General features: G+C 69.1%; 87 protein-coding genes and 2 tRNA genes (1 of these 89 running past the window's edge). 35 read left to right on the forward strand and 54 right to left on the reverse strand.

Annotated elements, in window-relative coordinates:
• Window positions 1-424 precede the first annotated feature (424 nt).
• The 3 genes from DEU35_RS09545 to DEU35_RS16845 are packed head-to-tail and all read right to left on the reverse strand — an operon-like array spanning window position 425 to window position 3,734.
• Window positions 425-1,747 (reverse strand): glycosyltransferase family 2 protein, encoded by a 1,323-nt coding sequence (locus DEU35_RS09545; protein WP_258027923.1) that lies wholly within the window; start codon window positions 1,745-1,747, stop codon window positions 425-427.
• Window positions 1,744-2,745 (reverse strand): glycosyltransferase, encoded by a 1,002-nt coding sequence (locus DEU35_RS09550; RefSeq protein ID WP_103208515.1) that lies wholly within the window; start codon window positions 2,743-2,745, stop codon window positions 1,744-1,746. Before DEU35_RS09550 ends, DEU35_RS09545 begins: the two co-directional genes overlap by 4 nt.
• Window positions 2,742-3,734, reverse strand: a complete 993-nt coding sequence (locus tag DEU35_RS16845) for a WcbI family polysaccharide biosynthesis putative acetyltransferase (RefSeq protein ID WP_170210728.1) — start codon at window positions 3,732-3,734, stop codon at window positions 2,742-2,744. Before DEU35_RS16845 ends, DEU35_RS09550 begins: the two co-directional genes overlap by 4 nt.
• A gap of 6 nt (window positions 3,735-3,740) precedes the next feature.
• Here DEU35_RS16845 and DEU35_RS16850 point away from each other — a divergent pair, with 6 nt between their 5' ends.
• Genes DEU35_RS16850 through DEU35_RS09570 form a run of 4 tightly spaced genes read left to right on the forward strand, consistent with a single transcriptional unit; the run spans window position 3,741 to window position 7,823 of the window.
• Complete coding sequence (locus DEU35_RS16850) at window positions 3,741-4,880, forward strand: glycosyltransferase (RefSeq protein ID WP_170210727.1); 1,140 nt, start codon at window positions 3,741-3,743, stop codon at window positions 4,878-4,880.
• A complete protein-coding gene (locus tag DEU35_RS09560; RefSeq protein ID WP_218026375.1) occupies window positions 4,877-6,013 on the forward strand; it encodes a glycosyltransferase in 1,137 nt (378 codons plus the stop codon). Before DEU35_RS16850 ends, DEU35_RS09560 begins: the two co-directional genes overlap by 4 nt.
• Window positions 6,010-7,014 carry a hypothetical protein gene (locus tag DEU35_RS09565; RefSeq protein WP_174799718.1) on the forward strand — a complete coding sequence of 335 codons (1,005 nt, stop codon included), beginning with the start codon at window positions 6,010-6,012 and terminating at the stop codon, window positions 7,012-7,014. Before DEU35_RS09560 ends, DEU35_RS09565 begins: the two co-directional genes overlap by 4 nt.
• Window positions 7,011-7,823 carry a glycosyltransferase family 2 protein gene (locus tag DEU35_RS09570; protein ID WP_116239374.1) on the forward strand — a complete coding sequence of 271 codons (813 nt, stop codon included), beginning with the start codon at window positions 7,011-7,013 and terminating at the stop codon, window positions 7,821-7,823. Before DEU35_RS09565 ends, DEU35_RS09570 begins: the two co-directional genes overlap by 4 nt.
• Before the next feature lie 7 nt (window positions 7,824-7,830).
• Here the strand turns inward: DEU35_RS09570 and DEU35_RS09575 are convergent, their stop codons facing one another.
• Genes DEU35_RS09575 through DEU35_RS09595 form a run of 5 tightly spaced genes read right to left on the reverse strand, consistent with a single transcriptional unit; the run spans window position 7,831 to window position 13,118 of the window.
• Window positions 7,831-8,991 (reverse strand): serine hydrolase domain-containing protein, encoded by a 1,161-nt coding sequence (locus DEU35_RS09575; protein WP_246078338.1) that lies wholly within the window; start codon window positions 8,989-8,991, stop codon window positions 7,831-7,833.
• A complete protein-coding gene (locus DEU35_RS09580; protein ID WP_094736156.1) occupies window positions 8,988-9,944 on the reverse strand; it encodes a family 43 glycosylhydrolase in 957 nt (318 codons plus the stop codon). Before DEU35_RS09580 ends, DEU35_RS09575 begins: the two co-directional genes overlap by 4 nt.
• Window positions 9,945-9,973: 29 nt before the next feature.
• On the reverse strand, window positions 9,974-10,798 hold the full coding sequence (locus tag DEU35_RS09585) for a carbohydrate ABC transporter permease (protein ID WP_116239375.1): 825 nt from the start codon (window positions 10,796-10,798) through the stop codon (window positions 9,974-9,976).
• Complete coding sequence (locus DEU35_RS09590; RefSeq protein WP_371861629.1) at window positions 10,795-11,766, reverse strand: carbohydrate ABC transporter permease; 972 nt, start codon at window positions 11,764-11,766, stop codon at window positions 10,795-10,797. Before DEU35_RS09590 ends, DEU35_RS09585 begins: the two co-directional genes overlap by 4 nt.
• The gene (locus DEU35_RS09595; protein ID WP_103208507.1) at window positions 11,766-13,118 is read right to left on the reverse strand and encodes an ABC transporter substrate-binding protein; all 1,353 of its coding nucleotides are present in this window, start codon (window positions 13,116-13,118) and stop codon (window positions 11,766-11,768) included. The genes DEU35_RS09590 and DEU35_RS09595 overlap by 1 nt, the downstream gene beginning before the upstream one ends.
• Before the next feature lie 179 nt (window positions 13,119-13,297).
• Between DEU35_RS09595 and DEU35_RS09600 the strand changes: the two genes are divergently transcribed.
• Window positions 13,298-14,320, forward strand: a complete 1,023-nt coding sequence (locus DEU35_RS09600; RefSeq protein ID WP_103208505.1) for a LacI family DNA-binding transcriptional regulator — start codon at window positions 13,298-13,300, stop codon at window positions 14,318-14,320.
• 153 nt (window positions 14,321-14,473) lie between these two features.
• Here DEU35_RS09600 and DEU35_RS09605 read toward each other — a convergent pair whose 3' ends face one another.
• From DEU35_RS09605 to DEU35_RS09620, 4 genes are all read right to left on the reverse strand, one after another.
• Window positions 14,474-16,156: an alpha-amylase family glycosyl hydrolase gene (locus DEU35_RS09605; RefSeq protein WP_103208503.1), complete on the reverse strand. Its 1,683-nt coding sequence runs from the start codon at window positions 16,154-16,156 to the stop codon at window positions 14,474-14,476.
• Window positions 16,157-16,183: 27 nt separating this feature from the next.
• On the reverse strand, window positions 16,184-17,005 hold the full coding sequence (locus tag DEU35_RS09610; RefSeq protein ID WP_094736171.1) for a carbohydrate ABC transporter permease: 822 nt from the start codon (window positions 17,003-17,005) through the stop codon (window positions 16,184-16,186).
• A gap of 98 nt (window positions 17,006-17,103) precedes the next feature.
• Window positions 17,104-18,018 (reverse strand): carbohydrate ABC transporter permease, encoded by a 915-nt coding sequence (locus DEU35_RS09615; protein ID WP_094736161.1) that lies wholly within the window; start codon window positions 18,016-18,018, stop codon window positions 17,104-17,106.
• Window positions 18,015-19,328 carry an ABC transporter substrate-binding protein gene (locus DEU35_RS09620; protein ID WP_181904623.1) on the reverse strand — a complete coding sequence of 438 codons (1,314 nt, stop codon included), beginning with the start codon at window positions 19,326-19,328 and terminating at the stop codon, window positions 18,015-18,017. Before DEU35_RS09620 ends, DEU35_RS09615 begins: the two co-directional genes overlap by 4 nt.
• 143 nt (window positions 19,329-19,471) lie before the next feature.
• On the opposite strand from DEU35_RS09620, the gene DEU35_RS09625 reads away from it, so the two are divergent.
• Entirely contained in the window at window positions 19,472-20,698 is a 1,227-nt protein-coding gene (locus DEU35_RS09625) for an ROK family protein (protein WP_103208501.1), read from the forward strand.
• Between the two features lie 98 nt (window positions 20,699-20,796).
• On the forward strand, window positions 20,797-22,080 hold the full coding sequence (locus DEU35_RS09630; protein ID WP_116239376.1) for an alpha-amylase family glycosyl hydrolase: 1,284 nt from the start codon (window positions 20,797-20,799) through the stop codon (window positions 22,078-22,080).
• 193 nt (window positions 22,081-22,273) lie between these two features.
• On the opposite strand, the gene DEU35_RS09635 is transcribed toward DEU35_RS09630, so the two are convergent.
• Together DEU35_RS09635 and DEU35_RS09640 are read right to left on the reverse strand one after the other, a co-directional pair.
• The gene (locus DEU35_RS09635) at window positions 22,274-22,924 is read right to left on the reverse strand and encodes a response regulator (protein WP_103208498.1); all 651 of its coding nucleotides are present in this window, start codon (window positions 22,922-22,924) and stop codon (window positions 22,274-22,276) included.
• The gene (locus tag DEU35_RS09640; protein WP_181904624.1) at window positions 22,921-24,534 is read right to left on the reverse strand and encodes an ATP-binding protein; all 1,614 of its coding nucleotides are present in this window, start codon (window positions 24,532-24,534) and stop codon (window positions 22,921-22,923) included. Before DEU35_RS09640 ends, DEU35_RS09635 begins: the two co-directional genes overlap by 4 nt.
• A 165-nt stretch (window positions 24,535-24,699) precedes the next feature.
• Here DEU35_RS09640 and DEU35_RS09645 point away from each other — a divergent pair, with 165 nt between their 5' ends.
• Entirely contained in the window at window positions 24,700-26,226 is a 1,527-nt protein-coding gene (locus DEU35_RS09645) for a CitMHS family transporter (protein WP_116239377.1), read from the forward strand.
• A gap of 67 nt (window positions 26,227-26,293) precedes the next feature.
• Here the strand turns inward: DEU35_RS09645 and DEU35_RS09650 are convergent, their stop codons facing one another.
• From DEU35_RS09650 to DEU35_RS09715, 14 genes are all read right to left on the reverse strand, one after another.
• Window positions 26,294-28,360, reverse strand: coding sequence for a TIM-barrel domain-containing protein (locus DEU35_RS09650; protein ID WP_116239378.1), 2,067 nt, complete (start codon window positions 28,358-28,360; stop codon window positions 26,294-26,296).
• A complete protein-coding gene (locus tag DEU35_RS09655; RefSeq protein WP_116239379.1) occupies window positions 28,357-30,114 on the reverse strand; it encodes an amylo-alpha-1,6-glucosidase in 1,758 nt (585 codons plus the stop codon). The genes DEU35_RS09650 and DEU35_RS09655 overlap by 4 nt, the downstream gene beginning before the upstream one ends.
• A 17-nt stretch (window positions 30,115-30,131) precedes the next feature.
• Window positions 30,132-30,947: a carbohydrate ABC transporter permease gene (locus tag DEU35_RS09660; RefSeq protein ID WP_056224288.1), complete on the reverse strand. Its 816-nt coding sequence runs from the start codon at window positions 30,945-30,947 to the stop codon at window positions 30,132-30,134.
• Window positions 30,947-31,921, reverse strand: a complete 975-nt coding sequence (locus DEU35_RS09665) for a carbohydrate ABC transporter permease (RefSeq protein WP_116239380.1) — start codon at window positions 31,919-31,921, stop codon at window positions 30,947-30,949. Before DEU35_RS09665 ends, DEU35_RS09660 begins: the two co-directional genes overlap by 1 nt.
• Window positions 31,922-31,949: 28 nt before the next feature.
• On the reverse strand, window positions 31,950-33,200 hold the full coding sequence (locus DEU35_RS09670) for an extracellular solute-binding protein (RefSeq protein ID WP_116239381.1): 1,251 nt from the start codon (window positions 33,198-33,200) through the stop codon (window positions 31,950-31,952).
• A 101-nt stretch (window positions 33,201-33,301) separates the two neighbouring features.
• The gene (locus tag DEU35_RS09675; RefSeq protein WP_103208486.1) at window positions 33,302-34,303 is read right to left on the reverse strand and encodes a LacI family DNA-binding transcriptional regulator; all 1,002 of its coding nucleotides are present in this window, start codon (window positions 34,301-34,303) and stop codon (window positions 33,302-33,304) included.
• A gap of 172 nt (window positions 34,304-34,475) precedes the next feature.
• Complete coding sequence (locus DEU35_RS09680; protein WP_116239382.1) at window positions 34,476-38,627, reverse strand: LamG-like jellyroll fold domain-containing protein; 4,152 nt, start codon at window positions 38,625-38,627, stop codon at window positions 34,476-34,478.
• A gap of 227 nt (window positions 38,628-38,854) precedes the next feature.
• A complete protein-coding gene (locus DEU35_RS09685) occupies window positions 38,855-43,231 on the reverse strand; it encodes a family 43 glycosylhydrolase (protein ID WP_258873474.1) in 4,377 nt (1,458 codons plus the stop codon).
• A 177-nt stretch (window positions 43,232-43,408) separates the two neighbouring features.
• Window positions 43,409-44,446, reverse strand: a complete 1,038-nt coding sequence (locus tag DEU35_RS09690) for a LacI family DNA-binding transcriptional regulator (protein ID WP_103208482.1) — start codon at window positions 44,444-44,446, stop codon at window positions 43,409-43,411.
• A complete protein-coding gene (locus tag DEU35_RS09695; RefSeq protein WP_116239383.1) occupies window positions 44,439-45,983 on the reverse strand; it encodes a sugar ABC transporter ATP-binding protein in 1,545 nt (514 codons plus the stop codon). The genes DEU35_RS09690 and DEU35_RS09695 overlap by 8 nt, the downstream gene beginning before the upstream one ends.
• A gap of 70 nt (window positions 45,984-46,053) precedes the next feature.
• Entirely contained in the window at window positions 46,054-47,073 is a 1,020-nt protein-coding gene (locus tag DEU35_RS09700) for an ABC transporter permease subunit (RefSeq protein ID WP_103208481.1), read from the reverse strand.
• Window positions 47,073-48,116, reverse strand: a complete 1,044-nt coding sequence (locus tag DEU35_RS09705) for an ABC transporter permease (RefSeq protein ID WP_103208480.1) — start codon at window positions 48,114-48,116, stop codon at window positions 47,073-47,075. The genes DEU35_RS09700 and DEU35_RS09705 overlap by 1 nt, the downstream gene beginning before the upstream one ends.
• Window positions 48,113-49,723 (reverse strand): sugar ABC transporter ATP-binding protein, encoded by a 1,611-nt coding sequence (locus tag DEU35_RS09710; RefSeq protein WP_258873477.1) that lies wholly within the window; start codon window positions 49,721-49,723, stop codon window positions 48,113-48,115. Before DEU35_RS09710 ends, DEU35_RS09705 begins: the two co-directional genes overlap by 4 nt.
• Window positions 49,724-49,859: 136 nt before the next feature.
• Window positions 49,860-50,843: an ABC transporter substrate-binding protein gene (locus tag DEU35_RS09715; RefSeq protein WP_103208477.1), complete on the reverse strand. Its 984-nt coding sequence runs from the start codon at window positions 50,841-50,843 to the stop codon at window positions 49,860-49,862.
• Between the two features lie 247 nt (window positions 50,844-51,090).
• Between DEU35_RS09715 and DEU35_RS09720 the strand changes: the two genes are divergently transcribed.
• Window positions 51,091-51,654 (forward strand): flavin reductase family protein, encoded by a 564-nt coding sequence (locus DEU35_RS09720; protein WP_103208474.1) that lies wholly within the window; start codon window positions 51,091-51,093, stop codon window positions 51,652-51,654.
• Window positions 51,655-51,735: 81 nt separating this feature from the next.
• On the opposite strand, the gene DEU35_RS09725 is transcribed toward DEU35_RS09720, so the two are convergent.
• Entirely contained in the window at window positions 51,736-52,623 is an 888-nt protein-coding gene (locus DEU35_RS09725; RefSeq protein WP_103208471.1) for a DUF808 domain-containing protein, read from the reverse strand.
• Window positions 52,624-52,874: 251 nt separating this feature from the next.
• On the opposite strand from DEU35_RS09725, the gene DEU35_RS09730 reads away from it, so the two are divergent.
• Together DEU35_RS09730 and DEU35_RS09735 are read left to right on the forward strand one after the other, a co-directional pair.
• A complete protein-coding gene (locus DEU35_RS09730; RefSeq protein ID WP_116239384.1) occupies window positions 52,875-53,465 on the forward strand; it encodes a molybdopterin-dependent oxidoreductase in 591 nt (196 codons plus the stop codon).
• Window positions 53,462-54,193, forward strand: coding sequence for an FAD-binding oxidoreductase (locus tag DEU35_RS09735; protein ID WP_116239385.1), 732 nt, complete (start codon window positions 53,462-53,464; stop codon window positions 54,191-54,193). The genes DEU35_RS09730 and DEU35_RS09735 overlap by 4 nt, the downstream gene beginning before the upstream one ends.
• A gap of 197 nt (window positions 54,194-54,390) precedes the next feature.
• Here DEU35_RS09735 and DEU35_RS09740 read toward each other — a convergent pair.
• The 4 genes from DEU35_RS09740 to DEU35_RS16855 form a co-directional block, all read right to left on the reverse strand.
• Window positions 54,391-54,479 (reverse strand) — tRNA-Ser (locus DEU35_RS09740).
• A gap of 95 nt (window positions 54,480-54,574) precedes the next feature.
• Entirely contained in the window at window positions 54,575-55,864 is a 1,290-nt protein-coding gene (locus tag DEU35_RS09745) for an LCP family protein (RefSeq protein ID WP_103208463.1), read from the reverse strand.
• 187 nt (window positions 55,865-56,051) lie between these two features.
• Complete coding sequence (locus DEU35_RS09750) at window positions 56,052-56,366, reverse strand: hypothetical protein (protein WP_116239386.1); 315 nt, start codon at window positions 56,364-56,366, stop codon at window positions 56,052-56,054.
• Between the two features lie 414 nt (window positions 56,367-56,780).
• Complete coding sequence (locus DEU35_RS16855; RefSeq protein WP_147301855.1) at window positions 56,781-57,851, reverse strand: hypothetical protein; 1,071 nt, start codon at window positions 57,849-57,851, stop codon at window positions 56,781-56,783.
• A gap of 296 nt (window positions 57,852-58,147) precedes the next feature.
• Here DEU35_RS16855 and DEU35_RS09760 point away from each other — a divergent pair, with 296 nt between their 5' ends.
• Both DEU35_RS09760 and DEU35_RS09765 read left to right on the forward strand, forming a co-directional pair.
• Window positions 58,148-60,124, forward strand: coding sequence for a hypothetical protein (locus tag DEU35_RS09760; RefSeq protein ID WP_116239388.1), 1,977 nt, complete (start codon window positions 58,148-58,150; stop codon window positions 60,122-60,124).
• A 123-nt stretch (window positions 60,125-60,247) separates the two neighbouring features.
• Complete coding sequence (locus DEU35_RS09765; RefSeq protein ID WP_116239389.1) at window positions 60,248-61,894, forward strand: ATP-binding protein; 1,647 nt, start codon at window positions 60,248-60,250, stop codon at window positions 61,892-61,894.
• Window positions 61,895-61,931: 37 nt separating this feature from the next.
• Here DEU35_RS09765 and DEU35_RS09770 read toward each other — a convergent pair whose 3' ends face one another.
• Window positions 61,932-62,819 carry a hypothetical protein gene (locus DEU35_RS09770; RefSeq protein ID WP_258873480.1) on the reverse strand — a complete coding sequence of 296 codons (888 nt, stop codon included), beginning with the start codon at window positions 62,817-62,819 and terminating at the stop codon, window positions 61,932-61,934.
• A 419-nt stretch (window positions 62,820-63,238) separates the two neighbouring features.
• Between DEU35_RS09770 and DEU35_RS09775 the strand changes: the two genes are divergently transcribed.
• Window positions 63,239-63,910: a hypothetical protein gene (locus DEU35_RS09775; RefSeq protein ID WP_116239391.1), complete on the forward strand. Its 672-nt coding sequence runs from the start codon at window positions 63,239-63,241 to the stop codon at window positions 63,908-63,910.
• 827 nt (window positions 63,911-64,737) lie between these two features.
• On the opposite strand, the gene DEU35_RS09780 is transcribed toward DEU35_RS09775, so the two are convergent.
• The 3 genes from DEU35_RS09780 to DEU35_RS09790 all read right to left on the reverse strand — a co-directional run bounded on the left by DEU35_RS09780 (window position 64,738) and on the right by DEU35_RS09790 (window position 67,539).
• Window positions 64,738-64,825: transfer RNA gene (locus DEU35_RS09780), tRNA-Ser, on the reverse strand.
• Between the two features lie 102 nt (window positions 64,826-64,927).
• A complete protein-coding gene (locus tag DEU35_RS09785) occupies window positions 64,928-66,751 on the reverse strand; it encodes an amidase family protein (protein ID WP_116239392.1) in 1,824 nt (607 codons plus the stop codon).
• Between the two features lie 41 nt (window positions 66,752-66,792).
• Window positions 66,793-67,539, reverse strand: coding sequence for a cohesin domain-containing protein (locus DEU35_RS09790; RefSeq protein ID WP_181904625.1), 747 nt, complete (start codon window positions 67,537-67,539; stop codon window positions 66,793-66,795).
• 229 nt (window positions 67,540-67,768) lie between these two features.
• Between DEU35_RS09790 and DEU35_RS09795 the strand changes: the two genes are divergently transcribed.
• Together DEU35_RS09795 and DEU35_RS09800 are read left to right on the forward strand one after the other, a co-directional pair.
• A complete protein-coding gene (locus tag DEU35_RS09795; RefSeq protein ID WP_116239393.1) occupies window positions 67,769-69,028 on the forward strand; it encodes a DUF2254 domain-containing protein in 1,260 nt (419 codons plus the stop codon).
• Between the two features lie 129 nt (window positions 69,029-69,157).
• Window positions 69,158-69,448 carry a PLDc N-terminal domain-containing protein gene (locus tag DEU35_RS09800; protein WP_103208444.1) on the forward strand — a complete coding sequence of 97 codons (291 nt, stop codon included), beginning with the start codon at window positions 69,158-69,160 and terminating at the stop codon, window positions 69,446-69,448.
• A gap of 66 nt (window positions 69,449-69,514) precedes the next feature.
• Here the strand turns inward: DEU35_RS09800 and DEU35_RS09805 are convergent, their stop codons facing one another.
• Window positions 69,515-70,414: an HAD family hydrolase gene (locus DEU35_RS09805; RefSeq protein WP_174799702.1), complete on the reverse strand. Its 900-nt coding sequence runs from the start codon at window positions 70,412-70,414 to the stop codon at window positions 69,515-69,517.
• Window positions 70,411-71,676: a serine--tRNA ligase gene (gene serS, locus DEU35_RS09810; protein ID WP_103208442.1), complete on the reverse strand. Its 1,266-nt coding sequence runs from the start codon at window positions 71,674-71,676 to the stop codon at window positions 70,411-70,413. Before serS ends, DEU35_RS09805 begins: the two co-directional genes overlap by 4 nt.
• A 175-nt stretch (window positions 71,677-71,851) precedes the next feature.
• Here serS and DEU35_RS09815 point away from each other — a divergent pair, with 175 nt between their 5' ends.
• Both DEU35_RS09815 and DEU35_RS09820 read left to right on the forward strand, forming a co-directional pair.
• Window positions 71,852-73,141: a diacylglycerol kinase family protein gene (locus DEU35_RS09815; protein ID WP_181904626.1), complete on the forward strand. Its 1,290-nt coding sequence runs from the start codon at window positions 71,852-71,854 to the stop codon at window positions 73,139-73,141.
• Between the two features lie 170 nt (window positions 73,142-73,311).
• Window positions 73,312-74,682, forward strand: a complete 1,371-nt coding sequence (locus DEU35_RS09820; protein WP_116239394.1) for a deoxyribodipyrimidine photo-lyase — start codon at window positions 73,312-73,314, stop codon at window positions 74,680-74,682.
• 92 nt (window positions 74,683-74,774) lie between these two features.
• Here the strand turns inward: DEU35_RS09820 and DEU35_RS09825 are convergent, their stop codons facing one another.
• A complete protein-coding gene (locus tag DEU35_RS09825) occupies window positions 74,775-75,197 on the reverse strand; it encodes an Asp23/Gls24 family envelope stress response protein (RefSeq protein ID WP_103208438.1) in 423 nt (140 codons plus the stop codon).
• A gap of 169 nt (window positions 75,198-75,366) precedes the next feature.
• Here DEU35_RS09825 and DEU35_RS09830 point away from each other — a divergent pair, with 169 nt between their 5' ends.
• On the forward strand, window positions 75,367-76,404 hold the full coding sequence (locus tag DEU35_RS09830; protein WP_181904627.1) for an LLM class flavin-dependent oxidoreductase: 1,038 nt from the start codon (window positions 75,367-75,369) through the stop codon (window positions 76,402-76,404).
• Between the two features lie 195 nt (window positions 76,405-76,599).
• On the opposite strand, the gene pheA is transcribed toward DEU35_RS09830, so the two are convergent.
• Window positions 76,600-77,562 carry a prephenate dehydratase gene (gene pheA, locus DEU35_RS09835; protein WP_116239396.1) on the reverse strand — a complete coding sequence of 321 codons (963 nt, stop codon included), beginning with the start codon at window positions 77,560-77,562 and terminating at the stop codon, window positions 76,600-76,602.
• Window positions 77,563-77,663: 101 nt separating this feature from the next.
• Between pheA and pgm the strand changes: the two genes are divergently transcribed.
• Window positions 77,664-79,310: a phosphoglucomutase (alpha-D-glucose-1,6-bisphosphate-dependent) gene (gene pgm / locus DEU35_RS09840; RefSeq protein WP_116239397.1), complete on the forward strand. Its 1,647-nt coding sequence runs from the start codon at window positions 77,664-77,666 to the stop codon at window positions 79,308-79,310.
• A 402-nt stretch (window positions 79,311-79,712) separates the two neighbouring features.
• Here the strand turns inward: pgm and DEU35_RS09845 are convergent, their stop codons facing one another.
• The 3 genes from DEU35_RS09845 to DEU35_RS09855 form a co-directional block, all read right to left on the reverse strand.
• Entirely contained in the window at window positions 79,713-80,759 is a 1,047-nt protein-coding gene (locus tag DEU35_RS09845; protein ID WP_116239398.1) for an NAD(P)-dependent alcohol dehydrogenase, read from the reverse strand.
• Between the two features lie 180 nt (window positions 80,760-80,939).
• Window positions 80,940-84,800 carry a glycoside hydrolase gene (locus DEU35_RS09850; RefSeq protein WP_258873481.1) on the reverse strand — a complete coding sequence of 1,287 codons (3,861 nt, stop codon included), beginning with the start codon at window positions 84,798-84,800 and terminating at the stop codon, window positions 80,940-80,942.
• A 179-nt stretch (window positions 84,801-84,979) separates the two neighbouring features.
• Complete coding sequence (locus tag DEU35_RS09855) at window positions 84,980-86,026, reverse strand: LacI family DNA-binding transcriptional regulator (protein WP_170210711.1); 1,047 nt, start codon at window positions 86,024-86,026, stop codon at window positions 84,980-84,982.
• Between the two features lie 111 nt (window positions 86,027-86,137).
• Between DEU35_RS09855 and DEU35_RS09860 the strand changes: the two genes are divergently transcribed.
• From DEU35_RS09860 to DEU35_RS09890, 7 genes are all read left to right on the forward strand, one after another.
• Window positions 86,138-87,061: a carbohydrate ABC transporter permease gene (locus DEU35_RS09860; RefSeq protein ID WP_103208408.1), complete on the forward strand. Its 924-nt coding sequence runs from the start codon at window positions 86,138-86,140 to the stop codon at window positions 87,059-87,061.
• Window positions 87,062-87,183: 122 nt separating this feature from the next.
• Window positions 87,184-87,993 carry a carbohydrate ABC transporter permease gene (locus DEU35_RS09865; protein ID WP_103208622.1) on the forward strand — a complete coding sequence of 270 codons (810 nt, stop codon included), beginning with the start codon at window positions 87,184-87,186 and terminating at the stop codon, window positions 87,991-87,993.
• Between the two features lie 145 nt (window positions 87,994-88,138).
• Window positions 88,139-89,479, forward strand: a complete 1,341-nt coding sequence (locus DEU35_RS09870) for a sugar ABC transporter substrate-binding protein (protein ID WP_103208619.1) — start codon at window positions 88,139-88,141, stop codon at window positions 89,477-89,479.
• Window positions 89,480-89,553: 74 nt separating this feature from the next.
• Window positions 89,554-91,074 (forward strand): alpha-N-arabinofuranosidase, encoded by a 1,521-nt coding sequence (locus tag DEU35_RS09875; protein ID WP_116239399.1) that lies wholly within the window; start codon window positions 89,554-89,556, stop codon window positions 91,072-91,074.
• 13 nt (window positions 91,075-91,087) lie between these two features.
• Window positions 91,088-92,809 (forward strand): glycoside hydrolase family 35 protein, encoded by a 1,722-nt coding sequence (locus DEU35_RS09880; protein WP_116239400.1) that lies wholly within the window; start codon window positions 91,088-91,090, stop codon window positions 92,807-92,809.
• 193 nt (window positions 92,810-93,002) lie between these two features.
• Window positions 93,003-93,572, forward strand: coding sequence for a pyridoxamine 5'-phosphate oxidase family protein (locus tag DEU35_RS09885; RefSeq protein WP_116239401.1), 570 nt, complete (start codon window positions 93,003-93,005; stop codon window positions 93,570-93,572).
• Entirely contained in the window at window positions 93,569-94,009 is a 441-nt protein-coding gene (locus DEU35_RS09890; protein ID WP_116239402.1) for a cupin domain-containing protein, read from the forward strand. Before DEU35_RS09885 ends, DEU35_RS09890 begins: the two co-directional genes overlap by 4 nt.
• Window positions 94,010-94,022: 13 nt before the next feature.
• Here DEU35_RS09890 and DEU35_RS09895 read toward each other — a convergent pair whose 3' ends face one another.
• The gene (locus tag DEU35_RS09895; RefSeq protein ID WP_181904628.1) at window positions 94,023-94,595 is read right to left on the reverse strand and encodes a CGNR zinc finger domain-containing protein; all 573 of its coding nucleotides are present in this window, start codon (window positions 94,593-94,595) and stop codon (window positions 94,023-94,025) included.
• A 70-nt stretch (window positions 94,596-94,665) separates the two neighbouring features.
• Between DEU35_RS09895 and DEU35_RS09900 the strand changes: the two genes are divergently transcribed.
• Window positions 94,666-95,916 (forward strand): MFS transporter, encoded by a 1,251-nt coding sequence (locus tag DEU35_RS09900; protein ID WP_147301856.1) that lies wholly within the window; start codon window positions 94,666-94,668, stop codon window positions 95,914-95,916.
• A gap of 121 nt (window positions 95,917-96,037) precedes the next feature.
• Here DEU35_RS09900 and DEU35_RS17560 read toward each other — a convergent pair whose 3' ends face one another.
• Window positions 96,038-96,532 (reverse strand): PIN domain-containing protein, encoded by a 495-nt coding sequence (locus DEU35_RS17560; protein ID WP_396652087.1) that lies wholly within the window; start codon window positions 96,530-96,532, stop codon window positions 96,038-96,040.
• Window positions 96,533-96,724: 192 nt separating this feature from the next.
• On the reverse strand, window positions 96,725-97,690 hold the full coding sequence (locus tag DEU35_RS09910) for a LacI family DNA-binding transcriptional regulator (RefSeq protein WP_116239406.1): 966 nt from the start codon (window positions 97,688-97,690) through the stop codon (window positions 96,725-96,727).
• A gap of 134 nt (window positions 97,691-97,824) precedes the next feature.
• Here DEU35_RS09910 and galT point away from each other — a divergent pair, with 134 nt between their 5' ends.
• The 3 genes from galT to DEU35_RS09925 all read left to right on the forward strand — a co-directional run bounded on the left by galT (window position 97,825) and on the right by DEU35_RS09925 (window position 101,790).
• Window positions 97,825-98,916: a galactose-1-phosphate uridylyltransferase gene (gene galT / locus DEU35_RS09915; RefSeq protein ID WP_246078317.1), complete on the forward strand. Its 1,092-nt coding sequence runs from the start codon at window positions 97,825-97,827 to the stop codon at window positions 98,914-98,916.
• Window positions 98,913-100,076, forward strand: coding sequence for a galactokinase (gene galK, locus DEU35_RS09920; protein WP_116239407.1), 1,164 nt, complete (start codon window positions 98,913-98,915; stop codon window positions 100,074-100,076). The genes galT and galK overlap by 4 nt, the downstream gene beginning before the upstream one ends.
• A 253-nt stretch (window positions 100,077-100,329) precedes the next feature.
• Window positions 100,330-101,790 carry a carboxylesterase/lipase family protein gene (locus DEU35_RS09925; RefSeq protein ID WP_116239408.1) on the forward strand — a complete coding sequence of 487 codons (1,461 nt, stop codon included), beginning with the start codon at window positions 100,330-100,332 and terminating at the stop codon, window positions 101,788-101,790.
• A 252-nt stretch (window positions 101,791-102,042) separates the two neighbouring features.
• On the opposite strand, the gene DEU35_RS09930 is transcribed toward DEU35_RS09925, so the two are convergent.
• From DEU35_RS09930 to DEU35_RS09950, 5 genes are all read right to left on the reverse strand, one after another.
• Window positions 102,043-103,026, reverse strand: a complete 984-nt coding sequence (locus tag DEU35_RS09930) for an LLM class F420-dependent oxidoreductase (RefSeq protein WP_116239409.1) — start codon at window positions 103,024-103,026, stop codon at window positions 102,043-102,045.
• Window positions 103,027-103,250: 224 nt separating this feature from the next.
• The gene (locus DEU35_RS09935) at window positions 103,251-104,222 is read right to left on the reverse strand and encodes a site-specific DNA-methyltransferase (protein WP_258027919.1); all 972 of its coding nucleotides are present in this window, start codon (window positions 104,220-104,222) and stop codon (window positions 103,251-103,253) included.
• Window positions 104,201-105,250, reverse strand: coding sequence for a biotin/lipoate A/B protein ligase family protein (locus DEU35_RS09940; RefSeq protein WP_103208378.1), 1,050 nt, complete (start codon window positions 105,248-105,250; stop codon window positions 104,201-104,203). The genes DEU35_RS09935 and DEU35_RS09940 overlap by 22 nt, the downstream gene beginning before the upstream one ends.
• Window positions 105,251-105,335: 85 nt before the next feature.
• Window positions 105,336-107,489: an MMPL family transporter gene (locus DEU35_RS09945; protein WP_181904630.1), complete on the reverse strand. Its 2,154-nt coding sequence runs from the start codon at window positions 107,487-107,489 to the stop codon at window positions 105,336-105,338.
• Window positions 107,490-107,561: 72 nt separating this feature from the next.
• A complete protein-coding gene (locus DEU35_RS09950) occupies window positions 107,562-110,909 on the reverse strand; it encodes a family 16 glycoside hydrolase (protein ID WP_220340849.1) in 3,348 nt (1,115 codons plus the stop codon).
• Window positions 110,910-111,370: 461 nt separating this feature from the next.
• On the opposite strand from DEU35_RS09950, the gene DEU35_RS09955 reads away from it, so the two are divergent.
• Genes DEU35_RS09955 through DEU35_RS09965 form a run of 3 tightly spaced genes read left to right on the forward strand, consistent with a single transcriptional unit; the run spans window position 111,371 to window position 113,255 of the window.
• Window positions 111,371-111,979, forward strand: coding sequence for a hypothetical protein (locus tag DEU35_RS09955; protein WP_103208373.1), 609 nt, complete (start codon window positions 111,371-111,373; stop codon window positions 111,977-111,979).
• Window positions 111,976-112,998, forward strand: a complete 1,023-nt coding sequence (locus DEU35_RS09960; protein ID WP_116239412.1) for a WxL protein peptidoglycan domain-containing protein — start codon at window positions 111,976-111,978, stop codon at window positions 112,996-112,998. Before DEU35_RS09955 ends, DEU35_RS09960 begins: the two co-directional genes overlap by 4 nt.
• Window positions 112,995-113,255, forward strand: a complete 261-nt coding sequence (locus tag DEU35_RS09965; protein WP_103208369.1) for a hypothetical protein — start codon at window positions 112,995-112,997, stop codon at window positions 113,253-113,255. The genes DEU35_RS09960 and DEU35_RS09965 overlap by 4 nt, the downstream gene beginning before the upstream one ends.
• Here the strand turns inward: DEU35_RS09965 and DEU35_RS09970 are convergent.
• A complete protein-coding gene (locus DEU35_RS09970) occupies window positions 113,203-114,180 on the reverse strand; it encodes a DMT family transporter (RefSeq protein WP_116239413.1) in 978 nt (325 codons plus the stop codon). The two genes, DEU35_RS09965 and DEU35_RS09970, sit on opposite strands and share 53 nt — an antisense overlap.
• Before the next feature lie 71 nt (window positions 114,181-114,251).
• On the opposite strand from DEU35_RS09970, the gene DEU35_RS09975 reads away from it, so the two are divergent.
• Window positions 114,252-115,175 (forward strand): LysR family transcriptional regulator, encoded by a 924-nt coding sequence (locus DEU35_RS09975; RefSeq protein ID WP_116239414.1) that lies wholly within the window; start codon window positions 114,252-114,254, stop codon window positions 115,173-115,175.
• Window positions 115,176-115,248: 73 nt separating this feature from the next.
• Here DEU35_RS09975 and DEU35_RS09980 read toward each other — a convergent pair whose 3' ends face one another.
• Window positions 115,249-115,343 carry the 3' end of a Sec-independent protein translocase subunit TatA gene (locus tag DEU35_RS09980; RefSeq protein WP_103208363.1) on the reverse strand. Its footprint extends 145 nt past the window's final position, so the window shows 95 of its 240 coding nt (coding positions 146-240); its start codon lies off the right edge, out of view; the stop codon is at window positions 115,249-115,251.

Genomic DNA, 115,343 nt, shown 5'->3' on the forward strand with positions numbered 1-115,343 from the left:
CCAACAAAAGTCAGACCGACGAGGAATAAATTGGCATTTGACAAGTGCACGCTGTTGAGTTCTCAAGGAACGGACGCACCCACAGAAACGATCTCTCGACCTACCCGTGAGGCGGTTCACTTCATTTGACCTGCGGACTCGACAACCAAACCAGCGCAATTGAGCTTCGCTAAGAAGCAGTCAGACTGAGTTTGTGTGCCGAGTGGCAGGATCCCAACTGTAGACCAAAGAGTCGAAACTCTCAAGTGTTGGTGTTGGGGGTGGTTCGCCGCTTGAGAGGACGCGGGGCCTTTCGGCCGCTCCGCTCTCCCCTGTGGGGCGAACATGTAAGAGCTTACGTGCGACCCCGGGTTCGGTCGAACTCATGCGCTTCCCGGGCGTGTCGCGAAGCTGATTCCTCGGAATTCCGCGGAAGTCGGTGGACTCAGAGGAACCGAGGGGCTCCGCCCCACGCGCCCAGCCACGCTTCGACCGACGGTTCCGCCCGCAGGACGTGCATGCCCTCGATGACGCGAGTGGTCTCTGCGTGCCCCGACCTCGTGCTCCACCGTGTGCTCCTGGCGCGGGCCCGGCGGCTCGTCGCCGACCCGAGCGGCACCCCCTCCGCAGACCGCAGATGCACTCGTCCCACGTCACCTTCGCCGAGGACGGCGAGGGCATCGCTCAGCGCATCGGGACGCAACACGACCACCGGGTGCTCCAGCTCCACCCTCACGCGCGGGTCCTCGGTGACGGCAGAGCGAACGCGGGGGTCAGCGCGCAGCGCGGCCGCATCCGGGACCGGCGCCATCACGACAGCGGCTCTCGGCAGCGCCGCAAGGAGCGAGTCGGCGCACACGAACGCGGCCGCGGTCGTCGTCACCGGCACGCGTACCTCGATGTCGGGCATCGCGGGAAGGAGACCTCGTGCCGCTGACCCATCGACGGGGATCTTCGTCACCAGCTGAATCGACTGCCGATTGCCCTCGGCGTCACGCTCGGAGTCCCCCCGGCCCGCCCAGTCCGGGCCGTCGTGCCAGGCCACGGCATCCGGAACATGCGCGAGAACCGCGCCGGCTTGCCAGCACCGGTGCGCCCATTCCCAATCCTCTCCTCCGTACGACGAGAAGGTCTCGTCGAAACCGCCCACCTCGTCGAAGAATGATCGGGAGCAGGCGACGACGGCGCTGATGACATACCGATAGGACCGGTCGTCGGCGAGCAGGAGATTCTGGCTGCGCTGGTACGCGTCTCGGAGCCAGGCCGGTTCGGGGAGTTCCCGTGCGGGACCGCATTCCTCGACCGGGATCTGGGCCGGGACGCCCGCGAAGTCCGCGTGTCGACGGCGCCCCACCGTCACCGCCTCGGACAGGAGTGCGGGAAGACGCGAGATCCGTCGCACGTACTCGGGTTCCGGGCTGGTGTCGGCATCCAAGAAGCAGAGAACATCGCCCGACGCGGCCGCCGCTCCCAGGTTTCGAGCGGCAGCCGCGCGGAAACCGCGGTCCTCCTGACGAACCAGCAGGACGCCCTCTGGGACCGACGGCGCCTCGGGAGAGCCGTCGTCGGCGACGATGATCTCGAGACGGTTGCGCGGGTGATCCTGTCGGCGGAGAGCCTCGAGGGTGCGGGCGAGTTCCGCCGGCTGAGCGTAATGGGTGACGATGACGCTCACGCGCGGCGGTTGGGGCTCGAGGTGTGCGACCAGGTCCCAGCGGTTGCCCGGCACCCATGGCATCCGGTCGTTCCAGGGGGTGTCCCCCGTCATGACGTGACCTCGCTCCACCAGCGGAGGTACGCGCGGGCGGCGTCAGCGCGTCCGAAAGGCACAGGGTGCTGGCCGTGCCATGTGGAGGGTGCGTCGACACGGGCGGCGGAGATCGCCGCCGCGAGGGCGTCCGGCTCGACGAGGGTGACGGTGTCGGGCCTGAGCGCGGCCATCTCGTCGTTGTAGCGGTTGCGGACGGCGAGAGGACGGCGTCCCCAGCCGATCCACGAGGCCAGAGAGCCCGACGCCGAGACATGCCGGTGCGCGATCACCGGGACGGCGATGCGACGCACCCGGTCGGCCATCTCGGCGTCGTCGAGCCACCCGGTCACTTCCACCGACACCCCCCGCGCGCCGGCGAGTCGCGCGAAGGCGTCGAGGTCGCCCGCGTGGCCGTCGGAGGCGCGTCCGAGCACGGTCAGTCGCGTCAGCCCCGCGGTGGCAGCGGCTTCGAGCGCCTCGTCATGACCCTTGCCGGGGTAGAAGTATCCGAGGACGCCGACGGAGTCGTCGACCTCCGGCGTTGCGAGCGGCACGGCCACGGAATCGACCGGGAGAGGCACGACGGCGACCGGGCCGTCGAAGACGCCCTCTTCGCGCAGCAGTTCGCGCTCATGGGCGCTGTTGACGACGACCCCGCGCGACGCCTCGGTCACGGCGCGATAGAAGGCTCGGCGCCGCGGGCGGTTGCGTTCGCCGTCGGATTCCTGCGGCACGTCGTGCAGCGTCACGGTGAGCGGATGCCGGGCGGCGAGGCCCGTGAGCGCGTGCGTCGCCTCCTCGGGCGATGCTCCCCACAGGCGGTCGGTGACGTGAGCGTGCACCGGCGTCCCTTCGGGGAGGGCGGCGAGAGCATCGACGGTCGTGATCCGCGCGTGCGGCTCCGCCGCCACGACTTCGGCCGCGATCTGCCGGGCGTAGACCGCGACGCCGTGCGGGCCGGGATGGACGAGGAGCACCGGGAGGGTGGCATCCGGGATCGAGATCTTCGAACTCATGCGGCGGCGCTCCAGGTGCGCAGCAGCGGGGCCATACGGTCGACGACGGCGGCGAGGAGGGCGGGACGTTTCGCGTAATAGGCGAGGTGGGCGCGGCGCACGGCGTCGGCCGAGACGGTCTCGCCGGCCACGATCCATTCGGGGCGAGGTGCGGCGTCGAGGTTCCACGCGTCGACGACCCACGATTCGAGCGGCGCGCGCACCGAAGCGAGGATCGGCCGCCCCGGGTCGACGACGCGTCCGGGCGAGCCCAGTGCCTCGACGATGCGCTCCCCCAGGGGCAGGAAGAGGGCGTTGCCGGGGTGATTGACCGTGCGCGCGAGGTCTTCGACGACGGGAGAGAAGAGGTCGGATGCCGCGACGTCGAGGCCGAGGGCCTCGCGGCGACGCAGTTCCGCAACGGAGGCGTCGGCCAGAGCGCGAACCGCCGAGGCGGGAAGGTGCGCGGGCACGCTCAGCCCGGCCGCTTCGGCGACCGTGCGGACGTCGTGATAGGCCACCAGGGGCGGGTCCTCGGGGAACGCGGGGAGTCGGAGCACCGCCTGGAACGGGTGCAGACCCGCGAAGCGAACAGCGGGAACGAGCACCACGCGGGCGCCGGAAGGAAGCGAAGCCCGCAACTGCGCGGTGCCGAGCGGGAGGCCGCGGTAGTCGTCGCGGATGGGCTGCGACACGAGGAAGGACGCCCCCGCGAGCAGAGCGTGCAGACGGGACGCTTCGGCGGCGTCGAGCTCGTGCACGGCGGGGATCCGCACGGCCGGCAGCTGTTCGGAGGCGATGACGAGCCGCAGGGACTCGGCCTGGCAGTTGCCGACGACGACGCCGTAGCCGTCGGGGGCGGGTGCGTCGCCGAAGAACTCGGCGTAGTGGACACGACGCGCTATCACCGCGTCGCCGTGGTCCGCAAGGCTTGTCGCGCCTGCCCTCTCCGCACCCATGATGTGAACGTATCCGTCGGTGTCGTCGTCGTCCCAACCGCCCCGTTGCATTGCGATGTGCCTGGCGATGCGGTACGCGCACCGTCACGCACGCAATCACGAGGAGGAGAGAAGATCGTCGTCACCCCCATTCGAGTCGCCGCCGTTCCCTCGGCCCATCCCTACGTCGCCGCCATCGCGGATCCGCACCACGTTCGCGTGCTGGCCGACCCGCCGCCGCCGGGAGCTCCGGCCGGCCAGTGGTGGCCCCCGCAGGTCCTGCTGCCGGCGTGGCTCGAGGCGAACGTCGAAGATTTCGACCTGGTCCACGTGCATTTCGGGATCGAGTCGTACAGCCCCGCGGAACTCGAGGACACGGTCGCGACCCTGCGCCGCCTCGGTCGGCCATTGGTCTACACGGTGCACGATCTGGAGAACCCCCAGCTGAGCGCGCAGGACGAGCACCGCGCTTCGCTCGCCGTGCTCGCCGCCGCAGCGGACGAGCTCATCACCCTCACCGACACCGCCGGGGCCGAGGTGCACACGATCGCGCACCGCGCCACGACCGTGATCCCGCATCCGACCCTCCTCGGAGACGATCCGCGTCCGACCGGATCGGCCCACGACACCACCCGTGTGGGCGTTCACCTGCGCGACCTCCGCCCCAACATCGACGGCGTCGGAACCACCGCCACGCTCGTGCGGGCCATTTCCGACCTGCGCGCTCAGGGAGCGCGCGTCGAGGCCGTCGTGCGGGTGAACGAGCGGGTACGCGACGAGGAGGCCGCGGCATCCATCGATCTGCTGGTCGCGGGGACCGAGGGCGTCCGCGTCGAGCGCGGGCCCCGTCTCGACGACGACGCGCTCGCCCGCTGGCTCGCCGACCTCGACGCGTGCGTGCTGCCCTACCGACACGGCACGCAGTCGGGATGGGCCGAGCTCTGCTACGACCTGGCCGTCCCAGTGATCGGTACGCGCATCGGACACATCGCGGCTCAGCATCCGGACGATTTCCACACCTTCGACGTGGGTGAGCCCGTGTCCCTCGCGCGAGCGATCCTCGACGCCACGCACGAGGTGTGGTCCACGCCCGGTTCCGCTCGACGCGAGGGCGAAGTCCTGCGCCGACGCAGCGAGCGCTCCGCGGAGCTCGAGGACGTGCGATCAGCGCACCTCGCCGTCTATCGCCGCGTGCTCGCCGCCGAGGTGGCCGCGTGATCCGCGGGCAGCGGCCGCTGCGCGTGCTGGTCGTCGCGCCGTCGCGCTACCCGCTTCGACAACCACACGCGGGCGGCCTCGAGGCCACCGTCTGGGATCGGGTGCGCTGGCTCCGTTCCCGCGGACACCAGGTCACCCTGTGCGCGGCGGAGGGTTCCGACTTCCTCGACGACGTGCCCGAGTTCCGCCTTCCCGCGCCGGAGTGGACGCGGCCGGAGCACTCCTCCGACACCGAGTACCCGCGGGGATACGCCGAAGCCGTCGACGCGGCCTTCGACGCCGCCCGGGACCGGCTGATCGCCGACCGCCATCACTTCGACGTCGTCGACAACCACAGCCTGCACCCGGCTCCCATCCGCTGGAGCGTCGAGGCCGACATCCCCGTCGTCACGACCCTGCACACGCCTCCGCTGGAGGCCCTGCTCGAGGCGGCAGCCGAGGTGTCCGAGGCCTCCCATCGGTTCGTCGCCGTGAGCCAGGCCACCGCGCGCGCCTGGTCGGTCGAGGGCGTCGACGCATTCGTCTTCCCCAACGGTGTCGACACCGATCAGTGGATCCGCGGTGCGGGCGGACCCTCGTGGGTCTGGTCGGGGCGCGTCGTCCCCGAGAAGGCCCCCCACCTGGCGATCGAGGCGGCGCGCGAGGCCGATGCGCACATCGTGCTGGCCGGGCGGATCGGCGATGTGGACTATTTCGAGCAGGAGATCGTCCCCCGTCTCGGCGTGCACGCGCGATACGTCGGCCCGCTTCACCAGGCCGATCTCTGCCGCCTGGTCGGGTCTTCGGCGGTCGCTCTCGTGACGCCGATGTGGGAGGAGCCGTTCGGGCTCGTGATCGCCGAGGCCCTCGCGACCGGGACTCCCGTCGCGGCCTTCGACATCGGCGGCGTCTCCGAGGTGCTCGCGGGCATGCCGGGTTCGGCGACGGTCATGCCCGGCGACATCGTCGCCCTCGCGAAGGCCGCCGCCCACCTCGCCGCCGAGGGCGTTCGCGAGCCGCTCACGCGCGTGTGGACACGCCAAGCCGCGGTACGTCAGCATTCCCTCGCTCACCGGCACCGCGAGGTCGAGCGCGTGCTCACCCACGTCGCGCAGCCCGCCGCCGCGCGCAGGGTGCCGGCGGTGTCGTGGTGATCGGCTGGTACGTCCACCATCACGGCTACGGGCATGTCGCGCGGTTCCTCGCGGTGACCCCGCACCTGCGGACGCCCGTCGTCGCCTTCTCGTCGATGCCCCGCCCGGCGGGCCTTGCTGCGGGGGTGGACTGGATCGAACTGCCCCCGGATGCCGACCCCTTCCCCCGGGCCGATGGGTCGACGGCCGATCCGCGAGACGCCGACCCCACGGTGCGCGGTCATCTGCACTGGGCACCGCACGATCACCCGGGCCATCGCGACCGTCTGGCACTCATCGCTTCGACCGCCGCCGAACGGTCCGTGACGGCCCTGGTGGTGGACGTGAGCGTCGAGGTCGTGGCGCTCGCGCGCCTGCTCGGACTGCGCACCCTCGCCATGACGCAGCCCGGGACGCGCACGGACGCGCCGCACGCGCTCGCCTACGACCTCGCCGACGCCATCCTCGCGCCCTGGCCGCGCGGCGCCGTCTGCGCCGACGCACTGACGGCGCACGCCGATCGCGTGGTCTGGACGGGCGGGATCTCGCGCTTCGACGGACGCGAACGCGACGCACCGCGCGAGGAACGGTCGGTGCTGCTGCTGGGCCGGGTGGTCGACGAGCACGTCCGCGAGGATGCCGTCGCACGGCTTCGCGAGCGGGGATGGGACGTCACCTCGGCGGGACACGACCCCTCTTCCCGGGTCGACGATCCGTGGCCGCTGCTCGCACGCAGCACGGTCGTGGTGAGCGCCGCCGGGCAGAACAGCGTGGCGGATCTGGCTGCAGCGGGCGCGCGTGCAGTGGTCGTCGCGCAGGAGCGCCCGTTCGACGAGCAGCGGGACACGGCCGCAGCGCTCGAGCGGTGGGGGCTCGCCCGGCAGGGCGGCAGCGGCATCGACGCCGCGGGTCTCGTGGCGCTCGTCGAGCTCGCCGCCGGAGACGACCCCGACTGGTCGCGGTGGCAGGTCGACGGAGCGGCCGCGCGCATGGCCGCGGCGATCGAGGCGGCGCTGCCGTGAAGACCGCCGTCCTCACGGTCGCCTCGCGATCCCGGCGGGAGCACCTGGACCGCCAACGACGCGTGCTCGCCGAGGTCGCCGACGACATCGTGCGCGTCGAGGTCTGGCTCGATGAGACACCGCCGGCCGACGTCCCGGATGCCGGCACCCTCACGCTGCACGTTCCACCGGGGTCGACGGGGCTCCGCGTCGGCGAAGGTCGCAACCGTGCCGCCGCGGCGGCCATCGAGGCAGGGGCCGAGCTGCTCGTCTTCCTCGACGTGGACTGCCTGCCCGGCGCCGACCTGCTTTCCGCATACCGGACCGCGGCCTCGAGCAACCCCGACGCCGTCCTCTCGGGAGCGGTCACGTACCTGGTGAGCGTGCAGCGGCCGGAAACGGCATCCGATCTGCCCTTCCTCACCCGTCCCCACCGGGCCCGGCCCGCCCTGCCCGCCGGTGCGACCCGCCGAGCGACCCCGGAGGAGTACGACCTGTTCTGGTCGCTGTCCTTCGCCGTCACCCCCGCGACGTGGAAGCGCATCGGGGGGTTTCACCCGGGCTACGAGGGGTACGGCGCGGAAGACACCGACCTCGCCTGGACGGCGCGAGCGGCCGACATCGAGATGCTCTGGGTGGGCGGCGCGGACGCGTACCACCAGTGGCATCCGGTGTCTTCTCCCCCGTGGCAGCATCTCGACGACATCCTGCGCAACGGCGCCACCTTCCACGAACGGTGGGGCGTGTGGCCGATGGGCGGGTGGCTCGAGGCGTTCGCAGCGGCCGGGGCCATCGAGCGACGCGAGGACGGGTGGGCGCGGGTGCGCTGAATCCCGATCAGCGCACGACCTCGCGGAGCGCGTCGACGATGCGCGTCGCGCGGGGATCGTCGGCCTCCATCCAGTTGGTCACGAAGGCGAATCCGATCCGGGAGTCGAGGTCGGCGAACGCCACCTGACCACCGGCTCCATCGTGCCCGAAGCTCGTGGGGCCCAGGTAACGGCGGGCCTCGGAGTCGAGCTGGAAGCCGGCCGCCCACCGCGGCCACGGCGCAGGAGCGGCGAAGACCGGCGGACCGGCGGTCCGTTCCCGCGTCACCACCCGAAGGGTCTCGTCGTCCAGGAGGCGGACGCCCTCGGTGACGGCGACGGTGGCGGACCACATCGCCGCGACGGCACGAGCGGTGGCGATGGCGCCGGCGCCGGGGATGACCGCGGCGCGGACGTCGTCGGCATTGAAGCCGTCGTCATCGGTGACCAGCGTCTCGGGGAGCGCGCCGCCGAGGGTCATCGCCCGCTCGAGCCAGTCGGTGGTCGCGGGTTCCCGCCCCTCCCGCTGCCGGGCCACATGAGCGGCCAGCGTGGGCCCGACGCGCAGGTGCGCGACGGATGCCGCGACCTCGGGCGGCATCCCGAGCCATGCGCCCCCGCCCACGGCCGCCGCCATCTCGGCGAAGGCCGCTCCCGGTTCCGTCGCGCCGGCGCGACGAACGATCTCTCCGGAGATCCAGCCGTGGGTGAGCGCGTGATAGGCCCATCCCTCGCCCGGTTGCCACAAGGGTTGCTGTCGCGCGAGCAGAGCCGCCATCGCGTCGAAGTCGAGGAGCTGCGCGCGCGAGACGTCCTCTCTGGGAGCCGACACTCCGGCGCGGTGGGCGAGGGCGTCACCGACGCTCACCCGGTCCTTCCCGCGCGCACCGAACTCGGGCCAGAGCGCACTGAGAGGCTCATCGAGGTCGAGACGGCCCGACGCGACCAGCCGCGCCGCCAGGATCGCCATGAGGCCCTTGGTGCAGGAGAACACCACGGACGGCGTCTCGCGCTGCCATCGTCTACCGTCGCGACTGTCGGCCACGCCGCCCCACAGGTCGAGGACGCTGCGACCCTCCACGCGCACAGCGAGAGCGCCGCCCATCTCGGGCAGCCCCTCGAAGGCGGCGGCGAACGCGTCGGCGACGGCCTCGAACCCGGGGGCGACGGTGCCCTCCACAGCCGTCACCGGAGCGCTCCCTCGGTCTCGAGGCGGTCGTCGTTCCATCGCACCGCCACGGGATCGGAGAGCGTTCCGACGAAGACCCCGTCGGAGCTCGTGTTCTCAAAAGCAAGCATGACGGAGCGACCCTCGGCGTCCTGCGCGATGCGACCGCTGTACAGGCTCTCGTCGGTCACGAGGGTGGCGCGCTCCACCGGATACGGCCCCCGCGGATCGTCGAGGGCGACGGCCCAGATCCCGCCGACCTGCCCTTCTCTCGCTCCGGCGAGATGCGCGGAGTCGCACGAGAACAGCAGGACCCACCGTCCCTCGACGTGCACGACCTGCGGCACCTCGAGGTGGGCGAATCCCGCGCCCGGGGCACTGAGCGGAGGCCGCACCTCCCAACGGCGCAGATCGGCCGACCAGGCGTGACCGATCACCCCGCGGTCGCGCGAGACACCCTCCCGCGCACGAGCGGTGACGAGCATGTGCCAGCCGTCCCCGTCCGGGTCGGCGAACACCCACGGATCGCGCCAGGCTTCTTCGTGCCAGGTTCCGTGCGCGAGCGTCTCGTACCACCGGGGGTCGGCGGAGACGACCACAGCCGGGTCCTTCGTCCATGCGGCGAGGTCGTCCGAGGCGGCGGCCAGCACCGTCTCGACGTTCGTGATCTCGCCCTCGCGGAGAAACCGCGATCCGGTGTAGAACATGCGCCAGTCGGCATCCGTCCGCACGATGCTGCCCGTCCAGGTGGCCGTGGCGTCGGGGGCCTGACCGCCCGACGGCTCCAGTACCGTCCCGTGGACGGTCCACGAGCGCAGGTCGTCGGAGGTGGCGTAGCCGACACTGGCGTTGCGATGGCGCAGATCCGGGTCGCCGAGGCTCATGGGTGCCTGGAGGAACATCATGTGGTGGGTGTCGCCGTCGTGGGCGAGCCAGAAGTCCCAGACCCAGTGGTCGGGCAGCGTGAACGTCATGGGGATCCGTTTCGAGATGGTGGGAGCGCTCAGCCCTTGACCGCGCCCTGGACGAGGGCGCGGATGAACTGGCGCTGGAAGACGAGGAACAGCAGGACGGCGGGAGTGATGATGATCAGGGCCCCCGCATTCAGCAGCGGGATGCTCAGCGAGTACTGGCCCTGGAAGAAGGTCAGGGCGCCCGCAACCGTCCGCTGCAGTGGGTCGGCGATGAGGACGACGGGAAGCAGGAACTGGTTCCACGTCCAGATGAACAGCAGGATCGCCAGGGCCGACAGAGCGGGGGCCGCCAACGGCAGCTGGATGCTGCGGAACTCGCGCCAGATCGACGCGCCGTCCACCCGCGCCGCCTCGGAGAGCTCGCGCGGCACGTTGATGAAGTGGGCGCGCATCCAGAAGACGCCAAAGGGCATGTAGAGCCCGATCAGGGGGAAGATCACCGCCCACGGGGTGTTCACGGTGCCCAACGACTGCGCTTGGTAGTACAGCGGGATGATCAGGGCCTCGAATGGGATGGTGAGCCCGAGAACGAAGAACACCAGGATGCCGCGACCGAAGCGCACCTGAAGGGATCCCAGCGCGAATCCGGCGAGGGTCGCGGCCACCAGACTCACCGGCACGACTCCGAGGACGATCAGCAGGCTGGAACCCATGAGCTGCCAGACGTGACCCGTCTCGAAGGCCGTGGCGAAGTTCCCCCACTGCGGATCGGTCGGCCAGGTCAGCCCCGTCGGGTTGCGGTCGGCCGGCTGCAGGGCGGCCGACAGCATGCTGATCAGCGGCAGGAGCGTCACGATCGTGGCGACGCTGAGGAGGAGGATGCCGAGCAGGCGCTCGGTGCGGCTGGCGATCACGAGTCGCTCGCTCTCGAGAGGCGTTGGATGGGAAGGACCACGACGAGCACGAGCGCCATGAGCACGATGCCGAAGGCGGAGGCCAGGCCCACGTCACTCTGTGTGAAACCGATGCGGAAGATCGACAGGCCGGGAACGAGGGTCGCCCGTCCCGGACCGCCCTGGGTCGAGGTGTAGATGATGTCGAAGCTCGACAGCGCGGCGATGACGGTGACGGTGACGAGCACCGCGATCTCTTGACGCAACCCGGGCAGGGTGATGGTGAAGAACTCGCGCCACCATCCGGCGCCGTCGAGACGGATCGCCTCGTACAGCGACACGTCGATCTTGCCGAGGCCGGTCAGCAGGAGCACGGTGCACAGGCCCGTCAGCACCCACGAACCGATGAGTCCCACCGCGGGGAGGGCGGTGCCGTAGTCGGCGAGCCACGGCCGCGTGATCCAGCCGAGGCCGACCCCTCCGAGGATCTGGTTGATCGCACCGGTCTGGGCGTACATCCACGACCAGGCGATACCCGCCGCGGCCAGCGGGATGATCTGCGGGAGGAAGAGGACGGTCTGCGCGGCCGCCGCGAATCCCTTGTATCGGATGCCGCGGATGAGCGTGGCCAGGACGAGTCCCAGGCTCACGGGAATCACGGTGAAGAACGCGATCAGGATGAAGGCGTTGCGGATGGCGCCGAGGAGGTCGGGGTCGGTGAAGACGGTGAGGTAGTTGCCGAAGCCCACCCATCGGGCGACGCCGATACCGTTCCAGTCGTAGAACGAGTACTGCACGCCTTGGAGGAGCGGCCAGACCACGAACGCGACGTAGAACCCCAGCGCCGGCACGAGCAGCAGCCATCCGGTGCGGGCCGCCCGTCGGGCCACCGCGCGTGCGGCAGCCCGACGAGGAGGTGCGGTCGTTGTCGCCGGAGGGGCGCCGTCGGGTCGAGGGGCCGCCGCGACGGCGACCGCACGATCGGTCATTACTTGCCGACCTCGCTCTCGTAGAACTTCTGCACGCGGTCGACGAAGTCCTGACCGGTAATCTGACTGGTCACCAGCAGCTGCGACTCGGGGATGATCGAGCCGGCGTAGATTCCCGCGGTGGTGTTGGCCATGAAGTCGACCTGCCCGTTCTCGGCGCCGATCTGCGCGGACATCTTCAGGGCGTTCTCGATCAGCGAGCCGGACTCCACCGTGGGCAGGTCCTGCGCCGGGTCGCCACCGGGCGACGCCCCCGTGACATCGACGATGATCTGTCGGGCCGTGGGGTCGGTGTGCACCCAGTTGAGGAAATAGACGATCTCGTTGATGTGCGGCGACTTCGCCGCGACCGAGAACGAGTTCGCCGCTCCCATCGCGACGTGGTCGACTCCCGCCTCTGCGGGCGGCACCAAGAAGAACTCGACGTTCGAGCCGAGTGCCTTCTGATAGTTCGCGGCCTCCCAGTTGCCGTTGAAGGTGAAGAGGCCCTCTCCGCCGGAGAACCGGCTCGTGAAGGTGAAGTAGTCGATCGCGTTGATGTCGGAGGGGAAGTATCCGGCGTCCGCCCACTTGCGCACCAGCTCGGCACCCTCGACGTTTCCGGACTCGTCGTAGCGCGCTCCCGGTTCGTTGAACATCCACGACAGGAATTTGTCCTTGTCGACGTACTGGTTCATCGCGGCCTGCACGACGAAGTTGACGACGCCGTCCTTGTCGCCCGCCATGATCGGCAGGATGCCGGCGGCCTTCGCCTTCGCCATGTCGGCCTCGAGCTCGGCCAGTGTCTGCGGCGGAGAGTCGATGCCCACCTGCGCGGCCAAGGTGGTGTTCATGTAGATCCCGGTGATGCTGTAGCCGAGGCCGAGCTGGTACAGCGAGCCGGAACCGCGCACGCCGTCGTCGTTCATCCGGAGGGGAGCGAGCTGAGACGCGGGCCACGCGCTCCATCCGTACGCGTCGAAATAGGGGTCGAGGTTCGCGACCAGACCGTCGCGGACCGTGTCGCCGAGCGTGGGGAGGCGGATGAGGTCGGGCGGCGTCGCACTGGCGAGGAGCTTCGGGGCGTTCGCGGTGAGGTTCTGGAACGTGTCGCGGTTGATCGTGAAGGTCACGTTCGGGTGCTGCTTGGTGAACTCCTCGGTCAGCTTGTCGGTGACCGGAAAGCCCGTCTCATCGGCGATCGTGAGCTGGACGGGGTCGCTCGTCAGCTCGGTGCTCACCTGGACGTCGTTCTGCGCGGCGGGGGCGGCGCTTCCGGGAGCACAACCGGTGAGCGCGGCGCCGGTGAGGCCCGCGATGGTCAGCAGCGCCAGGGATACCCCTCGGCGACGGCGCGGGAAACGGGTGTTCATGTCGACTCCTTCGTCAATGCTGCGGTGCCGGCGCTCGGGCGGTTCCGGCGTCGGGACTTCTGGTGCGATACCCTTGCTGAAAGGATTTAGCAGGATTATTTATACAGACCTCCACGGCGCTGTCAAGATCGCTGCGAAGATCGTGACCGCGGCATCGAGGCCGCAGAACGGGGGCATCGATGGGCAAGAGGGTCACGCTGGCCGACGTCGCACGCCTGGCCGGTTTGTCCCCCGCGGCGGCGTCGATGATCCTGAACGGCCGACCCGACACCCGGTTGTCGCAGGACGCTCACGAACGCGTCCACGCCGCGGCGGCCGAGCTCGGCTACCGCCCGAACATGGCCGCTCGGGCACTGCGCACCGACACCTCGCACACGGTCGGATTCGTCTCCGACCTGGTCGCCACGACCCGATTCGCCAGTGGACTGATCAAGGGCGCCCTCGGTGCGGCCGAGGCAGCGGGGCAAGTGGTGCTCGTGGCCGAGACCGGTGGCGAGCCCGAGCGCGAGGCCGAGGCGGTGTCGGCACTGCTGGACCGCCAGGTCGACGGCATCATCTTCGCCTCGATGCGCGCACGCGAGACCTTCGTCCCGCCACTCCCCTCGAACCTGCGCGTCGTCATGCTGAACGCGACCAACGAGGTGCATCGCTGCAGCGTGCTCCCCGACGAGGAGACCGGCGGCCGGCGGGCGATCGAGCTTCTCGTCGACGCGGGGATCCGCGACGGCATCCTGCTGCTGGGATACGACGCCGAGGCCGAACGGGACCTCTTCCGCTCCGCCACCGTAGCCGCGCGCGTCCGCGGGATCTCGGCGGCGATGGCCGATGCCGGAGCGCGTTTCCTCCACGAGGAATCGATCTGGTTGTGGGAGCCCGCTCCCGGTTACGAGTTCACCGCGCGCCTGCTCGCGAGAGGCCTGCGGCCGCGCGCGATCGTCTGCCTCAACGACCGGCTCGCCTTCGGCGCCCTCCAGGCCCTCGGAGATGCCGGGCTCCGCGTCCCCGAGGACGTCTCGCTCGTCTCGTTCGACAACGACGAGCTCGCCGCCTACCTCCGCCCGGGGCTCACGACCATCGGCCTCCCGCACGAGGACATGGGGCGTCGCGCCGTCGAGCTGCTCCTGTCGCCCGGGGGCCCGCCCGCGGGGCACCACCTCGTCGACATGCCGGTCGTGGTCCGCGAGTCCATCCGGCGTTCCTGAGCGATCGGGCGATCCGCAAACGAGGTCGCGTGTCCGACACATCCGGATCGTCCGAGGGCTCGTCCCGGATGTGTCGGACGCTCGACATCATCGAGGCAGTGCGTGAGCGCACGCACGCCCCGGCACTCGCGGTACCGGGGCGTGCGTGAGGCGTCAGGCGCGGCGGAGCCAGACCGTCGTCTCACCGGGCAGGAGGTCGCCCTCGAGCGCCGTGCTCGACAGCAGCACGTCACCCGAGGGGAGGGCGGCCGGCTCGCTGCCGAAGTTGGTCACGACCGTCCAGCCGTTCGGGCGCTCGAAGGCCACGACCTCGCCGGGAGTGCCGTCGATCCACCGCAGCTGCTCGTCGGTCTGCAGCTCGTGCCGCAGGTCGAGAGCGCGCCGGTACAGCGTCAGCGTCGAGTCGGCATCGCCGTCCTGCGCGTCGACCGCGTAGGAGCCGAACCACTCCGGCTGCGGCAGGTGCGCGCCGCCCCCTCCGAAGCCGAACGCGGGGCCGATCGCGCTCCACGGCAGGGGCACGCGGCATCCGTCCCGACCCTGATCGATGCCGGGGCTGCGGAAGAACGTCGGATCCTGCCGCGCGGCGTCGGGGATCTCGGCCACCTCGTGCAGACCGAGCTCCTCACCCTGGTACAGGTACGCCGAACCGGGCAGGCCCAGGACGAACATCGCGGCGGCGCGGGCTCGGCGCTCTCCGCGCGCGGCATCGAGCGTCGGCGACTGTCCCCCGGACAGCAACCACTCGTTGCCGTGCTTGAGGGTCGGGCGTCCGTCGTCCCCGCGCTCGGCATCGGGCAGCCCGTAGCGCGTCGCGTGCCGGACGACGTCGTGGTTCGACAGCACCCACGTCGTCGACGATCCCGACTGCGCGGCGAGCGCGAGGTTGTCGGCGACGATGCGGCGGAACTGCGCGGGGTCGAAGTCGGCCTCGAGCAGGTCGAAGTTGAACGCCTGCCCGAGGCTGTCGGCACTCGCGTACAGCGGCACCCGCGAGGGGTGCACCCACGCCTCGGCGACCGCCGTCCGCGGCGGATCGTACGAGTTGAAGACCGCGCGCCACTCGGCGTAGACCTCGTGCACGTCGTCGCGATCGATCATCGGGTGGGAGCCGTCCTGCGGAAGCGCTTCGAGCTCGGCGCGGGAGGGCAGCGGCTCGCTGAGGTCTTTCGTGAGCATGTGCGCCACGTCGATGCGGAAGCCGTCGACTCCCCGGTCGCTCCAGAAACGCAGCGTCGTGACGAAGTCGGCGCGCACCGCGGGGTTCGACCAGTCGAGGTCGGGTTGCGACACGTCGAAGTTGTGCAGGTACCACTGCCCGTCCTCCACCCGCTCCCACGCCGAGCCGCCGAAGATCGACACCCAGTCGGTGGGCGGTTCCCCGCCGTCGGGCCCGGTGCCCTCACGGAAGATGTAACGCGCACGCGCCGCCGACCCGCGGCCCGCGGCCAGCGCCTCCTGGAACCAGGCGTGCCTGTCGGACGTGTGGTTGGGCACGATGTCGACGACGACCCGGATGCCATGGGCGTGCAGCTGCGCGATGAGCTCGTCCATGTCGGCCAGGGTCCCCAGCCGCGGGTCGACGTCGCGGTAGTCGGCGACGTCGTAGCCGCCGTCCGCGAGATCGGAGGGGTAGAAGGGGCTGAGCCAGACGGCATCCACCCCCAGCTCTGCCAGATACGGCACGCGCGAGGTGATTCCGCGGATGTCGCCCAGGCCGTCGCCGTCGGTGTCGGCGAAGCTGCGGGGATACACCTGGTACACCACGGCCTGGCGCCACCAGTCGGGGGCTGCGCTGAGTTCGCGGGTCTGCACGGAGGGTGCGGCGGTGGTCACGTTTTTCCTTTCGAGGGGGGTGGTCGGTCAGCCCTTGACGGCGCCCTGGGTCACGCCCGCCATCACCCAGCGCTGGGTGAAGAGGTAGGCGATGATGGCGGGGGCCATGGCCATGAGGTACGACGCGAAAGCGACGTTGTAGTTGTTGCTGAACTGCGTCTGGAAGAGGTTCTGCCGCACCGGCAGGGTCTGCAGCGCCGGGTCGCTGATGATGAGCGAGGGCATCATGAAGTCGTTCCACGCGTAGAGGAAGGCGAAGATGCCGACGGTGGCGCTCATAGGGGCCAGGAGCGGGAAGATGAGCCGCCAGAACGTCTGCCAGGTCGTCGCCCCGTCGATGCGTGCGCTCTCTTCGAGTTCGAGCGGGATCGACCGGAGGAAGGCCGTGAACAGCAGCACGCTGAAGCTCAGCTGGAACATCGTAGCGAGGATGATCACGCCGACGGGGTTGTCGAGCCCCACCCGACCGGTGAGCTGGATCTGCGGAAGCGCCACGACGGGGAACGGGATGAACATCGCCGCGAGCAGGTAGAAGAACGAGTACCGGAAGAGCTTCCGGTCCCAGTTGCGCGCGATCGCGTACGAGGCGAAGGCGGCGAGCACGATCGTCGCCACGACCGTGCCGGCGGTCACCAGCAGCGAGATCGCCAGACCCACGGGGAACTTCGTCAGCGTCCACGCCTGGACGAAGCCGTCGAAGCTGAGCGGCGAGGGGAACGAGAACGCGTTGCCGTCGACGACCTGCGTGCCGCTCTTCAGCGCCATCGAGACCGTGACGTACAACGGCAGCAGCACCGTAAGGGAACAGAGCACCAGGATCGTCGTCGTCGACCAGTTGATGCGCTCCATGCCGACGCGACGACGGCGGCGGGGAGCCTGGGGGCCCTGACGATCGGGGACGGCGAGCTCGGCCTGCTCGAAGGCGAGGGCCGGCTGGTTGAGAGCGGTCATGACAGGGTGTTCCTTCCCCGGGTCAGCGAGAGCTGCAGGAGCGAGATGACGATGGCCACGACGAAGAAGAGCGCTGCGTTCGCCATCTGATACGCGTAGTCGCCGCCGTTGAAGCCGAGGATGATCGACATCGCGACGCTGCGGGTCGCGGTACCGGGGCCTCCGCCGGTGAGCCCGACGATGATGTCGTAGGCGTTCAGGAAGCCCTTGAAGCCCAGGATGATGTTGATCACCACGTACCCCGCGACGAGCGGGAGCGTGATGCGCAGCAGTTGCTGGGTCTTGCTCGCCCCGTCGAGGCCCGCGGCCTCGTAGACGTCGCCGGGGACGGAGAGGAGCCCCGCGATGTAGATGAGCAGCGTGCCGGGCACGGCCTGCCAGGCGGTGACGATCACGATCGCCACCCACGCCAGGTCGGGGTTGGCGAGCAGGCTCGTCTCGAGCCACGGGATGCCGAGGGCAGCCCCGGCCTGGGGCACCGAGTTGCTGAAGAGGAAATTGAAGACGTAGGCGATGATGATGCCCGAGATCACCATCGGGATGACGAACACCGTCCGCAGGGCCTTCGTGAACCGGATCTGCGAGGTGAGCCCGACCGCGAGCAGGAACGCGGCCACGTTGACCACGATGACCGTGGCCACCGAGAAGCCGAAGGTGAACAGGTACGCCTGCAGGATCGCCGGGTCGCTGAAGATCGCGATGTAGTTGGTCAGGCCCGTGAAGCTCCACTCCCCCAGCCCGATGGAGTCCGTGAAGCTGAAGAAGATGCCGATGAGACCCGGAACCGTGATCGCGAGCGTGAACAGCACGAGGGTCGGCAGCAGGAACAGGTAGTAGATCGGCTCGATCCGGCGGGAGCTGCGACGCGCGGTCGCTTTGCCCCCGGTGACGATCGTGGTGGTGGTGGTCATCGCGCGGCCTCCTCGCCAGCGGCATCGTTCGTCGAGGCCGGGGGCTGGCGGAACGCGAGGCGCGACCAGTCCTCGTCCATGGTGCGCAGGGTGGTCTCGGGCGCTGCGCCGAAGATCATCGCCTGCGCGTAGTTGAAGGTGGGGATCGTCTTGGGCACGAGCACCGAGGCGCCCTGGTAGATGCGGCCTTCGTCGTAGTACGGCACCATGCCCGCCACGCGCGGGTCGCTCGGCGACGGGGCGTCCGCCGTGGGCGCGAAGCCGAGCTGCGACTCGTTGTAGGCCTCGATCACCTCGGGGCGGTAGAGGTACTCGAGGAAGTCGCGAGCGGCATCCTGGTGATGCGATGCCTCGGGGATGATGGCGGCGAGGTCCATGTTGACGCGCACCTTAAGGTCGTCGGGGTCGTCGGTCATCGGCAGGGGGAAGGTACCGACCGGCAGGTCCGGCGCGGTCTTGGCGATCTCGCCGAGCGCCCACGGCCCCTGCAGGTACATCGCCGCCTGCCCCTGTGCGAAGGCGAGGTTCCCATCGCCGTAGGCCCGGCTCTCGGCATCCGCATTCGTGTAGTTCGTCGCGAGCTCGAGCATGCGGTACATGGGCTGGGTGAAGTCCTTCGCGAACGACACCGACGAGTCGGGGCCGACCTGATCGCCCTCGGCGGCCAGGGAGTCGAAGAAGTCGAGCACGTCCAGCGAGCCCCCGACGGAGTAGTCGTACCAGCCCTGGGCGACGGTCCAGTCGTCTTTGAAGGTGCCGTAGAACGGGGTGATGCCGTTGGCCTTCAGGGTCTCGGACACCTCGAGGAGCTCGCCCCACGTGGTGGGGACCGACAGGCCGAGCTGGTCGAAGATCTGCGTGTTGTAGATGACGGATGCCGCCATCACCGAGTACGGCAGGGCGCTGGTGCGACCCGCGCACGAGCCGTACTGGTCCATGAGCGGCTGCAGGTCTTCGCGCACGCTCGCCGCCGCCGCGGTGCCGCTGAGGTCGGAGAGGGCGCAGCGCTGCACGAACCGGGCGACCTCGTAGTTGTAGTTCGCCAGCATGATGTCGGGCGGGTTGCCGCGGACGAAGCTGGCCGAGACGACGTCGACGCCGGAGCTGTCCATCTCGACGCGCACCCTGTCTTGAGAGGCGTTGTACTGCGCGACGACGTCGTTCATGAACGAGAGCGCCTCGCGTTTGCTGAAGGTGAAGCGGATGGTCTCGCGCCCATCGGCCGAGCAGCCCGCGAGCAGGCTCGCCCCGAGCACCCCCACCGCGGCCGCCGCGACCCACCGCCGGGTCGCCCTGGTCTTCGTCGACACCTGGTTCCTCCTCCGCCGCACTGCGAATATGTTGTGTTGATGACTAAATCTAGTCGCCAAATCAATGTCGTGCAGGCAGTATTGCAGGGGGAACACACGGCGGTCAAGAGCGACCGCCCGACGCGAAGAGAGGGCGGATGCCGATGGATGCCGTGACCGCGACGCCCTCGCTGCGACGTCACAGCCTCGACGCCGTGCTGCGCCACGCCTGGCAGGTCGACGCCTTCACCGCCAGCGACGTGATCGCCGCGATCGGGGTGACCCGCTCCACCGCCATCGACGTGCTCGACGAGCTGACCGCGCGGCGCCTGCTCGCGGAGATGCCCAACGCGCGCGCCGTCGGCGAGTACTCCAAGGGGCGCCCCGCGCGCCGTTTCGCCTTCCGGCCCGAGGCGGGCGTCGTGGTGGGGGTCGACGCGGGACGCGGGCATCTGACGGCCACGGTGGCCGACCTGCGCGGCGAGACGCTCGCGACCTCGCGCCTGACGGTCGACCCCGAGCGCGATTCGCCCGAACGGCGCCGGCGTGCGGCGGAGGCGACCGTGGAGGCGACCCTGAAACGCGCACGACGCGATCGCTCCGAGATCGTCGCGCTGTGCGCGGGGGTTCCCGCCCCGGTCGACCGCGAGGGCCGCTCCCCCGTGCACCACGACCGCTTCTGGGAACGGATGAACCCCGGCTTCATCGACACCTTCCAGAGCTGGTCGCCCGTGGTGCGGGTCGAGAACGACGCGACCCTGGCCGCGGTGGCCGAGCACGCGCGCGGGGCGGCCGCCGATTGCGACGACTTCGTCGCCCTCTTGGCCGGTGAACGCTTCGGCGCCGGGATCTGCCTCGACGGGCACCTCCTGCGCGGAAAGCACGGCGGCGCGGGAGAGACCGTGGCCTTCGACCGCGTCGAGGGCGTCGGCAGCGCCGAGGGGCTCGCGCCCCGCTGCGTCGAGGCGGCGCGGGCGGCACTGCGCTCCGGCTCGCTGCCCGCGCAGAGCGCCCTGCACGACATCGACCCCGCGGCGATCGACGCCAAGAGCGTGCTCGACCTCGCGGCATCCGGAGATCCAGGAGCCCTCGCCGTCGCTCGCGAGGTGGGGGGCGCCCTCGCCGGCGTCGTGGGCATCTTCGGGAGCCTGTTCGACGTGGATCGCGTGATCGTCTCCGGCGCCATCGCCGCGGGCGCGGCCCCCATCATCACGGCCGCCATCGACGCCCTCCCGCGCGCGCTCGACCTCCCCGCCCCCGCGATCGTCGCCTCGACCCTCGGCGCCGACATCGTCTCGATCGGCGCGGTCGCCGCCGCCGTCGACGCCGCACGCGATCACGCCCTCGACCTGCCGGTCTTCTCCCTCCCGGACGACCGCGCGCGAGCGTGACCCCCGGCATCCGCCCCCACAACCCCCCGCGTCGCCGCGGCGACGGAGGGATAGCGTCGAACTGCGCCGGCGCCGACCCGCCGGGCCGAGGAGAATCCATGCCCGCGTGGCCCGAACACGTCATCTGGTGGCACGTCTACCCGCTGGGATTCGTCGGTGCGCCGATCCGTGACGACGTGGATCCGGATGCCGACCCGGTGCACCGTCTCGACCGCCTCGACCCGTGGCTCGACCACGTCATCGAGCTGGGGCTCAACGGTCTGCTCCTGGGCCCGGTGTTCGCGTCGGAGACACACGGCTACGACACCGTCGACCACCTCCGCATCGACCCACGACTCGGCGACACCGCTGATCTCGACCGACTCGTCTCCGCGGCGCGTGGGCGTGGCATCCGGGTCCTTCTCGACGGCGTCTTCAACCACGTCGGGCGGGGGCACCCGGCGTTCCGCGACCTGCGGGAGGACGGGCCGAGCCTGTTCCGGGGGCGGTGGGTCGACGGGCGCTTCGAGCCCGAGGTCTTCGAGGGGCACGACGCCCTCGTCGCGCTGGATCACGCGTCTGCCGACGTCGTCGATCTCGTGGTGGAGGTCATGTGTCACTGGCTCGACCACGGGATCGACGGATGGAGACTGGATGCCGCGTACGCGGTGCCGTCGTCGTTCTGGGCCCAGGTGCTTCCGCGGGTGCGCGAGCGCTTCCCCGACGCATGGTTCCTGGGCGAGGTCATCCACGGCGACGGTCCGCAGATCGTGCGGGAATCGACTATCGACTCGCTGACGCAGTACGAGCTGTGGCAGGGGATCTGGCACGGCATGTCCGACGGCAACCTCTTCGAGCTCAGCCACGCCATCGAGCGGCATGACGAGTTGCTGTCGACCTACGCCCCGCAGACCTTCGTCGGCAACCACGATGTCAGCCGTATCTCCTCGGCGGTGGGCGCGGATCTCGTGCCGCACGCCCTCGCGGTGCTGTTCACCGTCGCGGGAACGCCCTCGGTGTACGCCGGCGACGAGTTCGGGTGGACCGGGGTGAAAGAGGAGCGGCTCGGCGGCGACGATGCGGTGCGCCCGGAGTTCCCCGCGCGCCCCGACGAGGTCGATCCCGACGAGGGCATCCTGCGGGTGCACCGGGAACTGATCGCGCTGCGGCGCCGCAAACCATGGCTCTGGCGCGCGCACACCGACGTGATCGAGGTGACAAACACGGCGATCGCTCTGCGCACGGCCGTGGGAGACGACGCCGTGGTGGTGGCGCTGAACATCGGCGACGAGCCCGTATCGCTGCCGGTCGCCGACGGACGGCAGCTGGTCACGGGCGAGGGCGCGCCGGCGGACGGCCGGATCGAGCTGGGCCCGCGAGGGTGGGCGGTACTGGAGGCCTGAGCGCGGCGCGCTGATCCTCGCGCCCTGGCCGCGGCGCGAGGTCCCTGGACCCGCGCACCGAGGCCCCTGAGCCCGCGCACCGAGGTCCCTGAGCCTGTCGAAGGGACCGGGCTCCGCAGCACGCCCGGTGACGTCGACACGCTCAGCCACCTCTACCCCGCGCTGTGTCGAAGAATCGTGCCGCCTGCGCGAGTCAGCCCCCGGCGCGGAAGCGGTGCTCGGGGCGACCGGTGGTGCCGTAGCGCAGACTCACCTGCACGAGGCCCCTCTCGGCGAGGGCGGTCAAGTGGCGTTGCGCCGTCGCGCGCGAGACGCCGATGCGCTCGGCCACCTCGGTCGCCGAGGCCTCGTCAGCGCCGAGGGCGGCGAGCACGGTCTGCTCGGTCGCGGATCGGGCGAGAGAGGCACCCTCGCGCTCCCCGCGCATGACCGAGGCTGCGCGGTCGATGTCGTCCTGCGACAGGGGCCGCGGGCTCGCGAGGAGGTTGCGGTACCGCGCGTACCGGTCGAGGCGTTCCGCCAGCACCCGCGTGTCGAAGGGCTTCACGAGGAAGGCGAGGGCCCCGGCGGTGAACGCCCGGCGCACGGTCGCGGCATCCGTCGCCGCCGACAGGACGAACGCGTCGACGCCGGCCGAGCGCACCAACTCGATGCCGTCGCCGTCGGGGAGGTAGACGTCGGCCAGCAGCAGGTCGGGAGCGTGCGCGGCGAGCGCGGCGCGGGCCTCGCCGACGGTGCGCGCGGGCTCGAGCGCGACGAACCCCGGGCGCGCGGTCACGGCGTCGCGGTGCAGTCCCGCGACCCGGAAGTCATCGTCGACGACGAGGACGCGGATGTCTGTCATTCGGTTTCTCCTCGGGTCACGCCGGGCAGTCTCGCGGCCACGACGGCGCCGTGACCGTCGCCTCCCGGGTCGACGACCCAGACGTCGCCGCCGCGCCGACGGGCGAACTCGCGCGACAGGGGGAGGCCGATGCCGAGTCCGTGCACCGCGGAAGGGTCGTCGCTCCGCTCTCGCGGGAGGAAGGCGGCCTCGGGGTCGGCGATACCCGCCCCCGTGTCGCCGACCGTGAGCACGACGGCATCCCCGTCGCCGAGCACCGCCACCTCGACCTCTCGGGGTGCCGGCGCCGCCGCTGCCGCCGTCACGGCGTTGTCGACGAGGTTGCCGAGGACGGCCACGACGTCCTCGACCTCGTCGATCGGAGTGCGCAGGAACGTCTCGTCGGCGACGCGCAGCACCACGCCGCGCTCGCGGGCCGAGAGGGCCTTCGCCCCCAGGAACGACTGCAGCATCGCATCGCCCACGAGGTCGATCCCGGGCACCGCCCAGTCGACCGAGCCCCGGTCGACGAGATCGGCGAGGAAGGAGCGCGCCTCGTGGGTGCGCCCCGCGTCGAGCAGGCCCACCGCCGCGTGCAGCCGGTTGGCGTTCTCGTGCCGCTGCACGCGCAGCGCGTCGCCCATCGCGCGGACGCTGTCGAGCCGCCCCGAGAGCGCCATGACGTCGGTGCGGTCGCGAAGGGTCGCCACGCGTCCGAAGGTGCGGGCCCCGCGTCGCACCGGGCGCACGTCGACGAACACCACGCGGTCGCCCAGCGGAAGCCCGCTGGAGGCACCGGTGCCCGACAGTGCGGCGGTGACGGCCGGGGGCAGCCCGAGCTCGCGCACCGACCGACCCACGGCATCCGTCACTCCGAGAAGCCGTTCGGCGGCAGCCGTGCACACACGTACGACGCCCGTGTCGTCGAGGGCGACCACCCCTTCATCGGCGCTCTCGAGCACGGCGGTCTGCGTCTGGACGAGCGAGACCAGCTCCTCGGGCTGCACGCCGAGAGTGAGCCGCTCGAGGCGGCGGCGCATGAGCAGCGCGACCACGGCGCCGATCGCGACGGCGAGCGCCACGGCCACGGCGATCCCGCCGATGAGGGCCGGGAGGTCGTCGAAGACGCTCGCTCGCTCGAACCCGACGCTGACCTCCCCCACCGGGGACCCCCCACCGGGCGGGTAGATCGGCACCTTCGCGCGGGCGGACTCGCCGAGCGTCCCCGTCTCCCACGTGACCACCTCTCGCCCCGCCAACGCGTCCGCGAAGCTCGTGCTCACGACCTCTCCGAGACGATCGGGATCGGGATGGGCCAGACGGATGCCGTGATCGTCGGTGATGACGACGAACAACCCCTCCGTGCGGTTGGTGACATCGACCGCGTAACGCTGCAGCACGCCGTTGCGCAGGCCCGCGGCATCCGGGGTGCCGGGATCGGCCGAGTACGTCTCGACGAGGTCGCGGACCTCGGGGGCCTCGGCGACGGAGCGGGCGATGTTCAGCGCCGAGGAATCGGCCTCGGCCTTGAGCTGCTGCACGCCGAGCCAGGCGAAGACGGCGGTGCACACCGCGACGACGGCGACCTGCGTGGCGACCTGTACGACCAGCATGCGCGTGGCGAACCGCATGTGCCCCTCCCGCCTCGACTCACGTCCTCGTGCGCGAAATGCGCAGAACACACGGTACGCGCATAACCGTCCGCAATGCGAGCAAGCGCGCGTCGGACGCCCCGGCATCCGTAGTGTCGCCGGATCGAGCGCGAGAGACGCGCCCGTCACGACGAAGGAGTCGCGATGACCCCCCTGATCCTTGCGGCCGACGCGGCCGAGTACCCGGTGGCCTACACGCCCGCCGACGGGGTGCTCGTGGCCCTCGGCTTCCTCATGGTCCTGTCGTTCATGGCCCTGATCATGACGCGGCGCCTGACCCCGATGGTCGCCCTGATCGTCGTTCCCACGGTCTTCGGCCTCATCGCCGGTGCGGGCCTGGGCCTCGGCGACATGGTGATCGACGCGATCAGCAAGATGGCTCCGACGGCCGCCCTGCTCATGTTCGCGATCATGTACTTCGGCATCATGATCGACGTCGGGCTCTTCGACCCGCTCATCCGCGTGATCACGCGCGTGCTGGGCGACGACCCGGCCAAGATCGTCCTCGGCACGGCCATCCTCGCCGGGGCCGTCTCTCTCGACGGCGATGGCTCGACGACCTTCATCATCACCACCTCGGCGATGCTGCCGCTGTACCTGCGCCTGGGCATGAGCCCCGTCGTGCTCACCTGCGTCGCGGGTCTCATGAACGGCACGATGAACATCGTTCCCTGGGGCGGACCGACGGTTCGCGCCGCGACCGCCCTCGGCCTCCAGCCCACCGACGTCTTCGTGCCGATGATCCCCTCGCTGCTTGCCGGCCTGGTCGTCTCTCTCGCCTTCGCCTGGTTCCTGGGCCTCGCCGAGCGCAAGCGTCTCGCCGGCGCGGTCGACACCTCGAAGCTCGACGCCACCGGCGGCTTCGGCCGCCTCGGCGCACCGAAGCTGTTCCGCGGCGCGGAGCCCAAGCCCGGCGCGGTCGCCTCGCTGCGCACCGGCAACATCGTCACCGTCCGCGGCGGCCGCGACGCCGTCGCCGCGACCCAGCTCGTCGACACCGCCGACACCGCGATGGCCGACACCATGCTCGACCCGAACCGCGCGACGCTGCGACCCAAGCTCCTCTGGTTCAACCTGGCGCTGACGGCGGCGGTCATGGTCCTGCTGGTGATGGACCTGTTCCCGCTGGCCTTCGTGTTCATGGTCGGCGCGGCGCTGGCGCTCATCGTGAACTTCCCCAAGCTCCGCTCGCAGGCCGACGAGATCGTCGCGCACGCGCCGAGCATCGTCGGCGTCGTGTCGATGGTGCTCGCCGCGGGCGTCCTGGTCGGCGTGCTCAACGGAACGGGCATGGTGACGGCGATGGCGTCGTGGATCACCGAGGTGATCCCCTCGTCGATGGGACCGTTCCTCGCGGTCATCACCGGCGTGCTGTCGATCCCGTTCACGTTCTTCATGTCGAACGACGCGTTCTACTTCGGCATCCTGCCGGTGCTCGCCGAGAGCGCCGCGAACTACGGCATCGCCCCGGTCGAGATGGCGCGCGCGTCGATCACCGGCCAGCCGGTGCACCTGCAGAGCCCGCTGGTCCCGGCGATCCTGCTGCTCGTCTCGCTCGCGGGCGTCAACCTCGGCGACCACCACAAGAAGGTGCTGTGGCGGGCGACGGTCGTCTCGCTCGTCATGCTCGCCGTCGGCGTGCTCGTGGGCGCGGTGCCCTTGCTGGGCTGACACCCGGAACACGACGAGACCCCGGATGCCATGGCATCCGGGGTCTTCTCGCTCTCACCCTCGCCCCTCACGTCGTCGCGGATCGGCCCTGGAGAGCGAAGCGGACCGCCGCGACCACCTCCGGCATCGCGCCGTCGCGGACGAACAGGGGGATGCGCTCGAGAGGGGCGTCCACCTCGATCTCTTCCCCGCCGCGGTGCACAGCTCCGGTCCACAGGTCGGTCCAGTCCGCGCCGGCCGGCAGCATCACGTTCCGGGCTCGGATGCCGGGCTCGACGACGGGAGCCACGAGCAGATCCGGGCCGAGCAGGTATTGGTCCTTCACGCTCCAGGACCGGGCGTCGGCCGGGAACTCGTGGAACAGCCCCCGCAGCACCGGCTGACCGTCGTCGTGCGCGTCACGCATGACCGTGCGCAGGTACGGGCGCAGTGCCTCGCGCGCGAAGAGGTAGCGCTCCAGGATCGGCGCGGCCTCGTCGCCGAAGCTCCACACCTCGTTGGGCCCGCCGGTTGGCGAGCGCCGTGACCCGTCGGCGGCGTACACCTCTCGCGTGGGCAGGCGATCGCCGTGCAGGCGCATCACGGGGCTGAACGCCCCGAACTGGAACCATCGCACGAGCAACTCGCGGAAACCCTCGTCGTCGGGGTCTCCGTGGTGGAAGCCGCCGATGTCGGTGGTGAACCACGGGATGCCCGCGACGCCCATGTGGATCCCGGCCGTGATTTGCGCGCGCAGCGCTGCGAAGGTCGAGGCGATGTCGCCCGACCACACCAGGGCTCCGTACCGCTGCGATCCGGCCCAGGCCGTGCGCAGCAGGTTCACGACCTCGGTCTCACCGTCGCCCCACTGCCCCTCGGCGAAGGCGCGTGCGTAGTGCTGCGGGTACAGGTTGCCCACCTGCGCGACCGGACCCGCGTGATACCGATAGTTGTCGTAGTCGTAGAGCCCGAACTCGGGTTCGGCCTCGTCGAGCCAGAAGGTGCGGATGCCGTGCCGCCCGTAGTTCTGACGGCATCGCTGCCACACGAAGTCGCGTGCACGCGGGTTCGTCGCGTCGAGGAAGGCGCTCGGACCCTCGAAGGACATGTGCACGTCGAGCCCGCGCTCGGCACGGACGAGGAGGTTCTCCTTCTTCATGCGCGCGTAGTTCTCGCTCTCGAGCGACACCTGCGGCCAGACCGACACCATCAGCTCGACGCCGAGGCTGTCGAGCTCGCGCACCATCGCCTCGGGGTCGGGCCAGAACTCGTCCTCGAAGCGGAAATCGCCCATCTTCGGCCAGTGGAAGAAGTCGGCGACGATCACGTCGAGCGGCAGTCCGCGGCGGGTGTGCTCCCGGGCGACGGCGAGCAGCTCGTCCTGCGAGGAGTACCGCAGCTTGCACTGCCAGAACCCCAGACCGCGCTCGGGCATCATCGGGGCGTGCCCCGTGGCATCCGCGTACGCCCGCGCGATCTCACGCGGCGTCTGTCCCGCGGTCACCCAGTAGTCGAGCTGCTCGGTCGACTCGGCCTCCCATCGGGTGCCGTTCGCGGCGAACGTCGCCCTCCCGATCGCCGGGTTGTGCCAGAGGAAGCCGTAACCGCGGCTCGACATCACGAACGGAACGCTCGACTGCGAGTTGCGATGCGCGAGCTCGAGGGAGCACCCCTTCAGGTCCAGAACGTCCTGCTGGTACTGCCCCATGCCGTACAGCCGCTCGTCGGCGGCGGTCTCGAACGACGCGGTCAGTCGCACGTCGCCGCCGAGGATCGGTCGGTGCTCTCGCGCCACGAGGGCCAGCGACCCGCCGGCATCCCTCTCCTGGAAGAGCAGACGGCCCGAGGCGTCGAAGAAGGCGAGATGGCAGAAGTTGCGGTCGTATCCGGTCTGCAGCTGGATGCCGGTGCTCGAGGTCGCCACCACCCGCAGGCGCCCGTTCGTCAGGGTCGCCCGCTCTGCGTCGACCTCGATCGTCGCGTCGACGGGATCGGCGGGAAGGAGCGCCCAGTCATGGTCGGCGACGTCGTGCATGAGGCGCGCACGCACGCGGACGCTGTCTCGGCCCCACGGCTCGATCAGCACGGTCTCGCCGTCCCCGCGCCAGAGGAGGCGTGTCCCGTCGACGCAGAAGTGCGCGGTGACGGCGGTCACACGCGCGCCTCGACGTCTGCAGCGCCCGTGGCGCGGGCCGCGCGACGGCGTTCGACGTGGTCGTGCGCGAAGACCAGGTACACGCTCGCGGTCCAGGTGTAGGCGCGGTCGCGGAGCCCCTCGCCAGTCAGGGCGTCGAAGTTCTCGGCGAAGCCGGAGCGCTCGCACAGGGCGCGGAACCGCTCGCTGATCGTGTCGGCGAGCGCGTCGCGACCGCCGCGGCGCAGCCCCTCCTCGATGAGCATCGTCGAGGGTGCCCAGATGGGTCCCCTCCAGTACCCGTCGCTCTCGTACTCCTCCGTGTCGATGCGCTGGGTCGCCGGTCCCCACTCGGTCAGGTGCGCCGCGATCCCGTCGGCGAGCGTGTCGACCACCTCGCCGGGCAGCCGCGGCGAGGCGAGCACGGGCAGCAGATTGAGCAGGCTCGTGCGCTTGCTGCGCGCACGGCTCAGAGCGCCCACGGCGAAGAAGCCGTCGGCGTCGCGCAGCTCGGTCAAGAGCGCCAGCTCCACTCGGTCGCGTTCGTCGCGCCAGTGGGCTGCGTCGTCGAGCCCGAGCTCGTCGGCGAGGTCGGCGACGACGTCGAGCTGCACGGCGAGGAAGGCCGCGAGGTCGGGCGCCTCGATGACGCGGTCGTGGTCGAAGGTCGTGGAGTTGTCCCAGCCACTGTCGTTGCCGTGCTGGTAGTAGGGCAGTGCACGACCCGCGACCGTGCGCGAATCGAGCCAGAACCGCGACCAGCGCGCGAGTCGCGCGTAGACCGTCTCGAGCTCGACCCGGCCAAGGGGGCGGCCCAGCCGTTCGCGCAGGCGGGTCAGCGCCCACCCGTGGATCGGCGGCTTGACGAAGTTGTAGAGCACCTCGGAGTGGGTGATCGAATCGGGCATCGCACCCGCGGCATCCTGATGGTCGAACGGCGCCAAGAACTGGTCGAGCGCCAGCTCGGGGGCCCCGGGCGCGAGGGCCAGGGCGTTGAAGGTGTGATCCCAGCTCCAGACCTTGTCCATCCAGTGCTTCGACATCAGCACCGACTCTCGAGTCACGAAGCCCGCGGGCGCCACCGTGGCCGACCACAGCACGTAGGCGGCGAGCGCCACGGCAGGGGTGTCATCGGTTCGCCACCCGCCGACCGCGGCCAGGTACTCCTCGAACTCCTCCGTCACGCGCTGCGCCACCTCGGCGAAGGTCTCGAACGAGGTGAATGCCGGCGCTGCGGTCTCGATCTGCTCGACCGCGATCTCCCACCCGTCAGCGCCGCTCACCGTCACCGCGCGCACGCTCTGGCCGAGGGCCTCCTCCCCCTCGGCGGAGGCCGAACCCGTCAGCACGCTGATGCGGTAGCGCCGGCCCGTCTCGTACGAGGTGAACACCCACGATCCGTCGCGGGGCTCGCGGAAGAAGTACGAGCCGGTGAACGGGGTGAGCTCCTCAGCGGCATCCGAGAGCACGAGATCGGCCCCGGCACCCTTCAGTCGCACCACGTCGACCGACTCGAACACCGCCGAGGCGACGGCCTCTCCCCCGACCAGCCACGACAGCGTCGAGGGGTCGGCCGAGGTCTCGGCATCCACCGACGAACCGTCCCGGCGCAGAGACAGACGCAGCACCGCGTGCATCCCGGTGAGGTGCGACACGAGGTGAACGTCATCGACGCGGCGGTGCAGCCCGATCACGGGCGACAGGTTCATCCACGATCCGCGACGGCTGAAGGGGATTTCGCGCACGTCGAACGACGGCAGGGAGGGAACGGACACGAAGAGCCTTTCGAGGGTCAGTCTTTGACAGCGCCGGCGGTGACACCGGCCGCCACGTAACGCTGAGCGAGGATGAGCAGGACGGCGGCGGGAATGGATGCCACGACGGCGGTCGCCATGATCGCGTTCCACTCCTGGTTGTTGTTGCCGATGTAGCGGTAGATGCCGATCGTGATGGGCTGCAGCTTGCCTCCGCTGTTCAGGGTCGAGGCGAAGATGAAGTCCGACCACGACCACAGGAACGCGAACAGCGACACCGTCACGATCGAGTTGCGGCTCACGGGCAGCACGATCGAGCGGAAGGTGCGCCACGTTCCGGCCCCGTCGATGCGGGCGGCGGCGAGCAGTTCGTCGGGTATGCCGCGCATGAACGCGGTGAAGATCAGCACGCCGAACGGCACCGCGAGCGTGGAGTCGGCGAGGATCAGCCCCGGCACGGTGTTGAGGATCCCGGCGTTGAGGTAGATCGCGTAGAACCCCATCGCCATGATGATCCCCGGGATCATCTGCGCGATGAGCAACGCGAAGCTCAACGCGTTGCCGCCGCGCGGGCGCAGTTTGGCGAGGGCGTAGGCCGCCGGAGCCGACAGCACGAGGGTCAGCACCACCGTGCCGACACCGATGACGAAGCTCGTGCCGAGGTAGGGCAGCTGGTCGGACACCACCTTCTCGTACCCCTCGAAGGTCGGGGTGAGCGGGAACAGGTCGGGCGGCGACTTGCGCATGTCGCTCTGCGGGGTGAGCGAGACATTGATCATCCAGTAGATCGGGAACAGCATGATCCCGGTCAGAACCACCCCCACGAGGGTGATCCACCACGGTCGACGTTTCATCAGACCTCCAGACGGCGCTGGGCGCGGATGTAGATCAGCCCGAACACGAGGGCGATCACGATGAGCAGGTTGCCGACCGCGGCTGCGGGACTGAGATCGGGCAGGGCCGAACCGAAGCCCAACCGGTAGGACCAGATCGCGAACGTGGTGGAGCTGGAGCCCGGACCGCCGCGCGTCATGATCCAGATGATGTCGAACACTTTCAGCGTGTAGACCAGCCCCAAGAGGATGGTGATCGCCGAGACCGGGCGCAGCAGCGGGAAGGTGATGCGCCAGAACTTCTGCCACGCGTTCGCCCCGTCGATGGATGCCGCCTCGTAGATGTCGGTCGAGATGTTCTGCAGGCCGCTGTAGAGGATGACGAGGTTGAACGGCACGCCGATCCAGATGTTCGCGATGAGGACCGACACCAGCGCCCACTGCGGGGACGTCAGCCAGTTCACCGGATCGATGCCCGCCGCGCTGAGAGCGGCGTTGACCACTCCCGAGTCGGAATTGAGCATCCACGACCACGCCGAGGCCGAGACCAGCAGCGGCAGCAGCCACGGCACGAGGAAGAGCGCGCGAAGCGTCGCCGAAAGCGGGAAGCGCTGGAAGAAGAACACCGCCAGCGCCATGCCGAGCGAGTACTGGAACGCGATCGAGACGAGGGTGAACGTAGCGGTGTTGGCGAGGGCCGGCCAGAAGGTGGGGTCCTGGAAGATCGCGACGTAGTTGGCGAACCAGACGAAGGGCGCGTTCCCGTCGATGAACGAGCGGACCGTGTAGTCGCGCAGGCTCAGGTCGAGGTTGCGGTAGAGCGGATAGGCGTAGAAGACGACCAGGTAGACGACGACGGGGGCGAGGAACGCCCACGCCGCCCACTGCCCCCGGCGCCGCGGACGGCGACCGGGGGTGGGGAGGGCAGCGGATCGCTCCGCCGCCCTCCCGGTGTCGCCGGTGCCCGTCGAAGCAGTGATCTGCGTCGCGGTCATGTCGGCGTACCCCTTTCGATGGATGGGATCACTTGGACGAGGCGGCCTGCTGAGCCGCCTTCAGGGCGTCCTGCGGCGACTGGGCGCCGGTGAGGGAGTTCTGCACCGCTGTCCACAACTGCTCGGAGATGACCGGGTACTTCACACCGAGGTTGTCTCCGGTACGCGCCTTGGCGGCACCGACGGCCTCGATCCAGGGCTCGAGCGTGGGATCCTTCGCGAGCTGCGCCTTCTGCGCCTCGGGAGTCGCGGCGATGTAGTTCAACGTGTTGTCGGTGTCGACCACGTTCGCGGTGCTGGTGAGGCACTCGACGATCTTCGACGAGGTGGCGTAGCGGGCGGAATCCTTCTGGACCGGCAGCGTCAGGAACTCGCCTCCGGTGGGAGCCGGTGCCGCGCCGCCCTTGGCCGCGGGGATGGGTATGACCTCGTAGCCCGCCTTGGCCGCGCCGGCCTTCTGCCAGGTGCCGTTCTCGGCGAAACCGAAGTCGCCGGTCTGGAACTCCTGCCAGCTGGTGGTCTGCGTGTTGTTGATGACCGAGTTCGGCGCCCAGCCCTTCTTCACCCAATCCGTCCAGAGTTGCACGGCCGAAGCGGCCTGCGAGGAGTCGAGCTGCGTGAGGTCTGCGCCCGCTCCCCAGAACCAGGGCAGGAACTGGAAGCTGCCCTCTTCGGTGCCGATCCCCGAGAAGGTGATGCCCTTCTTACCGGATGCCACGACCTTCTCGATCGCGCTGTTCAGGCTCGACCAGTCCTTGATGGAGGACGGGTCGACGCCCGCGGCGCTGAGAACGGTGGGGTTGTAGTACAGGGCGAGGGTGTTCGCCCCGATCGGGACGCCGTAGGTCTTCCCGTCGACGACCGAGGCGCCGAGGATGTTCTCGGCGACGTCGCCGACCTGCAGGCCGTTCTCGTCGGTCGAGGTGACGATGCCCGCCTCGACCAGCGTCGAGACCGCGGGGTTGTCGATCAGCAGGATGTCGGGCGAATCGCCCTGCTGTCCGGCGAGGAGGGCCTTGCTGGTCAAGTCGCTGGTGTCGAAACCGGTGCGTTCGACGGTGACGCCGGCGTCGGCCGCGCATTTGTCGATGACTTTGGCCCAGTCCGAGCTGGCGTCGTACTGCGGGTACGGGTCCCAGAAGGTGTAGGTGCCGCCGGCGGCGTCGGTGCTACCGGAACCTCCGGCGCCACCGCCGGAGCAACCGGCCAGGACACCGACGGCGACGGCGCCGATGGCGAGCGCTCCGAGAGCGCGGGTACGGGTGATTGACGTGCTCACTTGCGATTTCCTCTCTGAAATGTGACTGCGTTGTCGTGCGAGCGACGCGTTGAACCGGTTCGACGATGAGCCGACGAGAACGGGGCGCGTCTACCGCCCCGTCAGGCGGTGCTCCCCCGGTCGGTCAGTTCCGGCTCGATGAACCCGACCACGGGGGGTCCGTAGGCGGGTTCGGCGATACGCCGGACGAGGTGCTGGACCGCCTTGCGGCCCAGACCGTCGGGGGAGGTCTCCACTGCCGTGTACGGCAGAAGGAAGGTGCGTCCGAAGTCCCTCGAATAGAGGCTGACGACGGAGAGGTCTCGGGGGACCAGGGTGCCGCGCTCACGGAGCACGCCCGGGAGCGCCGCGATCGAGGCGTCGTTGTGCACGATGAGCGCCGTGGCGTCGGTGCGCGTGTCGAGGATCGCGTTGAGGCTGCGCTCGATCCCGGGCTGCTGCGATTCGCCGTAGTGAGCATGGATGCGGATGCCGTACCGTGCCGCGCGCTCGAGTGCGGCGTCACGGAAACGCCAGGCGTAGGCGCCGCCGCGCTCGAACACGTGCCGCGGGGGCGAGACGAGGACGATGTCGTGGTGACCGAGGCCGTAGAGGTGGTCGACGATGAGGCGCGCCGCTTCGCCGAAGTCGAGGTCGAAGACGTCGAGGCCCTCGGTGTCGCGGGGAAGACCCACGAGCGCGCCGGGCTGTCGAGCCTGACGGAGCGCCTCGAGACGGGGGTCGTCGTGAGTGACGTCGAGCAGGACGACCCCGTCGACCATGTTCGACGACGTGATGCGACGGATCGCTCCCGGGCCGTCGCCGTCGGTGACCATGAGGATGTCGTAGCCGAGCTCGCGGGCGGCGTCCGACACGGCGAGGATGTACTGCAGCATGGCCGGCGGGAACTCGTCTTCGTGGAACTGCAGCAGCAGCCCGAGGACCATGGTCTGCGAGGTGGCGAGGGCGCGAGCCCCCGCATTCACGGTGAATCCCAGCTCCGAGATCGCGGCGTCGATACGCTCGCGGGTCTCGCGAGAGATGGGGCGGTTACCGGACAGCGCGTACGAGACGGTGCTGCGCGAGACTCCCGCGGCCTTGGCCACGTCACCGATGGTGGTCATTCCCCCGCTCCCTTCATCGTCGAACCGGTTCGATCAGTGTAGCGCCACGAATCGCACTCAGCAACATTTTTGCAGTCGAACGAGCGTGTTTTTTCCCACCCGTCTCGGCACCCTCGACCGCGCGAAGACGCCCCGGGGGTTCGGGCCCCCGGGGCGTCTTCGCGATTCGCGGTCAGGAGCGCGCGCGCTCCCGTCGACGGGCGACCAGGGCCACGCCGGCCGCGAGGATGGCCGCTCCGGCGAGGAGTCCGCCGAAGCCCGCGAAGGTGGAGCCGGTCATCGCGAGGGAACCCGACGCAGACGCCGTCGTCGACGCGCGCGATCCACCGGCCGCCGCTCCCCCACCGCCAGCCGGCACCGCCCCGGCGCCGCCTCCGCCCGCTTCGCCGCCGGCGGCGGCGGTGATCGCGAGAGCCGTCGACGCCGAGCGCTGAGAGAGCGCCCCCGTGGCGATCAACTGGTGGTCTCCGACCGGTGCCGATACCGGCACCGCGAGGGTCGCCGACACCGCCCCCGCGGCATCCGCCGTCGCCTCGCCCAGCACGATCGGGTCGGAGTGCAGGACGAACCCGACTTTCTCGCCCGGCGCGTATCCGGCGCCCGAGACCTCGACCGATCCCCCCTGCGCCACCGAGGACGCGTGGGTCGAGACCGTTGCGGCGGCCGGGGTCGTGTCGGGCCGAAGGGCGGTGAAGGTCATCCGGTCGAGATTCGGCGCCCACTGCGAACGAAGTCCCAGGGTGGGGTACCGCTCGGAGATGTACGTGACCCCGTCGAAGTCGGGCTGCTCCTCCGACGCGAAGCGGATCGAGTTCTCCCCCGCCTGCAACTGCACCTCGACGGTGAGATCCCAGAACTGGTTGGCGTTGTAGCTCTGCGGGAACAGCACCTTCTGGATCGGGCCTCCGTTGACGGAGATGTCGGCTCGACGAGCCACCGGGTCGGGGTTGTAGTGGGACGACGGCGACTGCTCCTCGTTGGAGTAGCGCAGGGTCATCGCGTACGTCCCTGCCTGGGCAACGGTCACCTTCTGGGTGAGGGTGTTGCCGTTGCCGGGCGCTCCACCGATGCCGACGACCGCCTTGCCGCCGCTGGCGAGCGAGAGGTCCTGAGCCTTCGCCGAGCCCGCGAGAGTTCCGGCCTCCGCCTCGATGGTCTGCGAGGCCAGCTCGTTCTTCGAGGCCTGCACCGCCACGCGGTCCAGGGCGAGGGTCCCGGACGCCCCGACGACCTCCACCTTGTTGATACCGCCGACGAGGAAGGCCGGGATCACGGCGGTGTCGGCCACCGTGCCGAGATCCACACCGTTGACGCGCAGGGTCGCGGTGCCGCCTCCGAGGGTCTTCACCTCGAGGGACTTCTCGGAGTCGTCGGCGTTGTACACCCAGAAGGTGACCGACTCGCCGCTCGCGACGGGCACGTACCCCGATCCCGAGACGCCCGCCTTGTCGTACGCGGCCGCGGCGCCGTGCAGGACGGCGTTCTCGGCCTCGTAGATGGGCGTGTACCCGGGGTTGGGCTGGGTCAGGTCGATCTTGTCGATGATCGCCGTACCGACGGTCTGCTTGGTCCCGTCCAGACTCTTCGCCGCGATGGTGATGGTGTTCTTGCCCGCCTGCAGGTCGACCGTCGTGTCACTGTGATTCCAGACGACCCACTTGTATCCGAGCTCCGCGTAGATCTCCTGTTCGGCGCCGCCGTTCACGGTCACGAACATGTTCACCGGCCCCTGCGCGAGATTGAGCTGGTCCTTGTTGTACGCGCTGGCGAGGACGCTGAGATCGTAGGAGCCGGCGGCGGGCACGTCGACGTCGAAGGAGATCTGCAGGTTCGATCCACCGCGGATCCCACCGACGTCCTTCGTTCCCGAGGTGTAGAAGCCGCCCACGTTGCTCGGCGTGCCCTCGGGACCGTTGATCTCGGGGGCTGCTCCGCTGAAGCGGGCGTCCTCCGCCTCGTACACGCCGCGCCACGACACCGGGGACTGCGCCGGGCTCGAGGCGTTCTGCCCCGGAGTGACGATGATCTCGTAGGCCGAATCGGTACCGAGCGGCGGCAGGCCACCCTCGCCGAATCGGAGACCGAGCGACCCGTTCGTCACGGGAGCATCGAACTCTGCGACCGTCTGCGGCTCGCCGGAGTCGCCGATCTGACCTGTCCAGCGGATGTCTCGCACCTGGACGTGAGCCGTTTGCGACAGGTAGTCCGGCAAGCGGTCGAAGTACACGTTCTGGTTACCCGAGCTCCCACCCAGCAGAGCGTGGACCTTCTTGTCGGCGTCGTCCACGGTGGCGACGCCCTGCAGGGTGTAGCTCTGTCCGGGGCGCGGCGGATGCACCGCCACCGTGTCACCGGTCATGTTGCCGTAGGCGTTCAGCAGCCACCACTGGCCGTTCCCGCGGTTGGACTGGACGGCGGAGTCGCTCAGATTGCCGTCGATGTTCCAGTAGGCGATGTCGGCGTCGATCTTGCTGTCCTCGATCGCGGAGATCCACTGGATCATCTGCGCGGGAACCGAGGTGTGGTAGTTGAACGCGTACTCGTTGACGTTGATCGGCAGGTGCTGACCCGCCCACTTCGTACCCGCGAAGAGCTCGTCCTCCCACCCGCGGTACTTCGCGACGGAGTCGCGGATCGTGGCGGGATTGCTGAGCTCGTGCCAGGTGAAGGCCTGGGGCACGGTGTCGTTGGCGATCGCGTGCGCGAGGAACCCGTGGTCTTGGTCGAAGAGCACACTGGTGTTCGGGCCGCCGATTCGCGCATCGGGGATCTTCGAGGTGATCAGCCGATAGGCGCGATCCCACGCGCTGAAGAAGCGGTCGGGGTTGTCGAGCCAGCTCTGACCCCAGAACGACTGGTCGCCGTTGCCGTACATGTTGCCCTCGGGCTCGTTGAAGGGCACGAAGACGATGCGCTTGCGGTACTCCTCGGGCAGCTGAAGGACCTGGTCGACCTGTTTGCCGATCGAATCGAGGAACCACGCCTCCTTCTCCGCGCCGTTCGCCCCGGGCACCTCGTAGGGGAAGCCGCGGTTGATGTCGGTCATGTAGATGTACACGTCGCCGTTCGAGGAGTCGGCGAGCGGCTTGACCACCTCGAGGGCGTCGGCACCGGGGTGCTGCGGCCCGTCCTGAGCCTTGGTCGAGACGGTGCGCAGCTGGATACCGTCGATCAGATTGTTCGAGGGGAGGCCCGGACCGTAGAGCCCGTAGAGCGTTCCGGACGCGCCACCCATGAACGCCCCGGTGCGGTCGCCGACGTCGATCGAGAACTCGTCGGGCGTCGTGACGCGCACTGTCGCGGTGACCGCGGTGTCGGTGCCGTCCACCGTGCCGGTGACGGTGAAGACGCCGCGCTGGGCGTAGGCGGATGCCGGCACATCGGCCCAGGTGACGGGAGCGAGGCGTTGCTGCCCATCGTCGAACTCGGCTTTCACCCCGGGGAGGTTCGGAGCTGCGCCGACGTCGGTCTGCACATCGACGCTCTTCTGCAGGACGGTTGTGAGCTTCGGCGCAGCGTCGCCGGCGAGTGCTCGCACCTGTCCGAGGGTGAGGGCGGTGTCGTACACCTGGAAGTCGTCGATGGCACCGGCGAAGAAGGGGTGCACCCCGGTCCAGAAGGGCTGCCCGATGTAACCGGAGTTGGGTGACGAGGAGCCGAACAGGGCAGTGGAGACGTCGGCACCGACATTGGTGCGGCTCACCTCGAGGCCGTCCAGGTAGTAGACCAGCGCCCCGGAGTCGATGGTCGTGGTGACGAGGTGCCACTCACCGGTGGGCAGAGCCGTCGACCCCGATGCCCCGGCTTCACCCCGGGTGGTGGGCTTGACGTTGGAGCGGGCCTTGTCGTCGCCCTGGAACCGCGGGGTGTAGAAGGCCGCGCTGTCTTTGTCCTTGCCCAGGGTGTACAACCACTGGAAGGCGTCGCCCCCGTCCCATTTGACCCATGAGGAGATGGTCGTCGAGGTCAGCCCCTGGAAGAGTCCCGCGGGCACCGTGATGTAGGGCGAGGTGGTCGAACCGGCCGCGCCGCCCGAGAGGTGGAGGGCTTTTCCGCCCGACGGGCCGTCGACCAGTTGCGCCGACCCCGGGTTGGCCAGCAGACCATCGCGTCCCTTGCCCGACTCGTCCTTCACCGTCGCGGTGACGGATGCCGCGCCGTCGAAGTCGTAGTCGAGGATCAGGTGGCTGCCGGCGTCGGCGCCTGCTGCCGCCTCGGCCTGCGGGGGGTGTGCGGGGGAGCCGATGGCGAGGGCGGCGACGACCAGCCCTGCGGTGACGGTGGCGATGGGCGCGCGTGCGGCACGCCGTCGTGTCGACCTCATGGAACTCTTCTCTCATCGTCGAGGGGGAAGCCGGTTCGATCGTCGAACCGGTTCGACACACAATAGACGGGTGAACCGCGGAAGGTCAACGGGTGATTTCGGGGACGCAGGGTTGGGCGCAGGTCGTCCCGTCTCTCATCCGCGATGCACCCATCCCGCGTCCGTTCCACGGGAGAGGGGCCCGGATGCTATGGCATCCGGGCCCCTCTCTTTTCACCTTCTGCCGGCTACGACACCGCGCGACGCGGTCGACGCGTCACCCAGACCGCCGCTCCCGCGACCAACAGGAACGCCGCGAGCAGCGCTCCCCCGAGGGGACCCTGGGCGCCGGTCGCGGCGAGTTGCCCCTTCGGCACGACCGTGATCGGCACGCGCTGGACGATCGAGCCGTCCGCCGCGAAGACGACGATCGTGTGCGCGCCCGCTTCGAGGTCCGCCGGGATGCGGACGTCGAAGACGACCCGACCTGCCGCATCGGCGACGGGGATGCCGGCGATGCGGATCGGCGTGCTGCGCAGTTCGGCGGTGACCTGCTCACCGGCCTTCAGGCCGGTCACGGTCACCCGTACCGTGCCACCGCGCTCGACGGTCGTCGTCGACACCGAGGCCGAGGGGGCCACCGGAGACGCCGTCGGCTGCACCGTGGGCTGACCCGTCGGGGCGACGGTCGGCGTCGGGCTCGCGCTGGGCGAGTCGCTCGGCGAAGGCGACGGGCTCCCGGTCGGGGAACCGCTGGGTGACGGCGACGGGCTCGGCTCCGGGTTCGTCTCGGTGGGGACCTCGCGCGGGGCGACGCTGGTGAGCGTCGGAGTCACGGTTTGGAAGAGGCCGTCGGCCCCGATCCGGACCCGATCGATCGTCGTCTCCCGGTTGGTCCCGCCGCCGCCGGGGATGGCGAAGCGATGGTAGGCGATGTACCACTCGTCGGTTCCGGGCACGTTGACGATCGAGCTGTGCGCCGGTCCGAGGATGCCCTGCGAAGGATCCTTCTGCAGCAGGATGCCGCGGTAGGTCCACGGTCCGTCGATGCTCGTCGACGTGGCATAACCGACGCGGTAGTCGGGAGATCCGGTGTCGTCGATCGAATACGTCAGATGGTACGTCCCGTCTCGGAAGTTCATGAAGAGCCCCTCACGGAAGTCCGGCAGACCGGTGATCGGTTTGATCGTGCCCGCCGTGATGCTCTTCATGTCGTCGGACAGCTCGCCGTAGACCGGCTTGCCGTTCCCCCAGAACAGGTAGTACTTGCCGGTCTGGGGATCCCGGAACGCGGCCGGATCGATCGCCTGCCCGCTGTTGACGCTCTCACCGTTGGTGATCATCGGCTGCGCCTCGGCGGTGAACGGACCTTCGGGGCTGCTTGCGACGGCCACACCGATCATCTTGCGGTTGGCGTTCGGCTCGTGCCCGCTGAAGTAGAAGTAGTACTTCCCGCCCTTCTCGATGATCGTCGGAGCCCAGGCGTTGCCGGTGGCCCAGGGGACGTTGCCTTTCGCACCGTCGAGCGTGAGGAACGGCTTGTCCGACCGCGTCCAGTCCACGAGGTTCTTGGACTTCCAGACGTAGAAGGTGTTGCCGCCCCAGCCGGGGGTGCCGTCGGTGGTGGCGTAGATGTAGTACGTGTCGCCGAACACCGCGATGTTCGGGTCGGCATACAGCCCCGGCAGGACCGGACTCTTCATCTCCACGGCCCGGAGCGTCCACACCGTGTCATCCTGGCCCGGCGTCTTCAGCGTGACGGTCACCGGAGCGCCGAGGTCGCGCAGTGTGCCCGACGGCGGGGTGGCCGTCGTGCCCGTTGCGGTGGTGAAGGTCGGCCGCAGCTTCGTCAGGTCGGTGCCCGGCTTGACCGGGAGGGTCACCGTGCGAGAGGCGGCGTCGACCATGGGGGCGACTTTCAAAGCACTCGCATCCTGCAGGCTCACCGATCCGAGGATCGACCCGTTGCCCGATTGTGCGACGATCTCGGCGCCCGAGAGCGCGCGGTTGTAGAGGGCGAACTCGCGCACCTGGCCACGGAGCAGATTGTCGGCGTTGTAGACCGACTTGCCGATGTAATTCGCGAGCGTTCGCCCTCCGCCGATATCGCCCGGGCGCACCGTGACGTTCGTGTTCTCGGCGACCTGTTGGCCGTCGAGGTACAGCCGTGCCGTGGATCCGCTGAGGGTGTATGTGACGTTCACCCAGCGATCGCGCGGCAACGCCGACGCGGACTGCGCGTTCTGCTCCCCCGACCAGTTGCCCGTCGTGAGCGCTCCGCGCAGCTGATTGTTCCCCGTCGCGAAGAGGTAGCCGTTGCCGGTGCCGTCCTGCGCGGTGTTTCCGAACGCGTACAGGAAGTACGGGTTCTTCTGAGCCGCGTCGACGCGCATCTCGGCCTGGACCGTGATGTCGGTCGTCCCCGCCAGCACGTTGTCGGGCAGATCGACGTAGTCGTCGGTGCCATCGAAGGTCAGGGCGTCGTCACCCCAGGCGGCGTTTCCCTTGATCTGCGCGTCACGCCCCGCACCGGAGCGGTCGTGCAGGGTCGACCCGGACCCATCGGTGAAGTCGTACCGCAGGAGCTCGCCCTTCTCGTTCGCGGCGAGCGGCTGCGGGAGGTTCGCGCGCAGCGCCGTGAGCTCCGCCTGCGTGACGGGCATGACCGTTCCATGACGGGGGCTGCCGGGCAGACGGTACGAGGCCGGGACCTTCCAGTCCGGGTTGGCGATGTCGGTGGTCGCGAGCGGGATGTAGCCGCGTCCGCCGTACTCGTCGACGAACAGGTAGTACTTGTCGCCGTTGACGTCACCCGGGTTGGACTTGAAGATACTCGGCCCCTCGACCGCCTGCGTGCCGGCGTTCTTGCCGATGCACGAGGTGACGAGCTTCCACTGGTCGAGCGGGGCGGTCAGCACGGGCGAGCTCTCCTGGATGATGTCGCTGCACCCGGTGGTGCCGGCGCCCTCGTCCTTGGTGAAGCGCTGATAGACGCCGTTCGCCTTGATCACGGTGGAGTCGATGCGCGACATGCCGCCCTGCCAGACCTTGGTGTCGCTGAAGGTGACGAAGTCGCGCGTGGTGGCGTACAGCATGCTGTTGGCGACGTTCGAGGTGTGGTTCGGGTCGTTCTCGGGGTAGATCTTCGACGCCCAGAACACGACGTACTCGCCCAGCGACTCGTCCCAGTACGCCTCGGGCGCCCAGGTGTTGCCCGCCGTGTCGGGCGAGACCTTCACATGGCGCTGCGCGCTCCAGGTGACGAGGTCGTGCGACTCCCACACCTCGAGGTACTTCGAACCGGTGCGCTGCGAGCGGTCCCAGTTGCCGTCGCGTCCGATCGAGAGGTCGGTGGCGATCAGGTAGAACGTGTCACCCTCGGGGGAACGGATGAGGAAAGGGTCTCGCAGCCCCTTCTCGCCGAACGTCGAGGTGAGCGTGGGCTGTCCGTTGTTCAGCTCCGTCCACGACAGGGCGTTGTTGCCGTTGCTCGCGGCGAAGTAGATGTTCTCGCCCGCGACGGAGTTACCGGTGAAGTAGGCGAAGGTGTAGCCCTCGAAGGGGCCGATCTGCGCCGCCTTGCGGACCGTCGCGGAGAAGTCGCGCGTCTGTGTGACGGCGTTCTTGGTGACGGATGCCGTGAGGGTCACGGTCGCGTCGGCCGACGGCCGCGTGACGGCTCCGTCGGCGGTCACGATCTTCGCGTCCGAGGTCGTCCAGGTGACCGGGAGCCCCTGCGACGAACCGGGGAGGGTCAGGTTGCCGCGGACGTCGTCGACGTTCGTCACCGTCAACGCGCCGAGAGCCGACTGCACGGCGGCACCGTCTTCGGGCGTCTTCACGAGGGCTTTGACCTCGGTGGCCGAGAGGGCGCGGTCGTAGATGCGGAAGTCGCGCAGACTTCCGGCCAGGCGCTTGTCGGGGGTGTAGTTGGAGCGACCGAGGTAGTTCGCGGTCGTGGTCCCGCCGCCGATCATGCGGGGGAGCGTGGTGGTGTCTGTGTTCTCGGCGATCTGGACGCCGTCGATGTACATGCGCGACGTCTTCGACCCGGCGTCGAGCGTGTAGGTCAGCTTCTTCCACACCCCGCGCTCGAGGGCGGCAGTGCCCTCGGCCTTCTGCTCGGTGCTCCAGTTGCCGAGGGCGATGCCGGTGCGCGCCGGGTTGCCCGTCGCGAAGAGGTAGCCGTTGCCGTACCAATCCGTGGTGTTGCCCAGACCCCAGATGAAGTAGTTGCCGCTCTGCTCGGGGCGCACGATCACGTCGGTACTGACCGTGATGGAATCGAGCCCCTTCAAGATGTCGTTCGGTAGCTTGATGTCGTCGTCGACGCCGTCGAGACGGACGCCGTCCGCGCCCGCGAGCGTCGGCCCACCCTCGAGCGTCGCGTTACGACCGTTGCCGGAGGTGTCGCGTGCGACGGTTCCGGAGGTCTCGTCGAGCGGGTAGGCGGCGACGAGACCCGCGTCCGCGGCGACGGCGCCGGCGATCACGGGCGCGGTAAGGGGCGCCGCGACGAGGGCGGCGATGACAGGGACGGCGAGCGTCCAGCGGGAACGGCGGCGCGAGGGCGCCGATCGGTCGTCAGGGATCACGGGGGTGGGGTCCTCTCGTGGGTGCGTCATTGCAGGAACCGTCGTCATCGACGGCCACCTGCATGTTAGCGCTCACACACCACGATGACCAGGATGGTTACGTCAACAGCTGCTCCGCCGACCGTGGGAGCGGTGTCATCACATCGCGTTTCGCGGCCGGGCGCCGCCCCCGACCGACAGGAAGGCGAGACGACCGTACCGGTGGCCTCAGCGGGAGCGCCGCGAACCGGTGGGCCGCTCGGCGGGCGCCGAGTCACGAACGACGAGACGCGTCGGGAGAGGGGTGCTCTCGCTCACCGTGTCGGGCTCCTCGACCGCGAGCAGCACCTTCTGCATGAGGATCTCCCCGAGCGCCGCGAAGTCCTGACGGACGGTCGTCAGCGACGGGTAGAGGAAAGCCGCCTCCGGGACGTCGTCGATCCCGACGACCCCGACGTCTTCGGGGACCCGCAGTCCGCGCTCGCGCAGGGCCGAGAGCACACCGATCGCCATGTGATCGTTGGCGACGAAGATGCCCTCCCCCGGGGCGATGTCCGCCTCGCTCGCGATGCGGTACCCGCTTTCCGCCGACCAGTCCCCGTGCACGAGCGCGGTCGACTCGCTGCGCGAGGAAGCGAGCTCCTCGCGCCATCCGCGGATGCGCTCGACGGCGTCGGGATTGCGGGCGGGGCCGGCGATGTGACGGATCGGACCGTACCCGGCCTCGCGCAGGTGCCGCACGGCGCTGCGGGCCGCGCGGTACTGGTCGATCGCCACGAGCCGCGGGTGGGGACGGCTCGTCGTCGCCGACGCGACGATGGGGATGTCGAGATCGAGCGCCTGGACGGATGCCAGCACCTCGGTGTCGACGACGATGAGCACGATGGCATCCACTCGCTGCTTCAACAGCCCGTCGATGGCCGCGCGCACCGCCACGGCGTCGCCCTGCGGAGAGCTGATGGCGTCGACGTTGTACCGGGCCGCGCGGGCGGCGAAGTTGAAGTTCATCGCGATCGACGAGGGGCCGTAGTCGACGCTGCCCGGGGTGACGAGGCCGATGGTGCGGGTACGGCGCGTGACGAGGGCCCGGGCGGCCGGCGACGGGCTGTACCGCAGCTGTGCGATCGCCTGCTCCACCCGTGCGCGGGTGGCCGGGCGCACGTTGGGCATGTTGTTGAGCACGCGCGAGACCGTCTGATGCGAGACGCCCGCCAGGCGGGCCACATCGAAGATGTTCGCCGTACGCGCCGCTTTGTCGTCAGCCATGGGCCGCCTCACCGGGACTCTCGGGCTTGGCCACGAGAGCCAGGAGGGCGTCGGGGGTGAGGTCGACGGCGGGGACGATCTGTGCGAGGACTCCATCGCGCATCACCGCCACCAGGTGCGCCACGCGCAGTACTTCGTCGAGCTCGGCCGAGATGTAGATGATCGAGAGCCCGTTGTCGGACAGTTCGCCGACGAGGCGCTGGATCTCGGCCTTGGCACCGACGTCGATCCCCCGCGTCGGTTCGTCGAGGACGATCACACGGGGAGAGAGGGCGAGCAGGCGCGCGAGGAGCACCTTCTGCTGGTTGCCGCCCGACAGCGTCGAGACGGGGCGGTCGATGTCGGCGGGTCGGATGTGCAGAGCCTCCACCCAGCTGGTCGCGAGCTCGCGGCGCCGCGCCGTGCTCATACGACGCAGGACGCCGCGCTGGGCCTGCAGAGCGAGGCTGATGTTGTCGAGCACGCTGAGGTCGCCGATGACGCCCTCTGTCCGTCGGTTCTCGGACGAATAGGCGATACGGCGGCTCATGGCCTCGCGCGGCGAACCGAACCGCACGGGGTCACCGTCGACGAACACCTCCCCCGAGCCCGGCCGGTCCACGCCGGTCAAGGCCCGGGCGAGCTCGCTGCGTCCGGAGCCGAGGAGGCCGGCGACCCCGATCACCTCACCCTCGGCGAGGTCGAGATCGGCGTCGCGCAGACGCGGACCGGCGGTCAGGCCACGCGCGCTGACGACGGCGGGGCCCTCGCTCTCATCGACGGTCCGCTGGCCGAGAGGGGCGAGAACGCCCGCAGCAGCGCCGAGCATCTTCTCGACGAGATCGATGCGCAGCAGTTCCTGGGTCGCGTACTCGCCGACGAGGAAGCCACCGCGCAGGACCGTGACGCGATCGCAGATCTCGTAGACCTGGTCGAGGAAGTGCGACACGAACACCACCGCGATACCGGTCTCCTTCAGCTCGCGGATCACCCGGAAGAGTTCCGCGACCTCGTCGGCGTCGAGGCTCGAGGTCGGCTCGTCGAGGACGAGCACCTTGACGTCGACCGAGACCGCGCGAGCGATCGCGACGAGTTGCTGGATCGCCAGCGGATGCGACGACAGGATCGAGACCGGATCCACCTCGACACCCAGAGACGCCAGGGCGGAGGTGGCCCGACGACGCATCTCGGCGTGGTCGATCATGCCCCACTTGCGGGGCTCGCGGCCGAGGGAGATGTTCTCGGCCACCGTGAGGTTGGGGAGGAGATCGATCTCCTGGTACACCGTCGAGATGCCGGCCGCCTGCGCCTCGGCGGGGGACGACAGCCGGACGGGCGTGCCCTCGACGAGGATCTCGCCGCTGTCGAGACGGAGGGCTCCGGTGATCGCCTTGATCAGCGTGGACTTGCCGGCACCGTTCTCGCCCATGAGCGAGTGGACCTCGCCGGCCTGCAGCCGGAAGTCGACGCCCGAGAGCGCCGACTCGACGCCGAAACGCACCGACGCCCCGCGCACCTCGAGGAGGGGCGGGGCGACGGCGGCGGGCATGGGGTCCATCATGCCCGCGTCGGAGCGAGAGCGCTAACACCGCGCGGCAGTGTGTTTCCGCGCAGCCCGCGGCCGAATGTCAGCGACTGAGCGCGGAGCGCGACACGATGACCCGCTGCACGACCACGAACAGCAGCAGCAGGGCACCGACGGTGATGCGCGTCCAGGACTGCTCGGCTCCCGAGAAGGAGATGATCGTGCGGATGAGGCCGTAGACGAAGACGCCGATCATCGAGCCAATGACGAAGCCGCTGCCTCCGGTCAGGAGGGTGCCGCCGATGACGACCGCGGCGATGGTGTCGAGCTCGGTACCCACACCGTTCAGCGGGTAGCCGGCGCCGGAATACGCGGTCAGGACGATACCGGCGAGACCCGCGCACACTCCGCTGATGACGTAGACCGACAGCTTCGCGCGGACGACGGGCAGGCCCATCAGGCGAGCCGACTGCTCGTTGCCGCCGACCGCGTAGACCGTGCGGCCGAAGCGCGTGTAACGGAGGACGAAGGCGGCCAGCGCCACCGTCAGGAGCGCGATGATGCCCGTCGGGGTGATGTACCAGCCGGCGAACGAGAATCGCGTCGACTGCAGCCACAGCAACCCCTCGTTGTCGACCTTGATCGACTCGAGGCTGACGACGAAGGCCAGGCCGCGGGCGAGGAACATGCCGATGAGCGAGGCGATGAACGGCTGCACGTCGAAGAACTGCACCAGCACACCGATTAGCAGTCCGATCGCCGCACCGATGAGCACCATCGCGGGGATGGCCACGGCCACCGGGACCCCGTCGCCGAGCATCTTCGCGCACAGGATGCCGGTGAACGCCATCACGGCCCCAACCGAGAGGTCGATCCCCCCGGTGAGGATGACGAAGGTCATTCCCACCGCGAGCACGAGCAGGTACGCGTTGTCGAGCAGGATCGACGACATGATGCGGTTCAGCTGGAAGTTCGGGAAGTACCACATGGCCCCGGCGATCATCACGACCAGGATGATGACCGCGGCGAAGACGGGCACCCACGAGATGTGACGGCTGAGGAAACGGCGGTACGAGACCGCGGACGACGACGTCGAGCGTCGTTCTTCGGTGAGAGTGGCCATCAGGACAGCACCTTTGCGTCAGGACGTCGGGTGATCGGACGAAGCGCACTGCGCCCCGCCGTGTGGAAGTACGCGCGGAAGCGTCGCGACTGCAGGAGCACCACGATCAGCACGGCCGCGGCCATGAACACGGGGCTGACCGCGGGCGGAACACCCAGGAAGGTGATGGTGCTCTTCAGCGTCTGGATGGTGAAGACACCCACGACGGTTCCGGCGAGGCTGAACTTTCCCCCCGCGAGCGAGGTACCGCCCAGAACGACCGCGAGGATGGCATCCAGCTCGATGTAGAGACCGGCGGCGTTGGCGTCGGCGGCCATGATGTTCGAGCTGTAGAGGATGCCGGCGATACCCGCGAGGGCGCCGCTGGCGATGTAGGCGCCCCAGATGATGCCGCGCGAGCGGACACCCGCCAGGCGGCTGGCCTCGGGGTTGATACCCACGGCCTCGGTGAGCATGCCGAGGGCCGTTCGACGCTCGAGGATACCGACGACGATCACCGCGAAGATCGCGACGAAGAACGCGAAGGGGAGCCCCAGGACGTACCCGCCGGCGATGAACTTGTAGGGATCACTGTTGATCGTGGTGATGAAGCCGCCCGTGATCAGCAGCGCCACACCGCGGCCGGCGAGCATGAGCACCAGCGTGGCGATGATCGGTTGGATGCCGAGGACAGAGACGAGGAACCCGTTCCAGACCCCGAGGAGCAGGGCGACGCCGACGGCCGCGGCGATCGCGGTGAAGACCACCCCGAGGTTGCCGGGGTCGGGCGACGCCTCGATGACGGTGAGGGCGACAGCCCCCGAGACGGCCATGATCGCGCCGACCGAGAGGTCGATCCCTCGGGTGGCGATGACCAGGGTCATGCCGAGGGCGACGAGCATGAGCGGCGCGCTGTTGCGCAGGATGTCGATCAGCGACCCGTAGAACTGACCGTTCTGCATCGTGATGCTGAGGAAGGACGGTCGCGAGATCGTGTTGATGGCGATGAGCGCGAGCAGCGCCGCGATCGGCCACACGAGGCGGTGGGTGAGGAATTTCTTCATGCGATCTTCTCCCGATCGGACGACAGTGTCTCGGGTGCGGTGTGCGGCGGTGCGGCGGATGCCGACTCGGGTTGCCCCTCGGCGATGTAGGCCACGAGAGCGTCGAGGTCGACGTCGCGGGTGGCCAGTTCGCCGATCTTACGACGGTCGCGCAGGACCGCCACGCGCTGGGCGAGGCGCAGCACCTCTTCGAGTTCGGACGAGATGAAGATGACCGCGAGGCCCTTCTCGGCGAGCTCGGCGACCTTGCGCTGGATATCGGCCTTGGCACCGACGTCGATGCCACGGGTGGGCTCGTCGAGGATGAGCAGCTCGGGCGCGGTGGCCAGCCACCGTGCCAGCAGGACCTTCTGCTGGTTCCCGCCCGACAGGTTGCGGATCAGGGCGTTCGGATCGGCGGGGCGCACGCCGAGCGCCGTGATGTACTCCTCGACGACGGCCTGCTTCTCTGCGGCGCTGATCTTGCGCAGGGCGCCGCGGCGGGCCTGGATGCCGAGCACGATGTTCTCGGCGACGGTCAGGTCGCCGACGATGCCCTCGGCGCGGCGGTCCTCCGACGAGAACGCGATGCCGCGGTCGAGAGCGTGGCGGGGCGACCCGGTGCGAGCGCCCGAGCCGGACACGTGCACGGTGCCGTCGTCGGGCCGATCGGCGCCGGCGATCAGGCGAGCGAGTTCGGTGCGGCCGGAACCGAGGAGTCCGGCCAGTCCCACGACCTCGCCCGGGTAGACGTCGAGGTCGACCGGCTCGAGGGCGTTCTTGCGCCCCAGCGAGAGCGCGCGCAGCACCGGGGTGCCGCTGCGGTCGATCGGGCGCTCGGCGCTGGCGGAGATGGCATCCAGCTCGCCCAGCTCGCGTCCGATCATCTTCGCCACCAGCTGCTCACGGCCGAGCTCGGTGACGGGGTACTCCCCCACGAGGGTGCCGTTGCGAAGCACCGTGAGTCGGTCGGAGATCTCGTAGATCTGGTCGAGGAAGTGCGAGACGAAGAGGATCGCCACGCCGCGGTCGCGGAGATCGCGGACGACGCCGAAGAGCTGCTCGACCTCGCCGCGGTCGAGGCTCGAGGTGGGCTCGTCGAGCACGAGCACCTTGGTGTCGACGACCATCGCGCGGCTGATGGCGACAAGCTGCTGAAGGGCGATCGAGTGGCTGGCGAGGATCGATCGCGTGTCGATGTGCACGCCCAGCTCTGCGAGGTAGGTGGCGGCCGCGGCGTGCGTGGCCTTCCAATCGACCATGCCGGCTCGACGGATCTCGTTGCCGAGCATGACGTTCTCACCGACGGTGAGGTTCTGGCAGAGGTTGACCTCTTGATAGACGGTGGCGATGCCCGCGGCCTGGGCGTCGGCGGTGGCACGGAACTGACGCTCGGCCCCCTCGACGCGGATGACGCCTTCGTCGATGCCGTAGACGCCGGTCAGGGCCTTGATCAGGGTGGACTTGCCGGCGCCGTTCTCTCCCATGAGGGAGTGCACCTCACCGGCGTAGAGGGTGAAGTCCACGCCGTCGAGCGCCTTCACCCCGGGGAACTGGATGCTGATGCCGCGCATCTCCACCACGGCTGACCGTTCGGATGGCTTCACGGCGACCCGTTCAGATGTCATTGTCGATCGCTTTCTCGGATCGGGAGCGTGCGGGGCCGGTGGGTACCGACCCCGCACGCCGGGGAGGATGGTCCGTCGATGCCGGGGCGATCGGACGGGGTGCCGTCGAGGGGAGTCGACGACGGATCCGTGCGGATCAGTAGGGACGGCTGTCCAGGACCTTCTTGGCCTGCTCCTGGTCGAACGCCTGGTCCTCGACGATGTAGCTCTTGTCGACGGACTCGCCGGCCACGACCTTCTTGACGACCTCGGCGGTCTTCTCACCGAGGAGCGGGTTGCACTCGACGATGTAGTTGAACTCGCCGTTCGAGAGGGCGGTCATGCCGTCCTTCACCGCGTCGATCGTGACGATCTTGATGTCGGTGCCGGGCTTGAGGCCCGCCGCCTTGATCGCCTCGAGAGCGCCGAGGCCCATGTCGTCGTTGTGGGCGAAGAGCAGGTTGATCTGCGAGCCGTACTTCTGCAGGAAGCCCTCCATGACGGTCTTGCCGTCGGCGCGGGTGAAGTTACCGGTCTGCGAGTCGAGGACCTTGATGTCGGTGCCCTTGATCGCGTCGTTGAAGCCGGTGGCGCGGTCGGTCGCGGCGGACGAACCCGTGGTGCCCTCGAGAACGACGAGGTTGGTGGGCGTCTTGCCGAAGTTGTCGGCGACCCACGTGCCCGCGGTCTCGCCCTCCTTCTTGAAGTCGAGGCCGATCCAGCTGGCGTAGAGGTCCTTGGATGCCGAGACCGTGCGGTCTTCGAGGATGACGGGGATGTTGGCGTCCTTGGCTTCCTTGAGGACGTCGTCCCAGCCGTCGCTCACGATGGGGGCGAGCACGATGGCGTCGACACCCTGGTTGATGAAGCTGCGGACCGCGGCGATCTGCGCCTCGGGCTTGTTGTCGGCCGCGTTGAAGACGAGGTTGAAGCCGTTGGCCTCGCTGAACGCCTCTTTCATCGACTCGGTGTTGGCGCTGCGCCATCCGCTCTCGGAGCCGGTCTGGGCGAAGCCGACCGTGATCTTGTCGCCGCTGCCGCCACCGGCGTTTCCGCCGCCGCCCGCACCGGCGCAGCCGGTGGCCGTGAACGCGATCGCTCCGACGAGCGCGATGCCCGCGATGATCTTGTTCGCCTTCATGATGAAACCTCCTCGTTTCGCCGGCTCCGATGCCGGTCATGTGATGCAGCCCCTCGGGTGAGCCGTGTGTGAATGTTAGCGCTCACAGAACGTCTTGTGTCAAGGAATTCGGCGTTACGGATGATCACGGATTGATAAATGTGAAGCCTCACACGGCAGCCGGGGTCGATCGCGTGATCGCCGGGAGCGTTTCGCCGTATTGCGTCCGGAGGGCCTATCCCCCGCGGGAGCGCCTACGGTCGTAGTCATGACTTCGCTTCCGCACAGCGCCCCCGAGGGCACTCCCGCCATCGGCACCTCGGTCTCGGCGGACGACTTCAAGAGAGCCTTCCGCGGCCACCCCGGCGGCATCGCCGTCATCACCGCGTACGGAGAGAACGGCCCCGTCGCGCTCACCGCCTCGTCGGTGTCGTCGGTGAGCGCCGACCCGCCTCTGCTGATCTTCTCGGTGTCGGCCCTGTCGTCGGCGACGCCGACGATCATCGCCGCCGATACGATCGTGGTGCACCTGCTCGACGCCGAGGACATCTCGCTCGCCCGCGCCGGAGCCACCAGCGGACTCGACCGCTTCGCCGACACCACCACCTGGTCGCGCCTGTCCACCGGGGAGCCCGTCTACCACGGCGTGCGCGCGTGGCTGCGGTGCAAGGTCGTCAGCCGCATGGATGCCGGTGGCTCCACCGTCATCGCCGCTCAGGCCCTGCAGGTCGACGTCGAGCGCGACCTCGAACCCGGGGAATCCGGCGCCGCGCTGGTGTACCACAACCGTGCGTGGCACCGCCTCGGCGAGCACTCGCGCCTCGACGACTGACGCCCGCCGGCGCGTACGGCGCAGGGAAGGGAACTCAAGGCCGAACCGGGCGAGAGCTTCTCGACCGCCCGTGGGTGAACGTCAGTGCGCGGCTGCGCCGCGTCGCGTCAGTCGCGAGATACCGGTCACGACGCCCACGATGAGGAGCCCCAGGATCAGCCCGAAGACGGCCGACATCGCGGTCTCGACGGTCCAGACCACCACCGGGCCTGCGGCCTCGATCGCGTGCGTGACGAGATGGACCACGTCGTAGGGCCCCGACCACAGCGTCTCGGCGAGGTTCTGCAGCACGAGGTGCCCACCGACCCACAGCATCGCGACGGTGCCGATCACGCTGATCACGCGGAAGACCGCGGGCATGGATGCCACGACCCGGGCGCCGAAGCGGCGGACGCCTCGCGACTCGCTCTTCATGAACCGCAGGCCGATGTCGTCGATCTTCACCAGCAGCGCGACCGCACCGTAGACGACCACCGTCATGGCCAGGCCGATGACGAGCAGGGCCCCCAGCGTCATCCAGATGCCGAAGTCGGGGTCGAGGCTCGACAGGGCGATGAGCATGATCTCGGTGCTGAGGATGAGGTCGGTGCGGACGGCCCCGAGGACGAGCTTCTTTTCGTCGCGCGGCTCGTCGGCGTCGTGCTCGCCGTGGCTCACGCCGAACCACTCGAGCACCTTCTCGGCGCCCTCGAAGCAGAGGAACCCACCGCCGATGATGAGCAGGTACGGCAGCACCCACGGCGCGAACGCGGTGAGCAGCAGCGCGATCGGGATGATGATCACGTACTTGTTGATGATGCTGCCGAGCGCGATCTTCCAGACCACGGGCAGCTCTCGCGCGGGGGTGAGCCCCTGCACGTACTGCGGAGTCACGGCGGCGTCGTCGATCACGACGCCGGCCGTCTTCGCGCTCGCGCGCATGGCGGCGCTGAGGATGTCATCGACGACGGCGAGCAGACCGACCGACATGCGCTTCTCCCTGGGGTGCGAGGGGCACGGCGCATGCGCACCGCAGGCACGACCCTATCGGGCCGGGGCGCCGCCTCGACGGGGGTGGCATGGCGGCACGCACGGTCACTTCGCGCGCGGAGGAGAACGTACGCGCGGAGGACATTCCACGGCGCCAGGTCCTCCCCTCGCCGATTCTCCTCCCGTCCAGGCGCTGTGTTCCGCGCACGCCCGAAGTTAGGGTGAGGCCAACACGAGCAGCAGGGGGTCGTATGTCGTTCATCACGCGAGGGTTCTCGGGCCGGCGACGGGAGCGCGATCCGCGGCTCCCGCCCGGGCAGACGCTCGTCGGTGACTGGCCTGTGCTCTCGGCCGGCCCGACCCCCGTCGTCGCCGACGAGACGTGGGAGTTCGCAATCGGCACCGAGAACGGCGTGCATCGCTGGACACGAGCCGAACTCGAGGCGCTCGGGGTAGAGGACGTCACCGTCGACATCCACTGCGTCACGCACTGGACCAAGCTCGACATGCCGTGGCGTGGGGTCTCGCTCGACCGTCTCTTCGCCGAGGTCGAGACCTCGCACCGCTACGCGATGGTGCATTCCTTCGGCGGCTACACGACGAACATCGCGCTCGACGACCTGCGCGGCGGCAAGAGCTGGATCGCCTTCGAAGCCGACGGGGCACCCCTCACCCCCGAGCACGGGGGACCCGCGCGGTTGCTCGTGCCCCACCTGTATTTCTGGAAGAGCGCGAAGTGGGTGCAGGGGCTCGTCACCATGCCGAGCGACAAACCCGGATTCTGGGAGCAGAACGGGTATCACCCGCACGGCGACCCGTGGCGGGAAGAGCGCTACGGGTGACCCGCCGCTCCCCCGCCTGGCACGTCGCAACCGTCGTCGAGTCGCGCCCCGAGACCACGACGGCGCGCCGCATCGAGCTCGAGGTGCCCACCTGGCCCGGCAATGACGCGGGCGCTCACGTCGACGTCCGCCTGACGGCTCCCGACGGCTACCAGGCATCTCGTTCGTACTCCCTGGCCTCGTCGGGCGCGGGCACGCGGCTCGTGCTGGCCGTCGACGAGGTGCCCGAGGGAGAGGTGTCGCCCTTCCTCGTGCACGACCTCCGCGCGGGAGACCAGATCGAGGTTCACGGACCCCTCGGCGCGTTCTTCATCTGGCATCCCTCCGACGATCCCTCGCCCGTGCAACTGATCGCCGGCGGCTCGGGCGTCGTGCCCCTCTTCGCCATGGCGTCGGCGCACGCCGCGAGCGATGACCCCGCGCCGTTCCGCCTGCTGTACTCGGTTCGCTCTCCGCAGGATGTCTTCTTCGCCGACGAGGTGTCCGCCCTCGCCGACGATCGCTTCCGTCTCGACACCGTCTACACACGCCGCATCCCGCCCGCGTGGCCAGAGCCGCCCGGTCGGTTGACCCCTGAACGCCTGCGGCACGCCGTGTTCTCGCCGCTCGAGCGCCCGCGCATCTACGTGTGCGGCCCCACCCCCTTCGTCGAGGCCGTTGCGGGATGGCTCGTCGACGCCGGGCACGACCCCGTCCGTGTGAGGACGGAGCGGTTCGGCGGCGCTTGACGACTCCGCGCGACGGCGATGCCCCGAGCGGTCCGTTCGTCGAGCTTTCTTGGGGTGGGATGCCAAGGCATCCCACGTCTCATGCTCCTGACGCGGGCCCGCGGAAGGCGTGGCCGCGGTCGTCGTGTTCGCGAGCCCGAGGAGACCGGCAGCGGCCCGGGCATCAGAAAAGCCCCGGCGAACCGGGGCTTTTTCTGCGGAGACGGAGGGATTTGAACCCTCGGTCCCCTTACGGGGACTCCACCTTAGCAGGGTGGTGCACTAGGCCTGACTATGCGACGTCTCCAGGTGATCGACGCCCTGCGGCGCGAACACACCGGTCCATACTAACCGGATGCCGCCCGGCATTCGAACCACGTTCGGCATGCCGGGCGGCGAGGCTCAGCCGCGGACGTTTCCATTCGAGCAGGTCGCTTGCGCGGCGGTCTGCCCGGCGATGCCGCTCGGCAGCTGGATCGCGTCCGACGTGGGCGCGGGCGAGGCCTGAGCGGTCTCGGTCGGCGCCGGGCTGGCGGTGTTGACCGGGGCGGGCGTCTGGGTGGGAGCGGGCGTCGCGTTCGCATCGACGACCACACCGTTCCCGTCGCTGAGGTTGCCCGACAGCTCGAGGGGCTGGTTCGCCGCGAGGGCGGCCCACAGCGTGTCGGCGTCAGTGCGGTCGGGCACGACGCGGTTGGGGTTGGAGGGGTCGGTGTAGGTCGGGTACTGGATGAAGACGATCTCGTTGAACGGCACGTCCTTGACCGCGGACGCGATCTGCACGAGCGTCAGCGGGTTCGTCAGCGACGTCGAGGGGTCGACGTTGCGCAGCGCCGTCGAGGCGAGCTTGTAGAGCGTCGCCGGGTTCGACAGCACGTCCTGGCTCTTCAGCTTGTTCGCCAGTCGCGACATGTACTGCTGCTGGTTGGAGATGCGGCCCAGGTCGCCGCCGTCGCCGACACCGTGACGGGTGCGGAGGAACTGCAGGGCGTCCAGACCCTGTACCGTGCGCATGCCGGCGGGCCAGTCGATTCCGGTGTAGCGATCCTTGATTCCGTTGGCGATGCAGACGTCGACGCCGCCGATCGCGTCGGTGATGTTGATGACGCCGCCGAAGCTGACCTTCGCGGCGAAGGGGATCTCAAGGCCGCTCAGCTCCGAGATGGTCTGCACGACGCACGAGAGGCCGCCGTACGAGAACGACGAGTTGATCTGCTGCTTGCTCATCGCGGAGGTCTCGTTGCCGTCCTTGTCGGTGCACGACGGGATCGGCACCATGAGGTCGCGCGGGAACGAGATGACGGTGACCCGGCGAGGAGCGTCGGAGATGTGCACCAACATGTTGACGTCGTTGAGGCTGCCCTCGGAGTCGGCGCCCGTGCAGCGATCGCCGAAGAGCTGGGCGAAGCTCGGCTCGCACTCGTCGGTACCGACGAGGAGCATGTTCACGCCGCCCTTGAGCTCACCGAGGTCGGGCGGGACGGCCGGCTGACCCTTCAGCTCGACGGCGTCGGCGGTGAAGCTCTGGGTGAGATCGACCGCCGCGTAGGCCAGGACAGCACCGCCCGAGACCAAGAGGACGGCGAGAGCGATCGCAACGCCGCGGAACAACTGCGCGAGGGGGCCCGGCGAGGTGAGTCGCCCGTGGCGCGCGACGGTTCGCTGACCGCGCGGGGTGGAGGTCTTGCTCACTCGTGTCCTTTCGAGACGGATGCCACCGGCCCGGCAGCACGTCGACCTCGACGAATCGGCGAGAGGTCGGGGTAATACTAGGGACCGCGATCTGTGAATGCCGTGAGGATCGGGCGTTTCGCCGTGGGTTTGCGCGGAGCGGCTCAGGGCCCGAGACGGGGAAGCCCACCCAGGTAGGCGCAGGGAGTCAGGCCTGAAGCGTCAGCAATCGATCCACGAGATGTTGCAGTGATGGCTCGCCCGCAACGCCCCACTCGGGGCGAGTGCGACTCAGTCGCTCGAAGAAGGAGATGAGCCGCCGCCGAAGTTCGCCCTCATCAGGCTCTGCATCGATGGCCGGCACTATACGCACGACCTCCCCGTCGACATAGACGCGTAGGCGGCGACCGGTGGCGTCGAAGGCCTCATACACGCCATCTTCGACGTCGATTGCCTCGACGTACTGGCGTGCGCCGGAGATCGACAGATGAGCGGTGAGGTCTCCCGCATCATCCAGAACCACCGGAAGATGGATTTCGGGGGAGAGTGCGCTGCTCGCCAACGGCTTCTCGGATTCTTCTGGCGGGGCCTGAGAGGGTGGCAGTGCTCACCGTCATCGGCATCTCGACGAGTCGGTAATGATAACGGGGATGAACGTCCGCGAGGTCACGCTTGTGCCGGCGACCGCGACGTCAAGCCGAAACCCCGCCCAAACTCTCGCTTGGACGGGGTTTGAACACGGCACGTGTGGCGGAACCTGCGCGATGGCTTTCGAACCCCTCGTGGGAGACGAAGCGACTTCTCGACTGGATTGCATCGCGTGGGTAGGTACGCGCTCTATCGCAGTAGCAGAGCAGATCCTTGATTGATACTCGCTTCGCCTCCGGGAAGTGGACGAGATATCCGCTGTATCAGAGTACCGGCGGCACTTGAGGTGTCAGGCCTTCTCATCAGGCACCAAAAGCGCTGATGTCCCGTCCTCAAGTCGAAGCAAATCGGCAGCAAGCATGTATGTCCAAACAACACACATCTCGGCCTCAGCCGTCGTTACGGTGTCATGCACTCCCTTGCTCGCTAGAGCATCGAGAGACTTCAGCCTCCCGCCCAGCGAGTCCAAGGTCTTTTGCATCGCGTCACTCTGGCCATGCTTGCCGAGCGTATCGCGAACGTACTGCAATAGTCGGTTTTTGTAGTGGTCATCCGACATCTTTCGATCGACCCCATCTACACCCGTGATGATCGCATCTGTGGCTGGGTATAGATGGTCGGCGAGTTCCTTGATCATTCGACGGCAAGAGGTCAATGATTGAGATAGTTCTTGAGGAGAACCATCGTGGAGGCGATCCTGTGCCGCCACAAACTCAGCAAGAGCGGAAGGCGCGTATTTAGACAACGAAGAGTCAACGTATTCCTGAGCTCGAACAAAGACACCGGCGCGAGTCTCGCCGTTATCCAAGTCCATCTCAGTCGTGACGAGAAATTCATGGAGGGCCGTCCTGACGCGCCCAAGAATTGATTGAAGATGGTCGATAAGCGGTAGCATTTTAGCCTGACCACTGTCCGCATTACGCTGCGCGATCTGTAATTCATACCCGGACAACCCCACAGGGACAGCGAAACTTTCATATGCTGCCTTCACCGTCACCAGGCGGTCTTCTAGCTTGTTGATGGGCGTCGTATCTACACCATCGTTACCGTTGATGTCAGTCGACCGGTTTCTTTCGTAAATCTCATAGGCCCGCAGAGACTCCTGAGCACCCGCCTCGGCCCCAAGGAGCGAATCGATCTCCGACCGGATGCGGACGATCGTCGCATTAGCTCGATCTAGACGAGCCTCCGCCCTTATGTCAGTAACCTCAAACTGCATCCACAGTTGGTGCCCGTAGTCCTTGCGCAGAGCCGCAATCCGGCTCGCCCTACGTAAATGCACCGAGAGGTTCATACCCGGCGAATCGAACTCATCAAACGCCTGGGAGAGAAGGTGACGTATCCGCGTCGAGTCTGGCACATGCTCACACTAAGACCACACGGAGCGCTCAGCGAGGATTGAAAGACCGCGCGGCTCTGGCCCCATATTGGGACGAGACCGTCCGAACAGTGTGCGTAGCCCCCCATCGGAGAGGCCTAAGTCGTTGTCCGCTACGCTCCCCGCCCACGAAGGGCCAAAAGCTCTACGCCTGCTTGACACAGTCGTGACAACGTCTCATAGTCAGCCCACAGATTGCGGCAAGCCGACCACCGACGTCGGAGGCCGCCACCAGACTGTCAAAGAAGCGGCCTGCGGCCAGATGGGGGACGATATTGATGGATGACGACGAGGACTCGCTACGCCGGGTCAGATTCTATGGAGTACACGACCTGTCTACGGGGTGGCAGTTGCCTCGCGTGGTCGAAGTTGTCGAGCATTTCGATCCCGAGAACCCTCCTGCAGACACCGTCGACGTTCTCGAACTGTTCAACGTGGAGCAGTACCTAACGGAGAACATCCTCCCCTCCGACTACAGCGCGGCGCAGAGGTCCGACGCGATGGCAAAACTGCCGCAGATTCGCGGCGTCATCGCACGACACTTCTCGGCGATCAACGAAGGCAACTTCGCTGAGCAGATCGCCGGGGTTGACTGGCAGTTTCGCGACGACTTGCTTGAGCTGCTCGGACGCCACGGAGCGTTCAAGCGGTGTGACGGCCAAACAGTCCTGAACGAACTTCAGAAGATTCGGATGCATGTAGGCCAGATGCTTGCGCATCAGGCTCTCGTTAAGGCGTACGACGCAGACCTAACGACCCTACTGTTGAGCACCCCCGCAAATGCAGAAATTCTCATACGGAAACACATTGAGGGATCGTCGAGGAGTCCGATCTTCACCCCATCCAGTCTCTCCACAGCACAATCCCGGGGACTAATAGCAAGCTACCTCGATAGCGAGGAAGCAAATCTAAACTTTGTCAGACTAGTCCGTGATGCCCGAACCATCGCCGCCATAGGACTCGATGCAAAGCTGAAGCTACAAGCGAAGCGTCGACACGAAGAGATGACGAAGAAGTTCTTCGAGGAAAACAATGCAATAAAGACAGGTTACGGAGTCGGCCTCTCGGATGATCAAGATGAGCCTGTTCGCGCCGAGATGAACGACGACGATGGCTGGTCTGTCCAGTACACATATAGCGTCGCCTGGCTTGAGGACACGCTCGACGAGCCGAGCATACTCAACAACTTCATGCATGTGTTCGAGTTTGTCGACGATCAAGCGCTCCTCACGATGCCCTCATACGCGAACCAAATTGGAGCAATCGAGGGACTGTTCGGCTCGAAGGGCAAAGATGACTATGCCACTGGCAGCGCGTTCGGAATGGTTGATAGTCTCACGTTTCTTCGGCTGCACATCTACGTGCGGTTCCTTGAGTCGAAGAACATCGAAATTGAGAAAGTCATTCAGTGGTTCTTCGAATCCTACATTCTCGAAGAGTTTGGTGCAGCGAACTTCTCGTTCACACCCTCAGCCCAAAGTACGTCTTATTTGACGAGAGCGCGGCAGCTTTTCGCCGAGATGGAAAGCATCGCAAGCCAGTTTGATCTATACGCACAGGAGGGGCATCTAGACCGAGACCTTCTCGCTATCGGAGCCGATCAGGTGCGGTACAAGTCCATCGCTAGCCTCGTAGCCGACAAGTATGCATATCCAGTCGACGGCAGCACAGTATCAATCGTCATCTTCCAACTCTTCTCAGACCAGTCCCCGATCCACTACATCAGCGAGGACCTGAACGCGGACAGCGCAGAAGAACTCCTTACAACTGAGAACGTCTCTTACGATGACTTTCGGCCGGACCAGCGGCATGTCGTTGACTTCCTTATCGAGAACGGGGCGATAGAGAAAGTAGGTTCGCGCATACTGATCACCAATCGTGCGCGACTAAGGATTCTGCGCTCGTTCTACGATAGGGAAGCTGTGAATATCTCTCATCTGTCCACAGCCGGGAAGGAGGAGATCAAGAGTATGGCGGAAATGGGTTGGGTAACAGTAGAGTCAACCCTTCTTACAGCACCAGAGGGGACGTATTTCAATTACATGCTCAACACCCTGGAACATGGAAACGGCCCTAAGCTTCGAAACAAGTATCTGCACGGCACTCAAGCAAACGGTGCAACAGAGAACGAGCACGCGATCGCATACACCCGTGCACTTCGCCTCCTCATCGCAATAGTTATAAAAATCAACGATGACTTCTGTTCCCAGGCCGAGGTTGCCCGCATGGAAGGGGAACCGTCGGAGACACTCTGACAGATAACCAGTCGACAGCGTGAATTCGTAAAGAAGATACATAGAGATGGCCCCCTGTCAGGGCGTCCAGAAGAAATTTGGATCCATGAAGATTTCCATTGAAACCCGAAGGATAATTCTCAAATGAGCATCCGTATGCTGAAATTTCGAAACTATCGGTCGTTCACAGACGGAACCGTGGAGTTACCCGTAGATCAGCAGTTTCTGGCCCTAGTGGGGGTTAATAATTCGGGCAAGTCCTCGCTTCTGAGGACTCTCTACGAGTTGCGAGCGCCTTTGTCGGCACTTACAGGCATGTTTACCGGCTCGAGCGAGTTGAATAAGCTATTACGCGGCTACCCTCTAGAGCACGCTCGGGTGCGCCTGGAACCCGGCGAACATTTAACGCCGGATGGACTTGGGGACGCGGTAAATCCCGAAGTAACCATAGTCTTCGATCGAGAAAGATCGGCCAGTTCGGAGCTTATCCGCGAGCTTACTTTTGAAATTCAAGGCACCCAAGTCGCATTGGCGCGAATTGCCATTGGGCACGGTCGCGAAGTGACCTGCAGGCCAGGCCTCAATGTGCAATCTTATAGCGGAGGCATGACCGGAAACCTGATCCACATAGACGATCAATCCAGCTCAATCGAGGTTGACTGGAATGAAATACACAACGACATTCGATGGCTTGTCGGCAATTTCTATGTTGGGCCCTTCCGCAATGCAATCAACACGGCAGGGAACTCATACTACGATCTTCAGATCGGCAAAGACTTCATCGCCACCTTCAACCAGTATCTGAATGGCGACGACTATCGGCAGAACAAAGCGATGCGAAAGTTGATTGCAGAACTCGCCGACATATTTGGATACGAGCGCTTGGAGGTGTCACCGTCACCAGACGGCACTCATCTGGTATTTACTACGGACGGGAGTAGCTTCCGCGCAAGCGAGTCAGGGGCAGGAATCTCACAGTTCGTAATTGTTGCCGCGAGCGTCCTGATGAATCGTCCAAACATACTACTGATCGATGAACCGGAACTGAATCTACACGCCAGTCTTCAACTCCGGTTTCTGACGCTTCTTGCGCGGTACGTAAGTGGCCCCGTCCTGTTCGCCACCCATTCGCTGGGTCTCGCGCGCTCCGCTGCTGATCAAATACTTGTCGCTACCCGAAATCCCAGGGGCAGCTCAATCCTCAAAGATTATCAAGCTTCGCGAGACCTGGTGCAAACTTTGGGCGAACTGGGCTATGGCGAGTACCGAGACGAAGCATACAAGGCTGTCCTCTTGGTAGAAGGCGTGACGGACGTGCGAGCCGCGATGGAGCTGCTGTCCAAGTATGGAGTTCGCAATGAAGTAGCGATTGTGGCGCTGGGAGGGGATGACATGGCGATCGGGGGGCGAGACGTCGAACTTAGCCAGCTCGCGAAGCTTTCACCTTTCGTCTTCGCCGTCGTCGACAGCGAGGCGAAAACCTCGGACGCTGGTCCTTCTTCGCGACGATCAAACTTTGCGACCAGCTGTAGCGCTGCGGGAATCGAATGCCTGGTACTGGGGCGCAGGTCCATCGAGAACTATCTAAACCACGAAGCGACGAACGCAGTAATGAAGATATCTGGCGCGGAAAGTCTATCCGCGTTTGCGGCTCCGCCAGCAGGTTGGTCAAAATCGTCGAATTGGCGCGCCGCACGCGCGATACCGAAGGATCATTTCGACGGCACCGACATTGGCGCATTCCTCACGAAGATAGCTGCCGTCGTAACGAGCACCGAAAATTCCAGATAGCTTCGCGACCAATGACGGCACGAGTACGGCTAACCGATCAGTAGTCGTATGCCTGCATGAGGTCGCTCACGCGGCACCAATGGTCGCTGACACCTCGAAGGCTGGGCGCTATCGCCGCCTCAAGGTCGGGTGACAGCTGTCCGAAGACCTCGCCCATGGCATCTACCGTGTCGACGAGTTCGACCATCCCATAGTATTGCTGCTCCTCACGGTCCCAGATGAAGCCGCCATCCTCGGGGCGCACGAAGGCCTCACCGAAGGTTTGAAGCATCTTGTTGATCGTTTTGTCCCACGCAGGCCCAAAACCTCCGGACCATCGCAGTGTCGAATCGCCAGACGATACGTACAACACCTCGCCCAGAGACACATCGTCAAGGAACGCCGGCCGGCCACCCTCGTCTGTCACGAGCATAGATACGTCAGCAATAGAGAATTCCAAATTCCCTTGCACCCGCCATTCGCGTTCCCACCGCCAGTCGTTTGGCGCACTACCGTGTCGGTCGCGCACATCCTCAATGAAGGGCGTGAGCCGCCAGATAGGGGCAGACGGATCGGACATGGCGGCACGCATAGCGACGCGAAGCGCGTCCCTCTGGGGGGATGGATTGTTCACATACCAGACAGGCTGAGCACCATAGTCCCGCCTCAGGCGCTCCTTATCGAAAACGATGCCCCATGGGCGCCGACGGGTCATGCGACGGAGTTCATGAAGTGGGACCTCCGTAAGACAGACGGAGCGGTGGATGGGTTGCGTCTCGTAGAGCGAACTGCCGATGCCGTACGCCTGACGTGCCTCGATCACTCCCATGCTCAAGATAGATATGAGGTCAGCTTCGGAGCGCGTGAGGTGCACGAGCCACCGTGAAAGGTCCGAAGCATCACTATGTTGCGGCGTGCCCTGCCACTCGGGTTTGAAATTGTTCACGTACGCCCCCATATGCTCAACGACGACGATACCGCCGCAAGTAGCTGTGTCGCTCGGCGAGAGGACCTTGGGCCGTTGACGCCCCAGCGGTCATCTAGGGACGGGCATCGGATACCGCGCGCTCACCGGTTTGAGCTTCTCGCCGGAAACACCCGGGGCGGAGGATCGTGCACACAACCCCGACTCGCGTCGGTGACGCGGAGAAGCCTGGAGAGTCCAATTTCTGCCTGTGGACTATGTGCGCATCCGCACGGAGTCCGAAAATGAACGCGGAATTCATTGGACTGATCAATTTTCGGAGGTTGTGCGCCGCAAGATGGCGGCGCTGCATGAGGATCTCATAGAGGAAGCTCACAACGGATACCTCGTTGCGGAGCTCGACGAGAAGGTTCTCGCCCTACTGATGCGCCACTCACGCCTTGAACCGCGAGCTGACACGCTCGCGGAGGCGCTTACAGACCCTTTCGTGGCTGACGCAGATTGCGGATTGGCTAGCAGCGATCCCGCTGGCGCTAGCGGCCATCAACGGTCAGTGGTTGGAGTCGGGCATGGTCAATTCGGCAGGCGAGCTGCTCTCAGACATGGAGCCGTTCTTCGAGGGAGCGAACGATGTGCTTCTCGAGGAGCGCGTGGGCTGGCTGTACCTACACCAACGGTTTCGTCGACGCGAGAGCCAGCCCCTCCACGTTGACGTCATTCAGCCGATGGAGGCCCTGCTGAGCGCCGACCCGCGGTTCGAAGCCGCTGAGCGTGCATACGGCGAGGCCACCAACAACTTGGCTCAGGGAAACTACGGCTCCGCTGTCTCATTGACGTACTCTGCGGTGCAGGAAACTCTGCAAGCGCTCGGCGCAACCGGCAACGATCTAGGCGCGCTTTTCGCCTCGGCGAAGGACAAAGGTTTTTTGAACGCTGCGGACTCGCAGTTGATTCAGGCCATCAAGAACTTGCTGAGCTGGCTCACCGCCAATCGGTCCGCGCGCGGGAACGCCCATGGGGCTTCTTCAGCGACGCGGCATGACGCCCAATTCGCCGTCAACACCGCGGCGTCGCTCATGCTTCGTTTGATGCAGTTCCCGCCGTCCGAATAAGAAGGGCACTGCACCGCATCCTTCGGATCGCGTTCCCGTTGCTGTCCTGGATCGTTCGCCGTGGCAGCAAACACGAAGAAGAGCCGCACCTCCCGACGGTGGGAGACAGCTCTTCCTCGACGAGTGCAGCCGGAACGGCTCCGAATTCGCCGGCGCGCCGCGATAGTGCAGTTAGGCCCGGCTGGTCCCCCGCCGAACCACAGCAAGCCGACGCCCGCTTTACGCTCGGTGAAGCGAGACGACGTCACACAGTCCTCAAAAATGAACAGGCCGCGCTCATGAAGGCGCACTACGCGGGCGCTGTGCCCCTCGACATCTTGAAGAGCGAGATGGATCGGATCACCCTCGAGGTGGACGCAGCGGAACACCAATCGCCGTTTCGGAGCAAGCCCTCGACCAGCTCCACGAACAGCTAGAGCGGGCTCTCGAAGTGGCCCGACTCTGTCACGAGCAGTACGCGGCCGCCGTTCCCGCCGAGCGACGACTCCTCAACCAGGGGCTATTCGAGAAGCTGTTCATCGGCCCGGACGGTTTGGTCGAAGACGCCGAAGTACAGACCCTCTTCGCCGGCCTCCTGGCAAACGACTCGGCGCTCCGCACGGAAACGAGAGAAGTGGCGGTTCTTCCCGTACCCACCCAGGAGCAAGACGCGCTCGCAGCAACGGGCACGGACGGCGTGCTCGTGCCCGTCCGAGAGTGGGGGAACCGCCCAGAACGCCGCTGGAACCCTTCAGCGGTACTGCTTCGCATGCAGGAGGATGACCTAGCCCGCCACGCCGAAACCCCGCCCAAACTCTCGCTTGGACGGGGTTCGAACACGGCACGTGTGGCGGAGGGTGTGGGATTCGAACCCACGGGACATTGCTGCCCACTGGTTTTCAAGACCAGGTCCATCGGCCGCTCGGACAACCCTCCTGAACGCACCGAGTCTACCGAGCCGCGAACGCGGCGCCGCACGGTGAGGAGAGGCCGCAGCGACGACCCCGGGCGAATCGCACCCGGGGCCGCCGTGCGAGCTCACCCCAGCGCGCCGTACAGGGCGGGCGTCGTGCGGGCGTGGGTCGCCTGCTCGAAGCCGTAGGCAAGGCCCAGGAGCGGGCCCTCCGCGAAGTCGCGGCCGAGGAACTCGAGGTTCACTCCCCCGGTCGAAGCCTCGGTCGGCAGCCCCTGGCCCATGGGCACCGTGACGGCCGGCAGACCCGTGTTGGGGCTCAGGCGCATGTTGGTCCCGATGGTGCCGTAGGGGTTGCCGGTCGGGTAGACCACGGCATCCAGCTTCTGGTCGTCCATGAAGGCCGTCATGATCTGCTTGCCCTTGGCGAGCTGCAGGGTGTGCGATCCCTGCGGACCGGCCCAGGCCTGGTAAGCCGACTCGGTGATGGCGGCGCGCTGGCCGTAGGGGCTGTTCGCGCGGCCGGGGACGATGTTCGGCGACTGCGAGATCGCGAGCAGGCTCCGTGCGCTCACCGACGGGTTCAGGTAGGCGTTGATGTAGTTCTGCAGGTCGTGGTTGAACTCCGGCCCGCTGCCGCTGCCCTCGCCCACGATGGCCGAGAAGCCGTCGGGCGGCGTGAGCGCGACGACCGTCGCGCCCTGCGCCTCCATGGCGGCCTTCGCGTCGGCGAAGAGACGCTGCGTGATCGGGTTCGAGCCGAGCATCGTCGTCAGATAGCCGATCCTCTTGCCCTTCAGCGACCCGCTGTCGAGGTACGACGTGTACGTCTCCGGCACCTTGCCGGCCTGACGCGCGGTGACGGGGTCACCCGCGTCTTCGCCGACGACGGCGTCGAGGGCGATCGCGGCATCCTGAACAGAACGGGCGATCGGACCACCGGTGTCCTGCGAGAGCGCGAGCGGCACGATGCCGTCGCGGCTGGCGAGGCCGACCGTCGGACGCACACCCACGAGCTGGTTGTACGTCGAGGGGATGCGGATCGACCCACCGGTGTCGGTGCCGAATCCGATGCCGGCGAGGTTGGCAGCGATCGCGGCTCCCGTTCCCCCGCTCGAGCCGCCGGAGGTCTGGGCGGTGTCGTAGGGGCTCGACACGGTCAGCGCCGTTCCGTTGGGCTGGAAGGCCGACCACTGCGACGACAGGTTGATGGCGAACTCGTCCATCGACGCCTTGGCGACGATGACCGCTCCGTCGGCGCGCAGACCCTTGACCATCGTGGCGTCGGTCGAGGTCTGGTTGCCGGCCCAGCAGCCGCAGCCGGCGGTGGTGGGCATGTCGGCGGTGTTGTAGTTGTCTTTCAGCGCCACCGGGATGCCGAGCAGCATCCCCGTCATGCCCTTCTCAGCGCGGATCGCGTCGGCGGCCGCGGCGGCCTTCAGCGCGACCTCGCTCGTCGAGATGATCGAGTTGAGCGGGCGCACACCCGCGGGACGCACGACCTTGTCGTAGGCCGCGATGCGGTCGAGGTACTGCTGCGTCAGCGACACCGAGGTGATGACCCCGGCGTTCATCGCCGCCTGCATCGCCACCGCGTCGGCCTCGACGATCTGGAAGGGGCCGTCGTCGTAGATGATGCGCTCCGACAGCAGGGCCAGATCGGATGCCGTCACGGCACCGTCGTCGTCGAGGTCGAACCGCGCGGCATCCGCCCATCCGGCATCGCTCGCGGTCGTTCCCAGGTACGGGGCCAGGGCCTCGAGGTCGGCCGTGGTCACCTGCGCATCGCCCGTGACGTCGAGCTCGGTGTAGTACGGCGCGAGGAAGGGAGCTGCCGCAGGAGACGGCGCGGGGGCGGCGAGGGCGGCGGCCGGGGCGACGACGGCCCCGGCGACGACGACACCGAGCGAAGCGGACACGGCCAGAACACGGCGGGCCAGGGGGGTCATGACGGATCCTTCGCGAAACGGGACGGACGAGCGGGACGCGGTCATTCGCGCACCGCCTGACGACGGCGGAGCACGAGCAACGTGCCTCCGGCGAGGAGGGCGACACCGAGTGCGCCGGAGACGAACCACGGGGTTGCGTCGACGCCCGTCGTCGCGAGGTCGTTCGGGCCCTGGGCTGCGGGCGCCGGGGCGGCCGTGGCCGACGCGGACACCGAGGGCGACGGCGACGACGGGTCGGACGGCTGCGGCTCGGGAACGGGGACGGCCGCGATGACGACGGTTCCGGATGCCACATCGTTCGCCGTCACGACCTCTCCGGTCGACGACACCAGACGCACTGACGACAGCTGGACGAGGGCCGACCCTGCCGCGAGCGAACGGAGGGGGATGGATGCCAGGACGACATCGCTCGTGCCCGACAGCCCGGGCGAGGTGCCGAGGCGCGTGTGCGAGACGGTCAGCGTGCCGGGCCCCGTGACGGTCGAGGTGAAGCCGCCCGCGGGACCGGTGGGCGCGTCGGTGGCGGGCTCGACGAGAGCGGGGTCGTAGCTGAGCTCCAGGTCGTAGGAGTAGAGGTCGCTCACCGCCGCACCCGTGACGGTCACGACGAACGGGTCACCCGCGGTGACCTCGGCCGGGTCGATCTCGAGCGAGAGGGTCGCGGTGGGAGGGGCGGCATGCGCCGCGGACGCGGCGGCCAGCGGCCCGAAAAGGGCGAGGGCCGCCACGAGGGCGGCGCCGAGACGGCGTGCCGATCTCGGGCGTGAGGCGGGGCTGTGGGCAGTCATGCGTGGGTCAAGCTCCTCGGGTGATGGAACGAGCACGACCGGGATCCGCGTGGGCCTCTCGGCGTCCGTCGGTCGTGGGGGGCGACCCGACCCTGCCAGAGCGGCATGTCGGACAAGTTGCGGCACATTTCCATCGCATATCCATAAGCGAATGAGAGGCCGTTTTCAGCCGCCCGAGGTCGTCGTCCAGCCCCGGGCTCCGGCACAGTACGCCGGATAGCGTCGGAGCATGGCCTTGACGACCCGCAGCCCCCTGGCATCCTTCTTCCTCCGACTCGGCAGGCAGGTATGGGTGCGCGCGGCGCTGTTCACCGTCATCGGGGTGATCGTCGCCCTCGCAGCGGGTCTGCTCGGGCCACTGCTGCCGTTCGAGTTCGGTCTGGAGCTGGGCCAGGATGCCGTGGGCTCGCTGCTGCAGATCATCGCGACCGCGATGCTCACCGTGAGCACCTTCTCGGTGACGGCGATGGTCACGGCGTTCTCGTCGGCGACGACCACCGCGACGCCCCGGTCGACGCCCCTGCTGATCGCGGACACGACCTCGCAGAACGCCGTGTCGACCTTCGTCGGCGCCTTCACCTTCTCGCTCGTCGGGATCGTCGCCCTGTCGACGGGTTACTACCACCCGCAAGGGCGGGCGATCCTCTTCGTCAGCACACTGGTCATCATCGGAATCGTCGTGTTCACCCTGCTGCGATGGATCTCGCACCTCTCGACCTTCGGCCGGATGGCCGACGTCATCGATCGTGTGGAGAAAGCGGCCACGGCCTCTCTGGAATGGCATGCTGAGCGGCCGACGTTGGGGGCTCGCGCCTCGACCGCGCCGCCCTCGGGGGCCGTCGGAGTGCACGCCGACGAGGTGGGCTACGTCACTCATGTCGACGTCGCGGGACTCGACCGCATCGCCCGCCAGCACGACCTCGAGGTGCACGTGCACGCCACGCCGGGACGCATCGCCGATGCGCGCGTGCCCGTCGCCTTCGTCGTCGGCCGAGTCGACGACGCCGTAGAGACGGCGGTGCGCCGGGCGTTCCGCATCGAACACCACCGGACGTTCGAGCAGGATCCGCGATTCGGCGTCATCGCCCTCACCGAGATCGGCAGCCGCGCGCTATCGGCCGCCACGAACGATCCGGGGACGGCGATCGAGGTGATCGCAGCGCTGCAACGGGTGTTCTCCCGAGCATTCGCCGTCGACACCGATCCGTCCGTGGACTTCGAGCGGGTGTTCCTCCCCGCACCGCGCCTCGCCGACCTGGTCGACGACGCCTTCCGGCCGTTGGCGCGTGACGGTGCGGCCGACGTCGAGGTGCAGGTGCGACTGCAGAAGTGCCTCGCCTCGCTCGCGGCATCCGCTCCCGACCGGGCGGAGGTCTTCCGGGATGCCGCCCGCGCGGCCCTCGAGCGCAGTCGGCGCGCCTTGGACCGCACCGACGCGCGCACCCTGCGTGCCGCCACCCGAGGGGCGTGGAGTCCCCGCGGTCTCTGAGTGCGGGATACGCCGCGGCTATGGAGTTGCTGCGTTCGCGGGCGAAAACGTTGAACCGCTCCGGTGACCGGCGTAGACCGAGAACATCACCCCACGACCCGCCGGGCCGTTCGAGTTGAGGAGGTCATCATGCTCGTCACCACGCTGTCAGCGCAGGTCGTTCTCGCCGTCTTCGCGCTCGTCTACGCGGCATCCGTCTTCGCCGCCATCGTCGCCCTGCGCGACCCGCAGGCGTCTGCCGGACTCAAGGCCGCCTGGGCGACCGCCCTGCTGCTGCTGCCGCCGGTCGGTCTCGTCGCGTGGGAGGCGGCGCGCGTCGTCGACCACCGGGCGGCGCACCGACCCGTGACCGTCGTCGACCGCACCGCCTATCTCGCCGACCGCGCCGCACACGTCGCCAGCGGCTCCGCGCGAGTCTGACCCCCACGCCGGGCGTGAGCCCGCGCGGGTCCGGTCGCGCCGGGCCCGCGGGCCGCCCGCATGGCGTCAGAGCGCGCGAAGAATCGCGGCGACACCGCCCTCGGTGACCGAGAGGCCGACCTCGCCCGCCGCGGCGTGCACCTCGGGCGGACCCTGGTGCATCGCGACCGCGCGGCCGCCGTTGCGGACCGCCCACTGCATCATCTCGATATCGTTGCGGCCGTCGCCCATCACCAGTACGTTCTCGGGCGCGATGTCGAGCCAGCCGCGCACGAGCTCGAGGGCGGTCGACTTGTCCACCCCCTGCGGGGCGATGTCGAGCCACGCGGTCCATCCGATCGCGTACGACACCTGGTTGAGGCCGATGCGCTCGACCAGCTCGAGGAAGTCCTGGTCGGTCTGCTCGGGCGCCACCACGACCACCCGGCAGACCGGCTGCAGCGAGAGCTCGGCGAACGACACCTTGTTCGCTCCCTGGAGATTCCAGTCGTCGAGGTAATCGGTGAACAGTCGCGAGCCGTCGGGCAGTTCGACGAGGAAGTGCGCATCGGGCAGGTGCTCGCCGAGCAGCGTCAGCACCTCTGTGGGGTCGAACGTCTCGACGTGAGCACGCTCGTACACGGCGGCGTCGGCGTCTCCGACCCGGCGCATGACGATCGCCCCGTTCGAGCAGACCGCGTACTCGGGACGGATGCCGAGGCGATCCATGATCGGGTGGGTGCTGGCCCAGCTGCGACCGGTGGCGAGCATCACCTCGTGACCGGCGTGCTGCGCGCGCACCGCCGCCTCGGCGACGCCCGGGCTGAGCGAGTCGTCCTCGAGCAGAACCGTACCGTCGATGTCGAGCGCGATGAGCATGCGCTCCGCGGGTTTCTCGTCGGCGAGGTCGGCGACCAGATCGGCCGCCTCCTGCTTCGGCGCGCTCTCGACGGCACCGGTCTGGGGAAAGGCGGCCTCGTCGGTCACGCGATCGGCTCCATGACCTCGAGCCCGCCGAGGTACGGACGCAGAACCTCGGGCACCGTCACCGACCCGTCGGCGCGCTGATGCGTCTCGAGCAGGGCCACGATCCACCGGGTCGTGGCGAGAGTGCCGTTGAGGGTGGCGACCGGCTGGGTCTTGCCGCCGTCCGGACGGAAACGGGTATCGAGGCGACGAGCCTGGTACGTGGTGCAGTTCGAGGTGCTGGTGAGCTCGCGGTAGGCGCCCTGCGTGGGCACCCACGCCTCGATGTCGAACTTGCGCGCGGCACTCGAGCCGAGGTCGCCGGCGGCGACGTCGATCAGGCGGTAGGCGAGACCGAGGTCCTGCAGCATGCTCTCCTGCATCGCGACGAGGCGCTCGTGCTCGGCCTCGGCGTCGGCGGGATCGGTGTAGACGAACATCTCCAGCTTGTTGAACTGGTGCACCCGGATGATGCCGCGGGTGTCCTTGCCATACGAGCCCGCCTCGCTGCGGTAACAGGTGGACCACCCGGCGTAGCGCTTCGCACCGCGTTCCAGATCGAGGATCTCGTCCATGTGGTACCCGGCGAGGGGGACCTCGCTCGTTCCCACGAGGTAGAGGTCCTCTTTGTCGAGGTGGTACACCTCGTCGGCGTGCTGGCCGAGGAACCCGGTGCCGCGCATGACCTCGGGACGCACGAGCGTCGGGGGGATCATCGGGGTGAAGCCCGCCTGCAGCGCCCGGTCGAGGGCGAGGGTCATGAGCGCGAGCTCGAGTCGCGCACCGATGCCGGTGAGGAAGTAGAAGCGACTGCCCGAGACCTTCGTGCCGCGCTCCATGTCGATCGCGCCGAGCTTCTCGCCGAGGGCGAGGTGGTCGAGCGGCTCGAAGTCGTAGGACGGGATCTCGCCGTGCGTGCGGAGTGTGACGAAGTTCTCTTCGCCACCCGAGGGCACTCCCTCGAGGACGATGTTCTCGATCTTGCCGAGGGCGGCGTCGGCGGCGGCCTCGGCCTCGGCGACGGCGTGTTGAGCGGTCTTGACGCGCTCGCTGAGCTCTTTCGCCTCGGCCACGAGCGCGGCCTTCTCGTCTTTGGGCGCCTGGGCGACGCGCTTGCCGTGCGCGTTCTGCGCGGCACGCAACTCCTCGAAGGCGGTGATGGCGGCGCGGCGGTCGCGGTCGGCGGCGAGGGCCTCGTCCACCGAATCCGGCGACTCCCCGCGGGCGATCTGGGAGCGCTTCACGAGCTCGGGATCTTCACGCAGCAGAGTCAGGTCGATCACGCGTCCATCCTATGGTCGCCGCCGGGGCCGATCCTGCGCCGCCACGACCCCGCGTGGTGAGCACCGGACCGCGGAACGACGGGCTCATTCTCGGGGCGCATGGGTCTTCGGCATCCCCCGTCAAGCCCGCCTCTGCCGCGCGTATCGGGATCCACCGCGGTCCTATGGTGGAGCCATGGCCGCCCCTGACGAGCCGCGTGACGACGCGGACGCTCCCGAAACAGTCTCCGCCGATGCCCCCGCCGAGGTGAAGGCGGATGCCGCCGCAGCCGAGGGCTCCGACGACCACTTCCACGCCGCACGCCTGGGCGACGACGTCGGCGACCGCCCGCGCAAGGACGTGCCCGACCCGAAAGACGCGGCCGAGCCCGACGACGTCATCCACCAGCCCGAGGACGTCGCCCCCGACACCTCGGAAAAGTCGCCGGGCAAGACCCAGCGCGTCGACGCCGACGGCGACGAGGCACCCATGGATGCCGAGCCGACCCAGAACAAGCGCGCCGCCCTCGTCTACAACCCCACCAAGGTCGAGCCCGAGACGCTGCGCGCCCGCGTGGCCGAGCTCGCGGCCGCCGCCGAGTGGGCCGAGCCCCTGTTCTACGAGACGACGGTCGACGACCTCGGCGACGACGCGACCCGCGCTGCTCTCGACGAGAAGGTGGACGCCGTGCTCGTGGCCGGCGGCGACGGCACGGTGCGCGCGGTGGCCGAGGCTCTGACCTCGACGGGCGTCCCGCTGACGATCATCCCGAGCGGCACAGGGAACCTGCTCGCCCGCAATCTCAACCTTCCGCTCACCGACACCGACGCGATGATCCGCGCGACGTTCGAGGGCGACATCCTCTCCATCGACACCGGCATCGCCCGCATCCGACGCGTCGACGGCGAGGTCGAAGAGCACGGGTTCTCGGTCATGGCCGGCATCGGCCTGGACGCCGCGATGATCCAGAACACGCGTGACGATCTGAAGAAGCAGGTCGGCTGGGTCGCCTACGTCGACGGAGCGGCACGCTCGCTCGTCTCGGCGAAGCCGTTCCGCGTCATGTACCAGCTGGACGGACACCGCCTGCACTCGGCGAAGGTGCAGAGCGTGCTCTTCGCGAACTGCGGGGCCCTGCAGGGCGGCGTGGCGCTGATCCCCGATGCGTCCGTCGCAGACGGTCGACTCGACGTGGCCGTCCTGCAGCCCAGCGGTGTGCTGGGGTGGCTGGGCGTGTGGCGCAGCATCGTGTGGGACAACTCGGTGCTGCGCAAGTTCCGCGCCGGACGCCGCGTGCTCGAGCGCCGCAAGGACACCTCGGTGCGCTACCTCCGCGGCACCGGCATCGAACTGGCCACGGCCCCCGCGCAGCCGATCGAGCTGGACGGCGACGAGTTCGGTGAGGCGACGCGCATCTACACCCGCATCATCGCCGGCGGGCTCGTGGTCGCGCTGCCGAAGGGCCACGACACCTCGACGCTCTGACCGGGCGGGGTTCGCGCCAGATCACGTGATCTGGCCGAACGCACGCGCCACGGCGCGTGGCATCGGCGAGGTCACGTGATCTCGTTGGTCCAGCCGAGCGGCGGGCGGCGCGACGGCACAGCGGGTGTCAAGCCCGAAGAGCCGGATGCCGCGATCGATAGCGTCGGGGAATGGCTTCGCCCTCGATCGTATGGTTCCGTGACGACCTGCGCCTGACCGACAACCCGGCACTACGAGCCGCCCTCGACCGCGACGAACCGATCATCGCGCTCTACGTGCTGGACGAGGAGTCCGATGGCGTTCGCGCGATCGGCGGGGCGGCGCGGTGGTGGTTGCACGGGTCGCTGACGTCGCTCGGCGAGCGCCTCGCGGAACGCGGGAGCACCCTCGTGCTTCGCCGGGGCGCGGCATCCGAGGTCCTCCCGGCCGTGGTCGAAGAGGTGGGAGCCGGCGCGGTGTTCTGGAACCGGCGCTACGGCGGGGCCGAGCGCGAGATCGACGCGGGCCTCAAAGAGAAGTTGCGCGACGAGGGGGTCGATGTCGCCTCGTTCGCCGCCAACCTGCTGTACGAACCGTGGACGGTGCGTACGCAGTCCGACAAGCCCTATGGCGTCTACAGCCCGTTCGCCCGGGCGGTGCAGAAGCTTGCGGCCCCGCGTCCACCGATGCCCGAGGCACGCAAGGTGCCCGGGGTGTCGGCATCCGTCGACTCCGACGACCTGTCGTCCTGGGGCCTGCTGCCGTCGGAGCCCGACTGGGCCGGAGGTCTGCGCGAGACCTGGGAGCCGGGGGAACCGGCGGCGAAGGCGCGTCTCAAGGAGTTCCTCGACGACGACCTCGGCGACTACTCGACGTATCGCGACGAGTTCGCCGGCGGTGCCACCTCGAACCTGTCCCCGCGCCTGCGCTGGGGCGAGCTCAGCCCGTACCAGGTGTGGCACGAGACCCTCGAACACAAGGGATCGGGTGAGCATGCGAAGAGCGCGGGCGGCTTCCTGTCCGAGCTGGTGTGGCGGGAGTTCGCCTGGCACGTCACGTTCCACTCGCCCGACATCGCGACGGTGAACTGGCGCCGAAACTTCGACGACTTCCCCTGGCCGAAGCTGAACCGCTCCCACCTCGAGACCTGGCAGCAGGGCAAGACGGGGGTGGCCGTGGTCGATGCCGGGATGCGCCAGCTCTGGCACACCGGCGTCATGCACAACCGCGTGCGCATGGTCACGGCATCCTTCCTCATCAAGAACCTGCTGATCGACTGGCGACACGGTGAGCAGTGGTTCTGGGATTGCCTGGTCGATGCGGATGCCGCGAGCAACCCCTTCAACTGGCAGTGGGTCGCGGGAAGCGGCGCGGATGCCGCTCCCTACTTCCGCGTGTTCAATCCCGAGACGCAACGCAAGAAGTTCGACTCCCACGACCAGTACGTGCGCGAGTGGGCGCCCGAGTACCTCGGCGACAATCCGCCGGAGCCCATGGTCGACCTCGGCGAGACCCGCAAGCGCGCGCTCGACGCGTACGCGCAGGTGCGGCACGGGGGCTGAGGTTCCGGCCGCCCCACGGGTGATCGGGTCCCGGCATCCGGGCACACGAAAGGGGCGCCACCTCATGGTGACGCCCCTTCACGAGACGGGTGTCAGTTGACGCGCTGCTCGTCGGCGTCGTCCTCGTCGTCACCCGGGATGAAGACGTCGACCACGGTCACGTTGATCTCGGCGACCTTCATGCCCACGAGCTCGGTGATGGCCTGGTGCACGGCCGAACGGACGTCCGAGGCCACGCGCTGCAGCTGCTCGGGGTAGTCGACCTGGATCGCGATGTCGGCGGCGACCTCGGTCTCGCCGACCTCGACGCTCACGCCCTGCGCGTGGTCCTTGGCGCCGACCGCCTGGCGAATGTTGCCGATGACGCGAGCGGCACCGCCGCCGAGGGCGTGGACGCCGGGAACCTCGGCCGCGGCGATGCCGGCGACCTTGGCGACGACGGCGTCGACGATGACAGTCGAGCCGCCGTCCTTCGTGGCGGGGGTGGTCGTGGCGGTGGTGGTGTTCTCGGCCATGTTCGCTTCCTTCCGTCGTTCCGGGACCGTGTGTCCCGCGATGTCATAAGTGAGACGCGACGGGCGGCGCCTTCGTCACGCCCTCTTGCTGAGAGAAGCCTGAGGATGGCGGCGCGAAAGACGGAATAGCGGATGCCGCCACGGCGTTCCAGCCGAGGTGAACGACGCTATGCCCTCCCTCTCCGTTCTCGACCTCGTCCCCGTTCGCGGGGGACAGACCAGCGCGCAGGCGGTGAGTTCGGCCCTCGATCTCGTCGAGCGCGCCGACCGCCTCGGATATCGCCGCTACTGGTTCGCCGAGCACCACAACATGCCCTCCGTGGCATCCACCACTCCCCCGGTGCTGATCGCCGCGGCGGCCGCGCGCACCTCGCGCATCCGCGTCGGCTCGGGTGGCGTCATGCTGCCCAACCACTCGCCGCTCATCGTCGCGGAGCAGTTCGCCGCTCTCGAGGCCCTGGCCCCGGGCCGCATCGATCTCGGCATCGGGCGCGCCCCCGGCAGCGACCCCGTCATCACCCAGCTGCTGAACCGTTCGGGCACCACGAGCGACGTCTCGCGCTTTCCCGACCACGTCACCGACATCATGGCGCTCACTTCTCCCGAGGGCGCCACCGTCCGTTTCACCTCGGGCACCGAGTACCAGGTGAAGGCCACGCCCGCGGCATCCGGAATGCCCCAGGTCTGGCTCCTCGGATCGAGCGACTACTCCGCGCAGCTCGCGGCGAGCTTCGGCCTGCCCTACGTGTTCGCCAACCACTTCGCCGGCGAGGGCCTCGAGCACGCCCTGCGTCTCTACCGCGACCAGTTCGTGCCGAACGAGTCGGGTGAGGGTCCCCGCACCTTCGTCACCGCGAACGTCGTCGCCGCCCCCACCTCCGAAGAGGCCGAGGAGCGCGCGATCCCGCAGCTGCGCATGATGGCGCGACTGCGCACCAACCGCCCCCTCACGCCGCTTGAGACGATCGAGGCCGCCCAGGCCGATCCGTTCGACGCGATGACCGAGTCGATCATGGCCTCGACCCGCCAGAAGTGGTTCGTCGGCACGGGCGACGACGTGCGCGCGCAGCTCAGCGCCTTCGCCGCGCAGCACGGCGTCGACGAGATCATGGTGTCGCCCGTGGCGGGCGCGTACGAGGGCGAGACGTCGGAGGGGCGCGCGCAGACGCTCGAGCTGCTCGCGGCTCCGGCGGCCGTCGCGGCCTGACACGCCCTGACCGTCACGGCCTGACGTGTCCGTTACCGCGTCCCGGGCGCGGGGGCGGGGGCACGACACCGCCTCGCAAGACGGCATCTCGCTGACAAAGAGGCGTCATCTCGCTACCGAATCGTCAGCGAGATGCGGTTTCGCGACGAAGGGGCCCACGCCGCGCCCATCACGGGCGATTCCAGAGGCTCTGGGTCAGGCCTCGGGCTCGCCGCTGAGCAGGCCGCGCAGCCAGTCGCGCGCTTCGACGAACACATCGTCGCTGTAGCGCTGCGGGTACCGGACGATCGCACGGTCGGCGCGGGCGTACGAGCCGAGGAAGATCACCTTGGGGCTGAAGCGGCGGAGGCCGAGCAGGGCGTCGGCCATGCGCTCGTCGAGGACGTGCCCGTCGGCATCGATGACGAAGCGGTAGCGGCCGAGAGCGTCGCCGATGGGGCGGGATGCCAACAGGCTCAGGTTGATCCCGCGCGTGGCGAACTGCTCGAGCAGTTCCAGAAGCGCGCCCGGGTGGTCCTCGGGCAGCTCGACGATGAGCGACGTCTTGTCGGCGCCGGTGGGGGGCGCGGGAGCGACGGTGCGGCTCACGAGCACGAAGCGCGTCACGGCGTTGGGGTTGTCGCCGATGCTCTCGGCGAGCACCGTCAGGTCGTGGTGGGCGACGATTCCGGGCGCGGCGATCGCGGCATCCGCGGCGCTCGTCCCGTCGAGGACGCCGAGGGCACTCGCGACGTTGCTCTCGGCAGGAAGGTGGGCGTGGGCGGGGACGTTCTCGCTCAGCCACTTCAAGCACTGGGCGTAGGCCACGGGGTGCGCGGCGATCAGCGACACGTCGGCGAGGGTCGCACCGGGGCGTGCGACGAGCACGAAGTTCACCGGCACGAGGTACTCGCCCACGATGCGCAGCCCGGGCACGGTGGCCAGGGCGTCTTGCGCGGTGGAGACGCCGCCGTCGACCGAGTTCTCGATCGCGATCATCGCGGCATCCGAACGGCCCTCGACCACGTCGGCGAGTGCTTCGCCGACGTTGCGGACGGGCCGCCAGATCTGGTCACGCGCCTCCGGCACCTGAGCGAGGGCGGCCTCGGTGAAGGTTCCGGCCGGCCCTAGGTAGCTGTAGGTACGGCGGGCGGGCGCGGAATCTGTGTCGGGCAGCACCGGCTCAGCCTAGCCGCGTCGCCGAGGCCGCCTGTCGACGGATTCGCTCTGAATGCGTCACGGCGTGTGCGCATGTCGGAGGGAGCGGGCAGACTGGGCGCATGAGCAGTCGCGCAGGGCAGCCCGCAGAGGCATCCGATCTCATCGACGTCGACGAACTGATCGCCGCGTATTACGACCGCAAACCGGATGCCACGGTGCCCGAGCAGCGTGTCGCGTTCGGCACCAGCGGTCACCGCGGATCGTCGCTGAGCACCAGCTTCAACGAGGACCACATCCTCGCCACGACCCAGGCGATCGTCGACTATCGCACCGCTCAGGGGATCACCGGCCCGCTCTTCCTCGGTCGCGACACCCACGGGCTGTCGCTTCCCGCCGAGCGCAGCGCCGTCGAGGTGCTGGTCGCCAACGGCGTCGACGTGCGCGTCGACGCGCGCGACGCCTGGGTGCCGACGCCGGCTCTCAGCCACGCGATCCTCACGTACAACCGCGGCCGCGCCGCCGACGACCCGGGCCGTTCCGACGGCATCGTCGTCACCCCCTCGCACAACCCGCCCCGCGACGGCGGCTTCAAGTACAACCCGCCGCACGGCGGCCCCGCCGACACCGACGCCACCGGCTGGATCGCGGACCGCGCCAATGAGCTCATCGCGGCGGGGCTCGAGGGCGTGAAGCGCACGCGTCACGCCGACATCGACCTCGACGGCCTGGGCCAGTACGACTTCCGCGACGCGTATGTGCGAGATCTGGCATCCATCATCGACATCGAGGCCATCAAGAACGCGGGCGTGCGCATCGGCGCCGACCCGCTGGGCGGCGCATCGGTGGAGTATTGGGCGCTCATCGCCGAGATCTACGGACTCGACCTGACCGTGGTCAACCCCGAGGTCGACCCGACCTGGAAGTTCATGACCCTCGACTGGGACGAGAAGATCCGCATGGATCCCTCCTCCCCCTCGGCCATGGCGTCGCTGGTCGCCGCGCGCGACGAGTACGACATCCTCACGGGCAACGATGCCGATGCCGACCGCCACGGCATCGTCACCCCCGACGCGGGGCTCATGAACCCCAACCACTACCTCGCCGTCGCGATCGACTACCTGTTCTCGCACCGCCCGCACTGGCCGGCCGACGCCGCCGTGGGCAAGACGCTCGTGTCGTCGATGATCATCGACCGCGTCGCCGCCTCACTCGGCAAGACGCTGCTCGAGGTCCCCGTGGGCTTCAAGTGGTTCGTGCCCGGTCTGCTCGACGGCTCCGTCGCGTTCGGCGGCGAGGAGTCGGCCGGCGCGTCGTTCCTGCGCAAGGACGGAACCGTCTGGACCACCGACAAGGACGGCATCCTGCTCTGCCTGCTGGCCGCCGAGATCCTCGCCGTCACCGGCAAGACTCCCTCGCAGCGCTACGCGGAGCTCGAGAGCGAGTTCGGCGCCTCGGCGTACCAGCGCGTCGATGCCCCGGCTTCGCCCGCGCAGAAGTCGGCTCTGTCGAAGCTGTCTCCGGATGCCGTGACCGCCACCGAGCTCGCGGGTGAGCCGATCACCGCGAAGCTCTCGCACGCGCCCGGCAACGGCGCGGCGATCGGCGGGCTGAAAGTGCAGACCGAGTCGGCGTGGTTCGCCGCGCGCCCCTCGGGCACCGAAGACGTCTACAAGCTGTACGCCGAGTCTCTTCGCGGCGAGGAGCACCTGCGCGCGGTGCAGGAAGAAGCACGGGCGGTCGTCTCAGCCGCGCTCGGCCAGGCCTGAGTCTCCGCAGCCCAAAGCGGCGTCACCCCGAGGGGTGGCGCCGCTTTCGCGTGGGCGGGCGGCGGGCGACCGGTGCGCGACCCGGTGGTGTCGCGGGGCCGAGGGGCGGGGTCCCGCGGTTTCGGGGCGTGCTGGGGTGGCCGGTGCACGCATAAACGGCATCCGCGCGCATAAACACGAGGAACACGCGTTTATGCGCGCGGATCGCGTTTATGCGTCGGTGGCGCCCGACCACAGGATCACGGCAACACCACGGCGGTCGCGGGAACCGCCCCGGCGGGCGCGGGAACACCACGGCGGGCGCGGGAACACCACGGCGGGCACGGGAACACCACGGCCCCGGCGTTCGGGGAACGTCGGGGCCGTGGCATCCGGGATCGTCCGGACCTCAGCGGGCGAGGATCAGGCGGGGGCGAAGGTCTTCGCGTCGATCACGAAGCGGTAGCGCACGTCGCTCTTCAGCACGCGCTCGTAGGCCTCGTTGATCTGGTCGGCCGAGATGAGCTCGGTCTCGGGCGCGATGCCGTTCTCGGCGCAGAAGTCGAGCATCTCCTGGGTCTCGCGGATGCCGCCGATCGACGAACCCGCGAAGGAACGACGGTTGGTGAACAGCGTGAAGACCTGGATGGGCAGCGGCTCCGGCGGGGCGCCGACGTTGACCATCGTGCCGTTGAGGGCGAGCAGGCCCAGGTACTGCTTGAGGTCGAGCGGGGCGCTGACGGTGTTGATGATGAGGTCGAAGTTCTTCTTGAGCGTCTCGAAGGTCTCTTCGTCCTTCGTCGCGTAGTAGTGGTCGGCGCCCATCTTCAGGCCGTCGTCCTTCTTGCTCAGCGTCTGCGAGAGCACGGTGACCTCGGCGCCCATGGCGTGGGCGATCTTGACGGCCATGTGGCCGAGACCGCCGAGGCCGACGACGGCGACCTTCTTGCCGGGGCCGGCGTTCCAGTGGTTCAGGGGCGAGTAGGTCGTGATGCCGGCGCACAGCAGCGGCGCGGCCTTCTCGTAGGGGATCGACTCGGGAACGCGCAGCACGAAGTGCTCGTCGACGACGATCTTCTCGCTGTAGCCGCCCTGGGTGATCGTTCCGTCGACGTCCTTGGCGCCGTAGGTGCCGATGTTGCCCTTCTCGCAGTACTGCTCCTCCCCGGCGAGGCAGTTCTCGCACTCGCGGCAGGAGTTGACCATGCAGCCCACGCCGACGCGGTCGCCGACCTTGTGGCTGGTGACGTCTGCGCCGACCTCGGCGACCGTGCCGACGATCTCGTGGCCGACGGTCAGGGGGTAGGGCACGTCACCCCATTCGCCGCGGATGGTGTGGATGTCGGAGTGGCAGATGCCGGCGTAGGCGATGTCGATGAGGACGTCCTTCGGGCCGACGTCACGACGCTCGATGGTCGTGGGCTCGAGGGGCGAGGTCGCGGACGACGCCGCGTAGGCGTTGACGTGCATGGTTCTCCTCAGAGGGGTCGATGCGGATGGATCCATCCTCCCCCGGGTCGGGGCCGCAGGGCTCGGGGTTGCACGGATGTGCGCGAGGGGGAAGGGATGCCGGCACCCCGGCCCCTCGGCAACGCCGAAGGCCGTGGCGGTCGCGGGGAGGCGACCGACACGGCCTTCGGTTTCAGAGAGTCACACGCGAGAGCGGCGACGTCGCAGCACGACCGCGCCGGCTCCGAGCAGGAGCAGGACGAGCCCGCCGATGCTCAGGACGAGCACGCCTTCGGTGTTCTGACCGGTAGTGGCCAGGTCACGGCCGTTCGCCGCAGAGCCCGCACCGGTGTTCGCGGAGCCCGCCGGCGAGCCGTTGCCTGCCCCGGCACCGGGTCCGGTGGAGCCGGAACCCGCGCCCGGGGTTCCCGATCCGCCGTCCGTTCCGCCGCCCGTCCCCGGGTCGGACACCGCTGCCGTGGGGACGACTGCCGCCGATCGGGCGGTGCCCGTCGCGAAGCCGGCGGCGCTCGCGGTCGCCTCGACCGTGATCTGTCGACCCTCGTCGGCCGCGGTCAGCCCGTAGGTGTCGGCGGTGGCGCCGTCGATGGCGACCCCGTCGCGCATCCACACGTAGGCCGCGGTCGCGTCGGCCGGGTCGGTCACGACCGCTGCCCTCACGGTGGACCCCACGCGAGGCTCGCCCGTCACCGTGACGCTCGTGACGCCGACAGCCCGGTTCACGGTCACCGAGTAGGTGCGCGACGTTCCGTCGGGAGCGGTGACCTGCACGGTTCCGACGTTGCCCGCCGTCGCGAGGGCTGTCGCGCGCGCGGTGTCGTTCGCCGCGGACGCACCGGGCTGGGTGATGACGACGCTCGCGTCCTCATCGACGGCCAGGGCGTGCAGGGTCGGCCAAGCCGCCCCCGTGGACGAGGCGGTGTACTCGAGCACGTCGGGCGCGAAGCCCTCGACCGACCGGTCGCCCACGGTGAGACGGGCGAGATCGGCGATCCCCGCGGGAGCCGGAGCCGCCGCGAAGATCTCGACCTCGGACACGATCATGTGCGTCTGCGAACGGGCGTTCATGACCACGCGGACCTCGTCGGCAGCGCCGGTGACCGGCACATCGACCTTCGGCGCACCGCTCGAGGGGGTGGGCACGGTCACCAGATCGCCCTGGATCCACTCCCCGCCGCTCACGCGACGGTCCACACGCATCGTCGCGGGCCAGCTCATCGTGTTGCCGTCGCGGTAGAACTGCACGGCGACGTGCGTGAGGGTCTCGCGCTGCTTCAGCGCGTAGCTCAGCGTGTCCTGCTCGTTCTTCGTGCCCGAGCGCCAGTTCGACCAGCCCTTGTCGGTCGAACTGCCGTTGATGGTGTTCGCGACGCCGTACTGCGAGCTCTCGGTGAAGGTCGCCGACGGCTGGCTCTGCGGGGCGACGTTGCGCTCCGACGCCGCGGTGACGATGACCGTCAGGCGCGCGTCGAGCTTCTCGCCGCTGGGCCCGGTTGCGATGCCCGTCACCTCGACGGTCCCCGTCTGAGCGAAGGATGCGTCGGTGAGCCCGTCCCAGCTCCACTGGACCGGAACCCAGAAGCCGGAGCCCGAGGGGCTGAGCTCGGCCTGCACGCTGCCGTCGGCCTGGCTCCGCACCACGTCGAGCGCACTGCCGGCGGGAACGGTGACGGATGCCGGCCGGGTCGCGGTGTACGGGCCCACCTCGACCGTGGCCGTGGCCTCGAAGGCGTTACCGAACAGGTCGGTGCCGGTCCCGCGCACCTGGACGGTGCCCAGGCGCGAGAAGTCCACGCCGTCGGTCTGCCAGCTCACCGCGGCACTGCGCAGGGTACGTCCGGCGTAGCGCAGGGTGACGGTACCGGGCAGGGTGGGGCTCACGCCCACGCCCGTCGAAACCGACACCGGCTCGGCCCCGATGATCGAGGTCCCGGCGATGCGCCACTGCTGGTTTCCGCCGCCGTTGGAGGTCCACAGTCCCACGGAGGCACCGGGGGCGGTGCTCGCCCCGTTGACGTCGAGCACGCGTTCGCTCGCAACGTTCAGCAGGGAGGAGTACGTCCCGTCAGTCGTCGACGCCATCCACTGCAATGCCGGATCGGTCGCGGCCGCAGCCGGGTCGGCATCCACGAGAGCCGTGCCGGTGCCGCTCGAGGCGAGGAACTTCCCCGTCCCGTTCTGCAGCGTGAACCGGTGACGGTTCGTGCCCTCACCATCGATCGTGCGAACCGTCCACGACTGGGCGCGGGCAGCGTCGGGGGTGGTGGCGAGGGTGCGCACGGCGAGCGTCGAAGCGCCGTCGAGGGCGAGGCCGCTCTGCAGACCCGTCAGCTGCACCGTCTGACCGTTGCGGAACGCGGCGGCGTCGGCAGAGACCCCCGAGACGCCGTCGATCTCGAACGTCACGACCGACTTGGCGGGGATGGTGAGCGTGGCGGTCTTGGATGCCGCGTCGACGGCGACCGGCTGACCCTTCTTCAGCGCGTTGACCGACGGCGCATCCGCCGTCGACTGCGTCGTGACGATCGGGGTCACGGTCGCACCGGGGGCGACGGTGCCGAAGTCGCGCAGGTCGATCTGCACGGCGCGCTCGGTCGCCTCGGCGTTGACGTGGACGATCGTCGCACCCTGGCCGTCGGCGTCGATCGCGGCGGTCGACTGCGCGTTGTCGGTCGCCATGAGGTGGTCACCGGGGGCGATGTAGTGCGTGAAGTTGCGCACGGTGTTGAACTTCTCGTTCGTCAGCACCTGGCACGAGGGGTCGGCGTCGCCGTCCTTCAGACGACGCTCGGATTGCCCCTGCGCGTTGCAGTCGAAGTCGATGAAGACGCTGCCCCAGTTGAGCTTCTCGACCTTCTGCATGTTGTAGAGGTCTTCCACGGGCTGCCAGAACACCCAGGCGTCGGGCTCGAGCTCGCGCAGGTCGCCCACGATGTGCTGGGCCATGCCGAGACCGTTGTCGATGTCGTCGGTGACGAAGCCCTTGTTCTGGGCGGTCCAGTTGCCCTCGACTTCGCTCATCCACAGCGGCTTGTCCGCCGCCTTGGCGATGTCGCGCACGACCTGACGGCCGTCGGTGCCGTAGGTGTGCACGTTCAGCTGATCGACAAGGCTCTTGGACTGCGCCGACCACGCGTTCCAGTTGGTCGCGAAGATGCCGGGGTTGGTCTCGTCCATCGCCGAGATGACGGCGTCGGTCGTCGTGCTCGGCTGCGCGAGCCGGGCAGCGAGCGCCTTGACCATGGCATCCTGCGCCTGGGGTCCGATGTGGGCGCCCTCCTGGCGCCCGCCGGTCGGCCAGGTGGCGCCGTTCGGGATCTGCGTCTGCCAGTAGTTGGTGTTCGGCTCGTTGAACGGATCGATCGTGTCGAACCGGATGCCGTGCTCCTTCTCGAGCTCGTCGACGACGGTCGTGAGATACCCGGCGAATTTGTCCATGTCTTCGGTCGCGAGCTGCTCGCTCGTGGCGTTGTTGATGCCGCCCGAGGCGTAGCCGCTCTGCGTGAGGAAATAGGGCGGGGAGTTGCTGAAGGCCTCCCAGTGGGTGACCTTGTCTTTGAGGGCGTCGAGCCACCAGCGCTGGGCGGAATCCTTCGTGAAGTCGTAGGCGCCGGGGTCGTCGGGGTTCCAGGCCGCCTTGTAGCGCGCGCGATCGGCGTAGTTCGAGGTGATCGCCCCGTCCGCGTCGGTCGCGTTCAGCTCCGGATTCCAGAAGCCGGGTACCGCGCCACCGGGGCGGAGGTACGACGGGACGTCCGAGGCGTTGCCGCCGCCGATGTTGTAGCGCGCGATGTTGAGATTGAGCCCGTCGTCGCCGAAGACGGCGTCGAACAGCTTCTGGCGCACGTCGGCGGGGTAGTTGCCGGTCGCGTTGGCGAACCACACCAGGCTCGTGCCCCAGCCCTCGAACGGCTTCTCGGAGGCGGTGGCGGGGTTGGGGGTGATGCGCACGGGAGCGGCGGCGGCCGCCTCGGCGGACGGGGGTGCCACGGCGGCCGTGGCGGTGATCGCGCCGGCGGCCAGCGCCACGGCACAGGTCATCGACAACAGTCGAGCTGACTTCATCGTCATTCCGATCCGGCCGCAACGGTGCGACCTCAGGTGGGGGGTGTTGACGTCAACATGTTGACGTCAACACCGAGCCTAAGGGAACGCTATGGATCACCGCAACGGTTGCCCCGAACGGGATGCGCGGCTCGCCGGGAACGGCGCTCCGCCGGTCAGGAACGCCGACCCGAGCTGGCGCGCACCACCAACGAGGTGGGGACGAGGGTGCGGGCGTGCTCGCCGCCGTCGCCCTCGATGTCGGCGATCAGAGCGCTCATCGCCTCTTCGCCGACGCGCTCGAATCGCTGCCGCACCGTCGTCAGCGGCGGCCAGAAGTTCGCCGCCTCGGGCATGTCGTCGAAGCCGACCACGCTGACATCTCGCGGCACGACCCGTCCCGCCTCGTGCAGGGCGCGGATCACGCCGAGCGCCATCTGGTCGTTGGCGGCGAAGACGGCAGTGACGGCGGGGTCCTTCGCGAGCGCCTGTCCGATCCGATGCCCCGAGTCGGCCGTCCAGTCACCGATCTGCACCTCGGGCACACGGCATCCGCGATCCTCGAGGGCCGAACGCCATGCGTCGCGGCGACGTTCCGCGGCGAACGACTCGGGCGGACCCGAGACGTGCCACACGGTCTCGTGGCCGAGGTCGAGCAGGTGCTCGGTCGCCAGGCGGGCGCCCTGAGCCTGGTCGTTGTCGACGACCGCGTAGGGGTAGTCGGCACTCGAATCGACGACCACGACCGGCAGCCCGGTGGGCAGCGAGAGCTCGTTCTCACCGAGACGGTGGGTCTCGATCAGGATCACGATGCCGTCGACCGCGTGCTCGTGCAGGCGGAGGAAGGCACCCGACACGTCGGACTGCGAGGCGGATTGGACCGTGATGAGGGTGATGGAGTACCCGGATGCCGCGGCCATCGACGCCAACGCGTCGAGCGTGCGCGTGTTGCCGTACGAGCTCAGCGAGAACATGATGACGCCGATGCTGCGGAAACGTCCCGACCGCAGCGCCCGAGCGGCACTGTTCGGGCGGTACCCCAGCGTGGACATCGCGTCGAGCACTCGCTGTCGAGTGTCGGGGTCGACGTTCGCGCGGCCGTTGGCGACGCGGGAGACGGTCTGTCCCGACACCCCCGCGGCCGCGGCCACGTCGGCCATCGACACCTCGCGTCGACGCTCGCGCGTCGGAATCGCGGTCGACGTCGTCGTCGTCTCGCTCATGCGTGCCCCCTCGGGATGTTGACGTTGACACACTAGCGGGGCCGAGTTATGTTTACGTCAACATCTCGGCCAACCCGACCGAGATGCGCACCAATGAAGAGGCACCGGACGATGACGACCACTGCGGCACCCCCGCCCGCCCTGCGCACCCCCCAGCGCAAGCGGCGTTCCCGAATCGAAGACCGCGGCTGGCTGTTCGTCGCCCCGTTCGCCCTCGTCTTCGCCCTCGTGTTCCTGGCGCCGCTGGCGTACTCGGTCTACCTGAGCCTGTTCCGCGACCAGCTCATCGGCGGCAACGCCTTCGTCGGTCTCGACAACTACATCGCGGCCTTCGGCGACTCGAAGTTCTGGGACGGCTTCGGGCGCGTCCTGCTCTTCCTCGTGGTGCAGGTGCCGATCATGCTGCTGCTCGCCCTCGGCGCCGCCCTCGCGATCGACAGCGCACGGCTTCACGCGGCAGGTTTCTACCGCATGGTGATCTTCTTGCCGTACGCGGTGCCCGCCGTCGTGGCCGTGCTCATGTGGGGCTACATCTACGGCGACCAGTTCGGCCTGACCCGCAACCTCAACGACCTGCTGGGCGGTCAGTTCGTGCAGCCCTTCCTGCCCGAATGGATGCTGCTGTCGATCGGCAACATCGTCACGTGGCAGTTCGTCGGCTACAACATGCTGATCTTCTACTCCTCGCTGAAGACCATCCCGAACGAGCTGTACGAAGCGGCATCCATCGACGGAGCGGGCGCGTGGCGCACGATCTTCTCGATCAAGATCCCGGCCGTCCGCGGCGCGGTCGTCATCGCGACCATCTTCTCGATCATCGGCAGCTTCCAGCTCTTCAACGAGCCGAACATCCTCAAGCCGCTCGCGCCCAACGTGATCTCGACGTTCTTCACGCCGAACATGTACGCGTACAACCTCTCGTTCGCCGGCCAGCAGTACAACTACGCCGCCACGATCGCCATCATCATGGGCGTCATCACCGCCGTCATCGCTTACGTCGTGCAGCTGCGCGGCTCCCGTCAGGAGGCGCGATGACCACCGCGACCGCACCCCGTACCGACACCGTCGCCGTGACCACTCCCCGTCAGGGCACGCGCCGCCGCTTCGCACGCAGCTCCCCCACGCACAGCAAGAAGTCCGTGGTGCTGAGCATCGTCATGGCGCTGTACCTGCTGTACACGCTCGTTCCCCTGGCGTGGCTGCTCATCAACTCCACCAAGACCCAGCCCGAGCTCTTCTCGACGTTCGGCCTGTGGTTCGGCAGCGACTTCGCGCTCGGCGACAACATCGTGCAGACCCTGACCTACCGCGACGGGATCTTCCTGCGCTGGCTCGGCAACACGCTGCTCTACGTCGTCGTCGGCGCAGGTGGCGCGACCCTGCTCGCCACCCTCGCGGGCTACGGCCTGGCGAAGTACAACTTCCGCGGCCGCAAGGCGGTCTTCGCCGTCGTCCTGGGCGCGATCGCCGTTCCGGGTACCGCTCTGGCGGTGCCGACGTTCCTGCTGTTCAGCCAGCTGGGCATCACGAACACCCCGTGGGCCATCATCATCCCCTCCCTCATCAGCCCGTTCGGCCTCTACCTGATCTGGGTCTACGCGACGGACGCCATCCCCACCGAGCTGCTCGAAGCCGCCCGGATGGACGGGGCGGGGGAGTTCCGCACCTTCTTCACCATCTCGATCCGCCTGCTCACCCCGGGCATCGTCACCGTGCTGCTGTTCGCGGTGGTGGCGACCTGGAACAACTACTTCCTCCCGCTGATCATGCTGAGCGACCCCGCCTGGTACCCGCTCACGGTCGGCCTCAACCAGTGGAACGCGCAGGCGACCGGCGTCGCCGCGCAGCCCATCTACAACCTCGTGATCACCGGATCGCTGCTCTCGATCATCCCGATCGTCGCGGCTTTCCTCCTGCTGCAGCGCTTCTGGCAGTCGGGCCTGACCGCCGGCAGCGTCAAGGAATGATCCGCCCCAGCTCCCCCTGACCGGGGTATCCCCCCGGATGACCCGCAACACCACACCACCGGAGCGTCCTGCCCCGGAACACACAACACCCCCGGGGCCTCGGCCCCGACTCCACAACAACGAAGTGAAGGAACCGATGACATTCATGCGCAAGAGCACCGCCGCTCGGCGGGCCGTCTTCGCCGTCGCCGCCACCGCCCTGACGGTCGGCGCGCTGACCGCGTGCTCGGGCGGTAACGCCGGCGGTGCTGCCGGCGGATCGGCCGACGACATCGAGAAGGCCCTCGAGGCCGGCGGCGAGATCACGTACTGGTCCTGGACCCCCTCGGCCGAGGCGCAGGTCAAGGCCTTCGAGGCGAAGTACCCCAAGGTCAAGGTCAACTACGTCAACGCGGGCACCAACACCGAGGAGTACACCAAGCTCCAGAACGCCATCAAGGCGGGCTCCGGCGCTCCCGACGTCGTGCAGATCGAGTACTACGCCTTCCCGCAGTTCGCGCTCTCGGACTCGCTGGTCGACCTGTCGTCGTACGGCTTCGCCGACCTCAAGGACGACTACGCGACCGGCCCGTGGGGCTCGGTCAACTTCGACGGCAAGCTGTACGGCCTGCCGCAGGACTCGGGCCCCATGGCCCTCTTCTACAACAAGTCGGTCTTCGACCAGTACGGCATCGCCGTCCCCACCACGTGGGACGAGTACGTCGCGGCGGCCGAGAAGCTGCACGCCGCCGACCCGACGAAGTACATCACCGCCGACAACGGCGACTCGGGCTTCACGACCAGCATGATCTGGCAGGCCGGCGGCACGCCCTTCAAGACCTCGGGCACCGACGTCACCATCGACCTGCAGGACGAGGGCTCGAAGAAGTTCGCCGACAACTGGAACCGTCTCATCGAAGGCGGCCTGATCTCCAACACCCCCAGCTGGAGCGACGAGTGGTTCAAGGGCCTCGGTGACGGTTCGATCGCCTCTCTCGTCATCGGCGCCTGGATGCCCGGCGTCCTGGAGTCCTCGGTGAAGGACGGCTCGGGCAAGTGGGCCGTGGCCCCCATCCCGACCTACGACGGCAAGGCCGTGACGGCGGAGAACGGCGGCGGCGGCCAGGCCGTGACCAAGCAGAGCAAGAACCCCGCGCTCGCGGCCGGTTTCCTCAAGTGGCTCAACAACGACGACGAGAGCCTGAAGATCTTCGCCGAGTCGGGTGGCTTCCCCTCGACCACCGCGCAGCTGAGCGACCCCGCCTTCGTCGACAAGAAGTCGGACTACTTCGGCGGCCAGCAGATCAACCAGGTGCTCACGCAGGCCTCGAGCGAGGTGCGCGAGGGGTGGAGCTACCTGCCCTTCCAGGTGTACGCCAACAGCATCTACGGCGACACCGTGGGCCAGGCCTACTCGAAGAAGAGCGACCTGAACGCGGGCCTCACCGCGTGGCAGGACCAGCTCGTCCAGTACGGCAACGACCAGGGCTTCTCGGTCAACAAGTAAGCAGTTCCCCGGGGGCGGGTCCGCGTGCACGCATGCGGCCCGCCCCTTCCCTTCCCTCGCCAGGAGAGACCCGAATGACCTCCCCCACCCGCATCGTCGTGGACCGCACCGCCGTCGGAGCCGACGTCCCCCGCCGCCTGTTCGGCTCGTTCGTCGAGCACATGGGCCGTTGCGTCTACGACGGCATCCACTCCCCCGGGCACGACACCGCCGACGGCCAGGGCTTCCGCGCCGACGTGCTCGAGCTCGTGCGCGAGCTGGGCGCCACCGTCGTGCGCTACCCCGGCGGCAACTTCGTGTCGGGCTACCGCTGGGAGGACGGCGTGGGCCCGCGCGAGGAGCGTCCGGTTCGGCTGGATGCCGCGTGGCACAGCACCGAGACCAATCAGGTGGGCCTGCACGAGTTCGCCGAGTGGGCGGATGCCGCGGGCCTCGAGGTCATGGAGGCGGTGAACCTGGGTACGCGCGGCGTGGCCGAGGCCGCCGACCTGCTCGAGTACGCCAACCACCCCTCGGGCACCGCCCTGAGCGACCGCCGCCGCGACAACGGCCGCGAAGACCCTTTCGGCATCCGCCTGTGGTGCCTGGGCAACGAGATGGACGGCCCCTGGCAGATCGGCCACAAGACCGCTGACGAGTACGGCCGTCTGTCCGCCGAGACCGCGCGCATGATGCGCTTCATCGACCCGACGGTCGAGCTCGTGGCCGCGGGAAGCTCGAACCACGAGATGCCGACCTTCGGCGAGTGGGAGCGCACCGTGCTGCGTCACACCGCGGGACTGATCGACCACATCTCGGTCCACGCGTACTACGAAGAAGACCCCGCCGACCCCGCCAGCTTCCTCGCCAGCGGCGTCGCCCTCGACCGCTACATCGGCGAAGTCGCGGACATCATCGACGAGGTCGGGGCGACGACTCCCGACGGCCGCCCGATCGGCATCAGCGTCGACGAGTGGAACGTCTGGAACCAGACCCGCTGGAACGAGGTCGACAAGCCGCGCGTGTTCACGGGCGACTGGCCGATCGCGCCGCGCCTCATCGAAGACGACTACACCGTCACCGATGCCGTCGTCGTCGGCTCGCTCCTGATCACGCTGCTCCGCCGCTCCGACCGCGTGTCGATGGCGAACCTCGCACAGCTCGTGAACGTCATCGCCCCCATTCGCACCGAGCCCGACGGCGGCACGGCCTGGAGACAGACGATCTTCCACCCCTTCGCCCTCACCGCCACGGCGGCATCCGGTCGTGTGGTCGTCCCGAGCGTCGACGGCGCCACGATCGACACCCCGCGCCACGGACCGGTCGACGCCGTGGACTCGATCGCCACGATCGACGGCGACACGGTCTCGGTGTTCTTCGCGCACCGCGACCTCGAGGCCCCGACCCCGGTCGAGCTCGACCTCGGCCGCGTCGCCGACGTCGAGGCCCTGGTGATCACGATCCCCGAGGGCGGGGACCGCCACACCACCAACTCCGCCGACGGCGAGCCCGTCGCTCCCCTCGACCTGCCCGTGAAGGTGGGCGACGACGGCATCCTGCGTTTCACCCTCCCCGCCCTCGCCTGGGTGCGCCTGACCGCTCGCCTCATCGACTGACCCGAAAGACATCGTGACGACTTTTTCCATCGGCGAGACCGACTTCCTGCTCGACGGGAAGCCCCACCAGGTCATCTCCGGAACGCTGCACTACTTCCGCATCCACCCCGACCATTGGGTCGACCGCATCCGCACCGCCAAGGCCATGGGGCTCAACACCATCGAGACCTACGTGGCGTGGAACGCCCACGAGCCCGTTCGCGGGGAGTGGGATGCCACGGGGTGGAACGACCTCGGACGCTTCCTCGACCTGATCGCCGACGAAGGCCTGCACGCGATCGTGCGCCCGGGCCCGTACATCTGCGCGGAATGGCACAACGGCGGGTTGCCGGTGTGGCTGACCTCGACGCCGGGCATCGGCATCCGGCGTTCGGAACCGCAGTTCATCGACGCGGTGTCGGAGTACCTGCGCCGGGTCTACGAGATCGTGGCACCCCGCCAGATCGATCGCGGCGGCAATGTGGTGCTCGTGCAGATCGAGAACGAGTACGGCGCCTACGGCTCCGACAAGACCTATCTGCGCGAGCTCGTGCGCGTGACCGAGGACGCCGGCATCACGGTACCGCTGACCACCGTCGACCAGCCGATGCCGTGGATGCTCGAGGCCGGAAGCCTGCCGGGGCTGCACCTCACCGGGTCGTTCGGATCGCGGTCCGAGGAGCGCCTCGCGACCCTCCGCGAGCATCAGCCCACCGGCCCGCTCATGTGCAGCGAGTTCTGGGACGGCTGGTTCGACTGGTGGGGCAGCATCCACCACACGACCGACCCCGCGGCATCCGCCCACGACCTCGACGTGCTGCTCGCCGCGGGCGCCTCGGTGAACATCTACATGGTGCACGGCGGCACGAACTTCGGCACGACGAACGGGGCCAACGACAAGGGCCGGTTCGACCCGATCGTCACCTCGTACGACTACGACGCGCCGATCGACGAGTCGGGGCAACCGACGGCGAAGTTCCACGCGTTCCGCGAGGTCATCGCCAAGTACGCCCCCGTTCCCGAGTTCGTGCCCGCGCCCCGCCCGGAGGCGCCCGCCTTCGAGGTGGCGCTGTCGGGCGAGGGCGACTGGATGCCGGCCCCCACCCCCGTCGCGATCGCCGACGATCCGCCGAGTTTCGAGCAGATCGCGCACCTCGGCCCGCTCGTGCGGTACGACGTGGAGCTGCCCGCGTTCGCGGGTCCTGCGGCGCTCGTGTTCGCCGAGGTGCGGGATCTGGCATGGGTGCACGTGGACGACACTCCCGTGGGTCGACTCTCGCGGACGCTGCACGAGCGCGCCCTCACGATCCCCGCGGGCGCTCGGCTCACGGTCCTCGTCGAGGACCAGGGCCGCGTGAACTACGCCGACCGCCTCGGCGAGGCCAAGGGCCTGTTCGGACCCGTCACCCTGAACGGCGAGCCGCTCACGGGCTGGACGGCGACGCCCGTCGCCCTGGAAGCCGCGGAAGGAACGGGAGCCGGTTCGGTGGGCCGCGTGCTGCTGCGCGGTTCTTTCGACCTGGACGCGTCCGCCGATCTGTTCCTCGACACCACGTCGTGGGGCAAGGGCTTCGCCTTCGTCAACGGTTTCTTCCTCGGCCGGTACTGGAACAACGTGCCGCAGAACACCCTGTACGTCCCGGGTCCCGCGACGCGCGCGGGAGCGAACGAGATCGTCGTCCTCGAACTGGAGCACGCGGTCGAGGCCGTCGCCCGCTTCGTCGCCGAGCCGTCCCTGGGGCAGCTCGAGGAGTAGTCCGTCACGAGCACGGGCGCGTGCGCCGAGAACAGGCCGATTCCGCGCGGATCGGCCTGTTCTCGTGGCATCCCTCCCGCCCGGGTGCCCGCGCGTGAGGCACCCGTCTTTGTCGCTTCCCGAGCGCCGGAAGCGACGATTCTTGGCGCCTCACACGGGCAAGGCGCGTGCCCGGGAGGAGCAGGATGGGGGCATGACGATGGCTCCCTGGCTCCGGTCGCTCCCCTCGCTCACGGGGACTCCCCCCGACCGGGATGCCGAGCCGCTCCCCGACGCACCCGAGGCGCTGTTCGAGCGGTGGCTGCGCCAGGCCGTCGACGCCGGCATCGTCGAAGCACACGGCGCCACCCTCGCGACGGTCGACGCCGACGGAATCCCGGACGCCCGCACGCTGATCCTCAAGGACCTGGGGCCGGAGGGGTGGGCCTTCGCCGGTCCGCGCGCCTCCGCCAAGGGTGAGCAACTCGCGGCCCGACCCGCCGCGGCGCTGAACTTCTGGTGGCCGGCGGTCCTGCGAGCCGTGCGCGTGCGCGGGCGAGTGGTCGAAGCCTCGGCCGAAAAGAGCGCGGCCGACCTCGCCGCCCGGTCCGCCGCCGCCCGCGACGGGATCGAGCCGGGCGGGTGGGTGCTCTGGCGACTCGTCCCCGACCGGGTCGAGTTCTGGCAGGGCTCCCCCGACCGCCGGCACCTGCGCACGATCTACCGGCGCACCGCCGAGGGCTGGCAGCTGACCGAACCCGCGAACGAAAGCGAGAACCGATGAGCGACTACGAGGTCACCGAGATCGGCGGGCTGGCCGACTGGCGCGACCACTTCGGGGGGTTCGCCCCGGCGCGCTCCCGCGACGGGCGGCGCGTCGTCGACCACGAGCTGACCATGCAGTTCATCGGGATGACGGCGAACGCCCTGCTGCCCGGAGAAGAGGCCGGCTACTGGCACACGCACACCCGGGTCGAGGAACTGTACGTCTTCCTCGAGGGTCGCGGCCAGATGGGCCTCGACGACGACGTGATCGACGTCGGCCCCGGCAGCGTCGTGCGTGTCGGGCAGAACGTCTGGCGCACCTGGCGCGCGACCCCGGGCGGCGACAGCGAGCTGCGGTGGCTCTGCATCCGCGCGGGAGGCGAGGCTCTTCCGCCCCTGCCCGACGACAGTTCTCGCGATCCCGAACGGCCGATGCCGTGGGGTGACGTGGTCTGACGGCGGTCTCGCCTCAGACGCGCGATCTCGCGTGGTGGCGCTTGACGCGGTTGCGGTTGCCGCAGCCGGCGGCGGTGCACCAGATGCGGTTGTGCCGGGGGGAGGTGTCGAGGTACACCCAGCCGCACGCGTCGTCGCCGCACTGCCGCGCCGCGCGAAGGTCCGAGGTCAGCAGGTCGTGAGCGAGAAGGGCGATCGCCGCGCGCGGACCGGTCAGATCGGCGGGCGGATGCCAGCGCCACCGATAACCGTCCCGTTGCAGGCTCGAACGGCTCAACGCGTCGATGTGCTCACGGGCGATGAGGGCCACGGCATCCGGTGACTCCTCGAAAACGGCCTCGTAGACGGCCTCGCGGAGCGCGGTGATCGCCGCATGTTCCGCGGTCGCCGTTGCGGGCGCGGCGGAGGCGAGAGCGCGGAGGGCGTCGGGGTCGGCGATCACGTCGATCTCGGCGCACCAGTCGAGCACCGCCTCGACGTCGGGCAGGGTGTCGATCGCGCGGGTGTCGTCGAGACGCCAGTGCACCGTGTCGACGAGATCGAAGGCCGGGTGGCCCCCGACCCGGGGAAACGTCGTCGCACCCATACCGGACATCCTAATGCGTGAAGAGGTCTTGACGCGTTACCGAAGGGGCCGACATGTTTAACGGGTGAAGATGGAAACACACGTTAGAACGCGATTGGGCGGCGACTTCCACCGGTTCTGGCTGGCGCAGACGACCTCGGCCGTGGGCAGCCAGGTCGGCGACCTGGCCGTGCCGCTGCTGGCCGTGGTGATCCTGCACGCGACGGCGGCGGAGGCCGGACTCGTGGGAGTCGCCCGCTGGCTGCCGTTCCTTCTACTCGCGCTCCCCCTCGGGGTCCTGGTGGATCGGCGGCGGCGCCGGCCCGTCCTCGTCGCGGCCGACATCGCGCGCGCAGCCCTCATCGTCGTTCTCGTCACCGTGGCCGTGGCGGGATCACTGACCCTCCCGGTGCTGCTGGGGCTCATCTTCGTCATCGGGACCCTCACCGTCGCGTTCGAGGTGGCGTACCAGTCCTTCCTGCCCACGGTCGCTGCGCGAGACGACCTCGAACGAGCCAACGGGCGATTGCAGGCCACCGCCTCCGCCGCACAGGTGGGAGGACCGGGCCTGGGCGGCTGGCTCGTGCAGACCCTGACGGCCCCGTGGGCACTCCTCTCGCAAGCCGTCACCTACGCCGTCTCGGCCGTCGCGCTCCTCGGCATCCGCTCCTCCGAGTCCGATCCTCTGCCTCAGCGCCGCGGCGCCCTCGCCGAGCTGCGCGAGGGACTGGGGTTCGTGCGGCACGATCGCTACCTGGTCTCGCTCGTGGGATTCTCGGCGATCTACAACCTTTTCGCGCAGTGGATCACCGTGCTGCTGCTCGTGCACGCCGTGCGCGAGCTCGGCCTGACGGCGGGGCATCTCGGCCTCGTCTTCAGCCTCGGCGCGGTGGGAGCCGTGGTCGGAGCCGCGGCCGCCCCCGCGAGCGTGCGGCGCTTCGGCGTCGGACCGGTGCTCATCGCCTGCGCCGGAGCCGAGAGCCTCGTTCTCGGCGTCATCCCGTTCGTGGATGCCGCGTGGTCGACGCCCGTGATCGTCGCCGCGCTCGTGGGCGTCTTCGCCGTCAACGGCGCGGGCACCTCACTCTCGAGCGTGGTGGCTCTGACCCTGCGGCAGCTGCGGACGCCCGACCACCTGCTTGGACGGGTCAACGCGACCGTGCGGTGGATCTCGTACGGCGTCGTCGCGATCGGCGGGGGCCTCGGCGGTCTCGCGGGCGAGACCCTGGGCACGCGGGCCGGGATCGCGGTGGGGTGCGTCGGGGTGGCGCTCACCGTCGTGTGGGTGGCGGCCTCGCCGCTTCGCACCGTCCGCACCACCGCGAGCCTCGCCCTGGGGTGACCGACGGCAGCGCCGCACGGCGTCACGATCACGGGCTCCGCGACATTCGGGAGTGCGTCCTCGCCCCGCAACGGACGGAGGGCCAGGCGCCCCGAGCAAGACGGGGGGGATCTGCGCCGGGTCAGTCGACGGAGAACAAGAGCGACATCTCGTCGGCCACGGCGGCCAGTCGCGTATCGAAGGTGGCGATGGGGACGCGCAGGTGCACCGCCACCGCGAGAACGCACGTGTCGGGCATTTCCAGGGCGTGCGTGGCACGCAATCGCGCCAGCAGCAGGGGCTCATCGGGCCCCATCGCCGCCACCTCTCCCCCGAGGCTGCGCAGGGCGTCCCACAACTCCCCCTCGCGCTCGACACGTGCGGCGACGACGAGGGTCTCCGCGACGGTCAGCGAATGCAGGAGGGCCCCGCCTGTCGGACGAAGAGAGCCTTGGCCCGGTCGTGGTGGGCATCGTCGGGGCTGAACAGGGCGATGACGACTCCGGCATCGAGAACGACCACTCGGGCCAGTCCCCGCGGAGCTCGTGGAGATACCCGTCGGGATAGATCCCCGCCAGCCGCTGGACCGCCGCGTCCACGGCGGCGCGACGATCGATCGCACGCTGCGACTGCTCATCTTGGATCGCCTGCCCACCCCGCACGACCAGGTGCATGAGCAAGGCGCTGGGCGACTCGTCGGGCCATCGAGAGCGCGCGATCTCCAGGGCCTGTTCGACCGCTCGCGTGTGCGTCACTTGCGTGCGCGGTCGGGTGGTCGGCATGTGGTCAGTGTGCCACCGAGAGAATGGGGTGTACCACCTCTGGTTCGTCACCTGCTCCCGCTGCTCGCACGCACCACGAGGGCCGCGGGCACCGTTTCGACGACGGGGGCTCCCCCCTCGATCGCCGCGACCAGAGCGGCCACCGCGCGGCCGCCGAGGGCGTCGAAGTCCTGGCGCACAGTGCTCAACGGAGGCCGGAACTCCGCGGCATCCACGATGTCGTCGAAGCCCACAACGGCGACGTCGGAGGGGATGCCCCGACCCCCGTCGGCGAAAGCCCGCAGAACGCCGAGCGCCATCTGGTCGTTGGCGACGAAGACGGCGGTGGCGGCGTCGAGCCCCGCGGCCGCACGATGACCGGATGCCGAGGTCCAGTCGCCCCGAACGGGTTCGACGATCGCGGCGCCGGCGCCGGCGAGGGCGTCGCGCCAGCCGCGCTCGCGCTCGGCCGCGGCGAAGGAGCGGGCGGGGCCGGCGACGTGATGAACGGTCGCGTGGCCGAGCGAGAGCAGGTGCGCGGTCGCGGCGCGGGCTCCCCCGGCGTGGTCGGTCTGCACGATCGAGAAACGCTCGTCGGGCGGAGAGTCCACGACGACGAGGTGCAGGTCGGCGGGGGGTTCGGCGTCGCGCGCGAGCTCGGTCGCTTCGTTCAGCACGACGGCACCGTCGACGCCCTGGGAGCGGAGTCGGGCGAAAGCCTCGTGGATGCCTCGTTCTCCGACCGTGACCACGGCCAGGGCGTAGTCGCGAGCGGCGGCGGCCTCGGAGATGGCCTGCAGCATGCGGGAGTTTCCGACCGAGGCGAGGGTCGACACGACGAGTCCGATGGTGGAGGTCTGCCCCGTGCGCAGAGCACGCGCGGCCCGGTGCATGCGGTAGCCGAGATCGGCCATGGCCCTCTCGACCCGGGCTCGGGTGGCGGGATCGACGCGCGGGCTGCCGTTCGCCACGCGCGACACCGTCTGCGCCGAGACCCCGGCCTCAGCGGCCACATCGGCCATGGATACGCGCATCACGCCCCCTCCATGTTGACGATATCACGCGCCAGATGTAGCGTGTTATCGTGAACACGGACAGTCCCACCGCCCAGCCGCTGGGCGCCGGCGTCGTCAAACGCTCGACGCGCCTGGCCGACGGCCGCGAGCTGATGTACTTCGACGACCCCGGCACGACGCTCGGCGCCGACCGCTCGGTCGACGCCCGCACCCTCGACCCCCGCCCCGCCACCGCCACCATGCGGCAGGACGTGCTGACCGGCGACTGGATCACCGTGGCATCCAATCGGCAGAACCGCGCGTTCCTGCCGCCCGCGCACCTCGACCCGCTCTCGCCGCAGACCCCGAGCAACCCGTCCGAGATCCCCTCGCTCTACGACGTCGCCGTCTTCGAGAACAAGTCGCCCTCGTTCGGGCCCGCCCTCGACGCCGCGGTCGGCGATGCCCCCGCGGCCGTCGACCCGCCCCGCAGCGACGACGACCTCGAACACCTGGGCCTCGGCCGCACCCGCACCTCGGTGGGCCGTTGCGAGGTCGTGTGCTTCAGTCCCCAGCACGAGGGATCGTTCGGCTCGCTCTCGCGGACGCGCGCCCGCACCGTCATCGAAGCGTGGGCCGACCGGACCGCGGCTCTGTCGGTTCTGCCCGGCATCCGTCAGGTGTTCCCCTTCGAGAACCGCGGACAGGAGATCGGGGTCACCCTCCCCCACCCGCACGGGCAGATCTACGCCTACCCGTACGTGACCCCGCGCACCCACCGCCTGCTCGACACGATCTCGCGCACCTCCGACGACCTGTTCGCCCGCATCCTCGCCTTCGAGCAGGCCGGCGAACGCGTCGTGCTGCGCGGAGAGCACTGGACGGCGTACGTGCCCTTCGCCGCCCGCTGGCCCATCGAGGTGCACGTGCTGCCGCACCGTCACGTCGCCGACCTCGCTGAGACGACCGACGCCGAGCGCGACGAGCTCGCCCCGTTCTACCTGCGCCTCCTGCGGGGGATCGACGCCCTGTACGACACCCCCACCCCCTACATCGCCGCCTGGCACCAGGCGCCGGTCGGCCGCGGACGCGAGGCCGTGCGCCTCAACCTGCAGATCACGTCTCCGCGTCGCGCCGCCGACAAGCTGAAGTACCTCGCCGGATCCGAGGCCGCCATGGGCGCCTGGATCGGCGACGTGACCCCCGAGTCGCAGGCCGAACGCCTGCGCGCCGCCATCGACACCGTTCCGGAGGTGACGGCATGACCGCCGTCGACGACGCCCGCGCCCTGCTCACCTCGCTGACGGATGCCCCGATCGTGGGGGTGTGGTCTGCCCCCGGCCGCGCCAACCTCATCGGCGAGCACACCGACTACAACGAGGGCTTCGTCTTCCCCTTCGCGATCGCCCAGCGCACCGCGGCCGCCGTCGCCCTGCGCGACGACGACGTGATCCGCGTGCGCTCGACCTTCTCCCCCGACGCCGTGGAGGTCTCGCTCGCCGGGCTCGACGCGGCGATCGCCGCCGGCGGCCTCGACTGGGCGGGCTACCCCCTGGGTGTCGCGTGGGCGTTGCGTCAGGCGGCTCCGGATGCCGAGACCCGGGGCGTCGACATCGCTCTGGCCTCGGATGTGCCGGTGGGCGCGGGACTGTCGTCGTCGGCCGCGATCGAGGGGGCCGTGGCATCCGCCCTCAACGACGTGTGGAACGCCGGTCTCGACAAGGTCGCCCTCGCCCGCGTCGGCCGCGTCGCCGAGAACGACGCCGTGGGCGCCCCGACCGGGATCATGGACCAGATGGCCTCGATGCTGGGCGTCGCGGATGCGGCCACCTTCCTCGACTGCCGATCGCTCGACACGCGTGCGGTGCCCCTCGGCTTCGCCGACGCCGGCCTGTCGATCCTCGTCACCGACACGCTGGTCGAGCACGCGCATTCCACCGGCGGATACCGCGAACGCCGCGACGCATGCGAGCGTGGAGCCGCAGCCTTCGGCGTCTCGTCGCTGCGCGACCTCACCGTCGACGACCTCCCACGCGCCGAGCAGATCCTCGACGACGTCACCTTCCGCCGCGTGCGCCACGTGATCACCGAGAACCAGCGCGTGCTCGACACGGTCGCCGCCCTCGACGCGGACGGCCCGTCCGCGATCGGCGACCTGCTCGTCGCCTCGCACGCCTCGATGCGCGACGACTTCGAGATCTCGGTCCCCGAGCTCGATCTGTCCGTCGACACGGCGCTGTCGAACGGCGCCCTGGGGGCACGCATGACCGGCGGAGGCTTCGGCGGGGCGGCGATCGCCCTGATTCCCACCGGACTCGTCCCGGCGGCGACGGCAGCCCTTCGCGCCGCGTTTGCGGCATCCGGCTTCCGCGCTCCGAACATCTTCACGGTGACCCCGTCGGAGGGTGCGCGCCGCGACGTCTGACCCTCCGGCGGTGTCGGCCGCGACGTCGGCGACCGCGCGCGACCCGCGACGGGCTCGCCCAGCTCGCGCCGCAACGGGCCCGCCCCGCTTGCTTCCCACGCATAAACGCGATCCACACGTATAAACGCGCTCTGCTCGCGTTTCCGCGCGCCGATCGCGTTTATGCGTGGGTCGAGGTGCCGCCGGCCGCGACTTCGCGCGACGCGTGCCGCACGGGCGGGACATCGCCGCTTCGCGAGGGCAGGATGAGGGCATGGATGCCGCTCCGCTCGCGCACACGTCGAAGGGTGACGTCCGCGGGTTTCGGCGCGGCGCCACCGCCGTCTTCCTCGGCATCCCGTTCGCCCGGCCGCCCATCGGGGCGCTGCGCTTCGCGGCTCCGGTCCCGCTCGAGCCCTGGGGAGGCGAGCGAGACGCCACGGCCTACGGGCCGACCGCGCAACGGGGCGACGCGGGCATCACCCTCATCCCGGAGCCGAGCGTGCCGGGAGACGCGACCCTGAACGTCAACGTCTTCGCTCCCGCGGATGCAGCCCCGGATGCCGACCTCCCGGTGCTCGTGTGGATCCACGGCGGCGGCTTCACCTCGGGCTCCCCCGCCAGTCGCTGGTACGACGGTGACGCGTTCGCGCGGGACGGGATCATCACCGTGGTGATCTCGTACCGGATCGGATTCGACGGCTTCGGCCTCATCGACGGCGCCCCCGCCAACCGGGGCCTGCGCGACCAGATCGCCGCCCTCGAGTGGGTGCGCGACGAGATCCGTGCGTTCGGTGGCGACCCCGCCCGGGTGACCGTGGCCGGGCAGTCGGCGGGCGGCGGGTCGGTGCTCGCGCTGATGACGAGCCCGATGGCGTCCGGACTCTTCTCCGCGGCGATGGCCGTCTCGCCGGCGATCGGTGCCGTCTCGCGGCAGGCCGCGGGGGCGTTCGCCGCTCGTGTCGCCGCCCGTGCGGGCGTCCGCGCCGACCGCGCGGGCTTCGCCTCCGTGCCCGAAGAGCGCATCGTCGCGGCGCAGAGGAGCGCCCTCGCGCCGCACCTGGTCCGTGCGCGCTCGTCGCTCGCGACCCTGCTCGACGACGGTCTGCCGCTCGGACCGGTCGTCGACGGAGACGTGCTGCCGCGGCATCCGCTCGACGCTCTTTCGGACAGCGCCTCGTCCGACGTCCCGCTCGTGATCGGATCGACCGACGACGAGTTCACGGCTCTCACCGCCCGTTTCGCCGGGGTCCTTCGCCTCGTCCCCGTGCCGCTCGCCCTGGCGGTGCTCGGCCTTCGGCGCACGCGACGACGGGCCTACCTCGACAGCATCCGCCGGCGCGGAGCCGCAGCCGTGCTGGGCGGGTTCTTCACCGACCGCGTCATCCGCTCGACCGTGCTGAAGACGGCCCGGGTGCGGGGCGCGGCTCCGACCTGGCTGTATCGCTTCGCCTGGGCGTCGCCCGTGCCGTCCATCGGCGTCGCGTGCCACTGCCTCGACGTGCCGTTCTGGTTCGACCACCTGGACGCCGACGGGGTCGCCACGATCGCGGGCACCCCTCCGGCCGACCTGGCCGCGCAGATGCACGGCGCAGCCGTATCGTTCGCGCGAGACCGAGACCCGGGGTGGCCGACCTGGGATGCCACGGCACGGCGCGCGCGCGTGTTCGATGCCCCGGCATCCACCCCCGCCGTGGAGACCGACGCCTACGCCGAGGTCGCGCCGCTGGTCTGAACGCTCCGCGGGGCGCTGGTCTGCGCTGGTCCGCGCGCGGGCGCGCGGGGCGCACGGGAATCGGATAAATGCAGCAGAATCGGATGCCACACGCCCGTGGATCCGATTTCGGTGCGGTGATCCGATTCCGGTGCGTCGGCCTGCATCCGTGATGCCGCACGCCCGTGGACCCGGGCACGCTGCGGCAGCCCGATTCCGGTGCGCCGACCCGCATTCGATCGGCCCGCCGGGGCCGCGCGGGGCGCCCGAGGGTCAGAGGTGCGGAATGACCTCGCGCTCGAAGAGCGAGATGCCGGAGGTGTCGTAGGCAGCCTCGGGGAAGTAGTGGATCGCGTAGCCGAGGCCGTGATCCGCGCGCTCGCGCAGGCGCTCGACGATCTGCTCGGGCGTGCCGAAAGCGTCGGACGAGCGGTAGTCGGCCTCGATGGCATCCGCCCGCTCGTCGCCCACGTGCGGGCGCAGCCGCGCGACGACCGCGGCCAGGCGGTCGGACGCCTCGGCCTCGGTCTCGGCGACGATCGTGTTGAAGTTCGTCGAGCGGGTGATCTCCGACGCGTCGCGACCGAGGGTCTCGCAGTGCCCGCGCAGCACCTCGGACTTGTGGTCGAACTCCTCGAGCGAGCCGCCGAAGTTCGTGTACGAGGCGTACTTCGCCGCGATCTTGAGCGTGACCTTCTCGCCGCCGCCGGCGATCCAGAGCGGGATGCCGCCGGGCTGAAGGGGCTTCGGCTGCACGATCGCGCCGTCGACCTCGTAGTACTTCCCCGACAGGGTCGCCTCGCCGGTGGTCCAGGCCTGGTGCATGATCTCGACTCCCTCGCGCAGTCGCCCGAGACGCTCCGCGATGGGCGGGAAGCCGTAGCCGTAGGCCTTCCACTCGTGCTCATACCAGCCGCCGCCGATGCCCATTTCGGCGCGGCCGCCCGAGATCGCGTCGACCGTGGCCGCGACCTTGGCGAGGTACGCGGGGTTGCGGTAGCCCATGCACGTGCACATCTGGCCGAGGCGGACGCGGTCGGTCGCGGCGGCGAAGGCAGCCATGAGCGTCCACGCCTCGTGGGTGGCCTCCGTGCTGGGAACCGGCGTGGTGTGGAAGTGGTCGTACACCCACAGCGAGGCCCACGGACCGTCGTCGGCGCTCTGGGCGAGGGAGTTCATCACCCGCCAGTGCTCCGCGGGGTCGATCCCCACGAGGTCGAAGCGCCAGCCCTGCGGAACGAAGATGCCGAAGTCCATGGGCTCACCCTAGGCGGGGGCGCCGGCATCGCGGGCCGTTCGTGCGGAACCCGCCCGGGGTGGGGCACGATGCGCGGCGCGCGCCCTGACGCGGTGCGGCGCCGGGGCGCGGAACGTGCACCGGGGCGCTCACCGGACGCCCCGGTGCACATCGCGCGCCCCGGTGCGGCGCGATGCGCGCGGAGGCAGCCGGGCCGGCCGACGACAGCGACGCCGAAGACGGCTCAGCCGGCGAACGGCTCCAGGCGCCCTCGCATCACGGCCACGGCATCGGCGTTGTCGTCGATGAGCACCGAGTGCCGGCCCAGGGGGGCGGCGACGGCGCCGAGCGTGCCACTGCCGGCGAACATGTCGAGGACACGATCGCCGGGGCGCGAGGACGCCTGCACCATGCGGCGCAGGACGCCCTCGGGCTTCTGCGTCGGGTACCCCGTCTTCTCGCGACCGGTGGTCGGCACGATCGTGTGCCACCACACGTCGGTGGGCATCTTGCCGCGCGCGGCCTTCTCGGCGGTGACGAGACCCGGGGCCATGTACGGCTCGCGGTCCACGGCGTCCGAGTCGAAGAAGTACTTCGCGGGGTTCTTGACGTACACCAGGATCGTCTCGTGCTTGGTGGGCCAGCGACGCTTCGTCTTGGCGCCATAGTCGTACGCCCAGATCAGCTCGTTGAGGAACTTGTCGCGCCCGAACAGTGCATCGCACATGACCTTGGCGTAGTGGACCTCGCGGTAGTCCAGGTGCAGGTAGAGGGTGCCGTCGTCGGCGAGCAGGCGCCACGCCTCGACGAGCCGCGGCTCGAGAAAGCCCCAGTAGTCGTCGAAACGGTCGTCGTAGGTACGCAGATCGCCGCGCAGGCGCGCGTACTCGCGCCCGTGGAAGCCGCGCTGGACCACCGGGGGCGGGGGCGGCTCCTCTTCGGGGAACTCGAGCATGTTCGGATCGTCGAGGGATGCCGCGGCCTCGGGCGGGGCGGCATCCGGGGCCTCCTCCACCGATGCTCGGCGCGTCGCCGACTCGACGGCCTTCGAACGCGTGCGCCCGGTGTTGAAGGGCGGATCGAGGTAGACGAGCGCGAACGACCCATCGGGATAGTTCGGGGTGACGCTGAGGTTGTCGGCGTGGTGGATCTCGACGCCGCCCGGAGCGGGCGCGTCGGCGGGGATCTCGGCGCTCACGGGACGCGCTGCAGCCACGCGTCGGTGGCGAACTTCGAGTCGACGAGCGCCTGGGCCTCGGCGTACTCCTCGTCGCTGATGTGCCCCGGGGTCGCCCCGTACAGCGTGGTGAAGGTCTGGATGAAGCGCTCGATGACCTCGGCCCGGGGAAGACCGGTCTGGCTGCGCAGCGGGTCGACGCGCTTGGCGGCCGACACGGTGCCCTTATCGCTGAGCTTCTCGCGGCCGATGCGCAGCACCTCGGTGAGCACCTGGCCGTCCATGTCGTAGCTGAGGGTCGCGTGGTGCAGCACCCCGCCGTTGGCGAGGCGCTTCTGGGCGGCGCCGCCGATCTTGCCGTGAGGACCCGCGATGTCGTTGAGCGGCTGGTACACCGCGTCGATGCCGAGCGAGCGCAGCGCCTGGAGCACCCAGTCGTCGAGGAACGCGTACGAGTCGGCGAAGGTCATACCGGCGACGAGGGAGGCCGGGACGTACAGCGAGTAGGTCACGATCGAGTTGGCTGCCATCATCATCGCGCCACCGCCCGAGATGCGGCGGACGATGTCGAAGCCGTGCTTCTCGGCGCCCGCCGGGTCGACCTCGTTGCGCAGCGACTGGAACGAGCCGATGACGACGGCGCTCTCGTCCCACTCCCACAGGCGCAACGTGGGCTTGCGCAGCCCCGCGCCCACGCGGGTGGTGAGCACCTCGTCGAGGGCGAGGTTCATGCGGGGCGAGACGGGCTCGTCGTGCACGACCTCCCACTCGAAGTCGGCCCAGCCGGGAGCGGTCACCAGCGCGCGGCGGATCGCGGTCGCCACCGATTCGGGCGTGAAGCCGAGAAGCTGCGCCCCCTCGGGAAGGGCCGCGCGGATCGCCGCGGCGATCGTGGGGACGTCGGACTCGACCGGAAGACCGTTGACGGCCGCGTCGATGTCGTCGAGGGCGTCGTCGGGCTCGAGGAAGAAGTCGCCCGCGAGGTGGAAGCCGTGGATACGGCCCTCGCGCTCTTCGAGGTCGACGACGACCAGTTTTCCCCCGGGGACCTTGTACTCGCCGTGCATGGCTCCAGCCTACGGCGGTGCGGCCGCACGCGCGGCGGCCCGAGACGGCGCGGAGCGCGAGACGGTGCCGCTCGGCGCCGAGGCGTCAGCGGGAGGCGGTCTCGAGGCTCGGGAGGCCCTCGGGCATCACGAGGGGGACCGAGCGCGCGCCCGGCCACCAGTTCGCGCGGCCGAGGAGCGTCATCAGAGCGGGTAGAAGGAGCCCGCGCACGACCGTGACGTCGAGGATCACGGCCACGACCATCCCCACCCCGATCTCTTTCATCGCCACGAGCTCGCCGAACGCGAAGCCGAGGAAGACGATGCAGATGGCCACGGCGGCCAGCGTCACCACCGGACCCGTGCGGGCGATGCCGTGGCGCACGGCCTCGGCGTTCGCGGACCGCGGGTCGGCGAAGAGGTCGCGCGCGCGCCAGCGTTCGGTGATGCGGGCGAGCAGGAACACCTCGTAGTCCATGGTCAGGCCGAAGGCGAGGAGTCCGATGAGCAGCGGGGTGGTGACATCGAGCGTGCCCGTCGGCTCGAACCCGAGCAGGGGCGCGCCCCAGCCCCACCCGAAGACGGCGGTCAGCACGCCCAGGGTCGAGGCCACGGTGAGGCCGGCGAGCACGAGCGCTTTCGCCGGCACGACGACGGAGCGGGTGAGGGCGAACAGCAGCGCGAAGCTGGCCGCGGCGACGATGAAGAGCGCCCACGGCAGGCGCGAGGCCAGGTGGTCGCGCGTGTCGATGAGCGAAGCGGCGGGACCCGTGACCTCGAGCGGCACCGGGGAGTCCAGACCGCGCACCGCGTGCACGAGGCTCTGCGCCGCCGGCCCCGTCGCACTGTCGCCGGTGGGCGTGAAGGCGACCGCGGTGACCTCGGGCGGCAGGCCCTGGACCACGTCGGCGTCGGCGACCTCGGGCAGGGCGGCGATCCGATCGAGGACGCCGGTGACCGCGGCATCCCGGATCGTTCCATCGAGGACGACCGTGACGGGCTCGATCCCGATCCCGGTGAAGCCGGTCGTCGTCGCCTCGTACGCCCGGCGCTCCTCCGCGGCCGCGGGGAGAGAACGGATGTCGGAGTCGTCGAGGGCGAGGGATGCCACGGGAGCGGCGAACAGCATCAGCAGAGCCGCGGCGGCGACGGCGGCGACGCCCGGGCGCCGTTGCGCGAAGCGCGTGGAACGAGCGAGCACGCCCTCGCGCGCGGCGCGACCGGCCCAGGGGCGAGCCCAGGTGCGCGCTTCGGCGGAGGGGAGGGCGCGGTGCAGGAGCGAGAGCGTGGCGGGAACGAGGGTGAGGCCCGCGAGGGTCGAGATGACGACGACCACGGCTCCGCCGAGCGCCATGCCCGACAGCAACGGGTCGCCGAGCGCCAGGATGCCGACGAGGGCCACCGTCACGGCGAGACCCGACACGAGCACCGCGCGACCGGCGCCGGCGACGGTGCGGGCGATCAGCTCGTCGAGGGGGACGACGGGGTCGGCGGTGCGTTCCTCGCGGAGGCGCAGCACCACCAGGAGGCTGTAGTCGACCGCGAGGCCGAGCCCCAGGATCGTGACGACGTTGACCGCGAACTCGTTGACGTCGACGACGCGGGTGAGCAGGCCCAGGACCGCCAGCGTCGGGGCGATCGCCGCGAGGGCGGCGACCACGGGGATCATCGCGATGCGCAGCGACCCGAGCGCGAGGGTGAGCAGCACGACGAGGACGAGGATCGCGGCGCCCTCACCGAGGGCGGCGTCGGCGGTGGCGCGGTCGACGAAGGCCTCTTCGGCCAGCAGAGGGCCCCCGACGAGCACCTCGGGAGCGTCGATCCCGTGCAGCAGGCCGGAGACGGCGGATGCCGTGGCGACGGCCTCGTCGCCGCTGAGGCCGACGGCCAGTTCGACGACGACCAGCGACGAGCGTCCGTCGTCGCCGATCGCCCCGCCGGCCGTGTAGGCGTCGGTGACCTCGGCGACCCCGGGCAGGGAGCGGATGGACGACATCGCCGCGGTCGCGCTGTCGCGCAGCGTCGGGGAGAAGAAGTCCTCCCCACGGAGAACGGCGGTGACGATCTCGCCCTCGGGGTCGAGGGCATCGAGGCGGTCGCTCGCGCGCAGTGACTCGCTCCCGGCGGGAGCGTCGGCGACCGAGACCGTGCGGTCGAAGGCGTCGCCGGCGAGGGCACCACCGCCGACGACCAGCACTGCCCACACGAGGAGGACGAACAGGCGATGCCGGCTGACGCGGCGACCGAGGGAGAACAGCATGGGGAACCTCTGGGACATGAGGGAGCGCCCCCGGCGACGGACGCGAGTCCGCCGCCGGGGGCGCCGGGGGGATCAGCCGCAGCTCTTGGCCGCGTACGAGGCCGTGGCCTCTCCGGTGCGACCGTCGCCGGTCGCCGACACCGTCGCTTCGCCGGCGGGGACCGAGACGGCACGGGTGGTGAAGGTGTGGAACACCGTCGCCCCGGGCTGGACGGCGGGGATGACCCGCTCGCCCCACGCCGTCGTGAGGGTCACGTCGACCGGCACCGTGTCGGTGTTGGTCGCGCGCACCGTCAGCGTCGCCTTCTTCGCCATGCAACGGACCTCGGCGGAGGCCGTCACCGCGAGGGGTGCCGGCTCGTCGATGTCCTTGACCCGAACGTTGCGGTACGACACCGCTTCGCCCCCGCCGTGGTTCTGCAGGCCGATGAAGCCCTGCGAGAGGTCACGCGCGGGGTCGGTGCTGGTGAAGTCGTTCACGAGCGTGCCGTTGAGGAAGATCTTGATGGTCTGCCCCTTCACGACGATCTCGTACGCGTTCCACGAGCCGACGGGCTTGAGCGCAGCCTCGACCGCCGCGGCATCCGCACCCTGGAAGGTGTAGATCGCACCGGTGGTGCGGTCGGCGGCGTCGGTGGCGTCGATCTGGATCTCATAGCCCTGGTTGACCGCGACCCACGGGTCGTTCTGCGGGTCGGGGAAGCCGACGAAGACGCCGCCGTTGTGATCGGCGATGAGCTTCCAGTCCAGCTTGAGGCTGTACTCGTTCAACTCCTGCGCCTTGTGCCAGAGCAGACCCATTCCCCCCTCGCCGCGGATGCTGCAGTCGTTCTGTCGACCGAAGCCCCCGGGGCCCGCCATGCGCCAGCCGGCGTTCAGGCTCTCGAGAGTGCCGTCGAACAGCGAGCGGTACCCGTCCTCGACCTGCGCCGGAGCGCAGATGTCGGCGGTGCCGATCGAGAGGACGTCGACGTTGATGTTGCCCTTGTTGCCCGACTCGTACTTCAGCGCGATCGTGTTCGCCCCGGCGACCAGCGGCATGTCGCGCGTGATCGTGGCCCAGGTCTTCCAGTCACCGGTCGAGGGGAAGTCCCACTTGCCGAGGTTCTGGCCGTTGACGTACAGGTTCACATCCTTGGTGCCGGGCGCGGGGTTCGGCCCGTTGGAGTAGCGCACGTTGACCGGAACGGTGCCCGCGGCTTCGGCGTTCACCGTGAACTCGAACGCGGAACCGGCCTGCCACAGGCCACCGGCGAAACCGGCACCCGAGTAGCCGCTGTGCTCCACGTCGAACTTGGCACCGCCGATCAGGCGGGCCTCTTCGGCCTCGTACCAGCCCTGGTCGGCCGGCGAGACGTAGCCCGGCAGGGAGTTGAGCGTGTACCAGGCCTCGGTGCTCCACAGCTTGTCGCCACTGGCGGCGGCGAAGGGCTGCGGGGAGCGCAGGTGCACGACGCGGCCCTGCTTGAGACCGTCGAAGGTCACTGTGACCGTCTTGCGGTCGGCGGATGCCGTGGCGCTCGTCAGCGAAAGGATCTCTTCGTCGACCTTGGGACCGCCGTAGGTGGAGGTCGGCAGGTAGCGCCACTGCTCGGCGCGGTATGCCGTGGCGAGGTTCGCCACCGTCTCGTCGGACAGGGGCTGGGTGTACTCGATCTCGAAACCGCCCTCGACGACCTTCATCGAGGTCATGTCGAACGTGTTCTGCGTGGTCTTCGGGACGAGCTTCTGCAGGCCGTAGGTGAGCTTGCCCGCCTCGCCCCAGTTGCCGCCCTCACCCGTGCCGCCGATGTAGAGCGACTTGTCGGGGCCCTCGATGACGCGGTTCACGCCGACCTCGAAGCCCGCGGAGTGGCGGAACACCGCCCCCTGGAACTCGCCGTCGACCTTTTCGAGGAAGGCGCGCTGCAGGCCGCCGTAGGTGACGTCGCCGAACATCATCTGGCCGGCGAAGGGGCCGTCCTTCAGCATGATGGGCGTGCTCGGCGAGTTGCCGATCTCGTTCTGCGGGATCCACACCACCGGCGGGGTCACCGGGTTGGCGTCGAAGGGCCCGGCGGGGTTCGTGTAGTGGTTGAAGAACCGGTCCTGCTTGATGTTGACGAGCTTGTTCGCGGGCAGCCAGGCACCCTGGTTGTCCATCGCGAACAGTTCGTTCTCGGGGCCGAAGGCCACGCCGTTGGGCGTGCGGAGACCCCCGGCGACGTAGCTGATCGCTCCGGTGGCCCGGTCGATCTTCACCGAGGTGCCGCGGTTCTTCGCGGGCTGCGGGTTGGTGGTGGCCCCGCCGTTGTCGATCGCGACCGAGAGGTTGACGTAGAAGTTGTCCTCGTCGTGGATCAGGCCGAAGGCGAACTCGTGGAAGTTGTTGCCCGAGGGGTACTCCGCGACCTTGCGCTTCGTCTCGTACGAGCCGTCGCCGTTCGTGTCGCTGAGCTCGGTGAGCTGGTAGCGCTCGGAGACGTAGATCTTGTCGTCGATGACATCGATGCCCATGGGGTTGAGCAGACCGCCGGCCGCCTCGACGACGGTGACGTCCTCGGGGCCGTCGGCCGCCTGGGCGCCCTTGAGCACGAAGACCTTGCCGGGGGTGGAGGTGTCCCACCCGCCGGAGTTGACCGAACCGGTGGTCAGCACGGCGAGGTCGCCGTTGCCGAGGAAGGCCAGACCCGAGACCTTCGGGGTGAAGCCCTCGGGGCGCAGGTTCACGAGCGTGTAGTCGGGGTTCACGGCATCCAGGCGCAGACCGTCTCCGGCGGAGTCGGTGCTGCCCTCGCAGTACTTCGTTCCGGGGGCGGTCACGCGGACGACGCCCGCCTCGGTGCTGAGCACGTCGTTCGGGATGACGGTGAAGCTCGACGAGCCCGGGGTCTTCCACTCCACCGTGAGTTGCTGGCCGTTGGTGGCCTCGAACATCTCGACGAAGAGGTCGTGCACGCCCACGTCGAGCGTGACGGTGCCCTCGACGGATTCCGCTCCGTGGAGGCCGTCGTTGTCGATCAGCTGCGTGCCGTCGAGCGTGAGGCGTGAACCGTCGTCGCTCGTCAGGCGGAAGACGTACTGACCGGGGGTGCTGATGGTCAGATTGGCCAGGGCGTGCGTGATGAAGTTGTCGCCCGCGCCGAACTGCTCGTCGGTGCTCCAGTCGATGGTCGACATGAGCTTGTCGACGTTGGGGGTCTGACCTGACTTGAGCGTGCAGAGCTCGGTGAGGGGCGGGGTGGAGTACGTGCGAAGCGTCACCCCCGGTTCTTGTTTGGGCAGGTCCGCCGGCGTATTGACGGCGGGGGCGACGGCGGCATTGGCGGGCAGGATCGCTCCTGTGGCCACCAGTGCTCCGCCCAGGAGACCGGCCGCGAGGGTTCTCGCGACGCGGGTGCTGCGCCGGCGGGGGCCGGACAAGACAGCGGGTACGGGCATCATTGCTCCTTCGGATCAGCGGCGGGGGTGACGGCGTCCGCTCGGACCGCACAGGTCGCCCTCGACCGTGGTCACTGTAGGAGTCTTTTGTCGGTACGTCTACAAAACCTGACTAATTTGCGTGAAGAACTGCTGAAATCTGGCCCGCGCACGGCCCACCGAAGACAGTAGCGCCCGCGAGACGTACCAAATTTCCCGATGAGGGCAATAAAAGAGCGAACGAGAAGCAGTCCGAGCACCGTGCAACTTTTGCTTGACGACCCGCGGAAGCCGCACTACTGTCGCAACGAACCCGCAGAACCGACCCGTGACAGCGCCGCCACGAGGCTCCCCCGAGTCCGCCGCGCCCGCTCGAAACGACGGCATCCCACGTTCACCGATCGGCTGGACGCCGGTCGTCCCGACCACCCGCCGGCGCCCGCCGACGACTCCACCCCTCGCGGTGGAAGAACGGAGCACCCATGTCCCCCACCTCCCGTCGCGGCCTGTCGGCCCGCATCGGAGTCGCAGCCCTCGGCGTCGGCATCCTGGCCGCCGCGGGTAGCGGCAGTGCGTTCGCGGCCGACGAGGACACCGTCGACGTGCAGGTCGAGATCGCCCCGGCGGCCGAGCCCGGAGTGCTCGCCCTGACCGTCGCCGGTGAGGCCACCGCCCTCACGGAGGGAGAGCCGTCGGGAACCGACCGCACCTTCACCGGCACCCTGCCGACGGTCACCGTCACCGACACCCGCCTGGCCGAGAACGTCGACCCCGAGGCGTACTGGTACGTCATGGGCGCCATCAGCGACTTCACCGGCACCGCAGGTCAGCCCGCGATCTCGTCGGCCGACAGCTTCGGCTGGTACCCCACCATCGTCGCGGGCGACAGCAGCCTCGTGGCGCCCGGCGACGACGTCGACCCGGGCATCGGCGGCTTCGTCGACGCCGAACTGCTCGCCAACGCCGACACCTCCGCCGCCGCCGCGGGCGGGTCGTATTCGGCCTCGGCGGGCCTGTTGCTGCAGACCCCGGCCACGGTCGCACCCGGCTCCTACTCGGCCACCATCACCCTGACCCTCCTCGAGGGGTGAGCGTCACGATGAGGACGACGGTCGCGCGGGGAGGATCCGCCACCCTGGCGGTGCTCTTCGGGGCCGCGGCCGCACTCGTCTCGGCGCCTCCCGCCACGGCGGACGACGCCGCCGACGCGGCGGTCACCTGGTCGGTGACCCCGGCCTCAGCGGAGGGGGCGGACGGCCGTCGCGTCATGCAGGTCGAACTCGATCCGGGTCAGCGGACGACCGAGCACCTCGCGGTCAAGAACTTCAGCGAGCGCGAGGCGACCTTCGCCCTCACCGCGGCGGACGGCTACTACACCGAGACCGGGCGCTTCACGATGCTCCCCGCCGACCGCACCTCGGTCGACGCGGGCACCTGGATCACCGTCGAACCATCGGTCACCCTCGCCCCCAACGAGACGCGGATCATCGCGTTCGAGATCGCGGTTCCAAACAATGCCACCCCGGGCGATCACGCGGCCGGGGTCTCGGCTTCGGTTCGATCCACTTCCGCGGGGAACGACGGCACGAAGGTGGGCGTCGACAGCCGGGTCGGCTTCCGCGTCTCGACCCGGGTGACGGGCGAGCTCGCACCCGCGGTGGGCGTCGGCGAGGTCCGCGCGGAGTACACGCCGTCGTGGAACCTCTTCGCACCGGGGTCGCTGGCGTACTCGTACACCGCCGAGAACACCGGCAACACCGCCCTCGTCGTGACCGACGTGATCGATGGGGCCACCGGGGAACGCGGCGTGCTGCTCCCCGGGGAATCGCGTCAGGTGCAGACCGAGGCCCAGCCCGCGTGGCCGACCTTCCTGCTCGTGAAGGACGTGACGGTGGATGCCGCGGTGCCCGACGCGACACTCACCGCGACCCCCGTGACGCACAGCGTCACCGTCTGGGCGGTGCCGTGGCTGCACCTCGCGGCGGCGATCGGGGTCGCCCTCATCGTCGCGGCCGTCGCCTCGGGTCGCCGTCGCTCGCGACGCCGCCTCGACGACCTCGTGGCGCAGGCGCGCGAAGAGGGTCGGCGCGAGGCGGTGACGCTCTCATGAGCGACGTCGTGTTCCTGAGCGCCGCCGTCGCCGACGACGGCGTCGGCGTGACCGTCGAGATCACCCCTCAGCCGACGGCCACCTGCACCGTGGACTGCTCCCCGCCGCCCGGCGCGGGCCCGGGATCCCCGGGCGGCGGGCTCGCCATGACCGGTGGCGACATCGCCTCGATCCTGCTCGCCGCAGCGCTCGTGGCCGCGGGACTCACGGCGACGGTGTGGGCGCGATGGCGGCGACCGAGGCCCGACCGGAACTGACCGGCTCCTCGCCGGCGCCGCCGCTCGCTTCGTCACGCGAGCGGCGGTGTCGGCGTTCGATCGCCTGCCCCGCGTACGACGCGGCGATGATGAGCACGGCGCCGATCATCCCGGGCGCGCCGACCGCCTCGCCGCCGATGGCGACACCCACGGCGAGCGCCCACACTGGCTCGGTACCCATGAGGATGCTCGCGCGGGTCGCCGAGGTGCGCCGCACCGCCCACAACTGCACCACGAACGCGAAGACCGAGCACAGCAGTCCGAGGAAGAGCACGTCGACCCATCCGGATGCCGAGAGCCCCGCGGCCGCACGCGGCAGGTCGGCGCCGGCCACGGCCGACGAGGCCAGGGCGCACACGAGCAGTTGGACGAAGACGACGGCGAGGGTGCTGTCGTGTCGGCCGCGGGTGAGGTGCCCGCTCGCGGTGACGTGCACGGCGCGGACGACCGCCGCGGCGATGACGAGAGCGTCGCCCAGGTTGGGGGTACGGAGGCCGCCGTCCGAGACGAGCAGGGCCACGCCGACCACCGCAGCCACGGCCGCGACGAAGTACGTCCGCGGGAGCCACGAGCGCGCGGCGACGCTCTCCAGCACCGGGGTGAAGACGAGGGCGAGACTGATGAGGAGCCCGGCGTTGGTCGCCGAGGTGAGGTGCACGCCCGCGGTCTCGAGCCCGATGATCGCCGCCTGCGAGCAGCCGAGCAGAGCGGCGATCGCGAGGCCGCGCCCCCGCGGCATCCGTTCCCGTCTCATCAGGCACAGGATGCCGAGGGCGATCGCGGCCACGACGAAGCGCAGCGCCACGCCGGAGGCGACGCCGGTCTCGGCCACCAGCTCCTTCGCGGCGAGGAAGCTGGCACCCCAGACTGCGGCGACCGCGACGAGGAGGAGGTCGACGACGATTTCGGGGACGCGGCGGGCCATACGCCTACCGTCGCTGGCTGCAGACAGAAGATCAACGGGCACTTTCTTCACTGTGACGTAAGTTCTTCCTTATGGATGTGGCCCACTTGCGCCTGCTGCGCGAACTCCGCGACCGGGGAAGCGTGGCGGCCGTGGCGGAGTCGCTGCACGTCTCGGCGTCGGCGGTGTCGCAGCAGCTCTCGGCACTCCAGGCGCACGTGCCCGTTCCGCTGACCACCCGGCGCGGGCGCGCCCTCGCCCTCACACCCGCCGGCCAGGCCCTCGCTGCCGCCGGGACGCGGGTCGACGAGGCCCTGGTCTCGGCCCGAGAGGCCGTGGGCGCCTTCCTCGACACGAGCGACCGCCCGGTGCGCGTCTCGGCCTTCCACAGCGCCGCGCTCGCGCTCTTCGGGCCCCTCCTGCGCGAACTCGACGGCACGCCGCCGCTGCACCTCGCCGACGCCGACGTGGCACACCGCGACTTTCCGGGACTGACGGCCGACCACGACATCGTCGTAGCGCACCGCCTCGCGCACGACGAACCGTGGCCCGTGGACCGCGTGGTCACGGTGCCGCTGCTCGAAGAGCCGCTCGACATCGCCCTGCCGGCCGAGCACCCGCTGGCCCGACGCGACGAGCTGCGCGCGACCGACCTCGTCGCCGAGAGGTGGGTGTCGGTGCACCCCGGATTCCCGCTCGCCGGGGTGCTCGATCATCTCGCCGCCCACGTCGGGCGTCCTCTCGAGGTCGCCCACCGCATCAACGAGTTCTCGGTGACGGCCGAGGTCGTGCGCGCCGGGGCGGCGATCGCCGTCATGCCGCGCACCACGACGACACCCCTCGCCGTCGATGGACTGGTGCTGCGACCGCTCGCCGATGTCGCCCTGGTCCGCCACGTGGACGCGCTGGCGCGACCCGACGCACTGGCCTACGCCGCGGTGCGGCGCGTGCTCTCGGCGCTGCGTACCGTGTCGGCGCGGGCGTCGGCACGCGTCGCAGGCGCCGACTCCGACTGACCCGCGGGGCGCGGCGCGACGTCGGGCGGCTTCACGGCGGCGCGGCGACGGGAAACGGCGCGTCCCGGAGCGCTCAGCGCGTCGGCGGCGGATCCGCGACGGCTGCTGCGGGCCGGGGGGCGGGGTGCGCCGGCTCGACCCCGGGGTCGAGCGGAACCTCGTCGTCGT

Source organism: Microbacterium sp. AG157 (assembly GCF_003385695.1).
In the GTDB taxonomy this organism is placed as follows: Bacteria; Actinomycetota; Actinomycetes; order Actinomycetales; family Microbacteriaceae; genus Microbacterium; species Microbacterium testaceum.

What these genes read in the sequence shown, in the direction of transcription:
- DEU35_RS09545 (WP_258027923.1), bottom strand. Translation starts at nt 1,747, where the DNA reads ATGACGGGGGACACCCCCTGGAACGACCGGATGCCATGGGTGCCGGGC.
- DEU35_RS09550 (WP_103208515.1), bottom strand. Translation starts at nt 2,745, where the DNA reads ATGAGTTCGAAGATCTCGATCCCGGATGCCACCCTCCCGGTGCTCCTC.
- DEU35_RS16845 (WP_170210728.1), bottom strand. Translation starts at nt 3,734, where the DNA reads ATGCAACGGGGCGGTTGGGACGACGACGACACCGACGGATACGTTCAC.
- DEU35_RS09580 (WP_094736156.1), bottom strand. Translation starts at nt 9,944, where the DNA reads ATGACGTTCACGCTGCCCGACCACTGGGTCTGGGACTTCTGGCTCGCC.
- DEU35_RS09590 (WP_371861629.1), bottom strand. Translation starts at nt 11,766, where the DNA reads ATGACCGATCGTGCGGTCGCCGTCGCGGCGGCCCCTCGACCCGACGGC.
- DEU35_RS09595 (WP_103208507.1), bottom strand. Translation starts at nt 13,118, where the DNA reads ATGAACACCCGTTTCCCGCGCCGTCGCCGAGGGGTATCCCTGGCGCTG.
- DEU35_RS09600 (WP_103208505.1), top strand. Translation starts at nt 13,298, where the DNA reads ATGGGCAAGAGGGTCACGCTGGCCGACGTCGCACGCCTGGCCGGTTTG.
- DEU35_RS09610 (WP_094736171.1), bottom strand. Translation starts at nt 17,005, where the DNA reads ATGGAGCGCATCAACTGGTCGACGACGACGATCCTGGTGCTCTGTTCC.
- DEU35_RS09615 (WP_094736161.1), bottom strand. Translation starts at nt 18,018, where the DNA reads ATGACCACCACCACCACGATCGTCACCGGGGGCAAAGCGACCGCGCGT.
- DEU35_RS09625 (WP_103208501.1), top strand. Translation starts at nt 19,472, where the DNA reads ATGGATGCCGTGACCGCGACGCCCTCGCTGCGACGTCACAGCCTCGAC.
- DEU35_RS09630 (WP_116239376.1), top strand. Translation starts at nt 20,797, where the DNA reads ATGCCCGCGTGGCCCGAACACGTCATCTGGTGGCACGTCTACCCGCTG.
- DEU35_RS09635 (WP_103208498.1), bottom strand. Translation starts at nt 22,924, where the DNA reads ATGACAGACATCCGCGTCCTCGTCGTCGACGATGACTTCCGGGTCGCG.
- DEU35_RS09640 (WP_181904624.1), bottom strand. Translation starts at nt 24,534, where the DNA reads ATGCGGTTCGCCACGCGCATGCTGGTCGTACAGGTCGCCACGCAGGTC.
- DEU35_RS09645 (WP_116239377.1), top strand. Translation starts at nt 24,700, where the DNA reads ATGACCCCCCTGATCCTTGCGGCCGACGCGGCCGAGTACCCGGTGGCC.
- DEU35_RS09660 (WP_056224288.1), bottom strand. Translation starts at nt 30,947, where the DNA reads ATGAAACGTCGACCGTGGTGGATCACCCTCGTGGGGGTGGTTCTGACC.
- DEU35_RS09665 (WP_116239380.1), bottom strand. Translation starts at nt 31,921, where the DNA reads ATGACCGCGACGCAGATCACTGCTTCGACGGGCACCGGCGACACCGGG.
- DEU35_RS09675 (WP_103208486.1), bottom strand. Translation starts at nt 34,303, where the DNA reads ATGACCACCATCGGTGACGTGGCCAAGGCCGCGGGAGTCTCGCGCAGC.
- DEU35_RS09680 (WP_116239382.1), bottom strand. Translation starts at nt 38,627, where the DNA reads ATGAGGTCGACACGACGGCGTGCCGCACGCGCGCCCATCGCCACCGTC.
- DEU35_RS09685 (WP_258873474.1), bottom strand. Translation starts at nt 43,231, where the DNA reads ATGACGCACCCACGAGAGGACCCCACCCCCGTGATCCCTGACGACCGA.
- DEU35_RS09690 (WP_103208482.1), bottom strand. Translation starts at nt 44,446, where the DNA reads ATGGCTGACGACAAAGCGGCGCGTACGGCGAACATCTTCGATGTGGCC.
- DEU35_RS09695 (WP_116239383.1), bottom strand. Translation starts at nt 45,983, where the DNA reads ATGGACCCCATGCCCGCCGCCGTCGCCCCGCCCCTCCTCGAGGTGCGC.
- DEU35_RS09700 (WP_103208481.1), bottom strand. Translation starts at nt 47,073, where the DNA reads ATGGCCACTCTCACCGAAGAACGACGCTCGACGTCGTCGTCCGCGGTC.
- DEU35_RS09705 (WP_103208480.1), bottom strand. Translation starts at nt 48,116, where the DNA reads ATGAAGAAATTCCTCACCCACCGCCTCGTGTGGCCGATCGCGGCGCTG.
- DEU35_RS09710 (WP_258873477.1), bottom strand. Translation starts at nt 49,723, where the DNA reads ATGACATCTGAACGGGTCGCCGTGAAGCCATCCGAACGGTCAGCCGTG.
- DEU35_RS09715 (WP_103208477.1), bottom strand. Translation starts at nt 50,843, where the DNA reads ATGAAGGCGAACAAGATCATCGCGGGCATCGCGCTCGTCGGAGCGATC.
- DEU35_RS09720 (WP_103208474.1), top strand. Translation starts at nt 51,091, where the DNA reads ATGACTTCGCTTCCGCACAGCGCCCCCGAGGGCACTCCCGCCATCGGC.
- DEU35_RS09725 (WP_103208471.1), bottom strand. Translation starts at nt 52,623, where the DNA reads ATGTCGGTCGGTCTGCTCGCCGTCGTCGATGACATCCTCAGCGCCGCC.
- DEU35_RS09730 (WP_116239384.1), top strand. Translation starts at nt 52,875, where the DNA reads ATGTCGTTCATCACGCGAGGGTTCTCGGGCCGGCGACGGGAGCGCGAT.
- DEU35_RS09760 (WP_116239388.1), top strand. Translation starts at nt 58,148, where the DNA reads ATGGATGACGACGAGGACTCGCTACGCCGGGTCAGATTCTATGGAGTA.
- DEU35_RS09765 (WP_116239389.1), top strand. Translation starts at nt 60,248, where the DNA reads ATGAGCATCCGTATGCTGAAATTTCGAAACTATCGGTCGTTCACAGAC.
- DEU35_RS09785 (WP_116239392.1), bottom strand. Translation starts at nt 66,751, where the DNA reads ATGACCCCCCTGGCCCGCCGTGTTCTGGCCGTGTCCGCTTCGCTCGGT.
- DEU35_RS09790 (WP_181904625.1), bottom strand. Translation starts at nt 67,539, where the DNA reads ATGACTGCCCACAGCCCCGCCTCACGCCCGAGATCGGCACGCCGTCTC.
- DEU35_RS09795 (WP_116239393.1), top strand. Translation starts at nt 67,769, where the DNA reads ATGGCCTTGACGACCCGCAGCCCCCTGGCATCCTTCTTCCTCCGACTC.
- DEU35_RS09800 (WP_103208444.1), top strand. Translation starts at nt 69,158, where the DNA reads ATGCTCGTCACCACGCTGTCAGCGCAGGTCGTTCTCGCCGTCTTCGCG.
- DEU35_RS09815 (WP_181904626.1), top strand. Translation starts at nt 71,852, where the DNA reads ATGGCCGCCCCTGACGAGCCGCGTGACGACGCGGACGCTCCCGAAACA.
- DEU35_RS09820 (WP_116239394.1), top strand. Translation starts at nt 73,312, where the DNA reads ATGGCTTCGCCCTCGATCGTATGGTTCCGTGACGACCTGCGCCTGACC.
- DEU35_RS09825 (WP_103208438.1), bottom strand. Translation starts at nt 75,197, where the DNA reads ATGGCCGAGAACACCACCACCGCCACGACCACCCCCGCCACGAAGGAC.
- DEU35_RS09830 (WP_181904627.1), top strand. Translation starts at nt 75,367, where the DNA reads ATGCCCTCCCTCTCCGTTCTCGACCTCGTCCCCGTTCGCGGGGGACAG.
- pgm (WP_116239397.1), top strand. Translation starts at nt 77,664, where the DNA reads ATGAGCAGTCGCGCAGGGCAGCCCGCAGAGGCATCCGATCTCATCGAC.
- DEU35_RS09845 (WP_116239398.1), bottom strand. Translation starts at nt 80,759, where the DNA reads ATGCACGTCAACGCCTACGCGGCGTCGTCCGCGACCTCGCCCCTCGAG.
- DEU35_RS09850 (WP_258873481.1), bottom strand. Translation starts at nt 84,800, where the DNA reads ATGACCTGTGCCGTGGCGCTGGCCGCCGGCGCGATCACCGCCACGGCC.
- DEU35_RS09855 (WP_170210711.1), bottom strand. Translation starts at nt 86,026, where the DNA reads ATGAGCGAGACGACGACGACGTCGACCGCGATTCCGACGCGCGAGCGT.
- DEU35_RS09860 (WP_103208408.1), top strand. Translation starts at nt 86,138, where the DNA reads ATGACGACCACTGCGGCACCCCCGCCCGCCCTGCGCACCCCCCAGCGC.
- DEU35_RS09865 (WP_103208622.1), top strand. Translation starts at nt 87,184, where the DNA reads ATGGCGCTGTACCTGCTGTACACGCTCGTTCCCCTGGCGTGGCTGCTC.
- DEU35_RS09870 (WP_103208619.1), top strand. Translation starts at nt 88,139, where the DNA reads ATGCGCAAGAGCACCGCCGCTCGGCGGGCCGTCTTCGCCGTCGCCGCC.
- DEU35_RS09875 (WP_116239399.1), top strand. Translation starts at nt 89,554, where the DNA reads ATGACCTCCCCCACCCGCATCGTCGTGGACCGCACCGCCGTCGGAGCC.
- DEU35_RS09885 (WP_116239401.1), top strand. Translation starts at nt 93,003, where the DNA reads ATGACGATGGCTCCCTGGCTCCGGTCGCTCCCCTCGCTCACGGGGACT.
- DEU35_RS09890 (WP_116239402.1), top strand. Translation starts at nt 93,569, where the DNA reads ATGAGCGACTACGAGGTCACCGAGATCGGCGGGCTGGCCGACTGGCGC.
- DEU35_RS09895 (WP_181904628.1), bottom strand. Translation starts at nt 94,595, where the DNA reads ATGGGTGCGACGACGTTTCCCCGGGTCGGGGGCCACCCGGCCTTCGAT.
- DEU35_RS09900 (WP_147301856.1), top strand. Translation starts at nt 94,666, where the DNA reads ATGGAAACACACGTTAGAACGCGATTGGGCGGCGACTTCCACCGGTTC.
- DEU35_RS17560 (WP_396652087.1), bottom strand. Translation starts at nt 96,532, where the DNA reads ATGAGCAGTCGCAGCGTGCGATCGATCGTCGCGCCGCCGTGGACGCGG.
- DEU35_RS09910 (WP_116239406.1), bottom strand. Translation starts at nt 97,690, where the DNA reads ATGCGCGTATCCATGGCCGATGTGGCCGCTGAGGCCGGGGTCTCGGCG.
- galT (WP_246078317.1), top strand. Translation starts at nt 97,825, where the DNA reads ATGTACTTCGACGACCCCGGCACGACGCTCGGCGCCGACCGCTCGGTC.
- galK (WP_116239407.1), top strand. Translation starts at nt 98,913, where the DNA reads ATGACCGCCGTCGACGACGCCCGCGCCCTGCTCACCTCGCTGACGGAT.
- DEU35_RS09925 (WP_116239408.1), top strand. Translation starts at nt 100,330, where the DNA reads ATGGATGCCGCTCCGCTCGCGCACACGTCGAAGGGTGACGTCCGCGGG.
- DEU35_RS09930 (WP_116239409.1), bottom strand. Translation starts at nt 103,026, where the DNA reads ATGGACTTCGGCATCTTCGTTCCGCAGGGCTGGCGCTTCGACCTCGTG.
- DEU35_RS09940 (WP_103208378.1), bottom strand. Translation starts at nt 105,250, where the DNA reads ATGCACGGCGAGTACAAGGTCCCCGGGGGAAAACTGGTCGTCGTCGAC.
- DEU35_RS09945 (WP_181904630.1), bottom strand. Translation starts at nt 107,489, where the DNA reads ATGCTGTTCTCCCTCGGTCGCCGCGTCAGCCGGCATCGCCTGTTCGTC.
- DEU35_RS09950 (WP_220340849.1), bottom strand. Translation starts at nt 110,909, where the DNA reads ATGCCCGTACCCGCTGTCTTGTCCGGCCCCCGCCGGCGCAGCACCCGC.
- DEU35_RS09955 (WP_103208373.1), top strand. Translation starts at nt 111,371, where the DNA reads ATGTCCCCCACCTCCCGTCGCGGCCTGTCGGCCCGCATCGGAGTCGCA.
- DEU35_RS09965 (WP_103208369.1), top strand. Translation starts at nt 112,995, where the DNA reads ATGAGCGACGTCGTGTTCCTGAGCGCCGCCGTCGCCGACGACGGCGTC.
- DEU35_RS09970 (WP_116239413.1), bottom strand. Translation starts at nt 114,180, where the DNA reads ATGGCCCGCCGCGTCCCCGAAATCGTCGTCGACCTCCTCCTCGTCGCG.
- DEU35_RS09975 (WP_116239414.1), top strand. Translation starts at nt 114,252, where the DNA reads ATGGATGTGGCCCACTTGCGCCTGCTGCGCGAACTCCGCGACCGGGGA.